Here is a 115,343-nt window from a genome sequence, read left to right as displayed (position 1 = left end):
GGACCACACCGTGCCGGTGACCGACGAGGAGCTGGGCGGGATGCCGCTCCCGACCGCCAAGGCGATCGAGATCGTCGCGTTCGTCGACGCGGGCACCATCGACCCGGTCCGGATCGGCGATTCGTACTTCCTGGCGGCCGACGGCGAGGTGGCGAACAAGCCGTACACCTTGCTGCGGAAGGCGCTGGAGCGCTCGGACAAGGCCGCCGTCGCCAAGTTCGCCTGGCACAACCGCGAACGTCTGGGGCTGCTGCGGGTGCGGGAAGGGGCGATCGTGCTGCACTCGATGCGGTGGCCCGACGAGATCCGCAGTCCCGAGGAGCTGGCCCCGAAGGCGGTGGAGCTGGACGACGGTGAGGTCGACCGGGCCGTGGAGCTCACCGAGACCATGGCGCTCGACTCCATCGACGGGTTCCGGGACGAGTACCGCACCGCGCTGGAGGCGCTGATCGCGGCGAAGGCGGAGGGCCGGGAGCCGGCCGCGCCCGCCGGGGAGGACGAACGGGAGCCCGGCAAGGTGGTGGACCTGATGGCCGCCCTCAACGCCTCGGTCAAGGCCGCGCAGGAGGGCCGGGGCGAGCACGAGGGTGAGGCCACCGTCCACGAGATGCCGGCCGGCGGCCGGGGCCGGAAGAAGAGCACGGCGAAGCGGACCACTGCGAAGAAGGGCACCGCCCAGCAGTCCTCCGCGGCGAGGAAGACCGCGAAGAAGGCCCCCGCCCGCAAGGCGCCGGCGCGGAAGCGCAGCGCGTCCTGAGGCGCCGTTCCGATGGACCTCCCCCGGATCGCCCCGATGCTCGCCACTCCCGGCCGGCTCCCGCCCGCCGCGGTGGACGAGCGGTGGGCCTACGAGGTCAAGTACGACGGGCAGCGCGCGGTGGCCTATCTGCCCGGCGACGGGTCCGTGCTGATGCGTTCGCGGTCCGGCGCGGACATCACCGCCGCCTACCCGGACCTCGCGCCCCTCGGCGTGGCGCTGGGGGACACGGCCGCGGTCCTGGACGGTGAGATCGTCGCGTTCGACGACTCGGGCCGGAGCGATTTCGAACGCCTGCAGTCGCGCATGGGTCTGGCGGGCACCCCGTCGAAGGCGGCCAGGATGGCCCGTACCGTCCCGGCGCACCTGGTCCTCTTCGACGTGCTGTTCCTCGGCACCGGGCCGCTGACCCGGCTTCCCTACACCGAGCGCCGGGCCGCCCTCGAGGCACTCGGCCTGACCGGGACGCACTGGTCCACTCCCGCATTCATCGCGGGCCACGGCGAGCGGGCCCTGGAGGCGACCCGGACCGCCGGGCTGGAGGGTCTGATCGCCAAGAGGCTGGACTCCGGTTACGAACCGGGGGCCCGCTCGCACGCGTGGATCAAGATCCGTCACGTCCGGACCGCCGATGTCGTCGTCGGCGGCTGGCTGCCCGGTCACGGCCGGCTGAGCGAGCTGCCGGGCGCCCTCCTGCTGGGTGAGCGGCAGGGCGGCGAACTGCGGCACATCGGGAACGTCGGCACCGGATGGAGCGACGGCGAACGGCGGACGCTCGCCGGACTCCTGCACGCCGCGGCGAGTGCCGACTGCCCGTTCAGCCCGCGCCCGGAGGTCCCGGGCGCGCGGTGGGTGCTGCCCCGCCTGGTCGGCGAGGTGGCCTACGCGACCCGCACCCGCGCCGGGCTGCTGCGGCAGCCGTCCTGGCACCGGCTGCGCCCCGACCTGGCCCCGGACGACCTCGCCTGAGCCGGTGGTCCTCCCCCGGAGGGGGGGTCAGTCGGTCGTCACGCTCTCGCGGTGCACGGGGTCCGCCGGGGCGGTGAGGTCGAGCAGGAGCATGGCGTCGTGGTCGGGGGTGCCGGGTTCGGCGGTGTAGACGCCGAGGCGCTGGCCGGGGGTCCCCTCCAGATTCATGCTCTGACTGCTGAGGGTGAGGACGCCGACCTTCGGGTGGTGGACGGTCTTCTGGATCCTCTTCCTGCCGATGACCTCGTAGCGCTCCCACAGCTTCGCGAAGTCGGGGCTCTTGAGGAGGAGCTCACCGACGAGGCCGGCGAGGTCGGGGGCGTCGGGGTTGAGGCCGGCTTCGGTGCGCAGGCGCGCGACGCAGCCGCGGACCTGGATGTCCCAGTCGGGGAACAGTTCGCGGGCCACGGGGTGGAGGAAGAGGTAGCGGGCGAGGTTGCGCCGGGTGACCGGCCAGTCGTCGATGCCCGCGTACAGGGCCAGTCCGGCGGGGTTCCAGGCGAGCAGGTCCATGCTGCGGCTGACGATGTAGGCGGGGTTCGGCCGCATGGTGTCGAGCAGCAGCTTCAGGTGGGGGCGGACGGTCCGGCTGGGCGGGGGCGGCGGCTCGGGCGCGAAACGGGAGGCCCGGACGGCGAGCTCGCGCAGGTGGTGGTGTTCGTCGTCGTCGAGCTGGAGGGCGCGGGCGAGGGCGTCGACGACGCCGGGACCGGGCCGGGTCTCCTTGCCCCGCTCCAGGCGGGTGTAGTAGTCGATGCTGACTCCGGCGAGCGTGGCCAGTTCCTCGCGGCGCAGGCCGGGGGTGCGGCGGACGCCGTACCCGGGGGTGAGGCCCACGGACTGGGGGCTGGTCTGGGTACGGCGGGCGCGCAGGAAACGCGCCAGCTCGTCACCGACGGTGTGCCGCTGCTCGGGTGCCATGTGTCCAGTGTCGCAACACCGCCGCCGGGCCGGTACGCGCGAGAGGGGCCCTGTCGTACCCCCCTCTGGCCACCCCCCGGCAGAAGCCGGTCTGCCTGCCGGGCGGGCGAGCCGCCAGGGTGGACGGTGTCACCGCCTCACCCGTCATGATCGGGAGCATCTCCCGTGTCCGTCTTCCCTCGTCCTCGTCCTGCCCTCCGTGCGGTGCGCCCGCCCGACCGGCGCGACGCGCCTGCGCCGAAGCCTCCTTCCAGCGATCCAGACTGAACCGGAGGTCGCCAAAGGGAAAGAAATGCCCATGAAATACATCGAACCGCGTGACCTGAGTACTTCCAGGAGCGACCTGGCTGCCATGGGGATGTCGCGCGGCTGCACCGGCTGCGGGACCGACGAGGCGGAGTCGGTGCGGACCCCGCGTCGCGCGGTGGAACGGGGCGTCACGCTGATCGACACCGCCGGGATCTCCGGCCCCCACGTCACAACTCCTCGGCCGGGCGTTCAGGGGCCACCCCGACCAGGTGATGCCGGCGGCGAAAAAATCCGGCCTGGCCTCGCACACCGGGGAAGGCCCCGGGCATCCGGACCGCAGCCCGGCGAACATCCGCAGGGCCGTCGAGGGCTCGCCGAAGCGGCTGGGCACCGACTGCATGGACCTCTGCCGCCGGCCCGATCGAGGAGACGGCCGGAGCGGTGGGCGAGCTGATCGCCGAGGGGACGGGCCGCGCGTCCGGCCTGTCCGAGGCCGGGCCGGACCACCGATACGAACACCCGCCGCCGTACGACTGGCGGCCCTCAGGAAACAGGAGCAACTCTCATGCGTGCAGCAGTGATGTACGGCGCCGGCGACGTCCGGATGGAGAACCGTCCCGACCCCGAGGTGCGGCAGCCCTCGGACGCCGTCGTCCGGGTCGTGCTGTCGTGCGTGTGCGGCAGCGACCTGTGGCCGTACAAGTCGATGCCCGCGACCGGTACGGGCCGCCCGATGGGGCACGAGTTCCTCGGCGTGGTGGAGGAGACCGGCTCGGACGTCTCCGGTGTCAAGGCCGGTGACCTGGTGGTCGCTCCGTTCACGTACTGCGACAACACCTGCGATTTCTGCCGCAAGGGCCTGCACTCCTCGTGCCGCAGCGGCGGCCGGTACGGTCTCGACGGCGTGGACGGCGGCCAGGGCGAGGCGGTACGCGTCCCCCTGGCCGACGGCACGCTGGTCAAGCTCCCGGTCGGTGCGGACTCGGCGCTGCTGCCGTCGCTGCTGGCACTGTCGGACGTCATGGGCACCGGCCACCACGGTGCGGTGACCGCCGGCGTGGGCCGCGGCGACCGGGTCCTGGTGATCGGCGACGGCGCGGTGGGCCTCTGTGCGGTCATCGCCGCCAAGCGCCTGGGCGCCGAACGGATCGTCCTCATGGGCCGCCACACCGCCCGTACCGACCTCGGCCGGGCGTTCGGCGCCACCGACGTCGTCGCCGAACGCGGCGACGAAGGCATCACCCGCGTCCGCGACCTGACCGGCGGCCACGGTGTCGACAAGGTGATCGAGGCGGTCGGCGCCCGCCAGGCCCTCGACGCCGCGTTCGGCGCGGTCGTCGACGGCGGCACCATCAGCCGTCTCGGTGTCCCGCAGTACGAGGAGGGCCCCGTCGGCCCGTCGATGATCATGCGCAACATCACCCTCACCGGAGGTGTCTCACCGGCCCGCGCCTACATCGAGGAGCTGATGCCCGACGTCCTGGACGGAGTCATCGAGCCGGGGCGCGTCTTCGACCGGTCCTTCACTCTCGACCAAACCCCTGACGCGTACCGGGCGATGACAGACCGCCGCGTCCTCAAGGCCCTCATCACCCTGTGACCCCCCGGATCGCCCTTCGATCCCCCGTACGAACGACAAGGAAGAACCCCATGCAGCACGTCACCCTCAACAACGGCGTCCGGATGCCGGTCCTCGGCTTCGGCGTCTACCAGATCCCGGCCGACCAGACCGAGCGGGCCGTCTCGGAAGCCCTCGCGGCCGGTTACCGGTTGCTCGACACCGCGGCCGCGTACGGCAACGAGGAGGCCGTCGGCCGCGCCATCAAGGCCAGCGGCATCCCGCGTGAGGAACTGTTCGTCACCACCAAGCTGTGGGTCCAGGACGCGCCCGCCGAGGAGAACACCCGGCGCGCCTTCGAGACCTCGCTGCGCAAGCTGGGCCTCGACCACCTCGACCTCTATCTGATGCACCAGCCCTTCGGGGACGTGTACGGCCAGTGGCGGGCCATGGAAGCGCTGAACCGCGAGGGCCTGGCCAAGGCGATCGGCGTCGCCAACTTCTACCCCGACCGGCTTCTTGACCTCATCTTCAACAACGAGATCACGCCTGCGGTCAACCAGATCGAGACCCACGTCTTCTTCCAGCGCACCGCCGACCACGACCTCATGCGCGAGCACGGTGTCCAGCACCAGTCCTGGGGCGGCTTCGCCGAGGGGAAGAACGGACTGTTCACCAACCCCGCCCTGAGCGCGATCGGCGAGGCGCACGGCAAGTCCGTGGCGCAGGTCGCGCTGCGCTGGCTGATCCAGCGCGGCATCGTCACCATCCCCAAGTCGGTCAACCCCGACCGGATGGCGCAGAACTTCGACGTCTTCGACTTCGAGCTGACCGACGACCAGATGGCCGCCGTCGCCTCCCTCGACACCGGCGAGACGCTCTTCTTCGACCACCACGACCCCGAGATGGCCGCCTGGCTCAGCAAGCGCCGGCTGGACGGCTGACCGGGCGGGCGGGCCCCGGCAGCACAGCGCCCCGGGCACCTTGCCCCGGAGAGAAGGAGCATGATCAGGTGCAGCTGGTCATCACCCCGGGGCGCCGGAACCCACATGCAGAGAAAGAGGAACCATGAAGCACATCAAGCTGGGTGACCTGGAGGTCTCCCGCATCGGTCTGGGCGCGATGGGCATGTCCCACGGCTACACGGGCGCCGGGACGGACGACGCCGAGTCCATCCGCACGGTGCACCGCGCCCTGGATCTCGGCGTCACCTTCATCGACACCGCCGAGGTCTACGGCCCCTTCGTCAACGAGGAGCTCATCGGCCGGGCCCTCAAGGGGCACCGGGACCAGGTCGTGCTCGCGACGAAGTTCGGTCTGATCTCCCACACCGGACGCGAGGGCGGGGCGGACAGCAGCCCGGCCAGCATCCGCACGGCTGTGGAGGGCTCCCTCAAGCGCCTCGGCACCGACCACATCGACCTGTACTACCAGCACCGCGTCGACCCCGGCACTCCGATCGAGGAAACCGTCGGGACCCTGGCCGAACTGGTCGGCGAGGGCAAGATCCGCTACATCGGCCTGTCCGAGGCCGGACCCGACACCATCCGGCGCGCGCACGCCGTCCACCCGGTCACCGCCCTGCAGTCCGAGTACTCGCTGTTCACCCGGGACCCCGAGGCCCGCGTGCTGCCGGTCCTGCGCGAGCTGAACATCGGCTTCGTCCCCTTCTCCCCCCTGGGGCGCGGCTTCCTGACCGGTGCGATCCGCTCCACCGACCAGTTCGCACCGGACGACTTCCGTGCGGACAATCCGCGGTTCGCCGAGGAGAACTTCCAGCACAACCTGCGTCTGGCCGACGAGGTCGCAGCCGTCGCCGCCGAGATCGGTGCCACCCCGGCCCAGGTCGCCCTCGCCTGGCTGCTGGCCCAGGGCGACGACATCGCGCCCATCCCCGGCACCCGTCGCGTGGCCCGGGTCGAGGAGAACTCCGCCGCTGACGCCCTGACACTGACCGCCGGACAGCTCGACCAGCTCAGCAGCCTCCCGCCGGCGGCCGGAGACACCCACAACGACGCCCAGATGCGCATGATGGAGCGCTGACCGGCACCCGCCCCGGTACGACCGACGCGGGGCGGGGCGGGCGGGAAGCGTCCCCGCGGCGTCCGTTCCGCGCGCCGGCCCGGCGGGGGGGTGAAGCTCCGACACCTCGTCCGGTCCGGTGCGGGGCCTCGCCCCGCCCCGCGCCGGAAGCCCGTGTCGGGGCGGCCACCCGGTCGGCAGCCGCCGGCATGCGCCGGGTTGCCGACCGGGAAGTTCATGTGCGGGAAACCTGAGGCGCGCGGCCGTGTGCCCGCCGGCTGACGTGCCAGGCCGCGGCGGACGCAACTCCGTTGGCAGCGAGCCTTCTTCATGTCCACAAACCCTGATCGCGGTGTGAAGTATCCGCTGTTCGCGGCATGATTGGGGGGCCAGGGCCGGGCAGCGTACGCGGGGAGTCATCCGCGGCGGTGCCGAACTGAGGAGGATCCCGCGTGTCACGCCAGGTACTGATGGTCTGCCCCGACGGAACCGAGGGGTTCCGGACCGTCACGGAGGCGCTGGCGGAGGCCCGTAGCGGGGCCGTCATCAGTGTCCGGCCCGGGACGTACGAGGAGAGCCTGACGATCACCACCCGGGTGACGATCGTCGCCGAACAGGCCCGTGGCACCGTGGAGATACGCCCGCGGCGCGGCAGCGCGATCTCGCTGAAGGCCGACGCGGTGATGCTCACGGATCTCGTACTGCGCTCCCGCGACGAGGAGTTGCCGGCCGTCGACGCCGTGCGGGGGCAGGTGGCCATGGACGGCTGCGACGTGACCGGCGCCGCCTGGACCGCTGTACTCGCCCGCGGGAACGGCTCGTTGGCCATGCGTGACTGCCGGGTCAGCAACCCGGGCGGGGCCGGTGTGGTGGTGACCTCCGCCGTGGACAGCTCCGTGGAGTCGTGCACGCTGGAGCACCTGGGCACCTCCGGCATCGTGATCGGCGATCGGGGGCGGGTCACCGTACGCGGTTGCACCATCCGCGACGCGCGGGGAAACGGCGTCCTCGCCAACGGCGAGGCACAGGGGTCGGTGGAGGAGTGCGACATCTCCTCCACCGACAAGCCGTCGATCGCGCTGGAGGGCCGGTCGACCACCCAGGTGCTGCGCACCGTGGTGCACGACACCGCGATCGGTGTCCACCTGACCAGTGAGTCTCGCACCCTGCTGGAGGAGGTCCGGGTCACCACCACCACCGGCCCCGGTTTCGTGCTGTCGCACGGGAGCGATCCGCTGCTCCGGCGCTGCCGGACCTCCCGTACCCACGGCAACGGCATCCTCGTCACGGACCGTTCCCGCGGCACTTTCGAGGATTGCTGGCTCGACTCCGCGCAGGCTCCGGCGCTGCGCGTGGCCGGCTCCGCCTCGCCCACACTGACCTCGCTGACCGTGCGCGACTGCGAGGGTACGGGCGTGCTGCTGGAGGAGGAGTCGACCGCGGAGCTGGACCGGCTGGAGGTGCTCGACGCGGCGGGCGCGGGCATACACGTCCGGTCCGGCGCGAATCCTCTGCTGCGCCGGGCCCGGGTGGGGCGCTCGGGCGGCCACGGCATCGAGGTGGACAAGGACGGCAGGGGACGCCTGGAGGACTGCGAGGTGGACCGCGCGGGCGGATCCGGTATCCACGTCTCCACGGAAGGCAACGTCTACATCGGCGGCGGGTCCGTGACCGCGGCGGACGCGGCCGGGCTCACCGTGGGCCCGCGCGGCAGCGCGACCGTACGCGACTGCGAGATCCGTACGCCAGGCTCCGACGGGGTCGCCGTGGACGCGGAGGGCGAACTGACCGCGACCCGGATCAGAGTGGTCGAGGCCGCCGAGCACGGTCTCGTCGTGCGCGAGGGCGGGCGCGCGTCCCTGAACGCCTGCGAGTTCTCCGCCAGTGCGAAGGACGGCGTGCGGGTCGAGTCGGGATCACCCGTCTCCCTGGTCAACTGCACGGTCCGGGAGAACCGGGGTGGCGGGCTGGTGCAGTCGAAGGCGGGCGACCGGCTCGCCGTCGAGGGGCTGACGAGTACCGACAACGCCCAGCGTGACGCCTGGGGGCACGGGGACGTCGAAGGCACCGACCCCGCGGGGTCGGCGTCCGTGGACACCGCCAGGGAAGACGGGCCGCTGCTGGCGCTGGACGCGCTGATCGGCCTGCAGAACGTGAAGCAGCAGGTCCGCACGCTCGTCAACCTCAACCAGCTGGCCCAGCGACGCGCGCAGTTGGGCATGTCCGCTCCCCCGATGAGCCGTCATCTGGTCTTCGCCGGACCTCCTGGAACGGGCAAGACCACGGTCGCGCGGCTGTACGGCACGATCCTCGCCGAGCTGGGGGTACTGCGCTCCGGCCACCTGGTGGAGGTGTCCCGGGCCGATTTGGTGGCGCAGGTGATCGGCGGTACCGCGATCAAGACCACCGAGACGTTCAACCGGGCCCTGGGGGGTGTGCTGTTCATCGACGAGGCGTACACGCTGACCAGCGACAGCAGGGGTTCGGGGGCGGACTTCGGGCGGGAGGCGGTGGACACCCTGCTCAAGCTCATGGAGGACCACCGGGACGACGTGGTGGTGGTGGCCGCCGGCTACTCCGAGGAGATGGATTCGTTCCTCGGCTCCAACCCCGGTCTGGCGTCGCGCTTCTCGCGGACCGTCGAGTTCGAGAACTACACCGTCCCCGAACTGGTCGCGATCATGGAGAGCATGTGTCTCCAGCACCAGTACGCGCTGGCGGAGGAGACGAGGAAAGCCCTCGCGCTCCGCTTCGAGCGCATGCCGAGGGACGCCTCGTTCGGCAACGGCCGTGCGGCACGGCAGGTGTTCGAGGAAATGATCGACCGTCAGGCTCTGCGCCTGTCCTCGCAGACGGAGGTCGGCGCCGAAGACCTCACGCTGCTGCTTCCGCAGGACGTGGGCGACGACGTGGTGGAGTCCGCAGGGTCCGACGGCGCGCCCTCCACCGACGACGCGTTGACCCGGCTGGGCGACATGGTCGGACTGCCGGCGGTGAAGCGGGACGTCACCGACATGGTGAATCTGCTCTCCACGGCACGCCAGCGCGAGGCCGCCGGCCTGCCGGTACCGCGCATCAGCCACCATCTCGTCTTCACCGGCCCTCCGGGCACCGGCAAGACCACGGTTGCCCGGCTGTACGGAGAGCTCCTGGTGTCGCTCGGTGTACTGCCGCGGGGACAACTCATCGAGGTGTCGCGGGCCGAGCTGGTGGGCAGGTACGTCGGCCATACGGCCCAGTTGACCCGCGAGGTCTTCGAACGGGCCCTGGGAGGTGTGCTGTTCATCGACGAGGCGTACACCCTGACCCCGGAGAACTCCGGATCGGGGAACGACTTCGGGCGGGAGGCGGTGGACACCCTGCTCAAGCTCATGGAGGACCACCGGGACAGGATCGTGGTGATCGTCGCCGGCTACACCCGGGAGATGGAGGGGTTCCTCGCGTCCAACCCGGGTCTGACGTCCCGTTTTTCACGGCGGGTGGAGTTCGCGGACTACACCTCCGACGAGCTGGTCACCATCGTCCGGCAGCACGCGGCCGAGAGCGGCTACGAGTGCGGGCCGGGCACAGGGTCGCTTCTGCGCGCCCACTTCGACGGGCAGCCGCGCGACCGGTCCTTCGGCAACGCGCGACTCGCCCGGCAGGTGCTGGAGGGAATGATCACCAGGCAGGCGGGGCGCCTGAGTTCACTGGCCGCCCCCACTCTCGACGACCTCCGCCTGCTGCTGCCCGAGGACGTCACGGTCCGCGCCTCGGGCGTGGTGTGAGGGGCGGGAGACGTTCCCGTGCCTGTCCCGGAGCCGGAAAAACGCTCCATCGGACATGTTGCCGGGCAACGGATCCAGGTCGTCGATCCGGCCGACAAGGCCGCCGTGTGTGCGGCGTCGTTGTGTTGTCCGGGCAGCCGAAAACGCGTCATGACAGAGGAGTTGGGCGTCCGGTCCGGTGGACCGGACGCCGGACCTCCGGGGTGTCCCGCATAGGATGCGCGTCATGCGTCGCCGCCGCCTGCCACGTCCTCTCCTGACTCCGCTCGCCGCCTTCCTCGTCGTGCTGCCGGCGACCCCGGCCGTCGCGGACGGGACGGGTTCCGGGACGACCGTCGCACTGCCCGTGCTGAGTTCCGTGCTGGACGAGAACCAGGCGTGCCGGAAGTCCTCCCCGGCGCGGGCGACGGCCGTCCCCTGGGAACAACAGAGCCTGCAGCTCTCCCGTACCTGGCGTTTCGCCTCGGGTTCCGGCGTGACGGTCGCGGTGGTGGACACCGGTGTGTCGGTGAAAGCGCCCTCGCTGAAGGGCCGCGTCACGGCCGCGGGCGCGGCGGGCGCGGACTGCGTGGGACACGGCACGTTCGTCGCCGGTCTGGTCGCAGCGGCAGCCTCGGAGGGGATCGGATTCGCCGGAGTGGCCCGGGAGACACGGGTCCTCGGCGTGCGCGGTACGGACGTCCGGGGCACGGCGACCGCCGCGACAGTGGCTTCCGGCATCCGTACCGCGGTCGCGCGGGGCGCTGACGTCGTCTCGGTTTCGGCCGCGCTGCCGTCGGGCTCGGCCGCTCTCACCTCTGCCGTGCGGGAGGCCGCGGCGCACGACGTACTGGTCGTGGCGGCGGCGGTACCGGACGCGCCGACCGGCTCCGGGGCATCGGGGACGGCGGCTCCCGCTCCCCGGGATTTCTGGCCCGCCGCGCAGGACGGGGTGCTGTCGGTGCTGGACGTCGCCGTCGACGGCAAGCGTCCCACCGGCTCGTACGAGACGGGTTCGGCGGACCTGGCCGCTCCCGGAGACGGAGTGGTCGGGATCGGGCCGGAGGGATCGGGCCACTACATCGGTTCGGGCGCCTCCCTCGCGGCCGGTTTCGCGGCCGGTGCCGCCGCGCTGGTGCGATCGGTGCACCCTGAGCTGAGCGCGGAGCGGACCGCGAGGCGGCTGACGGACACGGCCTACCCGGACGTGGTGCCGCGGCTGGACCCGTACGCGGCCGTGACCGGCGTCGCGGAAGCGTCCGACGCCGCGGGGGCCCCGGCAGCCGAACGGCCCGGCCCGGCTCTCCGGCTGCCGGAGGACGCGGGGGCCGGGCCGACGGGGCGTGCGGTGCTGATCGCCTCGGTCGCTGCGGCTGTCGTCCTGCTGGTCGCGTGGGCCGCGGTCGTGGTGCCCCGGGGCCGGGCGCGGGGGTGGCGAGGACCCGGTGACAAGGCCCGGGCGGCCTCCGGGGACTGAGCGGACCGACCGGCGGGCTTCCGGTGCGGCGGGGGCGCCGAGCGTACGGGACGCCGTGACGGGAGGACCGTGGGCGGGGAGCCCGAGGACGCGGTACGGGGCGCCCGGACCGCTCCACCGGCCGGTCCGGCGTCTCGCCTCCGCACCTCCGCCCGCCCTCCGAAGGGCCCTCCGGGGCAGGCCCCGACGGAGGGCCCGGTGGAGAGACCGGGTGTCCCGTCGTCGACCGCCCCTACTCCGCTCCCCCGTCTCCGGGGGCCTCGCTCGCGAGGGCCGTCTGGATCAGCGTCGCCTTGCGGCGGGCGATGTACTGGGCCCGCCCCGCCGGAAGGTTCTTCGGTTTGATGGTGCCGAAGACGTAGCCCTCGGACGGCGGGCAGGACATCAGGAGTCCCGGTGTGTTCACCTCGTCCAGCCTTCGCAGCAACTGGTCGTTGAGTCCTCTTCCCGCCCCGGTCGCCGAGCGGGCGACGATGAGGTGCAGGCCGACCTCGTGGCCGAGCGCCAAGTGGTCGAAGAGCGGTGCGAAAGGGTGGTCGAAGGCGGTTCCCGCGCCGACCATGTCGTAGTCGTCGACCAGCACGAACAGGCGTGGTCCCGACCACCAGTCGGCCAGCCTCATCCGTGCGGGGGTGATGTCCTGCCCGGGCAGGCGGGTGGCCAGTGCCTTCGCGGAACCACCGACCAGTTCCTTCAGCGCTTCCACCGCGACGGCGTGGCCGAGGCGGTACTCCGCGGGAACCGCGTCCACCAGCTCGCGGCGGTAGTCGACCACCAGGATGCGGGCCTCCGTCGGGGAGAACCGCGCGGTGATCGCCGCGGCGGCGAGGCGCAGCAGGTTCGTCTTCCCGCTCTCCGTGTCGCCGACCGCGACGAGGTGCGGGGTGCGGCTGAAGTCGTGCCAGACGGTGGACAGGGTCTCCTCGTCCTGGCCGAGGGCGAACCGCAGCCGTCCCTCGTCGAGTTCGGGGGCCGGGAGGTCCGTGGCGGGCAGCCGGTGCGGCAGCATCCGTACCCGCGGGGCGACCGGTCCCGTCCACGCCCGCGCGACGCGTTCCACGAGGGCTTCCACTCCCTCGGTGAGGTCCTCGGCCCCCTCGCTGCCGTCGATGCGGGGCAGTGCGGTGAGGAAGTGCAGTTTGGAGTCGACGGTGAGGCCCCGGCCCGGTTGCTGCCGGGGCACTCCGGCGGCCTTGCGGATGTCCACCACGGAGTCCATGGTGTCGCCGAGCCGCAGCTCCAGTCGGGTGGCGGCCTGGTCGCGGACCTGGGCGGTGAGTTCGACCCAGCGGGCGGTGGTGACGATCAGGTGGATTCCGTAGTTCAGACCGCCGGTCGCGATCTGGTTGAACGTGGGCAGCAGGTGGTCGAAGTTCTGCCGTACGGACGACCAGCCGTCGACGACGAGGAAGACGTCACCGTGCTCCTCACCGGCGAACTCCCCGCCGGCGCGCCTGCGACGGTAGGTGGCCATGGAGTCGATGTTGTGGTCGAGGAAGAACTGTTCGCGGTGGTTGAACACGGCGGTCACCTCGGCCACCGTGCGGCTGATGCGCTCGCTGTCCAGCCGTGCGGCGACGCCGCCGACGTGCGGGAGGCCGGAGAGCGCCGAGAGCGAGCCTCCACCGAAGTCGAGGCAGTAGAACTGGACTTCTGCGGGTGTGTGGGTGAGTGCCAGTGAGGCGATGAGGGTGCGCAGCACGGTCGACTTCCCGCTCTGCGAACCGCCGGCGATGGCGACGTGGCCGCCGCCCGCCGACAGGTCGACCACCAGCGGGTCGCGGCGCTGGTCGAACGGCTTGTCCACCAGGCCCACGGGGACCCTGAGCCTGCCGGCACCCGGCCAACGGGAGGCGACGAGCCCCCGGCCGGATTCCTCGGCGAGGCCGGGCAGCAGACCGTCCAGGGTCGGGGACAGCCCGAGCGGCGGGAGCCAGACCTCGTGCGCGGGCGGTCCCGAGTCGCGCAGCCGGTCCAGGGCGGCCGAGAGCAGCGTCTCCTGGTTCTCCGCCTCCTCCTCGGGCGTCATGGGCGCGGGCGCGGGTGCGGGGGTGCGGGGGACCACCCAGCCGGCGGACCACGGCACGATCTGGCTCGCCACCTGCGCCTGGGCGACCGCGCCCCGGCGCTGGCGGTAGGGGCCGGAGACGTACGCGGCACGGAAGCGGGTCAGCGCCTCGACGCCGCTTTTGAGGAAGCCGCTGCCCGGCTGGGGCGGCAGCTGGTAGGCGTCCGGCACACCGAGCACGCCCCGGCTCTCCATGGCCGAGAACGTGCGCAGTCCGATGCGGTAGGAGAGGTGGCTCTCCAGCTGGTGCATGCGCCCCTCGTCCAGGCGCTGGGAGGCCAGCAGGAGGTGCACTCCGAGAGACCTGCCGAGCCGGCCGATCATCACGAAGAGGTCCATGAACTCGCGGTGCGAGGCGAGCAGCTCGCTGAACTCGTCGACGACGACGAAGAGACTCGGCAGAGGCGCCAGCGCGGTGCCCTGGGCGCGGGCCTTCTCGTACTCCAGCGCGGAGATGTAGTTTCCTGCGGATCGCAACAGCTCCTGGCGGCGGATGAGTTCGCCGTGCAGGGCGTCCTGCATCCTTTCGACCAGGGCTACTTCGTCCGCGAGGTTGGTGATCAGCGCGGAGGTGTGGGGCAGTTCGTCGAGACCTAGAAACGTCGCTCCGCCCTTGAAGTCGACCAGGACGAAGTTGAGGGTCTCGGAGGAGTTGCTGAGTGCGAGCCCCAGTACGAGGGTGCGCAGGAGTTCGCTCTTGCCGGAGCCCGTGGCGCCGATGAGCATGCCGTGCGGGCCCATGCCGCCCTGTGCGGACTCCTTGATGTCGAGTTCGACGGGTGTGCCGTCCGCGCCCACCGCGATCGGTACGCGCAGCCGCGCGGCGCCGGTGCTGCGCTGCCAGAAGGTGGCCGGATCATGACGGTGCAGATCGGGTATGCCGAGCAGGGTGGTCAGTTGGACGTCGGTGGCGAGCGGCTCCGCCGCGTCCGCCGCGAGGCTCATCCGGTAGGGCGCGAGCATCCTGGCCAGCGACTCCGCGGCCACCGGCCCCATGCTGTCCGGACGGCCGAGGAGGGTGGTCTGCTCCTTGCGGGCACGGTCGGTGCGCACCAGCCGGACGGCATCGGGGGTCACGTCGAGCCGCAGACCGCTGCGGCCGGGCCGCCAGGTGAGCGATCCCGACAGATCGAGGACGACGGCGTTGCGGAAACCCGGCCCGTCGAACCGGTGGCCCGCGGGCACGGTGGCCCCGTCGACCACGATGACGGTGAAGGGCTCCTCCCTGCCGGGCATCGCCTCCGGGTCGAAGGCCGGCCGCTCGGCGAACTCGGCACCCAGCAGGTCCTCGAGGTCGGCGACGGAGGAGGCGATCAGCCGGGCGGGCCCGGCGCCGTCCTGCTCCTGGGGGTGCAGATTGTGGGGCAGCCACTTCGCCCACTCCCACTCCTGGCGGTTCTCGTCATGGACGCAGACCGCGATCCAGAGCTCCTCCGGCGGGTGGAACGTGGCGAGTTGGCAGATGGCGGCCCGCACCATGGACCGGCGGGCCCGGTCGTCGCCGCGCAGCAGCACCCGGGACCAGGTGCGCAGGTACAACGCGATCGGCTGTGCCGGAACCGAGCTGTAGGCACGGACGAAGCGGCGCAGCGCGTGGGCGCAGAGCGGTTCGAGGTCCTCGACCGGCTTGGTGGACAGGGGGGTGAGCCGGAGCGACAGCTGCTGGTCGCCCACCGCCACGCGCACTTCGCCGAAGTCGTCGTCCTTCGTGCGGCGTTCCCACAGGCGGGTGGTGCGCACCATGGAGCGCAGGGTGGCCGGTGCGGGGTGACGCCAGGCCAGGGCGAGCTGCTGCTCGACGACGGTGCGCTGCACCTTGCGGCGGGTCTGGGCGAGGTAGCGCAGGTAGTCCCGGCGTTCGCCGCGCAGCCGCTGCTTGCGGTCGCCGCTCTTGCGCATCACCTGGCCGATCATCATGGCTCCGGACGCCATGACCATCATGCCGAGGGCGAGGTAGGTGAAGACGCCGTTGGATCCGCCGGGCCGGATGAAGATCAGCATCATCGACACGGACATCATCGCCATCGGCAGATACGTCCACACGGCCGAGGTGTCGGGGACGGTCTCCGGGAGCGTCGGCGGCTCCTGGAGGCTGAGCTCGCCCTCCGGCATGTCGGGTCCGCGGCGGCGGGCGGGGCGGCGTATCAGTACGACACTCAACGCACGGGCTCCTTAGGGCACTGCCGGTGGTCGGACCCCCGAAGGCAGCCCGGGCAAGGGGCCGTTCACCGAGTCCGTTCGAGAATCAGTAGTCTGCATCCGATCAACTCACGCGTCCAAACCACCCCCTGCAGTCTGCGTTGATCAACTAGCGTGCACGAACGGCCCTTCGGGGTCCGTATCCGATCGACTCACGCGTCCCCCTCCGGCCACGCACTGGGAGAAGTGATCCCCCCGATGTCCGAAAGTTCCGTCGCGGGCCTCTGCCGCCTGACCGTGCGCGCACCGGCCCGAACCATCGACCTGGCCGTACCGGCCGACGTGCCGGTTGCCGACCTCCTGCCCACCGTGCTGCGCTACGCCGGTGAGGAAGTGGAGGAGAACGGCCTGGAACACGACGGCTGGGTCCTGCAACTCCTGGGCGGCAAACCACTGGACGAGGAGAGCACCCTGGGCGCTCTCGCTCTCAAGGACGGAGACGTCCTCCATCTGCGGCCGCACACCGACGCCTTGCCCGAAGTCCGTCTGGACGATCTGGTCGACGGCATCGCCGCCGTGACCCGGGACCGACTGCACGGGTGGACCCCGGAGGCCGGCCGACGGCTGTTGCGGGCCCTGATCGTCGTGGTGCTGGTCGTCGCGCTGCTGGTGCTGTGCTGGCCCGGCGGTTCCGCCGCGGTGCGCGCCGCTACCGCGGGGGCGGCGGGAATCGTCCTGCTCGCCGGTGCCGCGTCGGCGGGCCGTGCGGTCGGTGACGCCGCGACCGGCGCGACGCTCGCCTTCATGGCGGCCCCCTGCCTCGCGCTGGCGGGCTGGCTGCTGCCGGGTGGTGAGATCACCGGCCCGCAGGGCCATGAGGTGTTCGGCGCCCGGCTGCTCGCGGCAGGAGCCGCGTGGGCCGGGGGCGCCGTCCTCGGGCTGGCGATGGTGGCGGTGTACACGCCCCTGTTCCTCGCGTCCGCCGTGGTGGCACTCGCCTCGGCGGCCGCCGGTGCCCTGATGACTCTGCTGGACCTCGCCGTGGACGACTCCGCGAGCGCGGTCGCCGCCGTGGTGGTCCTCTTCGGCGGCTTCGTGCCTGCCCTCTCGTTCAAATTGGCGGGAATGCGCATGCCGGCCCTGCCGACCAACGCGCGGGAACTCCAGGAAGGGATCGAGCCTTACGGCGGTCCCGACGTGGCGACCCGGACAGAGCTCGCGAGCAAGTGGATGACCGCGCTCTACGCGGCGACCGGGGTGATCTGCGCGGGCTGTCTCGCGACGCTCGCCCTCAACCCCGACCTGTCGGAATCGCTGACGGCCGTGGCTCTCTCCCTTCTCCTCCTGATGCACGGGCGGGGCATGGTGAACGTCCGCCAGCGCCTGACTCTCGTGGTGCCCGGCGCCTGGGGAGCGGCTCTTCTGACGCTCTCCCTGGCGGGCAGCGCCCCGTCGTCCGACCGCCCTCTGCTGGTGATCGGACTGATGGCCCTGGCGGCGGCCCTCGCCATCGCGACCTGGACCGTCCCCGGGCGCCGGATGGTCCCCTACTGGGGGCGGGCGGCAGAGCTGCTGCACTCGCTGCTCGCGATCGGTCTGCTCCCCCTGACGCTCTGGGTCCTGGGCGTCTTCGGCGCGCTGCGTGCCCTCACCGGCTGAGCCAGGAAGCAGGCGACGATGCAATCGAAGCGCGATCAGGCGCAGGCCCACTCCTTCATCATGGGGCGGCTCACTTCCGGGATGCTGCTAGCCGATCCGGACGCCGCCGAGAGCCCGTTGGGGCGCACCACCCGGGGAGCGGTGATCGGACTGGTCATCGCCGTGCTGCTGTCCGCGGGCGCGGTGGTGTTCGGTCTCATCTCCCCCGGGGGGAAGGACTCGTGGCGCAGCGGCGACACCTTGATCGTGAACAGGGAGACGGGCGCCCGGTATCTCTTCATCGGCGGGCGGCTGCGGCCGGTGCGCAACTACTCCTCCGCCCTGCTGATCGGCGGTGCCGGCCTGGCCACCACGAGTGTGGGAACGGCTTCGCTGCGGGACACCCCCGTGGGGGCCACGGTGGGCATCTCCGGGGCGCCCGACACGGTGCCCGGCACCGGTGAGCTGGAGACCGGCGCCTGGCAGGTGTGTTCCGCGGTGAAGGCGGAGACCGGCCCCGCGGGGGTACGCCGGGACCAGGCCGTGACGGCCGTCGTCACCGGGGCTCCGGTGGAGGGCGCGCCGCTCGGCGAGGGTTCGGCCGTGGTGGTGCGTGGCCCCGACGAGGCGATGTACCTGGTGTGGCAGGGCAGTCGGCTGCGGCTCGATGCGAAGTCGGGCGCGGTCCTCTCCCTCGGCTACGGATCGGTGACGCCCCGCCCTGTGTCGGCGGCCTTCCTGGACGCCCTGGTGGCGGGTCCCGACCTCGCTCCCCGGGCCGTGCCGGGGCTGGGTTCCGCCGGGCCTTCGCTGGGCGGTTCGGCGACCAGGGTGGGCCAGGTCTTCACCGTGCGGGTGCCCGGTTCCGGGACCCAGCAGTACCAGCTCCGGTCCGAGGGACTCGTGCCGCTGACGACCACGGGGACGGCTCTCGTCCTGGGCGATCCGGCCACCCGGGAGAAGGCGTACGGGGGTGGTTCTCCGGCGGCCCGGCAGATCGGCGCCGACGTCCTCGGCGACCACCAGGCGCCTGCCACGGCGAGCAGGGGCGCATCGGTCGAGGGGCTGCCGGACAGTCCGCCGAAGGCGGTTTCCGTGGCGGACCGGTCCGCGGTCTGCACCCGGGTGAGCACCCACGCGGGGGCCACCCGGGTCACGTCGGCCGTGGTGCCGGTGGACTCGCTGACGCCCGTCGCGCAGGGCACCTCGGACCGGGTATCGGCACCGTGCCTGGCGGTGGACGCGGTCGTCGCCCGGCCCGGTCACGGGGTTCTGGTGAGGGTCCTGGGAGCGGCGGGCGGCCGGGTCGGCAACACGACGTATCTGGTGGGTGACGACGGCATCAAGTACCGCGTGGCCGACCAAGCGGCACTCGACGCCCTGGGATACGGCGACGTGGCGGCTGAGGATCTGCCCTCACCGCTGCTCGCGATGCTGGCGACCGGCCCTGATCTCAGTACGGCGGCCGCTTCCGGCGGCGCCGCACCGCTCACCGCGGCCTCCTGCGGGGACGCGGATCCGGCCACTGCCGGCCTCCAGGACGGCGCAAGGCAAGGGGAACAGCCCGAGGACAACCGGAACTGGCTGAATTCCGCCGTCACAGCGCCGTCGGACGGAGTCGGTTTCACGTGAACGACATATGTATGAGGTGGAGTTGTCGCTACCTCAACAGAAGCTCTGGCATTCGAGGTTCTGTTGCACAGTCAACTTGCTGAACTCTAGTCTCCACGAATCGGATTGACACCGAGCATCGAAGAGGTGGACCCATGGCAGGACAGCAGTCCAGTGAACAGTCGACCCGCAACGGCATCCAGGCCCTGGAGAGCGCCTTCAGCGGCATTCTCAAGTCACGCCAGGACGTCGACGCCACCCGCGCCACTCTGTCGAGCGGCTACCAGGGCAGCGACGGCGGCCAGTTCGGCCAGTTGCTCAAGCAGTGGGACGACCAGGCCAACGTGATCCTGCGGAACCTGGAGGACATGGTCGACAAGCTGAACCAGAGCCTGGTGCAGCACAACAAGACCCAGGGCTCTTCGAACGACTCGATCAACCAGGCTTACTCGCAGTCGCAGTCGGCTTTCGACCAGCTCGCCGGCTGAAGCCCGGGGGCTTCGTCCGGACCGGGCTGGGCCAGGGAGCGGGGCCGGGCGCCGACCGACGACAACGCCGCGAGGTGTGCCACAGGCACGCGGGCCCAGCATGATCCGACGAGAGGCCCTGGGCCCGGAGTCCGTACTCACACCATCCCTCCGAACGAGAGAAGACTTCCGTGCCCGACAACCTGACCGACGGTTACATCTACGTCGACTACAACCACATGAACAACGCCGCCGACGACATGGTCCAGCAGACGAAGGCCATCGCGAACACGCTGTCCTCACTCGAAGCGGAACTCGGCGAGCTCATCAAGACGTGGTACGGCACCGACGCCGACACCTACCGCCAGAAGCAGGCGGCCTGGGACGGCGCGGTGAAGAACATGGAGACCCTGCTCACCTCGCACTCCGGGCTGCTGACGGACATCTCCGACAGCTACAAGTACAGCGAGAACTCGCTGACCCAGATGTGGTCCGAGGTCACCATCGGCCGCTGACGCGGCTCAGGGCCGGGCGGCACCCGGCCGGACCGGGCCGCCCGGCCCGCACCTTCCGGACGCAGGACACTCAGCAGGAGGACGTCATGGCAGATCTCACCCATCTGGACTCGGCCGGTCTTCAGCGGTTCAAGGACATCGACGTCGCGGACTTCATCGCCGATCTCAAGGCCATCGGCAAGGACGAGGCAGGTGTCCGGGCGTTGCACAGCATCGTGAAGGGCATCACCACGCCCGAGCACATCGACGAGAACCCCGTGCTCGCGATCGGGCTGATGGCCGGCGACGAAACCGTGAGCGGCTCCAGTCTGGTGACGGTGGTCAAGACGGCGGCCGAGGCTATCGACGAGATCTTCGACGCCCAGGGCACCCTCTTCGCGGACATCGACAGGGACTTGGGCGAGACGATCAGAACGCTGCTCAAGACGCAGGGAACCTCGCTCACCTCCATCGACGGTGAGAAGTTGCTGGACATCTTCTCCGACGTCGACACGGACCTGGGCGGCGGTTCCACGGAGGCCTGACCCGGGCCGTACGCCTGCGGGACGCGCCCGTCCCCGCCCTTCCTGCCCGCACCCCCACCATCCGCGGAGTTCTCGCCATGCCGGCCAACTACGACACCGACGACTACTGGGGCAAGGCCGTCACCCTCTTCACCGGGTACGGCGTTCCCAGCCGAAAAGGGCTCTTCGAGAAGCTGAGCAGCAAGGAGGGCATTCCACTGTTCCGGATGGACATCCAGGACACCGGTATGCGCGCGGTCACCGCGAACGACTTCTCCGCCCTCAGCGGCTGGATGACGCACTCGGGCGAGGACTACGACCTCACCTTCTACAACGCGGGCGGGGACGGCAGCCACAGCGGGGTGTCGATGCGGCGGGCCCGCATCGTCTTCATCGGCGTACCGACGGACGCGAACGGCCAGGCGCGGCTGCTGGAGCAGGGAGAGACCATGGCCGGCGGTGAGTTCACCGGCCACTACGGCGACGAGTGGGACTTCGGCCCGCTGGGCCAGTACGTCAGCGGGTCGAAGGGGGCCCTGGACGAACTGCTCGACACCCGTTCGAGCCGGGGTTTCTCGTACAGCGGGCTGGCGGTGCTCAACAACGAGGCCGTCGACCTCGACTCGTTCGAGCGGACGGGCCGTGCCTTCGACCGGGCGCTGGGGTTCTTCAACGAGCACGCGACTGCCCTCGCGCAGTGGGAGACCTCCCTGGGCGGCGACCAGTCCGCATGGCGGGGCAAGGCCGCGGGACTCTTCTGGCACCTGGTGCACCAACTGCACAAGAACTACGACAGTTACGTCGAGCAGATGGGCGGAGCCACGTACACCGGCACCCACACCAGCCCCACGGGCTACGTGCCGAAGTCCCGGCTGAGCGACGCGCTGATCTCGGCGCAGAAGACGCTGATCGACGAGGCCACCAACCTGCGCAACGCGTGGACGACCTGGGCGAACACGCGGGAACACGACCCGCACCGGTCGGTGCTGGAAATCCTCGACCAGGTCTCGGCGTGGGTGCTGGAGAACAACATCCCGCACATCCAGCAGCACACCTCCGGGGGCTACTACTCGACGACCGTCACCTACTCGTCGACGGCCGCGTTCAAGCAGAACCACCCGGTCTACGGCGATCTCAACGACACGGCGAACTGGAAGAAGATCGGCGAGGCCGCCGTCAAGCGGTGGAACGACTACATCGAGGCGCAGCTCATCCCGGTGGCGACGACGGCGTTGACCAACGTGAACAACGCCTGGATCGACGTGCAGGACGCCTTCGACGAACCGCTGAAGACGAAGGACACCTCGACGCTGTCCGAGGAGTACCAGAAGGACGAGGCCGACCTCGCGCGGGAGGAGGCCGAGAACAACAGCAACACCTTGAACGACACCCTCAACAATCTGGGGAACGGGCTGGGCGACAACTTCGACAACCTCAACGACAACCTGAACAAGAACCTGAACGACATCAACGACGGGCTCAACGAGAACCTGAACGACGTCACCAGCGGGCTCAACGACAGCCTGAACGGTCTCGGGGACGGGCTGGGCGACGGGCTCAGCAAGGGCCTGAACGACATCAACGACGGGTTGGGAGAGTCCGTCGACAACCTCAACAGCGGGCTCGACGGAATCAACGACGGGCTGAACGAGGCCGTCAGTGGTCTCGACGACGGCCTGGGCGGACTGGGCGGCGATCCGGGCACCGGGGGCCTCGGAACCGACACCACGACCGATCTCAACGGCCTCACCGGCCCGAACCTGGAGGGGCTGACCGGGGGGCTGAACCTGCCGGGGCTGACCTCGCCGTCGAAGAACGACGGGAAGACCTCGGATCTCAACGGCGGGCTCGGCCTCGACGCCCTGACCAACCCGGACGGCAGCACCACCCAGTTGAACGCGGACGGTTCGCTGACGACGACCTACCCGGACGGGACGGTCCAGAAGGTCGACCCGGCCGCGGGAACGGTCACGACCACCTCGCCGGACGGCACCGTCACCACCAGCGACCTGAACACCGGTGTCGGCTTCACCAACCCCGACGGCAGCGTCACCACCCTCAACCCCGACGGCACCCTCACCACGACGCGGCCGGACGGCACCGTTCAGAATCTCGATCCGGACACCGGAGCCGTCTCCACCACCGCGCCCGACGGGACCGTCACCCAGAGCACGCTCCATCCGCACACGGGTGCGTTCACCACGGCCGACGGCAACACCGCCCAGCTGAACCCCGACGGCTCACTGGCGACGACCTACCCGGACGGGACGGTCCAGAAGATCGACCCGGCCACCGGAACGGTCACGACCACCGCACCCGACGGCACCGTCACCACCAGCCACCTGAACAGCGGTGTCGGCTTCACCAACCCCGACGGCAGCGTCACCACCCTCAACCCCGACGGCACCCTCACCACGACGTATCCGGACGGGACCAAGGAGATCCTCGACCCCGGCACCGGTGCTCTCACCACCACCGCGCCGAACGGGACCAGCACGACGACGGATCTCAACGGTTCGTCACCGGGCGGCGGTCTGGATCTGGACTTCCCCGACATCCCGACCACGGGGTCGAGCTCGCTGAACGGCTCGTCGGGGCCGGGGACGGCGGGCTCCTCCTTCGATTCGCTCACCTCGCTGAACCATGACGGGCTCTCCTCGGGCGGTCTCTCCTCAGGGGGGCTTTCCTCGGGCGGTCTTTCCCCGGGCGGCAGCGGTTCCCTCCTGGACGACTCCGCGGCCTACGAGGACTACGACAGCACTCCGTACACCGGAGGCGCACTGGGGGCTCCCGGGGGCTCCTCGGGAGTACTCGCGGCCGCCGCCGAGGGGTCCTCCGGATCGTCGGGGTCGCCCAGCGGTGTCCCGTTGAACCCGTCCGGCATGGGCGGTGGCATGGGCGGCGGAGGTATGGGCGGGATGGGCGGCGGAGGCGGCGGCGGCTCCTCCGAACGCGTGCGCAATGTGCTGTCCGAGACCGGCGGCGCCGTCAGCAGGCGCGCGTCGGGGTCCCGGGCGCGCGGGGCCGTAGCGGACGAGGACGAGGAGATCCGTGTCACCCGGGGCGGTACGGCGACGAGTTCCAGCCCCTTCTACCCCGGCGGCGGGGGCGGCGGCGCTCAGGCCGGTCAGTCCACCGAGAGCGGTGACCGGGCGCGCAACAGCTGGGTCGCCGAGGACGAGGACGTCTGGGGCACCGACGAAGGGGGCTCGCCCGCGGTGATCGGACGATGAGGCGTACGAACCCGATCGGGAAGGCGGTTCATGGCGTGGCCGGGACGGAGGTCCAGCGGTGAAGGAGTCGATCGAGCAGCGGCTCGCGCAGGCGATGGCCGAACTGGCGGCGACCGAGGCCGCGGTGGCGCGGGCCGAGTCGGAACTGAGCGGGGCCAGCTGCACCGTGCGGTCGCAGGACCGCTCCGTGGAGGTGACGGTCACCGCGCAGGGCGATCTGCAGGCGCTGAAGTTCCTCGACGGGAAGTACCGCACGATGGCGGCCTCGCAGCTCGCGGTGAGTGTCCTGGAGACGGTCCAGGAGGCGAGGGCGCAGATGGCCCGCCGCGTGATGCGGACGTTCGAGCCGTTCACCGCGGCCAGTTCCGGAGTACCGGAACTGACGGGAGTGGACGTCGACTGGAACAGGATATTCGGGCCGGGGGTGCTGGAAGGACCGCGGGCCGAGGAGGGAAGGCCCTCGGCACGCCGGCTCCGGGACGAGATCAGCGACGACGCGGAGGACTGAGCGATGCCCGAAGGAAACGCCTACTTCGCCGAGCCGGGAAGGCTCCAGGCGGGTTCTCGACAGATCGACCAGATCAGCGCCTTGGCGCGGGAGATCGTGCACGACTTCGTCTCCTCGGTGAACCTCACGCGGGACTGGCCCGGCACGGACGACAGTTACGCGAAGGAGGTACTGCCGCAGGAGCGGAAGGAGCGCAAGGCGGCGGTGGAGACGGGCGTGGCGCTCTCCGACGCCATCGTCGGAGTGGCGGACGGCACCCTGGCGAACCTGGGCAACATCCTCTCCACGCAGTCGGGCGTTCTCGACTCGATCCACAGGTCCTCCGGCAGCGGCTCCCACGGCGGAAAGCACTGATCTCCCGATGTCCATCCAGGTCTCGCCCCAGCTGAACAATCTGCTCTTCGTGCTCATCGGCGAGCGGATGCTCCAAGCGGACGAGGACAAGGCCTACGCGAGCCACGAGCCGTACCACCGCTTGGGCAAGCGGGTCGTGGACCTGTCCGACCTGATCGAGCAGTCCGTGGCCGGGGTGGGACGGGCCCTGCCGCCACAGGTCGGTGACAACTACGTCCGCGCGATGCACCTGTTCGTGGACCAGGGCGGTACGAACCACCTCAAGGAGTTCGCCGGGCAGCTGGACACGATCGCCCAGGGCAGGATCAAGAGCTCCATGGACATCATGGAGTCCAAGTGGCAGATCATCGCGGAGCTGGTGCGGCTCCTCATAGAACTGGCCGTCATCCTCGCTCTGTCGGTCTTCACGGGTGGTTCGGCGTCGAGCCAGGTCGCCGTGGCGAAGGCGCGCAGCCGGGTCGCGATCCTGACCGCGCTGGACACTCTGCTCAAGCGCACCCACCTGCTGCCGAGCCTCTCCGAGGCTTTCCAGGAGGCCTTCCAGACGTTCGCGGTGCGGCTGGCGATGATGACTCTCGCCCCGGCGGGCCGGCGCCCCGACGGGTTCGACTGGGGGCAGATCTTCAAGGACGGCGCGTTCGGCGCGCTGGCCGGGGCCTTCCACGGCCTGTTCTCGTCGGTGACGAACAACTTCGGGAAGGCGTTCAGGAACGTCTTCGACAATCCCGGCGGCAATCCCTTCAACAAGAATCTTTCGGACATCACCACGAAGGTCACCAACCCGCCGAAGACGAAGACGAAGAACATGCTCGACGGAGCCGCGGACGCCGGCGACGACTTCCTCGTCTCCGGAGCGTCGGAGGCGGTCGCGGAGATCTTCGTCGGCGGGCTCTTCGACGGCAAGTGGACGACCAGTTGGGACACCTTCCTCGGTTCAGGCATCAGTTCGGTGGTGGAGAAGGGGATCGAGGACGGTACGGAGAAGTTCGGCAACTCGCTGGGCGAGGGGCTGGGGTTCAAGAACATCGAGGTCGACACGGTCGGCACCGGCGACGGTGACCGCGACACCACCGGCAACGGCGACCGCGCCCCCCGAACGGACACGCGGCCGGACTCCGGAGGCCGACCGGAGACCGTCGGAGGCGTCGGAGGCGTCGGAGGCGTCGGAGGCGTCGGAGGGAACAGTGACACCGGCGCGGTTCGCCCGGACCGAGGCGTGCGGACACCCGGTCGTGCGCGGACGAGCGACGGGCCCTCCGTACTCACGCAGGACGACGCGGACACGCGCACGCTCCCGGATACCGGTGCCGGCACCGGCACCGGCACCGGCGGGAACGGCGGCATTCCGTCAAGCACGCTTACCGGAGTCCGCGGCACGCCCGCACCCGCCCCGACGCGCGGCGCGCCACTGCCCGCGGTGGGGGGCGACGCGCCCGCCGCGTCCGGCGGTGGCGCCAAGGGCGGCAGGCCGAGCGGTGCACCGCTCCCCGCCGGAGCCTCGGACCCGAAGTCCTCGAACACAGGAGCTTCGGACCCGGACGACCCGGACGCGGAAGCTCCGGACACGCAGGTCCGGAACACGGAGACCAAGGCCGGGATCGAGGTCGATGCCGGTGTCCCACCGAACGGGTCCGGTACGGGGACGACGGACGACCGACCGGACGCCGCCGACCGGCCCGCGCCCTCCGCCGCGCCCACCACGGCCGCCGGCTCGCCTCGTCCGTCCACCGGATCCACCCAGCCGGTGCCGGGAACCACGGAGGACTCTCCGGTCCAGGATGCCGCCTTCGAAGACGGCAACGGATCCGGCCCCGGGACCGAGCCCCTCCCCGGCTTGGACAGGCCGTCGTCCGCCGCTGCCGGCCGGCAGACGGGCGTGGCCCCGGCCACCCCGGCATCCCCCGCATCCCCGTCCGCAGCCACGGGCCCTGCCCCGGACATGGACCGGGACCGGAACGTGGACCGGGGGGACGTGGACCCGGACCGGAACCTGGACCCGGGGGACCTGGACCGGGACCTGGACCGGGGGGACGTGGAGCGGAACGTGGCAGCGGAAGCCGCCCCGGCCGCTGTTCCCCTCGGGATCTCCCCCGTCACAGCCCCGTCGGCCCCCGGATGGAACGAGGCCAGGGCCGCGGTGCCCCCGGTGGGGCGGCAGCACACCTGGGTCGACCCGGTTTCCGCGCCGCCGTCCCGCGACGGTTCGGGTACCACCCAGTACGTCGTCCACTCGGGCTTCGACGTGCGCCGCTTCGTCCACGAGGGCGTACCGGTCACGGACCTCACCGTGGAGGTCGCCCTGACCGGCGCCGAGGGCCTCCCGTCCCAGGCCCGGGAGGACATGTGGCAGCGCATGGCCGAGGGGGTGGAACGGGTCTTCAACGCCCCTGGGCACCTGCTGCCCAACGGCGACAAGCTGCACGTCAGCGTGGTGCCCGCCGATCCCCGGGGCGGCGCACACCTGGAAGTGTCCGTCAGGAATCCGGTCCCGGACCTGGCGATGTCGCAGCACACCTGGCTGCTCGACGCGACGGAGAACGACCTCGCCCACGAGATCGGGCACCAGCTCGGTCTGCGCGACGAGTCCCCGGACACCTCGGCGCCGCACCGCCCCGACGTGCCGGGCAGCCTGATGGGGCGGTACGACCGGCCGGCCACCGAGGCCCTGCAATCCGCGGGGGTGGCGGGGCCCGAGGACCTCGGTTCCGATGCCGGGAGTTACGTCCAGGCCGGACTGCGTCCCCGCCACCTCGCCCTCCTGGGCGCCCTCATCGGCGAGGTGCCCCCGCCCGGCCCGACCCTGACCGGCGACGGTTCCCTTCCCACGCGGATCCCGCCCCGTGCCACCGGCGAGCGACGTGCTCCGGATCTCACCCTCGGAGCCGACCCGCGTGCCCCGCGCCCGGTCGACGGCCCCCTCGACGGGACGACCCCAGCCCCGGCCCACGGGCAGCCGGCGACCACGAGCTCCCCCCTTCCGTCGTTCCTCGCGACCGCCCCGACCTCCACGACCGCTTCGGTTGCGTCGCCCGTCCCGGACGGACAGCCCGGACCGGACGTCCCGAAGGCCGGGGAAACCGTCTCAGCCGCGGTGCCACCGGAAAGCGCGGTGCCGGGGACTCCGGAGTTCGCGGAAGAGCCGGAGTTCACGAAGGCCCCGGGCGGCCCGTCGGACAGCCGCACGGCACCGGAGACCCGGGAGAGTCCCGAGTCCCCCAAGTTCCCCGAGACCCCCGAGATCCCCGAGACCCCCGAGATCCCCGAGATCCCCGAGATCCCCGAGATCCCCGAGATCCCCGAGATCAAGGATCTCGTGGCGCCCGGGAAGTCCGTTCCCCCGCCCCCGCCTCCCTCCACCTATGTGAGCGACTACGGGTCGCGTCACGACGGCGTCGTCGGGCTGGTCCAGGTGGAGCCGCTGCCCGCCGCGGTCGTGGACGGGGTGCACCGCCAGATCCTGCGGTCGCTCGGCGTGGTCGCACCGGCCGACGGGCACCCGGTACTGACACGGCTCCAGGACGTACTGAGCGCCGAGCAGATGGCGATCAACCTTCCCTATCTGCTCTCCAGCGCCGGCCACCGCGTCACCGTCGACGTCGCGGGGCGCGGCCGTACGGTGGACGTACGGCTGGGTCTGAGCGATCCGGCGAGGTCCGGGCGCAGCGGGCGGCTGGATCCGGCCGACCCCGACGTCCGGGTGGAGCGCCGGGGGCAGGGTGGTCAGGAGACCGCCGACACCGCGACATCGGGCACGTACCGCACGGTCCCGGTTCCTTGGTCGGGGTCGTTCCCGATCCTGGCGGCGGGCGCCGCGCGGGCCGTCAACGTGTCCCCGTCCCTCTCCCTGACCCACAACCAGTACTCGTCCTCGACGACCGTGACGCACGCCGTGCAGTCGACGACCGCGCAACGCAGCAACGAGCTCTCACAGGCGTACGAGTTCACCTCCGGCTGGGAGGTCCGGGTCGACACCCCGCGTCTGGCTCCGGGCGACACCTGGGGCCCGCCGGAGCGGCACGGACCGGTCACGGTCTGGTTCCCGGAGCACCTGGCGGTCGACGACACCTCGGGCAACCCGCTGCCCGCTCCGGCGCGTCTGGACGATCTTCCGGTGTGGGGCGTGGACGCGGTCTCCGAGCCGCAACGGCTGCTGGAGGAGGCACGTGAGGTCTTCCGTGCGGAGCTCGCGGGGCTGTCGTCCACGTCGGTCCAGGAGCTGGAGACCTTCCTCTCCGAACCCACCCTGCGCGGCACGCTTCCCCTGCAGCGGCGCGGCGGTCTGTACTCGCCCGTTCTGCTCGACTCCTCCGGCCGGGCCATCGGCATGTTCAAGCTGACCACGACGGCCGTTCCCGGCACCCCCACCCGCAGGAGTGTGGACACCAAGATCAATCTGGAGAGCCATGTCGTCCAGACGGTGAAGGTGGACGGTCAGGCGAAGTTCACCAGCGGTGTCGCGCTGAACGTCAGCGTCGGTCCGTCGCTCACCCAGGACACGTCCCGGGGTCATGCCGCGGCGGCCGCGGTCGTGGGCGGCAGTGTCGTGGGCAAGGGTGGGGCGACCTGGCAGACGAGCGAATCGCTGTCCAGCGGCGGCACCGCCGCGATCATGCACGCCGTGCGGAGCAACCGGAGCCATCTGCTCACGCCCGCCACCGTCACCCACACCCTGACGCTGGTGCGGCCCGGTGGCGGCGAGGTGCCCCACACGTTCGCCCCCTGGGCCGGGGGGATGCAGCTGCGCGTCCTCACCGCCGAGGACGCGCAGGGCACCGTACCGGATGCCGCGGCGCGGCGCGCGCTGCCGTCCGAGCTGGAGAACCTGCAGGGCATCGGCATCACCGCGACCCCGTTGGAGGTGACCGGCACGGAGGCGCTGTTCCAGCAGGCCGAGCGGTGGCTGCGCACCGAAGGCTATCTCCCGGCGGCCACCCACGGACGGAGCAGGGTTCTGCCGGACGAGGCACTGGTACAGGACCAGTTGTCGAATCTCCGGCGCTTCGAGCAGGCCCGCTCGGAGATCGGGCAGCGCGCCGCCACCGACGCCATGGTCGAGGGTGGCCACTCCCTGTGGCTGGACCGGCCCACCCCGACCGGGACCCGCCGGGTCCAGCTGCGGCTGTCGGCCGTACGCGACACGCGTCCGGAGGCGGTGTCCCGGCACGTCCGGACGCTGCCCCACATCCAGGGCATCGGACTGGCGACGCTGGGCGTCCCCGGCACCGAACAGCAGGCGACCGGATACGGTCTCTCGGCCGGTTTCGGTGCCGGGGTCAATTTCCCCGCCGGGTCGAACGGCTGGACCCTGGGGGGTGCGGGCGACTACCTCTTCTCGTGGCAGGCCGGCCACGCGGCGACCGTGGGCGCGGGCGTGGGCCACGACCAGTTGTTCATCAGCTCCGGGCAGTCGAGCGAACGTTTCGAGATCCCCGCCCGGTTCTCCCTGGACCTGTACGGCGAATCGGGCGACGTTCCGCGTGTGCGGTTCGCCGAGCTGACCGCGGGAGCGGAGCATGCCGGTCCCCCGCCGGTCTCGGTGGCCGGTCACATCACCCTCTCGGTGCCGCACCACCGCACGCTGGCCGTCCCCGAGGGCGAGGAGACCCGGCGGACTCCTCCGGCACCGGCCGCCGTCATCCGCCCGCCGCGCACCGCCCCCGGTGCCGGCAACGACGCGGACCTGCTCGCCATGTCCGGGCCCGACGGCACTCCCTTGCCGTCGGTGGTGCGCCTCCCGGACGACGCTCTGGTGGATGTGGTGCGCGGGTCCGGTGCCCTGAGGGACGCCTTCCGTCAGGTCGCGGCCGGGCCGCCGGCCGCACCGGACGACGGTGGTGTGCTGCCGCTCCACAACCCGCCGCCCGCCGCGCCGCACGCGCCGGGCGTGGTGGCCTCCGTGACCCGCCTGGTGTCGGAGTCGCTGGCCGGGCAGAGTCCCACCGACCCCACCACGGTCGCGCACGAGGTGCTGCTCGCGGCGACGGCACCGGGTACCCTCACCGCGCGCGCCCACCAGATCTTCAAGAGCGGGTACGTGATCGAGGGCATCACCCTGCCGGGTCTCGGCGCCGACCAGGAGTACTCGGTCGAGATCCGCGGATACCTCCACCACCCCAGGCTCATGCACGGCGCGAGGCAGTACCTGGAGACGGGCCTCAGCTCCAACGACACGGCGACCCAGGCGCAAACCGTCTCCACGAGCCACCGGCTGGGGTTCACCGGCACCGCCTCCCAGGGCACCAAGCCCACCGCCTCGCCGGAACCGTCGTCCGACTCCACCGCCTCGCAGGGGAAGCCGTCGCCCGAAGCCTCCGCGACGCGGGAGAAGCCGGACCGGCCCGACCGGTTCGGCCCGTCCGGCGCGTACGGCTGGACCGCGAAGTCGGACACCGCGGACTCCCTCGGGTCGGCAACCGCCGTGAACCGTACGGCGACCGAGAGCGGGCAGCAGCACCGGATCGGCGCCGACGCGACGTATCTGGTGACCGTTCGCCGGGGCACCCGCAACGCGGTCGGAAACACCTTCGGTGTGGGCAGTGGTACGGACGTCACGCTGGCGGTGGACGTCCCCCGGGCAGTGCAGTTTCTCGTGACGGACCATCAACTCCGCCGCGATGAGCGGTGGTTCAGGGGAATGGACGATGCACCGGAGCAGCCCGCTCCGCCGGTGGCGAGCCTCCGGCTGCCGGAGCACTACACGCGCACCGGCGAACTGGGCCTGGCCGGAGTCCTCTCGGTCACCCAGCTCGACGGGACGGGGAGCGTCGCACCCCCCGGAAGCGGGCCCGGCCGGGCATCCGATTCCTCCGGGCAGGGCGACGGTACGGACGCCACGCCGGCCGACCCCTTGGACGGGCCCGAGCGGCGTGACCGGCTTCGGGAGGAGCTGACCGCCCTGATCGAGCGGGAGGCGCCGGGATCCACCAGGCCGGGCCACGCCTCCTACCTGCCGGGAGTCCGGGCACGGATCGCCGACTACACCTCGCCGAGCGCCCTGCGCGCGCTGCCCGGGCGGGGACCCGCCGGGACCCAGCGGTTCCACTTCCGCCATGTCGCTCTGGGCGGTGCGCGACTGGTGGAGGTCACCCTCACCGCTCGTCCCCGCCCGGCCCCGGAGCAGCGGGCGACGGTGCGGGGCACCCCGGCCGGTGCGGGCACGGGCCTGGAGCAGTACCACGCGCACACGGCCGCCGCGACCAGCCACAGCGCGGCTTCGACGAGGCAGCACGCGGTGACGCTCAACCCGACGACGCAGTACCCCCGCCCCGAGTCGGACACGAGGACGGACCGCGCCGGGCCCTCGCTGACGGCGAGCAGTACCCGCACGCAGACGGCGAAGGCCACCGAATCCGCCGAGAACCGCTTCTGGCTGAGGACGGACAGCGCGGCGGACTTCGAGGTCGGGTACGACTACACCGCCACGGTCCGCTCCGCTCCCGTCGTCGACTGGCCCCTCAACTACTTCGGCGGAGTGCTGGAGAACGGGCTGATCTCGTTCAGCGACGAGGACGCCGGCCTCGGTACGTGGATCACCAGGACCCTGACCGGCCGGCCCGAGAGCTCGGTGCGGGTCCCGGCGCGGCTGGCACTGCGGTTCACCGGCAGCGAGACGACGGCGGACGACCGGGTCGCGCAGGCTCCGCCGCCGCCCGCCCTGTCGGCGGACGACCCCGCGGGCACCGGGCCGTTCCTCCCGGAGAACCGGATCGTCCCGACCGGCCCGGCCCCGGTGTTCGGATTCGACGCCTGGGAGCAGCTCGTCGACGCGATCGACGCCGTGGCCCCCGACCAGGCCGCGTCCTTCCGCGCGCAGACGGTGTCGACGTCGGGAGAGGCGACCGCCGTACGGATCGGCGAACTGGTCCAGGCGGGCGAGATGGCGCTGGACTGGCCGCGCACCACGGGAGGCCTCACCGAGTCGATGCCGGGCGCGTGGCCCACCCGTACCGGGCCGTCCGGAGTACCGGTGCTCTCCGTCTCGCTGCACAACCCCCGCTCGACCAGCGACGGCGGGGACGTGACGCTCGACCGTCTGCGGGTGGACGCCGTCTCCGCCGGCTCCTCCCTGAGCAGCGGCACCACCGGCGGGGTGTCGTTCCAGGGGACGTACAGCGCGGACGATCCGAACCGTGATCTGGTGGGCACCACCGTTCCCGTCCTGGTCCAGCAGCCCCAGGGGCAGGGCAACGCGTCGGCCGTCGGCGGTGGGCGCCGCGAGTGGCTGAAGATCGGGAGCACCTCCCTTCCCACCGACGGCAGGGGTACCCGCACGTACGCCGTGCTCGCCGACACCCACATCACCGTGCACGGACCGGACGGCACACGCCATGTGACCGGGACGACGACCCTGCGCGTCCAGGAACGCGACGTCCTCGGTCACGGCATCACCCCGCCGCGCCCCCGGCCGCACGTGTACGACCTGCCCGCGATGCTCGCCGATCAGGACGCCGCAGATCTGCGCGACTGGTCCCGCCACCCGGTCACGGACCTGCCGGCCGTGCTGCGGAGGGGAATCGAGGCGGACGACTCCGCGCAGCTGTGGCTCGCGCTGGGTCCGGATCCGGACGGGGGCAGGCTGGGACGCGCCCTGTTCGTGGCGTCGCGTACCGCCGCACTCGCGGGGAAGCCGGTCGAGCTGATGATCCGGACCGGCGACGCGCTGCGGCACTGGGGTTTCGGCGCGGACGGGGCGCTCACGAACGGCCCCGGCGTGGACCCGGCCGTGGGGCGGGCCTGGCAGGCCTTCGGCAATCAGGCGGTCTCGCTGTCGGAGGCCTCCCACGACCAGCGCGAGGCTCGGCTGCACGAACTGGAACTGCGGCCGAGGCAGGCGGAAGCCCACCGGCTGCTGGCCGACGCGGCGGACACCCTGACCGCCCGGGAGCTCACCGCCGGCACCGACCGTGAGAACCTCCGGACCGCGCGGGAGGAAGCCGAGAGGCGCGCGGAAGCGGTGTCGGGCGCCGAACGCGACCGGACGCGCTGGGCGGAGGCCCGGTCCCGTCTGAGCGGATCCGTGCCGGAGCTGCGGGAACGGATCGCCTCCGACGAGCGCACGGAAGTGGTGCTGACCACCGAGGTCATCACCGTGGAGGCCGAACTCGGCAGGATCGAAAGGGCGTTGGAGGCCGCCAGGGAAAAGGACGGCACCGGTGAAGTGGTCGCGTCCGAGGTGGGGACGCCCGCCGGGGCGGCCTCGCCGGAAGGGCCCTCCTCCCCCACCCCGAACGCGCCCGGAGAAAGCAGCGGCCCATCGGAGAGGACCACCTCACCGGAGAGGACCGCCTCGCTGGAAGGGAGCGCGGAGAAGGCGCGTCTGCGCATCGCTCAGGCCCGTGCGCGGCTCCGGGAGGTCCGCGACGGACTCACGGAGGACCGCAGGACGCTCGCCGAGCAGACCGCCGCGCTCGACACCGCCCGGGCGGAACTGACCCGGGCGAGGGACCGGCTCGCGGCCGCCCGGCCCCGGGCCGCGGAGGCCCGGAGCGAGGCGGAGGCCCGCGAGAGGGGTCTCCGGGAGACGGAGAGCGAGGTGGCGAAGGCCGCCGCGCTCCGCGACGAGGCGTTGGTCGGCCGGGACTCGCTCGACCGGCAGGTGGCGGCGGCGCTGCGGGAGCAGAGCCGTCTGGCCGATGTCCGGACGGCGGCGGCCGGCAGGCTGCCCGCGCTCGCCACCGCACTGGACGAGGAGCGGAACCGTGCCGGGGTGGGAACGATCCCCACCCCGCTCAGCTCCCTGGCATCGACTCCGGCCCGTCGCCCGGGCCGTGACGCCCCTCCCCCGGCCCCCCGGGCGGTCCGCGACGCGCCCGCCCCGAGCGTCGTTCCGATCGTGAGCGAGGCGACGTCGAAGCCGGCCGGGAAGCGGAAGGCCCCTTCGGCGGACGGGAGTACGCACGCCGGAGTCGAAAACGAGGGAGCGGGAGGCGAACGGGCGAAGGGCGGGAAGGCGCAGGACACGAAGGGGAAGGGGAAAGCCGCCAAGGGCGCGGGCACCGCCCCGGGCGACGGCACGGCGACGGGGGAGGACACCGGTGGGAGCGGTGCGTCCAGGCGCCCCCGCGGCCGGCCGGTCAGCACACTGGCCAACGGCGAGTGCCTCCTGTACGCGTTCGTGGGAAGCGATCCGCAGCTCGTGCGCGACAGCCTCCCCGCCCTGTCCGGGCGGGCCGCCCAGTGGCTGGGCGATCCGGCTCGCGTACGCGGGGACCTCCGGCGGATCGCGGAGTCCTACTCCCCGCGGGCACCCGCCCTGCCGGTCCATCCTCACGCGCATCTGGTCGTCGCGGCGCTGCGCGACCACGTGGAGCGGTATCTCGTCACGGCGGACGCGGAAGGCAGACTGCCCGCCCGGATCATCGGCCAACTGCGCAGGACCCGCACGGCCGCGTTCACCGGGGATCTGCGGTCGATGCGCCGTCCCCGGCTGCTGGAACTGCTGGAAGAGCTCGGGGTGGATGCCGTCACCCATCCCGCCACCTTCGAGGCCGAGGAGCTCCACGCCCGGTTCCGGACGTCCCTGGACAGCCCCGCCGACGACGAGAGCGCGCCGCCGCCCCCTGGGGGGGACACCGTGACGGACCAGCAGATGCTGGACCACCTCGCGGCGCGGGGTCTGCTGCCCGCCCCGGACGAGCTGGACGACGCGGAGTTGCGACGCCTGCTGAGCGCTTCCTATCCGCTGAGCGAGGCGCCCCTCTCGCGCGAGGAGTTCTCCGCCGCCCTCGCGACGGTGCAGAACTGGAGGCAGCGCTGGGACACCCCGCAGGGCGAGCTGCTCCTGCCGCTGCTCGCGCACGCGGTCGGTGTGGAGACATGGACCGCGCGGATCCCGGAAGGGGGCGGGGAGCCGACCGCCTTCCCGACCGCGGGGCCGGAGGGTGCCGCTCGCCGGGTGGAACTGTTCTACAGCGGCCTCAACCACTACAGCGCGAGCGACGCGGGCCCGCCACCCGCCGCCTCCGGGGCCACGCCCCCGCAGCATCCGACGTCCAAGGCGCCTCGTCCCCGGGCCACTTCGGAGCTCCCGGGTGCCGACGGAGTCGAGGGCCGTGACCACGACGGTCCGCCCGCCCGCAGGGTCTCCTCGCCCGTCACCCGTGACACCTGGGCCCACCGCCGTGAGAGCGCGCCGGCGGGGCGGCTCCACACCGAACGCTTCGACCCTGCCGCGGATCCACTGTCGGCACCACCGCGGCCGGGCACGCTGGGCGGTGCGATGACGCTCATCCGGGCGTCCGTGCGGCGTGTCCAGGCCGAGAACGGCCAGTGGGTACGGGATTTCACGGTCTCGCTGCCCATCGCGCCCGCGCCCGGCATCGGCGCCGGGCGGCTCGCCGAGTTCCGCGACCGGTTGGGGGGCGTCCTGGACCGGTACGTCAACACCGGCTACGCGCTGCCCGAATCCGGCGATCAGCTCCACGTGGGGATCGAACTGACCGAGGCACCGGGCCACGACGAGCACATCACCCTCACCGACGGTCCGGAACCGGGCGACGCGGATCAGCGCACCTGGGACCTGGGGCACCCGGACTCGGTTCTCCTGCACGAGGTGCTCCACTACCTGGGGCTCCCCGACGAACAGCGCGACGCGGGGTTCCTCTTCCGGATCGACGACCACGCGCACGCCGTGCACACCTCGGGAGTCATGGCGAGCACCGGGCCCGTCGGAGAACTCCCCGAGCGGTATCTCGCGGTCATCGAGCAGGTGGCCGCGTCCGGTCCGGTCGTCCGTGACCACCGGTGGGACGCCCCGCCCACCACCCCTACGGCTGCCCCGGACGACGAAGGCCCGCGGTCCGGGACCACCGACTGGCCCGTGTCCCGGGCTCCGTTCGACAGCCAGGAGGACCTGCCCTCGGGTCTCGTGTTCGACGCGGACTTCCTGTTCGACGCGGACGACGCGGACGGTGCCGGCGACGCGGACGGCGGGTCCGCGCGGAGCGTGGACGCGGCGGGGACGGCGCCCGACGCCCTGCGGTTCTCTCTGGATTCGCTGCTCCGCGGCAATGCCGTGGCCGGTCCGAGCACCGGTCCCGGCACGCTGGCCGGTGGCGGGGCGGCGGCCGGTCGCCGCGACCGGTACGCCGCGTGGCGTGCCCGGCCGCACGTCGTGACGGCCGCGGACTACCAGGTGAACACCGCCGCCCCCGGCGACGATCCGCTCTTTCGCATGCTGTATCCGCCGTCCGGTCCGGAGCTCCAGCCCCTGGCCGGCGACGGAAGTCCGGACGACCCGATGATGGCGTTGCCCCGGGAGGAGGAGCACGTCATCGCCGATCCGGACCTCAGGGTCTCCAACGACCGTACGCTGGCGATCATCGGAGCGGGCGGGCACGCACAGGAGGCGTACGCGACCCAGGCCGTCATCAGCCGGGCGGTGACCCGTCTGCGGGCCGCGGGCAGTGGCGTCTCGCTGGTCACCGACGGCGCGTCCCTCACGGTCCGGACCGGGGAGGGCCCCGTCACCCTGCTGCGGGTGCGGCCGGTGTTCGAGGGCGGGCGACTGCCCGTGGAGATCTGCCGCGACTTCTCGGCGAGCGTCCTCGGCGGCCCGCACTCGTACACGGTGTTCCGCGATCCCACGACCGGGGTCACGGCTCCGGTGCGGATGAACGCCGAGGACGAGATGGAGCTGACCGGCACGCACCTGCTCGCCGAGGCGATGGCGACGGCCGCCACGGATGCGGCGGAGGCGGCCGGTACCGGTCCCGAGTGGGCCGCCCGGCAGATGGGCCGGGACCCCCGTACGAAGGGTGGGCGGCCTCCTTGGTTCCTGCCGGGCGAGGCGTACGGCGGGGCACTGCGGCTCGACGGCCCCGATCCGGACCGTTTGCGTGCGGTCACGGACGTGGCACGGCGCATCGGCGTGAACCAGTTCGCCTGGGCGGCCGTCGGGGAGGGGTACGTCGTTCAGTCCATCGGCTCGCCGGACGCGAGCGGCGGATTCGGGCTGGAGGTGAATCACGCGAAACCGGGCGACACCAGGTATTCCATGCCGTTCGGGTACCACTTCGCCTCCGTCGTACTGGAGAGCGAGGACGGCAGCTCCCAGGTGACCCTGGAGAACTTCGCCCGTCGCCGGCATATCCAGACCTCCGTCTACTCGGCCATCGAAGCGGGACTGCGCGGTCACGGGGCCCAGTTGGAGGCTCTGCTGGGCCAGGTGGAGCAGCGGATCGCCGCTTCGCCCGCCGATCAGGCCCAGCATCGCCGCCTCGAAGGGATGCGCCGCTACATCGACGCCCTGATCCGGGTGCGGGACGGACGCGCGGAGGTGAACAGGCTGGAGGCCGCGCAACCGCCGGACAGTGATCCCTCGGACGAACTGGCCATGGCCCGCCGGACGGTGGACATGGCGGAGAAGTCCGCGGGGCTGCACATCATCCAGCTGCCGCCCACGATGGATGCCCGGCGGTGGTGGCACATGAAGATGTACTCGCGCAGGCCCGGTGAGACCTTCCACGAGTACAACGCGTCCTTGCTGCCCGACGACCCGGGCGCGATCTCGGCGGTCTTCGACCCGCTGACGCTGGTCGTCCTCGGCCAGGAGACACCGGCCTCGCGCGACCTGGAGTTCACCGAGGGCGACAAGGACCTCGACGGCACGGCGGGTTACCGCGTCGCGGGGGCGACCCGCGAGGTGGCCCGGCTGAGCCTGTGGAACGAGGAGTACGGTCTGCGGCCCCCGGTCGTGACCCTCACGGGATACGGGAACGGCACCAGGATTCCGGGCTTCGACCGGGCACGGCGGGCCCGGGAGACGGCCGGCGAACGGGTGGCCGTGACCGCTGCGGAGTTCGAACGGGTGCTGAACGAGAGCCTGGGACGCCTGCTGTCGGAGCCGCCGTCCGACGAACGTTCCCGGGCACTGGTGGAGTTGCAGCGTGAGGCGGCCGGTCTCGACCTGCCGGCCGGCGATCCCGGAACGGTGGCCGGGGTCGCGCGCCGGGTCGTCGCCGCTCGCAGGCGGCGGGTCACGCTGAGCGTGGACGCGGGACGTGACCCCGGCACGAGTGGATCGGTCCCGCCTTCCGCCGCGTTCGCCACCCCCGGCGCGTGGGAGCCTCCGGCCCCGCCGACGCCTCCCGTCGTGCCGCCGTGGGACGGCGGCTCACCGACCGGGCCGGCCACCCCGGTGGACGGGTGGCCGGAGCCCTCCGCCGACGACCGGGACTTCTCACAAGCGCTGTGGGAAGGGCTGCGTGCGACGGCACCGGCGATGATCTGGGCGGACGGGGTCGCGGAATCCTTCGGGTTCGGCTGGCTGGTGGCGGAGGACGTGCGGGGGGCGCTCGCGGACTGGGCCCGCGATCAGCTCCAGGTGAACAGCACCGCCTACGGAACGTCCCTGCCCGAGGGGGACGACCTCGTCTCGCTCGACGAACTCGACGCCGTGGGCGTCGCTCTGACGTCCGGCATGCGGGCCCAGGCCGTCCTCATGGGCGGCCGCCTCACCGTGGAGGAGGCCGCCCTGGACGATGCCCAGAGGATCGACGTGCTGCTGAACCGCGCATCCTCGCGGGCGTACGCGGACACCCTCACCGCCCTGGTCGCCGAGGGTCTCGCCCTCGGCATCGAGATCGTCGGCCCGGGCTCCGAACGCCGGGCCTTCGGGCCCCGGAGCGGTGATCCTCTCCGTATCCGTTTCGACGGCGCCACCTATACGGTCCAGCTTCCCGATCCTGTGCGGGAGGAATGAGCCGGAACGCGCCGGCGGGAGAGCCGGTACCCCTTCGCGCCGCATGTCACGCCCCACGGACCCCTTGTCGATTTCTCCCCAGGACGAAGCCATGACCCCGAAGAACGCCTCGCAGGACCAGTCCCCGACCGCCGCCGTACAGGAGGAGCCCGTACCCCTGCCGGAAGGCGAAGCGGCCGCCGCCACCGCCGCGGGCGTTCTCCCCGCTCCGGCGGCGCGGGGAGAACGCCCGGACTCCGCGGCCGAGCCCGGCCGCGCCGCGCGGCCGCTCGCCGACGGCGCCGGGGAAAACCCTGCGGAGCCCGAAGTCTCCCCCGCCTCGCGGCCGGACGCGGACTCGGAGACCGCTGCCGGGCAGGACGCCGCCGTCGCGGCAGCGGAGGCCCAGGAACCCGACGGCCCGCACGCGAGTGGGGCAGCCGTCGGAGGGGCGGCGCTGGAAAGCGGCGAGGCGACGACCGCGCTCGTCGCGGCGTCCGACGGCGAACGGGCGGCGGACCCGGCCGCCGCGGTGGCCCGGGACCCCGCGCGCCCCTCGAAGGGCATCCTGGCCGGAGCCGCCCTCGCGGGGGCGTTGCTGATCGCCGTACCGTTCCTCGTGCACGGTGGCGACGACCACGTGAGCGTCCGCAACCCCGCCGCCGCGGGCGACGCGTCCGGAACCGTGCTGGGCGAGGCGCAGGACGCGACCGTGCCCGGCGCCTTCGCCTCCGCCTCGCCGTCGCCGGAGTCCGCCGTCTCTCCGACCGCCGCGCAGCCTCGGGATCCACAGGGCGAAACGGCCGCCGAAGCGGGCAGCCCGGCGCAGGTCGGCCAGGCGGGGGACGGCCCGGCGGGGGTCGGCCCGCAGTCGGGGTCGTCCGGCGGGTCGGGTTCGGCGACGGGCGGCAGTGGCACCGCGCCGCGGAAGTCACCCACTCCTGCCAAGGCACCTGCCGCCAGGAGCGGTTCGAGCGGTACGGCTCCGAAGTCCAGCAGCAAGCCGAAGGCCACCGCCGCAGTAGTGCCGGGAATCCTCATATCCAGTCATGCGTCGGGGCGTTGCATCGACGTCGTGGGCAACAAGGGTGCGGACGGTGCCCCCCTGGAGATCCAGAGCTGTACGGGTGCCGCCTGGCAGAAGTGGGACCTCCGGCCCGACGGCACCATCCGGTCCATGGGCCTGTGCATGGACGTCGCCTGGGGCTCCCGGGAGAACGGTGCGGTGATCCAGCTGGCCCGGTGCAGTGGCAACCCGGCCCAGCAGTTCCGCCTCAACGCCGCCAGCGACCTGGTGAACCCGCAGGCCGACAAGTGCGTCGACGTGAAGGACGCCCTCACCGGCAACGGCACGCGGCTTCAGCTGTGGGAGTGCAACGGCCACGACAACCAGAAGTGGAGCCGCCGCTGACCCCGCGTGCCGCCGTGCGCGCATGTCGGTGAGGGCCCGGTGCGCGCCGGGCGACGGATCACCCGGTGGGCCCGGCCGTCTCCCCCAGCTGGGCGGCGGCCGTGCGCCATGCGGCTGTGACGGCCCGGTGCGCCGCGGCGGTCGCGGCCGGAATGCCGTCGGGGAGCCGAACGGGGCTGCCGAAGTGGACGTGCAGGCGTGGCCGTCGGGCGGGTGCCGTGAGGAGTCCGGCGATCTGCTTCACGGCACCACCGGAGACCACGCGGCGGGCGCCCGCCTGGCCGAGGGGTACGACGGGAGCGTCGGCGGCCAGCGCGAGACGGGCGAGCCCGCTGCGGAACCGCTCGGGCGCCGCTTCGGCCGAGTCCTTCCGCCGCGGCAGCCCGCCCTCCGCGTAGATGAGGACGGTCCGGCCGGACCGCAGGGCCGTGGCCGCCTCGTTCAGGGACTCGGCCGCCCGGACGCTCCCCCGGTGGACCGGCACGTGCCCGCCCCTGACCAGCAGCGGGCGGAGTACCGGGATGCGCCAGAGGCCGGCGGTGGCGAGGACGACCGGTTCCACTCCGTGGCGGAGCAGGGCGGCCAGCACGATCCCGGGGTCGATGAGCGAGGTGTGGTTGGCGACGACAATGGACCCGGGAGCGGGGGCCGCCTCCTCGTCGGACGTGGTCGTCAGGTGTCCGAGGGAGGGCACGATGGCGGCGGCGATGCGGCTGAGCACGGGTACTCCTGCGGTCGGTCGGCGTGGCGGCTTCCATCGTGCGGCAGCCGGGCGCCCGCGGCGTGAGTCGTCGTACTCATCCCGCCGGAGTACGAGGTGCCTCCGCACCACGCGGTCCGGCCGGGGCGTTCAGCCGGACCGTGGCACCCTTCGAGGAGAGCCCGGTCGACGCCTCGGGGCAGTGTGCGCCCCGTCGTCGTACGAGAGCTCGGCGGCGGTGGTGCGGGGGAGGTCTCCGGGCCGCGGATTCCCGTGCCCGGTGTGATCATCCGGTCCGTACGGGTACCGGTCGGCCCCCCGGGGCGGGCGGCCCTCAGAGCGAGCCCGATCCGGGCCGGCGTGTTTGGGTGGAACGGGCGGCGGACCGCCGCCGGGCCGGAACGCACGGTCCTCGCCCGCACAGCCGAGGAGTGCACCATGCGCGACAGGAATCCGCTGGAAGGGCGGCTCGCGGTCGTCACCGGAGCAGCGCGCGGAGTCGGTGCCGGCGTCGCGAGGGAACTCGCGCGCCGGGGCGTACGGCTCGCCCTGCTCGGACGCGAAGGGGAGACGCTGGAGAGAGTGGCAGGCGCCCTGGAGACGGAGGCGCACTGCTTCGAGGTGGACGTCACGGACGACGCGGCCATGGAACGCGTGGCGGGGGAGATCTCCGCGCGCCTCGGCCCTCCGTCGATCGTCGTGGCGAACGCCGGAGTGGCCGAGGGCGGCCCCTTCGGTACGTCGGACCCCGTGAGCTGGCGCCGGGTCGTCGAGGTGAACCTCGTCGGCAGCGCCGTCACCGCACGCGCGTTCCTGCCGGGGCTGCTCGAGACGCACGGGTACTTCCTCCAGATCGCCTCGACGGCCTCGTTCGGCGCGGCCCCGATGATGAGCGCCTACTGCGCGTCCAAGGCGGGCGTCGAGTCTCTCGCGCAGTCCCTGCGGGCGGAACTCGCCCACCGCCGGGTGGGCGTCGGCATCGCCTATCTGAGCTGGGTGAGTACCGACATGATCCGCGACGCCGACCGGTACGACGTGCTGCGCGAGCTGCGCGGACACATGCCCCGCCCGGCCCGCCGGGTCCACCCGGTGGAGCAGGTCGCCGGCTGGCTGGTGCGCGGCATCGAGCGCCGCTCGCCCACGGTGTACGCGCCGCCGTGGCTGCGGCTGGCGCAGCCCGTACGCCCCCTCCTGCCGTCGCTGGTCACCTGGGTGTCCCGGCGGCAGCTGCCGCGCCTGGAGGAGCGGGCCCGGTTCGAGGCCACCGGGCTGCTGGGTGCCGGCGGGCAGGCCGCCCGCCGGGCGGACGGGCAGGGGTGACGGGGGACGGCGCGCCGCATGCGCAGCCCGCCCCGTGTGCCGCGCGCCGTCGGTGGCGGCCGGCGCCACGGCGTGCGCCGGGGCCCGGGTGGAGAGACGGTTGATGCATGACTACAGCACTGAATCCCCCGGGAGAGACACCGCCGGCCGAAGGCTGCATCGGTGAGGCGCACCAGGAGCGGGCGGACGGAGGCATGTGGGAACACCCGGCCGTCTGGGCTGCCGTCGTCCTGGTGGGCGCGGCGGTCTTCGCCGCCTTCTTCCTCGCGCGCATCTTCGGCTTCGGCTGAGCCTTCCCCGGCGCGCCGCCCCGATCCGCTTCCCGTACTCCCCGCGCGGCCGTCGGTGGCGCGTGCGGGCCGCGTAACACCCTGGCGTGGATCACCTCGTCTCCCTACCGTGTCCGAGCATGGAATGGATGACGCTGGTGGCCACGCTTCTCGGTGCGGTGATCGCCATGGGCTCGGCGATGATGATCGAGGCCCGCAAGGACCGGCGCGAGGCCGCCGGGGAGTGGCGGCGCAGCAGGCGCGAGCTGTACGGGGCCTACCTCGGGACGCTCTCCCAGGTGCGTGGCGAACTGCAACTCCTGATACTCGACCGGACACCGACCGACGCCGACCGTCAGGTCCGTGCCCGGCAGAGCTTTGCCAAGTGCTACGAACTCCGTTATCAGCTGGAGGTGTTCGCGCCGCGTGCCGTCGTCGAACCCGCCCTTCGCTACTTCCGGAGCGTGCGCAGGCTGCGGGACGAGGCGGGTGCCGGGGTGGTGGACGGGGACGCCCGCTGCGAGCGCGCCTTCGTCGACGTCATGGACGCGCTGGCCGAGGTACGCGACGCCATGCGGCTGGACATGGGGACGGACGCCCTCGCCGCGCACTGAACTCCCGTACCGACGCACCCTCATGACTCCTCGCCCCTGTGATGTCCTCCGACCGTGGCCGGCCGGAGGACATCACAGGGGCGAGGAGCACCGGTCAGGTCCCCGGTGGCGCCGGTCCGTCGTCCGGCGCACGGTCCCGGAGCGCCGCACCGTCCAGGCCGGCGGCCGTCCCGGTATTCGTGCCCGCCCCCACCGCGGCGTCCTCGTCGTCGTCCGTCGCGGGGGCCATGCCGCCCTGGAGCCGTTCGCGGTCGGAGGCGCGGACCTGGATGACGAAGAGGGAGATCAGCGCGGCGAGGACGGCGAGCACGGCCGCGACGATGAAGGCGGCGGACACACCGGACGTCAGCACCTCGTTGCCCCAGGGCGGCGGAAGTTCGCCGGTCCTGCGGAACTCCAGCTGCTGCGCGGGGGTCGCCTCCCGCATGAACTTCGGGATCTGGTCGGTGGCCTCGTTGCGGCTCGCGGTGCCGAAGACCGTGACCAGGATGGAGAGGCCGAGCGAACCGCCGACCTGCTGGGTGGCGTTCAGGATGCCGGAGGCCGCGCCCGCTTCCTTGGGGCGGACGCCCGAGACCGCCATCAGCGTCAGGGAGACGAACTGGAGTCCCATGCCGAAGCCGAAGACGAGCACCGGGCCGAGCAGGCTGCCCAGATAGGTGCTGTTGGCATCGGTCAGGGTCAGCCAGCCGAGTCCCGCCGCCGCCAGCACCGCGCCGGTCACCATGAACGGTTTCGGCCCCCACCTGGGCAGCAGCTGGGACGCGAATCCGGCGCCGACCGCGATGATGGCGCTCACCGGGAGGAAGGCGAGACCGGCGCGCAGCGGGCTGAAGCCGAGGACGTTCTGCACGAACAGGGTGAGGAAGAAGAACATGCCGAACATCGCGGCGGACAGGGACAGCATGATGCCGTAGGTGCCCGCGCGGTTGCGGTCGCGGAACATCCACAGCGGGGTGATCGGCTGTTTCGACCGCTGCTCGACGGCGATGAACGCGGCGAGCAGCACCACGGCGGCAGCGAAGGCCCCGAGGGTTATCGGGTCGCTCCAGCCGTCCTCCGAGGCCCGGATGAAGCCGTAGACGAGCATCACCATGCCGAGGGTGGAGGTGAGTGCGCCGAGGACGTCGAAGTGTCCGGGGTGGCGTACGGACTCCGGGATGTAGCGGGGGGTGGCCAGCGCGATCAGCAGGCCGATCGGCACGTTGACGAAGAAGATCCACCGCCAGTCGAGCCATTCCACCAGCAGACCGCCGGCGAGCAGTCCGATCGCGCTGCCGCCCGCGGAGACGGCGGCGAAGACGCCGAACGCCCTGTTCCTCTCGGGTCCTTCGCGGAAGGTCGTGGTGATCAGCGACAACGCCGTGGGGGATGCGATGGCGCCGCCGACGCCCTGGAGCGCGCGGGCGGCGAGCAGTTGCCAGGACTCCTGCGACAGACCGCCGAGGAGGGAGGCGAACACGAAGAGCAGGACGCCGAAGACGAAGACCCTGCGGCGTCCGAGGATGTCTCCCAGCCGTCCGCCGAGCAGGAGCAGGCCACCGAACGTCAGGGTGTAGGCGTTGATCACCCACGAGAGGTTCTCGGTGCTGAATCCCAGCGCGGTCTGGATGTGCGGGAGCGCGATGTTGACGATGGTGATGTCGAGCACGACCATCAGCTGGCACGAGGTGATGACCAGGAGTGCCATGCCCTTGCCGCGCCCCTCGTTGCGGGGCGCGGCCAGATGTGCGACATGTGCGGGAGAGTCCGTCATATCAGTACTCACGTCTGCCGACGGCGGCGTCCACGGCCCGGGCGGGCCGGACGCGTTACCCGTCCGACGTTAGGCCCCGGTCCTGGGTGCCGCCATTCGGGCGTGCGGCGGCCGTCCGCCGCGCCGTTCGTCCGCCCCTCGCGCCTCCCGTTCACCGCGACTTCACCGGAGAGACGTGCTCACGCCTCCCGCTCGGGCCTCGTCCGGCCCTACGATGCCCCCGAGACGCGCGCGCCGCGCGTCTCGGGGGCAGGGGGAGGCGCGATGGGCGCGGGCGGGGAGATACCGGACCGGGTACGCGGGGCGCTGCCCCGTGGTGTCCGCCTCTACCATGTGCGGCCGGACGGCTCCGTCCTCGTCGCCGACCGTGACGACTGCCGTCCGCTGGGTCCCGGCGGCGGGATGATCCCCTTCATCGACGACGGCCAGTTCGCCCACTATCTGGTGGGGGACGCCGGGACGTCTCCGGAGCGGCCGTCCAACGCGACGGTGAAGCTGGGGATGGTCGGGCCCCGCAGCGCGTTCACCCCGCACGCCCACGGCGGCGAGCACTACGTGCTGTCGCTCGGCCACGCCTCGTGCGGTCTGTACGACGACGAGCGCGGCAGGACCACCGACGTGCCCCTCCTGCCGGGGATGCTCATCCGCATCCCCGAGATGGTGCCCCACTCCTTCGCCAACCGGGGAAAGCGGCCCCTGACCATCGTCGCGGCGAACACGGGGTACGGCATCGACCACGAGGACTACGCGATCACCGCCCCGGAGGCGGAGCGCCGGGCCCTCGGCGGGGATCTGCCGGAGCCTCGCGGCGGGGCTCTCGCCACGGCGGCCACCACCGACTTCCGGGCCCTGGCGGCGGCCCTGCGTTCCGTGGAGGAGCGCCAGAACGTCGTGGGCATCGCCCCGGCCACGGTCCGGGAACGGCTGGCGGGCCGGCTGCGCCGGGTGGCCACGGCGCTGGAGGCCCGCCGGTGATCTGTCCGCACTGCGAGCACCAGTTGCTCCGCAAGGAACGTCCCGGCAACAGGTGCGCGTACTGCCGGCGCCTCTACGCACTGGATCCGAAGACCAACACGCTGGGGCTCAGCGATCTGCGGGTGCGGCGGGTGATGGCCGCGCTGTCGGCCGACGGCCATGTCGCGGTCGCCCCCGGCCAGCTGTGGTACGCCCTGTCGCGCCGTTCGCTGCGGACCAGCCGCCTCGGCGCGGTCTGGAACCCCTTGCTGGCGGTGGCGGGCGCCGCCCTCCTGCTCGCCGGTTTGCTGGTCCCCTTCGTACCGGCCTTCTTCACCGGGTCGGTCTTCCTTCTGGTGTCGCTGTCGGTGGTCGTCGCCCGCGGGACGGGGGCGGGGCGGGGCGTCCCGCCGGTGGACCGCGACGCGTTCCGCTCGGCGGTCCTCGCCCCGTGGCTCAGGGTGTACGGCGACCTGCCGCCCGGCCTGGTGGACGAGCCCGTGCGGGAGCGGAGCCCTTACGGCGCCCCGCTCTCCATTCGGAAGCCCGAGCCGGGCGCCGGGGTCCTGCTCTGCCCCGATCCTTCGGTCATCGCGGTCCTCGCGGCGGAGGGTGTGGCCGGCCACTACGGTCTGGTGCTGGTCCGGACCCTCGACGAGGCCGTGGGCCTGGCACCGCGGGGGCCGGTGATCGTGCTGCACGACGCGGACGCCCACGGGGTGCTCCTCGTCCGGCGTGCCCGCGACGCGTTCCCGCGGACCAGGGTGGTCGACGCCGGGCTCCCCGTGGGCAAGGTGCGCGGCCTGGCCCAGGCGGTGCCGGTGCGCGACCGGTGGCGCAGGCCCGACGCGGCGGCGCGGCGTGAACTCGCGGCTCTCGGCGAGTTCGGCGATGCGGAGCTGAAGTGGCTGGGGCAGGGCTGGGGGTTCCCACTCGTCGGGCTGCCTCCGGCCCGGTTGCTGGACGTCGTCGCGCGGTGCGCGGCCCGGGCCACCGGACGGCCCGATCCCGCCCGCGCCGGGGCGGCCGGTCTGGGCTTCCTGACCTGGCCCTCCCCCGGTACCGGACGGGAGCCGGGCGAGTGATCTGCCCGGGCTGCGAGGTGCGGATCACCCGCAAGGAACGCGTCGGCGGCAGATGTGTGCGCTGCGGGCGGCGCTACGCCCTGGACCCGTGGTCGGACGGGGCCGGGATGCACGACGTCCGCATCCGGCGCTGCGTCGAGCGGGCGACCGGCAACGGCCGGCTGAGGATCACCCTGACCCAGCTCTGGTACGCGTCCCGGTCGTCCAACCCGTTCTCGGAGGCGTCCCGGCCGCGCGGTGTCCGGGCGTGGCTGCGCTGGGCAGTCGCGCTGCCGCTCTCCGCCGCGCTGGTGGCGGGTGCGGTCGTGACGCACGGCGGGCTCCGGACCGTGGCCGCGTGGCTGGTGCCGGTGGTGCTCGTCCTGGCGGCCTCGCTGCGCCACCGTCCGGGGCGGGGCGCGTTCGCGCTGGTCCAGCCGCCGGAGAGCACGTTCAGGGCACTGATGCACGGGGCCTGGACGACGACCTACGGCGGACTGCCCGGCGGAGTGGTGGACGAGAGGCGCACGGCGGGCGCCGCCGCCGCGCGGCGCGCGGCCAAGACCCGGTCGGGACCGCCCGAAGTGGTACTCCTCTGCGCCGAGCCGGTCGTCGCACGCTTCCTCGGGGAGAACGGGCTCCCGAACCGGCCGCACACCCTGCTGGTGACGAAGGCCGCCGACCGCGCCGGCGGCACGGACGGGCCCGGACGCGTGCGCGAGGCGCTGGAGCTGCTGGCCGGTCATCCGGCCGGTCTGCCGGTCGTTGTGGTGCACGACGCGGATGCCGGGGGCGCCCTGCTCGCACCAGCGCTCCGGGCGGCGCATCCCGGCCGCACCGTCGTGGACGCGGGTCTCCGGCCGGGGACCGTCGCCCGCAACCCGCACGCCGTCCGCCGCTTCTCCGGCGGTTCGGGGTGCGAGGCCGAACTGCTGCGTACGGTGGCCGGTCTGCCCGAGCACGAGGCCGCCCGGCTGGCCGAGGGCTGGTGGTGGCCGATCGCCGCCGTGCCGCCCCCGGTCCTCGCCGACGCCGTCACCAGGGCGGTCGAGCACGCCGTGACAGCCCCGGCCCCGAGGCCGGATCTTCCCGGGAGCCCGCTCTCCCACGGGTTCCTCACCTGGCCGGACCCCGCCGGGCAGCCGCCGCCCCGCGGCGCCTCCCGCGCCCCCGGCACGTACGACCAGCGCGACAGGAGCACCTCATGACGCTGCGACGCCCTCCCGCCGGCGGTGCGCGCCCCTTCCCGGACCCGTCCGGCGGCCCACGCCCACGCCTGCTCGCCCGTGCGCTGGACGCGGCCCTGGACGCCGCGATCGACACCGCCGCCGCGCGGGCCGCCGAACCGGGCGGACTCCGCTTCACCGAACGGCAGTTGTACTTCGAGACCTGCCGGGTCCTCGATCCGGCGCTGACCGTACTGAGCCGGGTTCCGCGCACCGCGCGGCCCAGTCTGCGGCTGTCGTCGTTCAGCCGCGCGCTGGACGCCCGGGGCCGGAACACGGTGCCGGGTCTGCTGCCGCCCCCGCCGGAGGAGGCACCCGCCCCCGCGCGGACGAGTGAATCCGACCTCCACGACTACGGGCTGCCCAAGCTCCTGGTCTGCCAGGACCGCGCCATCGCCCGGATGCTGCTGGCCAACCACGTCCACCTGGAGGCGGCCTGCCCGGTCCTCACGGTGGACGACGCGCTGCCCTTCGACCCGCGGCTGACCACCGCGCTGGAGCGCGCGGACGGGGCGACGGTGTACGTGCTCCACGACGCGAGCCCCCGGGGGATCGCGCTGCGCGGACGGGTCCGGGCCTCCCTCGGGCCCGTCCCCGGCGTACGGGTCTCCTCGCTCGGGCTCGTACCGCGCCATGCGCAGGCCATGCGCTTGCCGGCCGGGCGCGGCCCGGTCCGGCGGGAGGAACTGGCCGCGCTGCCCGGCACCCTCAGGCCGCAGGAGACGGCGTGGCTGGCCCGGGGCCGTTTCGCCGAGGTCGCCGCCGTACCCCCCGACCGGCTGGTCCGCGGGGTGCTGCGTCTCACCCGTGGACCGCGGGTGCCGCGCGCCTCGGTGTGGACGGGGCTGCGGGACCTGCGCACCACGGGTTTCTTGAGCTGGCCCGATCCGACCGGAAGACCCTGAGGACAGCAGACCATGATGAGGCCCACAGAGATCGGCTACAGCGACGAGCTGCTGGCGGACGGCAGTGTGCACCGCTCCTACCAGGACGGCCGGCAGGAGTGGCGGCGGCGCGATGCGGCGGTGGCGAGGCTGGTGCGCTGGCACGACGACGTGGGGGCGTCGGGGACCGACGAGCTCCTCGGCGACCGCATCGTCAAACGCGTCTCCAACGGCACCGTCACCTACGGCCGGGACCTCGGATACGGCCGGACCGTGTGGGGGCGCGGCGAGTCCCTCACCGTCAACCGCACCTCGTTCGGAGGCCGGATGGGCCTGCTGCTCGCCGGCATCGGGGTGACGGCTCTGGCCGTCACCGAGGCGCAGTTGCCGCCGCTGAGTCTGAGCCCGGAGGAAGAGGAGGAGCTGCGCCGCCAGGCGCAGGCCTCCGGTGGGGACAGCGGCGCGGGCGGCGACTCGGGGGGACCGGCCGATCCGGGGGACGACGACTGGGACGGCGACTGGGGCGACGGGAACGACGGCGGCTGGAGCGACGACGACTTCGGCTGATCCGCCGGAGTGGCGCATGAAGGAAACCCGGCGAGGAACAGAGCGGAGAGGAGCCGTCGATGGCGCGCTTCTGTATGAGTCTGGCCCCCACGACGGACGGGGCCCGCGCCCATGTCCGGGCGATGGGCGCGATCCCCGGCGTCGGGCCGGAGATCACCGTCCCGCGCGCGGACGCGGCCCTGCTGCGTGGCGAACCCGGCCCGGCCGAGGGCCCGTTCACCGCGTGCGGGCTCACCGCGACCGGTGAGGTGACCCTCCACAACGCACCGGTGCTGCGGGACGCGCTCGATCAGCACGGCACTCCCGCCCCCGCGCGCTGCCCGGATGCCGAACTGCTGCTGCGCTGCTGGGCGTCGCTCGGTGCCGAGGGGGTGGCGCTCGCCGAGGGCATGTTCGTGCTGGCGGTGCTCGACGGCACCGACCTGGTGCTGATCCGCGACCACGTGGGCGCCCGTACGGTGTTCTACGCGCGGGCGGACGGGGCGTGGGCCGCCTCCTCCTCGCTGCGGGCGCTGCGCAGATGGCCGGCGCTGGGCACGTCCCTGAATCTGGCCGCGGTCCGCTCGTTCCTGACCTTCGCGTACCTGCCGGGTGAGGAGACGCTGCTGACGGGTGTACGGGAGGTGCTGCCGGGCCGGGTGCTGCGGCTGTCGCCGGACGGTTCGGTGAGCGAGACCGTCCACTGGGAGCCGGTCGAGCGGCTCGGCCCGGACGCGCCCGCCGGCCCGCAGGACCATGTCCTGGGGCTGCGAACCCTGTTGGAGGACGCGGTGGCCTGCCGGCTGCCCGATGCGGAGCCGGTGGCGGTGCTGCTCTCCGGCGGCATCGACAGTTCGCTGGTCACGGCGCTCGCGGCGAAACTGCACAGCCGCCCGGTGCGCACGTACTCCATCAGTTTCGGTGACGAACTCCCCAACGAGCTGGGCTACTCGGGCCTCGTCGCCGCGCACTGCGGGACCAGGCACCGGGTGCTGAACGTCTCCGGTGCGACGGTCGCCGCGCGGCTCGCGGAGGCGGCGGCGCTGCTGGACAGCCCGGTGGGCGACCCGTTGACGGTGCCCAACCTCCTCCTCGCGGAGGCGGTGGCCGACGAGGGGGCGCCGGTGGTGCTCAACGGCGAGGGCGGCGACCCCGTCTTCGGCGGTCCGAAGAACCTCCCGATGCTGGTGCAGGAGATGCACCGGGAGCCCGGGGCGCCGTGGGACGAGGACCGGGCGACCGCCTATCTGCGGTCGTACCGCAAGTGCTGGACGGACCTTCCGGTGCTGCTGACCCCGCAGGCGCTGGACGCGCTGGCGGGCGCGCCCCGGCCGCAGCGCTTCGTCGAACCGTACCTGCTGGCCGGCCCGGAGAGTCCGTACCGCATGAGCAGCCTGCTCAACCAGTTGCTCCACTGCAATCTGCGGACCAAGGGTGCCCACCACATCCTGACCAAGGTGGAGCGGCTGACCTCGTCCCAGGGCGTGGAGGGCCGTGCGCCGCTCTTCGACCGGCGGGTGGTCGACCACGCCTTCGCCACTCCCCCGGTGTACAAGCTCCGGGGCACGGTGGAGAAGTGGGTCCTCAAGGAGGCGGTGCGCGATCTTCTCCCCGGCACCGTCGTGGACCGCCCCAAGAGCGGGATGCGGGTGCCGGTCCAGCAGTGGCTCACCGGTCCGCTGCGGGACCTCGGCAACGATCTGCTGCTGGGGCGCGGAGCCCGGGAGCGGGGCCTGTTCCGCCAGAACACGATCCGCATGTGGCTGAAGGGCGGGGGCACGCTGCTGCCGCGCCAGGGAGGGAAGCTCTGGCTCGTCCTCACGCTGGAGCTGTGGCTCCGTTCGTACGCCCTCTGACCGGCGGCCCGGACTCCGGGCGCGGCCAGGACACAACAAGCTGAACTCCCGGAGGAAACCACCGATGAAGACGACCCTCACCGACCCCCGCACCGGTCTGGCGCGCGGTACGGCGCCCGTCTCGCGGGAGCCGGAGGTGGCCGGGGCCGTGTCGGCCGCCAGGGCGGCGCTGCCCGGCTGGAGCGCCCTCACCCCGAGGGAGCGGGTGGAGCGCCTGGGGCTGCTCGCCGCGTCGGTCGAGGCGGGTGCGGCGGAGTACGCCGCGTGCGAGCGGGCCGGGACCGGCAAGCCGGAGTCCGAGACGGCGGGCGAGGTCGCGCAGGTGGCCGACCTCTTCCGGTTCTACGCCACGGCCGCCCGGACCCGGACCGTACCGGCCTCGGGGGCCCTGGTGGCCGGCCATGAGAGCTGGGTGCGGTGGGAGCCGATCGGCGTGGTCGGTGTGGTGGTGCCCTGGAACTACCCGCTGATGATGGCGGCCTGGCGGTGCGCGCCCGCGCTGGCCGCCGGGAACACCGTCGTGGTCAAGCCGGCCGAGACCACCCCGGACTCCCTGCTGCTGCTCGCCTCGCACGCGGCGGCGGTGCTGGGCGAGGGCGTGCTCCAGGTGCTGCCGGGCGACCGGGCGACGGGGCGGCTGCTGGTGGAGTCCGCGGTCGACATGGTCGCGTTCACCGGCAGCCCGGAGGCGGGCCGGGACGTCGCGGCCCGGGCGGGCACCCGCCGGGTCAGCCTCGAACTGGGCGGCAACGCCCCGGCGATCGTCCTCCCCGACGCCCCGGCTTGGACGTTCGCGGCGCTCGCGGAGGCGGCGACGTACAACGCGGGCCAGAGCTGCGCGGCGCCCGCGCGCGTGATCACGCCGGCGGAGAACTACGAGCGCGTGGTCGCACTGCTCGGCGCGGCGATGTCCGAGCGGGTGGCGGGACGTGACTTCGGACCGCTGAACAACGCGGACCAGGCGGCCCGTTACGACCGGATCGTGGCCGCCTCGGCGGCGGGCCGCTCGGTGACCGGGACCGTCGAGGCGTCGGCGGGCGAGGAGAAGGGCTACTGGCGCCCGGCCCTGCTGCTGGCCGACCTGCCACCGGCCGACCCCGCGGTCACCGAGGAGGTCTTCGGCCCCCTGCTCACCGTGGAGCGGGTGGCCACCGTCGAGGAGGCTCTGGCCCTGGCCAACAGTGTGCCGCAGGCGCTGGCGTCCAGCGTGTGGACGACCGGCCTGGAGCGGGGCATCGATCTGGCGTCCCGGCTCGACGCGGGCGAGGCGTGGGTCAACTGCCATCTGGTGCAGACGGCCGAACTGCCGCACGGCGGACGGGGTTCCTCGGGCCACGGCACGGACCTGAGCGTGCTCGCCCTCGACGAGTACCAGCGGCCGAAGACGGTCACGGTGCGCGTCGGGCGGCCATGACACCTCTCCGTCCGGGGACGGAACCGGGCTTCTGCGGACCGGGTGATCGCACGTACCGTGTGATCATTCATCCGTGCGACGAAAGCGGCCCGCATGTCCCTGTTCGACCTGCCCCTCGAAGAACTCCGCACGTACCGAAGCGCTTCGGCGGAGCCCGCCGACTTCGACGCGTTCTGGTCGAGGACGCTCGAGGAGACCCGCAGCCACCCGCTCGACGCGCGCTTCGAACTCCGCACGGACACGGGCCTGAAGACCGTGGAGGTGTACGACGCGACCTTCGCCGGCTTCGGCGGCCACCCGGTCAAGGGCTGGCTGGTGCTTCCGGCGGGCACCACCGAACCGGTCCCTGCGGTGGTGCAGTTCATCGGGTACAACGGCGGGCGCGGCCTGGCCCACACCCATCTGCTCTGGGCGTCGGCCGGATTCGCGCACTTCGTCATGGACACCCGGGGCCAGGGCAGCGGCTGGGCCGGTGGCGACACCGCCGATCCGGTGGGCAGCGGGCCCGCGTTCCCGGGGGTCATGACCCGGGGCATCGAGGACCCGGACGAGTACTACTACCGTCGGCTGTACACCGACGCGGTCCGGGCCGTGGAGGCCGCCCGCTCCCACCCGCTCGTCGACGCGTCGCGCACCGCTGCGGCCGGCATCAGCCAGGGCGGCGGCATCACGCTCGCGGTCGCCGGTCTGGTGCCGGACCTGGTTGCCGTGGCGCCGGACGTCCCGTTCCTCTGCGACTTCCCCCGCGCCCTCACGGTGACCGACCGCAACCCCTACCGCGAGGTGGGGGATTACCTCAAGACGCACCGGGGCCGCACCGCTCGGGTCAAGGAGACGCTCGCCTACTTCGACGGGGTGCACTTCGCCGCGCGGGCCTCGGCGCCGGCGCTGTTCTCGACGGCGCTGGAGGACCTCACCTGCCCGCCGTCCACGGTGTTCGCCGCGTTCAACGCGTACGCCCACACGGACAAGTCGATAGAGGTGTACGACTTCAACGACCACGAGGGCGGCGGCCCCCACCAGGAGGCCGCGCAGCTCGCCTGGCTCCCCGGGAAGCTGACCGCCTGACCGCCGGAGACCCGCCCCGGGGAGGTGGCGGGTCAGAAGGAGACGGGGTCGCGGACGAGCGGGCAGGTCATGCAGTGGCCGCCGCCCCTCCCGCGGCCCAGCTCCGCACCGACGATGGTGATGACCTCCACGCCCGCCTTGCGCAGCAGGGTGTTGGTCTGGGTGTTGCGGTCGTAGGTGAAGACGACGCCGGGTTCCAGGGCCACGGCGTTGTTGCCGCTGTCCCACTGCTGGCGTTCGGAGGCGTACACGTCGCCGCCCGTCTCGATGACCCGCAGCGCGGGCAGTCCGAGTCCCTCGGCCACGACGTCGACGAAGGGGGTGGAGCCTTCGTCCGTGATCTCGACGCCCGGCGCCTTGTCGCTGGGCCGGAGGGAGAAGCTGTGGACCGCGTCCATGATCCTCGGATAGAGCGTCACGACGTCGCGGTCGGCGAAGGTGAAGACGGTGTCCAGGTGCATGGCGGAACGCAGCTTGGGCATGCCGGCGACGATGACGCGCTCGGCGGCTCCGTCACGGAAGAGGGAGGCGGCGACCTGGGTGATGGCCTGGCGCGAGGTCCGCTCGCTCATGCCCATGAGGACGATGCCGTTGCCGACGGGCATGATGTCACCGCCCTCGAAGGTGGCCTGCCCCCAGTCCTGTTCCGGGTCGCCCCACCAGACCTTCGCGCCCCGGTAGTCGGGGTGGAAGGCGTAGATGGCGGCCATCAGGAGGGTCTCGCCGTGGCGGGCGGGCCAGTACAGGGGGTTGAGGGTGACGCCGCCGTAGAGCCAGCAGGTGGTGTCCCGGGTGTACAGGGTGTTCGGCAGGGGCGGCATGAGGTATTCGCGGGCGGCGGTCGACTCGCGGGCCAGTGCCAGGTAGCCGGAGCGGAACTCGTCGGGGAGGTCCGCGGTGGCGAGCCCGCCGATCAGGTATTCGGCGAGGCGGCGGGGTTCCAGCGACTCCAGGAAGGCGCGGGTGTTCTCGATGAGCCCGAGGCCGACCTCGTTGGCGGTGATCTTGCGGTCCAGCAGCCAGTCCCGGGCCGCCGGGATCGCCATGGTCTCGGCGAGCAGTTCGTGGAGTTCGACGACGTCCACGTCCGCCTGCCGCAGCTTGTTGACGAAGTCGGCGTGGTCGCGCTGGGCGTTCTCCACCCACATCACGTCGTCGAAGAGCAGGTCGTCCGCGTTGGTGGGGGTGAGCCGCCGGTGGGCCATCCCGGGTGCGCAGACCAGGACCTTGCGCAGCTTGCCGACCTCGGAGTGGACGCCGAGGGCGGGACTCTGGGCGGTCGTGTCAGTCATGGGAAGCCTTTCGCGGTTCACCGGCGGAGCGGCCGGGGTGGGACGGGTCAGAGTTCGATCCAGCCGGCGGCCAGGGCGATCACACCCATGACGGCGCCCGCGACCGAGACGGCGCAGATGACCGCTTCGACAGGTGAGAAGAGGCGGCGGTTCTGCTCCCGCCGGGCCTTGATGAACAGGAAGGTCGCCGGGGCGTAGAGGATGAAGGAGACGAGGACGAACTTCAGTCCCGCCGCGTACAGGAGGAAGGCCGTGTAGAGGGTCGCGAGCGCGGCGACCACCAGCTCCCCCCGGGTGATGCGGCCCTCGGCACGTTCCTCCTCGGGCCTCAGCGCGATCTTGAGGGCGAAGGCGGCGGCCAGCAGGAACGGGATCAGGGTGAGCGCGCTGGTCAGGTCGAGCGCGAAGTTGAAGGCGTCGTCCGAGAACGCGGTGATGACGAGGACCAGCTGGCTGAGCGCCGTCGTCATGAGCAGAGCGGGTACGGGCACGTCGGCGGCGGTGGACCGGCCCAGGAAGCGGGGCATGTCCTCGTCCTTGGCTGCGACGAAGAGCACCTCGGCGGCCATCAGTGTCCACGCCAGGTAGGCGCCGAGGACGGAGATGATGAGGCCCACGCTGACGAAGACCTTGCCCCAGGTGCCGACCGCCGCTTCCAGGACCCCGGCCATGGACGGCTGGCGGAGCTCGGCGATCTCGGCCATCGGCAGGATGCCGTACGAAACGATGGTGACGGAGGCGAAGACGGCGAAGACGCTGAGGAAGCCGAGGATGGTGGCCCGGCCGACGTCCTCGCGCCGCTTGGCGTGGCGGGAGTAGACGCTGGCCCCTTCGACGCCGAGGAAGACGAAAACGGTGGCCAGCATGGTGCCGCGCACCTGGTTGAAGAGCGAACCCGCGTAGTCGGCCCCGGCGAAGTTGTCGGCGAAGACGGACGTGTCGAGGTAGAAGAGCGCGAGGATCACGAAGACGAGGATGGGGACGACCTTCGCCACGGTCACGATCCGGTTGATCGCCGCCGCTTCCTTCACTCCGCGCCGGATGAGGAAGAAGAACCCCCACAGCCCCACCGACGACAGCACGATGGCGAGCGCCGTGTCGCCGTCCCCGAGGGCCGGTGCGATCGCCCCGATGGTGGACATGATGAGGACCCAGTAGGTCACGTTGCCGACGCAGGCGCTGGCCCAGTAGCCGAAGGCCGAGAAGAAACCCAGGTACTCGCCGAACCCGGCCTTGGCGTAGGCGTACACACCCGCGTCGAGGTCGGGTCTGCGGACCGCGAGCTTCTGGAAGACGAACGCGAGCATCAGCATGCCGATGCCGGCGACCGCCCAGGAGATCAGGGCGCCGGCGACACCGGTCTCCGCCGCGAAGCGCCGGGGCAGCGAGAAGACGCCGGCGCCGACCATGGAGCCGACGACCATCGTCGTGAGGGTGAGCAGGGTCAGCTTGGCCGCGGGCGACGACGCCTCGGCGGGAGTGTCGGAACCGGCCTCGGCGTTGGTCATGTTTCCCCTCCGCGAGGTGCCTCTCCCGGTCCGTGCGGGGAGGCTGCGCTCCGGTCGATCTGACACACGTTCATTGTGACGGGAATCTAATACCGTATGCACGCTTTGTCATATTGCAGGAACTTTGGACCGGAGTGTGCGGTATCGGCGCACAGAAAGGGTGACACCCGGCCCTCGTGGGGGTGGGTGTCACCCTCTGGTACATGGGTCAACAGCCTTGCGGACCGTGGTGGATGAGTCCTGCCCCGCCCGCCGGAGGCCGGCCGGAAGCCGACGGAGACCAAGGGCTGTCCGCGTGCGCAGCGGATGCCACGTCTACCAGTAGTGCCGCCTGCCACCCACCCCACGCCCGGTGGCACCGAGCAGGAGCAGCACCGCCCCGACGACCAGCAGCACGATGCCGATGGTCCAGAGAATCGAAAGCCCGGTGATCAGACCGATCACCAGCAGGATCACACCGAGAACGATCATGGCGTCCTCCGTCCGCTAGTGGTTCCAGTATGCGCGCCACTCCCCCATCGGGCCCCCGGGACAGGACCACCCCCCGTCCGGTCGACCAGCGGGTATGCGCCAATGGCTCCGCCCAAGATGCACCGAACGCGGTGGCGCCCAGACTGGGAACCATGGCAGAGACACGTCGTAAGCGGGCCGCTCATCCCTCGTCCGCCGTCCGCAAGAGCTCGTCGGACGGTGGTCCCCAGGGAGCGGCCCAGGCTGCCTGCCAGAGCCTGGAGGGCCTGATCGCGCATCCGCTGGAGGGTGTCTCCGCCGTCCGGCGCGCCGACGACGACGGCTGGTGCGTCGTCGTCGATGTCCTTGAGGTGCCCCGCATTCCTGACACCACGAGCCTGCTCGCCTCCTACGAGGTACGGCTGGACCAGGAGGGCGAACTCGTGGAGTACCGCCGAGTGCGCCGCTACCGACGGGGTTCCGCCGACGATTGACGCGGCGGCCCCAGAACCGGAAGGACCCCCATGGCCACGACCTCCTACTCCGACGAAGTCACGTGCCCGCCACGTTCCGGCACCCTCTACGACGTTCTGGAACTGATCCTCGACCGCGGCATGGTGATCGACGTCTTCATCCGGGTGTCCTTGGTCGGGATCGAGATCCTGAAGATCGACGCCCGCATCGTCGTGGCGAGTGTGGACACGTATCTGCGGTTCGCGGAGGCGTGCAACCGGCTCGACCTGGAGCGGGATTCCGGCAGCACCACGATCCCCGAGCTGCTCGGCGGGAGCGCGGCCAAGTCGATCGGCAAGCGCAAGGTGCGCAAGGCGGCGTCGACAGTCGGGGACACCGTGCGCAAGGCCGTGGGCGCGGACGACCGCGACGCCGACCCGGAGGACGGAACCGACGAGGCGGAGGAATCCGCACGCCCCAGGAAGCGGCGGGCCCCCGAGCGTTCCGGCAGCGCCCGCCGCCGTCGTCCCGTGGAGGCCTGAGCCATGCCGACGCAGGGCGTGTACGTCTACGGCATCGTCCGCCACACCACGGCGGTGCCGACCGGACTGAGCGGTGTCGGCACTCCCCCCGCGCGCCTCACGGCCATCGGACGGGGAGCGGTGCGTGCCGTGGTCAGCGAGGCGCCCGCACGGCTGCGCGCCCGCCGACGGGACCTCATGGCGCACCAGGAACTGCTGGTCAGGCTCGCGGAGGTCGACTCCGTACTGCCCATGCGCTTCGGCATGGTGGCGACGGGCGAGCAGACCGTACTCCAGCAACTGGCCGCCACCGAGAAGGCCTGCCTGGAGGCCCTGGAGCAGTTGGCCGGACGTGTGGAGATCAACGTCAAGGTGTTCCCCGCGCAGGACTCGCTCGCCGCGGTGGTCGCCGACGAGCCGCAGGTACGCCGGCTCCGGCAGGACGCCCGCCGGACGCCGGGCTACGAGGCTTCCGTTCGACTGGGTGAGGCCGTGGCGAAGGCGCTGGCGCGCAGGGCGGCCGAGGCAGGGGAGGAGATCCTGGCCGAGCTCACTTCCATGGCCCACGCGGTGTCCAAGGGGCCCGAGGTGCGCGACTGTGCGCTCAACGTGTCGTTCCTGGTCGACCGGGCCCGGGAGAGCGAGTTCCGTGACTCGGCACGACGCCTTGCCGACGCACGCCCCGACCACGTCGACCTCAGAGTCGTCGGCCCGCTGCCCTGCTACAGCTTCGCGACCGGCACCACCTCGCCCGCTCCGGCCCGGACAGGTGCGGCATGGGGCTGATCACCGGGATTCTCCTGCTCCCCCTCGCCCCCGTGCGCGGCGTGGTGTGGGTGGCGGACAAGGTGCACGGCGCCGCGGAGCGCGAACTGAACGACCCCACCGTCCTCAGGGCCCAGTTGGCGGCGCTCAGCCGAGAACTGGAGGACGGCCACATCGACATCGAGGAGTTCGAGCGTCAAGAGGAACTGCTGCTCGACCGGCTCCACGCCGAAGGCGTGGCGGCGAACCGGACGATCGAAGGTGACTGAACCATGGACGACACGGCCAAGGTGACGCTCGCTGCCGCGGTGGTGGGCGGATACGTACTGGGACGGACGAAGAAGGGCAGGCTCGCGATCACGGTCGCGACCTACCTGGCGGGACGGCGGTTCGGCCTCGAACCCAAGCAGCTCGCGGCCGAGGGAATGAGGCGGCTGAGCGACGTGCCGCAGATCGCCGAACTGCAGGAGCAGTTGCGCGGTGAGGTGCTCGAAGCGGGCCGTGAGGCGGTCTCGGCGGCCGCCAACCGCGGGATGGTCTCGCTGGCCGAGGCGATCGGCGAGCGCACGGCCCGCCTCGGCGAACGAGGGCGCCCGGCCGAGGAGATCGAAGGCGGGGACGAGGACGAGGAGTACGAGGGCGAGGAGGAAGAAGAGGAGGAGCCCGAGGAAGAGCCCGACGACGAAGAGGAGGAGCCCGAGGACGAGGAAGAGCCCGACGACGAAGAGGAGGAGCCCGAGGACGAGGAAGAGCCCGACGACGAAGAAGAGGACGAGCCCGAGGACGAAGAAGAGGAGCCCGAGGAAGAGCCCGACGACGAAGAAGAGGACGAGCCCGAGGACGAAGAAGAGGAGCCTGAGGAAGAGGAGGACGAGCCCGAGGAGGAGCCGACCCCGCGCCCCCGCTCCCGTAAGCGCTCAGACGCGCCCCCCTCGCATGGTGCCGCCAAGAAGGCCCCCGCGAAGAAGGCGGCGGCGAAGAAGGCCCCGGCCAAGAAGGCCGAGCCCAAGCAGTCGGCGCCCGCCAAGAAGGCGGCGAAGAAGGCGCCTCCGGCCAAGAAGACCGCTCCCGCGAAGAAGGCGGCGAAGAAGTCGGCACCCGCCAAGAGGTCTGCTCCCGCCAAAAAGACCGCAGCCAAGAAGGCTCCCGCCAAGAAGACCGCGGGCAAGACGGCCGCGAAGAAGGCCCCCGCCAAGAAGACCGCGGCAGCCAAGAAGACGTCGTCGTCCAAGCGGACGGCTTCCAAGCGCGCCGATCGGCGGAGGTAGCGAGTCATGGCCAGCAACGAGAAAGACGGTCCCGAGGACCAGCTGTCAGGTGTCGAGCGGCTGCGCGAGGAGCTTTCGGGCTACCTCTCCGGTCAGGTGGAGCGACTGGCCGGGAAGGCCGGGGAGAAGCTCACGGACGTCACCAGTCAGCTCACCGATGTCGCAAAGAACGGCGGGTCCCTGCCCGCCATCGGCGCGCGTGTCCTGCAAGGGGAGTCACCGCTGAAGGCCTTCGTCTCCGAGAAGGCCAAGGGAGTGAAGGACAACGTCGTGGGCAAGGCGAAGGAAGCCTTCGGCGGAGGCGGCGGGGACGGAGGCGGTGGAAAAGGCGGCGGGAAGAGCAAGTCGGGCGGAAAGTCGATGAACATCATCGAAGTACTCGATGTGGGCGTGCCGTTGCGCGAGGCGTACGACCACTGGACGCAGTACGACCAGTTCAGCAGCTTCACCAAGGGTGTCCAGAGCGTCTCCATGGGCGACGAGATGGAGAGCGACTGGAAGGTGAAGATCGGTCCTTCGTCCCGCGGCTTCAAGGCCACCGTGCAGGAACAGATTCCCGACGAACGAATCGTGTGGACCTCCGAGGGAGCCAAGGGCAGCACGCGCGGTGCCGTCAGCTTCCACGAGCTGGCGCCCTCCCTGACCAGGATCGTCCTGGTCGTCGAGTACTACCCGGCGGGTTTCTTCGAGAAGACGGGCAACCTCTGGCGCGTCCAGGGGCGTCGCATCCGCCTGGACTTCAAGCACTTCCAGCGCTACGTCACCCTCAGCGCCGAGCCTCCCGAGGGCTGGCGCGGCGAGATCCGTGACGGAGAGGTCGTGGTCTCCCACGAGGACGCCGTGGCGGAGGAGGAAGAGCAGGAAGAGCAGGACGGTCAGGAGGACGAGTACGAGGACGACGAGGCTGAAGAGGACGGCGACTTCGAGGACGAAGAGGCCGAAGACGAAGACGAGGAGGGGGCGGACGACGACGAGTACGAAGACGAAGAGGAAGACGGCGAGGACGAGGACGAGGACGAAGAGGAGGACGACGACGTAGACGGCGAGGACGAGGAAGACGACGAGGAAGAAGAGGAAGAAGAGGAAGAAGCACCTCGTCCCCGGAAGCGGAGAGGGGGTGGGCGGCGGTGACGGACATGACGTACCGGCAGACCGGCGACACCATTCCCGGTCCGCAGACGACCAACCTCGCCGACATCCTGGAACGGGTGCTCGACAAGGGAATCGTCATCGCGGGAGACATCAAGATCGATCTCCTGGACATCGAGCTGCTCACCATCCGGCTCCGGCTCTTCGTGGCCTCGGTGGACACGGCCAAGAAGGCCGGAATCGACTGGTGGGAGACCGATCCCGCGCTCAGTTCACGCGCGTCGCGCAGCGCCATCCAGGAGGAGAACCGCGAACTACGCGCACGCATCAAGGCGTTGGAGTCCCCTGCCGACGCCGACGAACGGAAGAGATCCAGGGAGCGCGCACGCACATGACCCGTACCCTTCGAAGCGGCTCCGGCCCCGGGAGCGGCGCCCTCTACATCTTCGCCGTGTGCCGGGACCTCGCCCCCGTCTCCCTCGGCGGGTTGCCCGGCCTCACCGGCGAGGAGCCCGTACGCGCGCTGCCGCTCGGATCACGTCTCTCGGCCGTCGTGCAGACCGTGCGGGCGGACGACTTCACCGACGAGGTGTGGCAGGAACGGCTGGCCGACCAGGAGGAGCTGGAGCGCTACGCGCGGGCGCACCATGGTGTGGTCACCGCCGTCGCCGGTTGCGCGCCCACCGTGCCGCTCCCCATGGCCACGCTCTACCACGGTGACGGGAGCGCCCGGGCGGCGCTCGCGTCGCAGGCGGCACGGTTCGACCGCGCTCTCGACCGGGTCGCCCACCACGCGGAGTGGGGTGTCAAGGTGTTCCTGTCCCCCGCGGCGGCCCGAGACACCGCGAGCCGGGAGGAATCGGCGGCCGCGCCACCGGATCGGGCCAGGCCCGCCGCGGGTTCGGGGCTCGCCTATCTGAACCGGCGCCGCGACATCCAGGAGAGCCGGCAGCGCCGTCACGTCGAAGCGGGACTCAGGGCGGACGCGGTGGACGAGGCGTTCCGCGGGGTCGCGGTGGATGCCCGCCGCCTGCGGCTGCATGCCGCCGCCTCCGGCGACGGCCAGGGCGTGCAGGTCCTCAACGCCACCTATCTGGTGGCGGAGGCCAGGTCGGCCGAGTTGCACCGGCTGGCGGATTCACTGCGGGAGCCGGGCGACGTGGAGGTCGCGCTGTCGGGTCCCTGGGTGCCGTACTCGTTCGTGGGCGAGGTGGAGGGATGAACCGCGAGGTGGTGCCGTGGGATTCGGCCGAGCCGCTGAGTGGCCCGATCGGGGTGCCGCTGGTCGATCTGCTCGACCGTGTGCTCGCGACCGGAGTGGTCATCAGCGGGGATCTGGTGATCGCCATCGCGGACGTTCCGCTGGTACGGCTGTCGCTGCACGCGTTGCTGTCCTCGGTCAGCGAACGCGTGCCCGCGCCCTGGGCCGACGGAGGACCGCTGTGACCGGGGCCCGGCTCGACCTCGATCGCGAGCGGATGGGACGTGACCTCGTCACGCTCGTCCTCACCGTGGTGGAGTTGCTGCGTCAGCTCATGGAACGGCAGGCGATCCGCCGGGTCGACCAGGGCGATCTCACCGACGAGCAGGCCGACGAGATCGGGGCCACCCTGATGATGCTCGACCAGCGGATGACCGAGCTCTGCGAGCAGCACGGCGTACGTCCCGAGGACCTCAACCTGGACCTGGGGCCCCTCGGGTCCCTGCTCCCCCGGGGCTGACGATGGACGCGTACGAGGGCGGAGCGCACCGTTCACCGGAACTTCCCTGCGCCCGGGGGCCGTTGTCGGAAGCCGTACTGGCTCGTCTGCGGGGTGCGGGCGGTCTGCCGCAGCCCGGGGACGCCCGTGCGGCCGATCCGTACGGCGAGGATCTCCACTTGGCGCTGTACGCGTGCTACGAGCTGCACTACCGGGGGTTCGCGGGGGTGGACCCGGATCTGGAGTGGGACCCGGATCTGCTGGCCGTGCGGAGGGGCGCCGAGGACTCCTTCCTGACCGCGCTGCGCCGCGACGCCACGGGCGCCGGGTCCCTGGAGGACGCCCTGGCCGGGCTCCTGGTGGAACCGGTGCACGGCCAGGGGGTGTCGGACTTCCTCAAGGACCACGGGGAGCTGCGGCACGTCCGCGAGTACGCCGTCCAGCGGTCGCTGTACCACCTGAAGGAGGCCGACCCGCACGCCTGGGTGCTGCCGCGACTCGGTGGACGGGCCAAGGCGGGAATGGCGGCGGTCGAGTACGACGAGTTCGGCGCCGGGCGCGCGGAGCGCGTGCACGCGCGTCTCTTCGCGGACCTGATGGCGGACCTGGGGCTGGAGACCGCCTACGGCCACTATCTGGACGAGGGCCACGCCGAGATGCTCGCCCTGGTCAATCTGATGTCGCTGTTCGGCCTGCACCGGCGTTTGCGGGGCGCTCTGGTGGGTCATTTCGCGGCGGTGGAGATCACCTCGTCACCCGCCTCGCGTCGCCTCGCTCAGGCGATGCGGCGCGTCGGGGCGGGTACCGCCGCCGAGTTCTTCTACACCGAGCACGTCGAGGCGGACGCCGTGCACGAGCAGGTGGTCAGACGCGAGGTCGTCGCGGGGCTGCTCGCGGACGAGCCGGAGCTGGCGGCCGACGTCGCGTTCGGCATCACCGCCACCGGCTTCCTGGAGGAACGGCTCGGGGAACGGCTGCTGGCGGGCTGGCGCGAGGTACCCGCCCGCTGAGAGCGGTCTCCCGCGGGAAGTCGGCGCCGACAGCGCCGAGTGGTGACCGGGGCGATTCCGCCCCAACCTGGGACAGACCGCTCATCCTTACGTCCGAGGGAGTCCCGATGGCCACCGATGTGGCATCGCCCGCGCCGTTCGTCCTCACCCTGCCCGGTGTCTACGCGCCGCAGCACGACACCCGCCTGCTGATGCGGGCGCTCGAACGCGAGGCCCTCGCGCCGGGTACGAGGGTGCTCGATCTCGGTACGGGGAGCGGGGCTCTGGCGATCCGTGCCGCCCAGCTCGGCGGGGCGGTCACGGCGGTCGACCTGTCCCGTCGGGCCGTACTGACCGCCCGGGCCAACGCCCGGCTCCATCGCCACCGCGTCGACGTGCGGCGCAGCGATCTGACCGCCGCCGTCCGGGGCCATACCTACGACCTGGTGCTGTGCAATCCGCCCTACGTACCCTCACCGGCGCCCGAGCTCCCCGGGCACGGTCGTGCGAGGGCCTGGGACGCCGGCCTGGACGGGCGGGTCGTCCTGGACCGCGTCTGCGACGGGGCCCGGGAGGCGCTGCGGCCGGGCGGGGTGCTGCTGATGGTCCACTCGGTGCTCTGCGACCCGGACCTGACCGTGGCGCGCCTGGAGCGGGCGGGGCTGCCCGCCGAGGTGCGCGAGCGGGCCCGCGTTCCGCTGGGGCCGGTCCTGCGCTCGCGGAGGACGTGGCTGCGCGACCGGGGCCTGCTGGGGCGGGAAGCGGACTGCGAGGAGCTGGTGGTCGTGCGGGCCGTACGCGCCGGTTCCCCGGCCGGAGGCCGTGTCGTATGAGGTCTGCGGGCCGGGGAACCGGCACATCGGGCCCTCGGGTGTGTTCCGTCGGTGCCCCCTCCGGCCCTCGGGCGGCACAGCACCGCAGGGTACTCCCGCCCGAGGGCGCGGCTCACAGCCCGGAGCCGCCCGTCGCGTCGATCACCCGCCCGGTCACCCAGCGTGCGTCGTCGGAAGCGAGGAAAGGCGTGACTGAGACGCGCGCGAAACGAGGACGGCCGAGGACCTTCGACCGGGCCGCGGCACTCGCCGTGGCCACCCGCCTCTTCTGGGAACGCGGCTATGCGGCCACCTCCGTCGGCGAGCCGACCGAGGCGATGGGCATCAGGCCCGGCAGCCTGTACGCGGCCTTCGGGGACAAGAAGTCCCTGTTCGAGGAAGCGGTGCACAGCTGTGGGAGCTCGCCCGTGGGTGCCTTAATGGGGGTCGCCCTCGAAGAGGAACCCACCGCGCACGCCGCGTTCGCCCGCATCCTGCGCGAGGCGGCGGCCATCTATCCCGACCCCGCCCACCCTGCCGGATGCCTGACGATCTGCGCGGCCGCCAACGTCAGCGCGCAGGACACCGCCTGCCTCCGTCAGCCTCGGCCCTTCCCTCTTTCGCCCGCACCCTCCTCGCCCTTCACCCGGCGCCGGTGGCTGGTGTCGCACCAGGGGTGGATACGGCTCTTGCGGCACACGCACAGGGCGACCACGAACCGGTCCGACACCACGGTGGCGCCGTCCGGCAGGGTCACCTCCACGGGCCCTTCCAGCAGCAGCGGCCCGTCCTCGGTGAGCGTGACGCGGCAGGGGGCACGGGGTGTTTCCGGCACGGGGACCGCCTTCCGGGGTCCGCCGGCGCGGGTATACGGGCGTACGGCCCGGGGCGGACACCTGACTCGATGGTGGTCCCCGTCCGGACCGCACGCACGCCGAGCGCCGCGCCGGTTTCAGACGCGCGCCGCCCCCGTCGTGGCGCCGGGCGCCTTCCCGGCGCCCGCTTCCCACTCCGCTACCCGGGCGAGCAGCAGCTCACGGCCGATGGCGTCGACCCGGGTCGCCTCCACGGTGCAGGCGTAGGCCCCGGCGACGGCGCCGAAGAGGGCGCACCGTGCGGGTTCCTCGCCGGTCAGCCGGCCGAGCAGGAAACCGGCCACGAACGCGTCGCCGGCGCCGTTGGAGTCGACGACCGGTTCGGGCGGGGCGATCGCCGGGACATGCGTCAGCTCGCCGTCGACGAGCAGGTGGGCACCGGCGGCTCCGTCGGTGGCGACGGCTACGCGGGCCCTGCCGTGCTCGGCGATCCTGCGCAGGGTCGCCGCGGGGTCGGCCAGGGCGGTGGCGGAGAGGAACACGAGGTCCGCCTCGAACGCGAAGGCCTCGTGGTACGGGTTGACGCCGTCCCAGTTGTGCAGGTCGGTGGAGAGTGTCAGGCCCGCCTCGCGCAGGAGCGGGAGGGTGAAGGCGCACGGGTGGGTGATCGAGACGTGCGCGTGGCGGCTCTTCTCCGCCAGAGCCCGCACGGTGGCCTCCGGCAGCCGGTCGCTCCCGGCCGCGCGGCTGTCGTCGTACAGGGAGAGCCGCCGGCCGTCCGGGCCGACGAGGTTCACCGCACGTTTGGTGCCGAGGGGCTGCGGGACCTCGGTGAGGGGGAGGGACCGGTCCCGGTGGAACGCGCGTACCAGGTCGCCTTCGTGGTCGTCGCCGATCAGGTCGATGTGATGGGTGCGCAGGCCGAGGGAGGCGAGTCCGAGGGAGACGAAGTCGCCGGTCTGCCCGGCGCGCGCGGTGATGCCGGGGCGGATCATGTAGCTGTCGGCGTACGGGAGCGGCAGCTCGGGCACGTACACGACCGTGTCGACGCCCGCTCCTCCCAGGACCAGTACGTCGTTCTCCGTGCTCATGGGGCTCCCCCCGTCGCGGCTCGTGCGGGACGGGAGCGAGTCAAGCAGCCGCCCAGGCCACCCGCAATCCCTTGCGGAAAAGTACTGAAACCATTTTCACGTACATGCCGGCTGCCCTCCGGATCGGGGCCGTCCACGTCTCGGCCGCACCTCCCGGCGACCCCGGTCACAGGGCCGGGAAGCGGAGGACATAGCGTGTAGGGGGGTGTAGTAAGTCAAGCCTTACCTTGACGGCACCCTGCCCGCGTTCGCCCGCCCCGAGGAACGAAGGAACTACAGCCCCATGACACGCCCCGTCCGCGTCGCCATTGTCGGAGCCGGTCCCGCCGGAATCTATGCGGCCGACGCGCTGCTGAAATCCGAAGCCGCCAAGGACCCGGGTGTCTCGATCGACCTGTTCGAGCGCATGCCCGCACCCTTCGGTCTGATCCGCTACGGCGTGGCCCCCGACCACCCCCGGATCAAGGGCATCGTCACCGCGCTGCACCAGGTGCTGGACAAGCCGCAGATCCGGCTCTTCGGCAACGTCGACTACCCGAACGACATCGGTCTGGACGAGCTCCGCTCCTTCTACGACGCGGTGATCTTCTCGACCGGCGCCGAGGCCGACCGCGCGCTCGACATCCCCGGGATAGAACTCGACGGCTCCTACGGTGCCGCCGACTTCGTCTCCTGGTACGACGGTCACCCCGAGGTCCCGCGCACCTGGCCGCTGACGGCCGAGAAGGTCGCCGTGCTCGGCGTGGGCAACGTGGCCCTGGACGTGGCGCGCGTACTCGCCAAGACCGCCGACGAGCTGCTCCCCACGGAGATCCCGGCCAACGTCTACGAGGGCCTCAAGGCCAACAAGGCGCTGGAGGTGCACGTCTTCGGGCGCCGCGGTCCCGCCCAGGCGAAGTTCAGCCCCATGGAGCTGCGCGAGCTGGACCACTCGCCGAACATCGAGGTCATCGTCAACCCCGAGGACATCGACTACGACGAGGGCTCCATCGAGACCCGCCGGGGCAACAAGCAGGCCAACATGGTCGCCCAGACGCTGGAGAACTGGGCCATCCGCGATGTCGGCGACCGCCCGCACAAGCTGTTCCTCCACTTCTTCGAGTCGCCGGTCGAGGTACTCGGCGAGGACGGTTCCGTCGTGGGTCTGCGTACCGAGCGCACGGAGCTGGACGGCACGGGCAACGTGCGCTCCACCGGCAACTTCACCGACTGGGACGTGCAGAGCGTGTACCGCGCGGTCGGCTACTACTCCGACGAGCTCCCGAAGCTCCCGTGGGACCCCGCCTCCGGCACGGTCCCGCACGCCGCCGGGCGCGTGCTCGCCGGCTCGGAGCACATGACGTCGGTGTACGTCACCGGCTGGATCAAGCGTGGTCCGATCGGTCTCATCGGCCACACCAAGGGTGACGCCAACGAGACCGTCGAGTGCCTGCTGGAGGACCGGGCCGAGGGCCGTCTGCCCGCCCCGGCGCAGCCCGAGCCCGACGCGGTCGTGGCCCACCTGGAGGGCCGCGGGGTCCGCTACACCACGTGGGAGGGCTGGCACCGCCTGGACGCGCACGAGAAGGCGCTCGGTGCCGAGCAGGGCCGCGAGCGGATCAAGGTGGTGGAGCGTCCGGCCATGCTGGACGCATCCGGAGCCTGATCCCCGCACGGCGTACGCGTCCCCGGTCCCCGCACACGCGGAGGCCGGGGACGCGGTCGTCCGTACGGTGACCGCCCGCGGGCCGCGCCCCGTTGTCGGCGGGCGCGCCGGGTGGCACGATCCGGGGTGACCCGGCCGGCCCTCGGAAGGAACGCACCCATGGACGACGTGAGCGGTACCTCGGCGGCTGCGGTGTTCGACGCGCTGGGCACCCAGTACGAGCAGGCCTTCTCCGGCTCGCCGGCACACCGGGACTCCCTGCGGGAGCTGACCGGGCATCTCGCTCCGCGCAGCCGGGTACTGGACGTCGGCTGCGGGACCGGCCGCCCGACGGCCGAGGTGCTGGTGGCCGCCGGTCACGAGGTGCACGGGGTCGACGTCTCCCCGGTCATGGTGGAGCTGGCGGCCCGGCAGGTCCCCGGGGCGTCCTTCGTGCGCGCCGACATCCGCGAACTCCCGCTGGCCGAGGAGTCCTTCGACGCTGCCTGCGTCTACTTCTCGCTTCTCCAGATGACCCGCGGCGAACAGGCCGTGCTGCTGGCCAGGATCGCCCGGGCACTGCGGCCCGGCGGGCTGCTGGCCGTGGCGACGGTCCCGCTGGACGTGGAGGGCGTGGACGGTCTCTTCATGGGCCGCCCGGTGCGGGTGACCAGCTTCGACGGGCCCGCCTTCACCGCGCTGGTGACGGACGCCGGTTTCACGGTCGTGTCCGGGCGCAGCTCGCTGTTCACGCCCGCGCATCCGCAGGCGACGGCCGAGCCGCACCTCTTCCTGCTCTGCCGTCGCGCCTGACGCCCGGAGTGCGGGCTGGTGCCCCTGAAGCGACCATGGGTCGCATGGGTGACACGACCAGCGGTGCGGAAGGTCCACGGGGGTCCGGAGGGACGTCGGCGAGCGCGCCGCCGAACCAGTCACTCGCCCTCGCGGCGATGCTGTTCGCCGTGTCGATGACCTTCATCGACCAGACAATCGTGGCCATCGCCGCACCCGACATCGTCCGTGAACTGGGCCTCACCTCCTCGCAGATGCAGTGGGTGGTCAATGCCTATCTGCTGACGCTGGCGGCGTTCTTCGCGCTCGGCGGCCGGCTCTCGGATCTCTACGGGCATCGCAGAGTCATGCTCTGCGGAACGCTGATCTTCGTCATCGCCTCCGCGCTGTGCGGCGCGGTGCCCTCCGGCGACTTCGCGCAGGCGTGGCTGATCGGGTTCCGCGCGGTGCAGGGTGTCGGCGCGGCGTTCATGTTCCCGGCCGCGCTCGCCGTCGTGATCGCCGTGTTCCCGGTGGAACGCCGGGGGCGGGCGCTCGCCCTCTTCTTCGGTGTGTCCGGTGCCCTCACCGCGGTCGGGCCGCTGCTGGGCGGCTGGCTGACCGGGTGGACGTGGCGGGCCATCTTCTGGGTCAACGTGCCGGTCGCGGTGATCGCGATCGTCCTGACCCTGCTGGCCCACATCCCGGACCGCTCCCGCCGCGAACCTCTGGACGTGCCGGGCGCCGTACTGATGGCCCTCGGCATGGGGCTGACCGTGCTGGGGCTCCAGCAGTCGGCCACCTGGGGCTGGGACTCCCCCGCGACCTGGGCGTGCATCGTGGCCGGCCTGGTGGTGCTGGCCGTCTTCTGCCGCTTCGAACTCCGGGCCGCTCACCCGCTCGTCAAATTCCAGGTCTTCCGCGACCGGGCGTTCAGCGTCGACATGGCCGTGCTCTTCTTCGCCATGCTCGCCTTCGTACCCGTGTTCTTCTTCGCGTCGGTCTACGCCCAGGTGTCCCTGAGCGCGTCCCCGAACCAGGCCGCGCTCTACCTGCTGTACTTCTTCATCGGGTTCGCCCTCGCCTCGCAGTGGGGCGGTCGCATCCTCGACAAACGGGGCGCCCGCCCGGCGATCAGACTCGGCACCGTCGTCGGCGCCGTCGGCTTCGCCCTCTGGGCCGCCAACCTCACCAAGCTCTCCATGCACGACCAGTGGCTCTACGCCGCCATCGCCGGCGCCGGGATCGGCCTGCTGCTCGCTCCCGCCTCCACCGACGCGGTGAACCGCTCGATCGGAGCCTCGTACGGGGAGGTCACCGGGGTCACGCAGACCATCCGCAACTTCGCTGCGAGCATCGGCCTCGCCGTCTTCGGCACCGTACTGACGCATGTGACGGTGAGCCGGGTCGGCGAGACCCTGCGAGACGCGGGGGTACCGAGCGGCACGGCCCACGACGCGGCGCAGAGCATCGCGGAGTCCGTCACCGGGAACTCGGACGCGCGGCAGCCCACCGGGGACGGCCGGGCGGCCGAGATCATGCGGGACTCGATGCACGCGATCCGGGTGGACTTCGCGGAGGCCAACCAGTGGGTCTTCTACGGGATGGCCGGGGCGCTCGTGATCGCGTACCTCTGCTCCCGCTTCCACCCGGGGACCCGGGTGACGACGGACGACGCGGATGCGCCGTCACCGGCCTCACCACCCGGTGGGAGGCCGGCCGGGAACCCGTGACTCCGCCATGGCACACCCCCCTGCCCCCATCGCGCTCCCGTCGGGCTCGTCGGCGGCGCCCCAGCGATCATCGTCGGACGACCGACGACTCGCGCATACCGTCGTCCACGACCGCGGGCGACCGCGCCTCCCTGACCGCGTTCCTCGATCACCAGCGCGCGACCCTCGCCATGAAATGCCGGGGGCTGACAGCGGATCAGCCGCAGCGCAGGGCGGTGCCGACCTCGGCCTGTCCCTCCTGGGCCTCGTACGGCATGCGGCCGAGGTCGAGCGGAGCTGGTTCGGGATGGTGGTGAACGGCGAGGATCTCAAGGCTCTCTGGCCACGGGTGGACGGCGAGTTGGCGGACTTCCACGTGGAAGACGCCAATACGGACGAGGTGTTCGCGTTCTGGAGCGAGGCGTGCGAGGAGTAGTCGGGCCCACCGGAAGGCCCCGGCACTCCACCCGTGACCAGCGGGTTCTCGCCTGAGCGCGCGCCCACGATGCGGATGGGGTCTTGCGGTGGCCGAGGGCGGGCGGCTTGGCTGGCCGGATGCAGCACACGCTTTCCCTTCCTCCGCGGCTCTCCGCCCTCGACCACCGCTACCGGGGCGAACATCCCATCCGCACCCTCGGCTACCTGCTCCGCCCGGACCGGGCCCGGCTGTTGCTCGCCGTGGCGGCGTTCGTCGTCAAGCACAGCCCGATCTGGCTTCTCCCCCTGATCACCGCCAACATCATCGATGTCGTCGTCCGGCACAGCCCCGAAAGGGAGTTGTGGCTCAACGCGGGTGCGCTGCTGTTCGTCCTCGTCCTCAACTACCCCATGCATCTGCTGTACGTACGCTGCCTCAACGGCAGTGTGCGGCGGATGGGCACGTCCCTGCGGCAGGCGCTCTGCCGGCGCATGCAGCAGCTCTCCATCGGTTACCACGCGCGGACCAGCGCCGGTGTTCTGCAGGCCAAGGTGGTCCGGGACGTCGAACTGGTCGAGCACATGGTCCAGCAGAGCGCGGACATGGGGCTCGCGGGGATCGTCACCCTGATCGGCGGCCTCGCCGTGATAGCCGTCCGGGTGCCGTCCTTCCTCCCGGTGTTCCTCGTGGTCGTACCCGCCGCCGCATTCCTCGTCATGAAGCTGCGTACCCGGCTGCGCACCCAGAACGAGTCGTTCCGCCAGGAGGTCGAGCAACTCTCGGCCCGGGTCAGCGAGATGACGAGCCTGATCCCCATCACCCGGGCGCACGGCCTGGAGAAGGCCGCGCTCGGCCGGGTGGACGGTCCGCTGAGCCAGGTGCTGACGGCGGGGCTGCGCCTCGACGTGCTCAACGGGCGGTTCGGCGCGATGGCCTGGATCCTGCTCAACTCGCTCGGTGTCGGCTGCCTCGCCGGTTCCGCGCTGGTCGCGTACCACGGCTGGCTGGCGATCACCGCGGGCGACGTGGTGATGCTGAGCGCCTTCTTCACCACGCTCACCGGCTCGGTGTCCACGCTGTTGAGCCTGGCGCCGGTGATCAGCCAGGGGCTGGAGTCGGTCCGTTCGGCGGGCGAGGTACTCCAGGCGCCGGACCTGGAGATCAACGCGGGCAAGGAGCGGGTGGAGCGCGTCGAGGGGCACATCGACTTCGAGAGTGCCGGGTTCTCCTACGACGGGGCCTCCGGCGACGCGGTGAAGGACTTCACCCTCTCCGCCCGGCCGGGCGAGACGGTCGCCCTGGTCGGTGCGTCGGGGGCGGGCAAGTCGACGGTCCTCAACCTGCTGATCGGGTTCATCCGGCCGGCCTCCGGGCGGATTCTGCTCGACGGCAGGGACATGGCGTCGCTGGACCTGCGGACGTACCGGCGGTTCCTCTCCGTCGTCCCCCAGGAGTCGATCCTGTTCGAGGGCACGGTGGAGGAGAACGTCACCTACGGTCTCGGCGACACCGACGAGGGAACGCTCCGCCGGGCGCTGCGCGACGCGAACGCGCTGGAGTTCGTGGAGGCCCTTCCGGACGGCATCCGCACCGTGGTCGGCGAGCGGGGGGCCCGGCTGTCCGGTGGCCAGAAGCAGCGCCTGGCCATCGCCCGCGCGCTGATCCGCGACCCGAAGGTGCTGATCCTCGACGAGGCGACCTCGGCGCTGGACACCCGCTCCGAGGCGCTGGTGCAGGAGGCCCTGGCCCGGCTGGTGCGGGGGCGGACGGTCTTCGTGGTGGCCCACCGGCTGTCCACGATCAGGGCCGCCGACCGGATCGTGGCGATGGAGGGCGGCCGGATAGCGGAGATCGGCACACACGAGGAGCTGATGCGCCGCGGCGGCGTGTACGCGGGTCTCCACCCGTCCCGGGCTGCGTAGAGGGCACACGTGGGGCCCGGCCCGGGCGACCGCCGGGATCAGCCGCGCGGGGCGCGCCGGGTGCGGGTGCGGTTCTCCAGCAGGCCGCGCCGGATCTCGGCGGCGGTGTGCTGGGCGTGGTCGGTGGTCGCCCGCCGCTCGGAGACGGACGGCACGAAGCGGTACGTGGGCTGCCGGCAGCGTCCGCAGGGCAGGTCCGTGGTGATGAGGTAGCCGTCCTCGCAGTCGGGATCGGGGCAGCGGCCCCGCGTCAGCAGGGCTTCCGCGATGTCCTGCGGGGTCCAGCGGCGGTTGCCGTCCTCGTCCGTCTCGTGCAGGGCGTGTGCCCAGCGGAGGTTCCAGCGGCGCTCGACCCGCTCCCGGAGCTGGAAGGCGGTCCTCCCCCGTCCGAGCTCCTGGCGGATCATGTCGAGGATTTCGGCCGGGAGCCTGCGGCCGAGTCCCTGCACGAGCGGTTGCGGCAGGGCGTTCAGTACGTACCCGAAAGGGTCCTTTCCGGCAAAGCGGTGCCATGCCTCACAGCCGCAGGAGCCGTCCGGCCGCTTCGGGTTGTTGCAGCGCCCGCACATGCCCCGGCAGTCGGCGCAGAGTCCTTGGTCGAGGCCGTCCAGGTGGGGCGCCGGGGCCCGTCCGCACTCGCGGCAGCAGGAGCTGCAGGGGCCGCAGAGCCGCTCCCCGGCCACGTGCGTGGACCAGGTCCGTGTCTGGCACCGGCAGCACAGGGCACTGTTGCAGTACTCGTGGTGCGCGGCGCCGGAGTGACGGCCGGAGGGCGGGAACGACATGACGGAGTGCTCCAGACACGCGACGGGGAGCGGCACGACGGCGCTCCGGGTCGCCGGAAATCGGACGGGGACCTGGAGACGACGTTACCGCCCGCGGCGGGTGGACGCGGCGGGCGGTCGTGTGCGGCCCGCATCGCGTGGAGCCGGCGGGAGGGACCGGGAGCCCCGCGCGGCGGGCGGCTCAGGGTCTCAGCCCGCTCACGATCTCGGCGGTGGAGGCGATGCCGTCGTGGATCGTGGGTGCCATCCGCGTGCCTGCGATGAGGAAGCCGAGCAGGGCGCAGACGATGGCGTGCGAGATTTTCAGGCCGCCGTTGCGCATGAAGATGATCGCGATGATCAACAGGAACACCACGAGTGAGATGGAAATGACCATGCCCCGCCTCCTCCGCCGCGCCCGGTGTGCGGCATGCCGCGGCCAGTGTGGCGGAGGGCGCGCGCCGTTCGGCGGACTGGCGTGTCCGCCGAACGGGTGTTGACTGGCTGTGACGATGTCACCCGGAGAGGCGACGGCGCCGCGTCGGCGTCCCGTTGACGGGACGGGCGGAACGCGTCCTCCCGCCCCGTCCCGCCGCCGTCAGGGGGCCGGGAGCTCGACCAGGTCGGCGACAGCCTCGCGGTGGCGGCCGGCCGATCCGTATGCGAGGGAGTCGGCCTTCGCGCGCTTCAGGTACAGATGGGCCGGATGTTCCCAGGTCATGCCGATCCCCGCGTGGAGCTGGACGCACTCCTCGGCCGCGTGCACCGCGACCCCGGAGCAGTACGCCTGGGCGACGGCCACCGCGAGGGGTGCGTCGGCGGCGTCTGTGGCCAGCGCGTCGGCGGCGTTGCGGGCGGCGGCGCGGGCCGAGACGACCTGGAGCCAGAGCTCGGCCATGCGGTGTTTGAGTGCCTGGAAGGAGCCCACCGGCCGGTTGAACTGGTGGCGTTCCCGCGTGTACCGGACGGTCTCGGCGAGGCACCATTCGGCGACGCCGAGCTGTTCGGAGGCGAGCAGACCGGCTCCGGTCAGCAGCCCGTGCCGTACGGCCGCGGCGCCGGCGTCCGGCCCGGCGAGCAGCGTGGCGGCGGCTCCGTCCAGGGTGATCACGGCGAGGGGCCGGGTGAGGTCGAGCGGGACGAGCGGCTCCAGGACCACGGCGGCCCCTTGCTGGGACGCGCGCTCGACGGCGTACAGCCCGGTGGCGGCGGGCACCAGCAGCACGTCGGCGAGGGCCGCGTCGGCGACGCCCCGTACGGTGCCGGTCAGCGCGCCGCAGTCGGCGGTCACCTCGGCGGTGTGGTCCGCGCCGGGCGCGGCGGCGAACGGTACGGCGAGCGCGGCGCTGCGGCGCCCTGCCGCGAGGTCGCCGAGCAGCCCGGCTGCAGGCCCGTCCTCGGGGCGGAGGGCGAGCAGGACGGCCGTCGCGACGACGGCGCTGGTCAGGTACGGGGACGGGGTGACGGCCCGGCCGAGCTCCTCCAGGACGACGGCGGCCTCCCGGTGGGTCGCGCCGAGGCCGCCGAGCTTCTCGGGGACCAGCAGTCCGGCGGCACCGATGTCCGCGGCGAGGGTCTTCCAGAGTTGCTGGTCGTACGGCGTGTCGGACTCGGTGCGGGCGATCACCGACGGCGCGCCGGACCGGTCGGCGAGCAGGGCGCGGACGGCCGACCTGAGGTCCTCCTCCGCCTCCGAGTAGAGGAGGTCGGGGGTGGCGGCGGGCTGGTTCGGGGCGGTCATCGGGCGAGGTCCTTCCAGGCGACGTCCTTGTCGGTGCGCGGTTCGGCGGGCAGGCCGAGGACGCGCTCGGCGACGATGTTCAGCAGCACCTCGCTGGTGCCGCCCTCGATCGAGTTGCCCTTGGAGCGCAGGTAGCGGTAGCCGGCGTCCCGCCCGGTGAAGTCCACCAGCTCGGGGCGGCGCATCGTCCAGTCGCCGTAGAGCAGCCCCTCGTCGGCGAGGAGTTCGACTTCCAGCCCGCTGATCTCCTGATTGAGCCGTGCGAAGGCGAGTTTCATGCCGGAGCCCTCGGGGCCGGGCTGCCCGGCGACGAGCTGCTGGCGCAGCCGTTCCCCGGTGAGGCGGGCGACCTCGGCCTCCACCCAGAGGGTGAGCAGTCGTTGGTGCAGGTCGGGGGTGCGCAGTTCGGGGCGCTCGCGCCAGGTGCGCGACACGGGGCCGATCATCCCGCCCTCGCGGGGAATGCGCATGCCGCCGATGGAGACGCGCTCGTTCATGAGCGTGGTCTGGGCGACCTTCCAGCCCTCCCCGACGGGTCCGAGGCGCCTGCTGTCGGGGATGCGCACACCGGTGAGGAAGACCTCGTTGAACTCGGCCTCGCCGGTGATCTGCCGCAGTGGGCGTACGTCCACGCCGGGGTCGGTCATGTCGCAGATGAAGTAGCTGATGCCCCGGTGCTTGGGCAGGTCGGGGTCGGTGCGGGCGATGAGGATGGCCCAGCGGGCGAGGTGGGCACTGGACGTCCAGACCTTCTGCCCGTCGACGGTCCAGGTGTCGCCGTCACGGACCGCCCGGGTGGAGAGCGCGGCCAGGTCGGAGCCGGCGCCGGGCTCGCTGAAGAGCTGGCACCACACCTCCTCGCCGATCCACAGCGGGCGCAGGAAACGCTGCTTCTGCTCGTCCGTGCCGAAGCCGAGGATGGTGGGGGCGGCCATGCCGAGGCCGATACCGATCCGGCGGGGGTCGTTGTCGGGCGCACCGGCGGCGGCGAGTTCGGCGTCGACGACCGGCTGGAGGGAGCGGGGGGCGTCGAGTCCGCCCAGGCCGGCCGGGTAGTGGACCCAGGCGAGGCCCGCGTCGAAACGGGCGCCCAGGAATTCGGTGCGGCCGGTGGTGGCCGGGGGGTGTGCGGCGAGCAGCTCGCGGGTGCGGCGGAGCAGCTCGGCGGCGTCGACGGTGGTGGTCATCGGGTGCCTCCGGTCGGCAGGACGACGACACGTCCGGTGGTGGTGCCGTTCGCGACCCGCTGGACGGCGTCGGCCGCGGCGGACATCGGGACACGCTCGCTGACCACTGGCTTCACGAGCCCCTGGTCGGCCAGTTTGGTCAGCTCGTCGTGGCAGGCGCGGACGGCGGCCGGGTCCTTGGTGTTGTAGAGGCCCCAGTGGAGCCCGAGGACGGAGTAGTTCTTGACGAGGACGTGGTTGAGCGCCGGGGTGGGGATGGTGCCGCCGGCGAAGCCCACGACCACGATCCGGCCCTCGAAGGCGATGCACTTGACGGACTTGGCGTAGGCGTCGCCGCCGACCGGGTCGTAGACGACGTCCGCGCCGCGTCCGCCGGTGGCCTCCTTGACGACGGCGACGATGTCCTCGGTGCGCCGGTCGATGACCAGGTCGCAGCCGAGTCCGCGGGCGACGGCCGCCTTCTCGGGCCCTCCGACGACTCCGATGACGGTGGCGCCCGCGGCCTTGCCGAGCTGGACGGCGGCGCTGCCCACTCCCCCGGCGGCGGCGTGCACGAGCAGGGTCTCGCCGGGCTGGATACGGGCCCGGCGGTGCAGGCCGAACCAGCCGGTCTGGTAACCGATGTGCAGGGCGGCGGCCTCCGCGTCGTCCAGCGCGTCGGGGGCGGGCAGCAGGGCCGCCTCGTCCACCACGACGTACTCCGCGAGGCCGCCGTTCGGGAGCGCGGGGGTGGCGAGCACCCGGCGGCCGTCCTCGGTCTCGCCGCAGATCTCGACCCCGGGCGTGAAGGGCAGCGGGGGCCTGACCTGGTACTGGCCCCGGCAGAGCAGCGCGTCGGGAAAGTTGATGTTCGCCGCACGCACCGCGAGGAGTGCCTGGCCCTCGCCGGGGACCGGGCGGTCCGTCTCGTCGAGGGTCATCACCTCACTCGGTTCGCCGTTCCGGTGCACTCGCCATGCCTGCATGAAAGGCCTCCACAAACCTGTCGGCGTAACTCCTGCTCCGGCGCATACTAAGCGGTCGCTTGCCCCCTGGGAACACTCTGCGGACCGAACAGTCCGCGGACCCCGGATGCGGCCGGGCCGGGGTGGCCGCGGCGGCGGTCTCAGTCGCCCTGGGCCAGGGTGCCCGGGGTGGGCCGCGGTGGCGGTCTCAGTCGGACTTGGGCCGGGCGATGACGTGCATCCGCTCCCCCTGCGGCCCGAAGAGGCTGAGGAACTCCACCGTCTCCTCCCCGGCGGGGCCGAACCAGTGCGGCAGCCGGGTGTCGAACTCCGCGGCTTCGCCGGGGCCCATCACCAGGTCGTGGTCGGCGAGGCACAGCCGCAGCCGCCCGGAGAGGACGTACAGCCATTCGTAGCCCTCGTGGGTGCGCAGGTCGGGGCGTTCGCCCGTACCGCCCTGCTGGACGAGTTTGTAGGCCTGGAGTCCGCCGGGCCGGGCGGTGAGCGGGAACATGGTCCGGCCGTGGCGGACGACCGGCTCGGCCCGGATCCGCGGGTCACCCACGGGCGGCGCGCCGATCAGGTCGTCGAGCGGGACCTCGTGGGCGCGGGCGATGGGCAGCAGCAGCTCCAGGCTGGGGCGGCGGCCGCCGGACTCGAGCCGGGAGAGGGTACTGACGGAGATGCCGGTGGCCGCCGAGAGGGCGGCGAGGGTCACCTCACGGTCCTTGCGCAGGCGGCGCAGCCGGGGGCCGACACCGGAGATCACCGCGTCCAGCCCGGGGTCGCCCTGCGCCTGTTCGTTCATGCCGACCAGTGTGCAGAATCGGCAACGGCATTTGTCAACCGCGCACCGTGTTCGACGGGCCCGGAGGCCGGCGAAAGGCGCCGCCCGGGCGCCTGAGGCCCGCCTCAGACCCGCCTCAGGCCAGGGAGAGGAAGAGCTTCTCCAGCCGGGCCCGCATCCGCTCACGGTCCTCCGGTTCCGCCGTACCCTCGGCCAGGCAGCGCTGGAGACCGGTCGCGATGATCGCGAAGCCGGCCCGGTCCAGCGCGCGCGAGACGGCCGCCATCTGCGTGATGACGTCCTCGCAGTCGCGGCCCTCCTCGATCATCCGGATGACCGCGCCGAGCTGGCCCTGCGCGCGGCGCAGGCGGTTGAGCACGGCCTTCAGCTCGTCGGCCGCCATGTCGAGTTCCACACACACTCCTCCGAATACCCCTGGGGGTATTTTATCCTCGCCGGGGCAGGAGGAACCCGTTCCGCTTGCTCTCGACCGAAAGGACACCTTGCTCGTGACCAGCCCGGCTTCTCTCTCCCCCGTCCAGGCCGCTTCCCGCCTGGACGAATTCACCGTCATCGACGTCCGGGGTCCCGGCGAATACGCCTCGGGGCACGTCCCCGGCGCGTACAACGTCCCGCTCGACCGCATGGCCGAGGCGCTCCCGGCGCTGAAGTCCGCCGCCGCGCGCAACTCCCTGCTCGTGGTCTGCGCCTCGGGCGTCCGCTCCACGCGGGCGGCCGAGATACTCGCCGACGCCGACATAGCGTCCACGACCCTGACCGGCGGCACCTCCGCCTGGGAAGGCGCCGGGCACGAGCTCGACCGTCCGGCCGGAGCGAAGGCCGTCTGGCCCATGGAGCGCCAGGTCCGCCTCGCGGCGGGCTCCCTCGTGGTGGCGGGCCTGCTCGTCGGCCGCCGCTTCCCGGCGGCCCGCTGGCTGTCGGCCGGAATCGGTACGGGCCTCGTCTTCTCCGCGGTCAGCAACACCTGCGGCATGGCGGCGGCACTCTCCAGGCTGCCGCACAACCGCGCCCCGCAGACCGGCCCTGAGCTCAACGAGACGCTGGAAGCCCTCCAGAGCTGAGCCCCGCGCATCCGCGCGGCACCGGCCGGGCCGCGCGGACGCGGGCATCGGGGAGCCGCCGGGGGCGGGCCCGTACGCCCCCAGCCAGCGGTTTCCGTACAAGGGCCGAGCGGTGGTACTCCTCAGGTCCTGGGCCGGGCCTACGCCTCGGGCCCGTTACGCCGCCCAGGCGTTCCGGCCTACCGTCCTCGTCATGCATACGACGGGAATTCTCGACGAGGCACTCGAACGACTCCACCGTTCCGGTCCCGAGCGCGTCGGGCGGCTCACCAACCACGCACCGATGGCCGTCGAGGCCCTCGCCGCTCGCGGGCAGTCACGATCGGTACACCGCTGGCTCGATCTGTACGCACCCAAGCTCGAGGAGTTCCCGCCCGGCGTCGAGCTCGTCACGGACGACAACTGGCGTCTCGCGCTCGGCGACCCGCGCCGGGCGGCGGACTGGATCGGATACTTCGGGCGCGAGCTCGCCGAGCACCCCTGGCGCGAGGTGCTCGCCCCGTGGTGGCCGCGTCTTCTGCCCGGCGTGTACGGCGGTTCGACGCATCCGGTGATCCGGGTGGGCCATGCGGTGCGCACCCTGCTCTCCGCCGGGACCACCGAACCGCGTCTGGCCGAACTCGCCCACGGCCTCGGCTACTGGGCCGCGCGCCACCGGCCCGTCGCGGATCTCGCCGCGCTGCCCGGCGCCGACGGCGCGGCCGCCGCTCTGGACACGGTGCCGCCCATCGGCGTGCGGGCCGGCGGCTTCCCCGCCCGCCTCGACCGTGTCCGGGCCTTGCCGGTGTGGGCGGCGGCCGTGACGGAACCGAGCGCCGCGCACGGCCGCCTCACCGAACTGGTACGGGCCGCCACCCACCGGTACGCCACCCACGGCCACGGCGAAGAGACGATGCTGGTGCACGCGGCCACGGCTCCCAATGCCGTCCTGCGCACCCTGCCCGCGCTCCCGGAAGCCCTGTGGCTGCCGAGTCTGCGGGCGGCCTGGACGGCCTCCGCGGCGGTGACCGCGATGTACGCACCGGACGAGCCGGTCGCGTACACCCCGCCGGGCACCTTCGCACCGGAGGAGGTTTTCGAACGCGCCCTGGCGCACGGCGACGAACACGTCATCAAGCTGACGGACACGGCCCTCGACGTCGGCGACGAACGGGCCCTGGCGGCGGCTCTGCGCTCCATCGAGCTGAGCGCCCCGCTGCGGTGAAGCGGGCCCGTACCTGTGCCGTGAGCGAGGAGGCGAGGACACAGGGGCAGGGGCCCGCCGTCCCGCTCACGGCACAGGTACGGGACGCCCCCGCGCGCCCGCCTCCGCCCCGGTCCGGGCCTGCTCAGACGTCGTCGCGGACCATGGCCAGCAGGCGGTCCAGCACACGCGGCCCGCCGGCGCGCAGGCCGTCGTGCTCGAATTCGCTGGTCACCCAGGTCCGCAGCCCGCGGATGCCCGCCGCGGTGGCGAGTGCGTGGCCGGTGTCCACGTACATGTCGTCGTGGTAGACGGCCGCCACGACCGGGACCTCGTTGGCGGCGAGCCGCTCCTTGTCGTACAGCTCCGGCCAGTCGGTACGCGCGGCCAGCAGCTCCGCGGTCTCCTGGAGCGGGCGCAGCGCGGGGTCCGTCTCGAAGTGCCACGGGTGGATGCTCTCGCCGGTGAAGAGCAGCGGGCCGTCCGAGGCGAGTGCCGTCCCGGCGTCGAACTGCGGGAACTCGGCGCGCACGCGTTCGGCGGACCAGCCGGTGGGCCGCTCGCCCTGGCCGTAGATCGCCTCGTGCATCAGGGCGTAGAGCGGGTGCCCCGCGAAGGAGTTCGCCGTCCGGACGGCTTCCTGGAAGGTGTCGGAGAGCGCGGGGCCGTCCGGGGTGGTGACGAAGGCGTTCTCCAGCAGGTAGTGGAGCTGGTGGCTGCCCTGGCCGCCGCCGAGCAGGATGCCGAGCGACTGGAAGCCTTCGGGCGTCAGGAGGTGGCCGCCGGACTCGACGCGGTGCGACGCGAGGTACGCGGCGATCGCGCGGGCCCGCGCGATGTCCTGCGGATAGCGGGCGTAGTGGGCGGCGACCTTCCGCTCGATGCGCGGGTACGCGGCCCGGTAGACCTCGTCCGCGTGGGCGTCGAGCGACGGGAGTCCGCCCGTGATCAGTACGGCGGCCAGGCCTTCCGGGGCCGCCGAGAGATAGCGGACGGCACAGAACCCGCCGAAGGACTGGCCGAGAACCGTCCAGGGGCGCCCGCCGGTCAGCTGTGCGCGGATCAGTTCGCAGTCCCGCACGATGTTGTCGGACCGGAAATGGCTCAGATACGCGGCCTGTTCGGCGGGACCGCCGCGCAGCGGCAGGGTCTGCCGGTTCGCCGGGGTCGAGAGTCCGGTACCGCGCTGGTCGAGCAGGAGGACGCGGAAGTCTTCGAGGGCCCGGCCGAGCCACGCCTCCGTACCGACGAAGCGCCGCGCGCCGAACCCCGGGCCGCCTTCGAGGTAGACCAGCCAGGGCAGGTCCTCGCCGGCCTTCGACGGCGCGACCGCCTCCCGGCCGAAGACCTCGATCCGCTCGCCCCCGGGGTCGGCGTGGTCGAGGGGGACGGTGAACCTGCGGTCCGTGAAGACGACACCGGGGTGGCGGAAACTGCTCACAGCACTGCTCCTGAATCAGTCGGATTCCGGACAGTTCAGCACACGGCCTCGACGCGGCTCGTTCCGCCCCGGCCGGTGCCGGTGGCTCCCGGGGGCCGGCGGCGGGCGGCCTGCCTCTCCCGCACACGCCGGTGGGTGCCGCCCCAGCGGGTGCGGGTCGGCCGTCGGCGTGACAGCGCCCCCTTCGGCCGCATGACGCGTTTTCGCGCCGCTCACCAGCAGCGATGCGCCGCACCGAGCCGCTTACCGGTTCCGGCGGCCGCTGTGCCGACTCTCTTGACCGGCTCCCGGCGGGGCACCTAAGTTCGGTTAGAAAGCGCTTGCTGAACCGGCGGGCGCGCACTGCCCCGTCGAGCCCGGGGCCCGCCATGTCCACTCGCCCCCGCGCCCGAGCCCGCACCCCATGAACACCACTGGCCCCACGGACCCCGTCAGGGAGATCACCGCATGACCGCGAAGCCCGTCCTCGTCCACCGGCACGGCGAGGACGTCCGCGTCTCCGTCGCCTCGACCGGCGTGGAACTGCTGCGGTACGTCTACCGGGCCGAGGCCGCCTGGGAGGCGCCGAAGCCCTACATCCACCCGCTGCGCACTCTCGCGGGCCGGACCGTCACCGACTACCGCCCGAACGACCACCGCTGGCACAAAGGTCTGTCGATGACCGCCTCGCACCTGTCGGGGCAGAATCTCTGGGGCGGCAACTCCTACGTGCACGGCGAGGGTTACCAGCCGCTGCCGGAGCGGGTCGGTTCGATCGCGCACGCCGGGTTCGACGAGCTCTCGGCGCGGGAGAACGGGATAACCCTCACGGAGAGGCTGACCTGGCATCCGTACACGGGCGAACAGTGGGCCGACGAGGTACGGCGGGTGGAGGTGCACGACATCGATCCGGCGGGCGGGAGCTGGGCCCTGACGTGGTCAAGCGCGGTGACCAACCGGCGGGCGGAACCGTTGCGGTTCGGCAGTCCGGCCACGCACGGGCGCACGGGCGCCGGGTACACCGGGCTGTTCTGGCGGGGCCCCCGCGCCTTCCGGGGCGGCCGGGTGCTCTCCGCCGGCGGCGAGGGCCCGGAGCTGAAGGGACAGCAGTCCGACTGGCTCGCGTACACCGGGGAGCACGACGGCGTCGACGGGCACGCCACGGTCGTCATGGCCCACGCCCCCGAGAACGACCACACCGGTGCGCGCGGAACGCATCCGGCGCACTGGTTCGTACGCAACGACTCCTACGCGGGCATGGCTCCGTCGTTCGCGTTCCACGAGGAGCTGGTGCTCGATCCCGGCCGGACCCTGGAGAGGCGCTACCGGGTGCTGGTCGCGGACGGCGCCTGGGAGCGGGACCGGATCGAGGCCGCTCTGGGCGCGATGGCCTGGTAGGCGCCGGCAGGCCGTGCCCGAAGGCGCGCCGGCCGCCGCCGGGCACCGGACGGCCCGCGTCCGGTGGCTACCGGCACGGGCCGCGCTGCGTCCGTACGGAGGCACCTGGAACCGGGGGTGCTGCGAACGCGATCTTCGGGGCAGTTTGTAGGAATGTCTGGAGTTTCCGCACCCGTACTCGAACTTGTCCGGCGCACCACCGAACCGGTGGTCGTGCAGACCCTGCGCTCCACGGCCGCGGCGGTCATCGCGTTCTCCGTGGCCCAGGCGACGCTGCCTCAGCCGGCGCCGCTGACCGCTCCGCTGACGGCGCTGCTGGTCGTGCAGGTCACCCTCTACGCGACCCTGACCACCGGCATCCGCAGAGTGAACTCGGTGATCGTCGGTGTCCTCATCGCGATCGGCTTCAGCGCGCTGGTGGGCCTGAACTGGTGGAGCCTCGGGCTGACGATCTTCACCGCCCTGATGATCGGCCGGGTCGTGCGGGTCAACGAGTTCGTACCCGAGGTGGCGATCAGCGCGATGCTCGTCCTGGGCGTCTCCCAGGTCGCCGATACGGCCTGGGACCGGATCATGGAGACTCTGATCGGCGCCGGGGTCGGGCTGCTCTTCAACCTCCTTTTCGCGCCACCGGTGTGGGTGCAGACCGCGGGCGCCTCGATCGAGGGGCTGGCCACCCGGATGGGCTCGATGCTGCGCGCCATGGGGCAGGAGATCGGTGGCCACATCCCCGTACCGGAGGCCGCTGCCCGGCTGCACGAGGCCCGCCGCCTCGACCACGACATCGTGGAGGTGGACGCCTCGCTGCGGCAGGCCGAGGAGAGCCTCATGCTCAACCCCCGGGTGCGCCAGGGACTGTTGAACCGTGTCGTGCTCCGTACCGGTCTGGACACGCTGGAGATCTGCGCGGTCGTGCTGCGCGTACTCACCCGCACCCTGACGGATCTGGCCAAGCAGCGCACCGAGGAGACGATGTTCCCGGACGACGTGGGCGAGGGGCTGACCGAACTCTTCGACCGGATGGCCGAGGCCATCGAGGCGTTCGCCCGGCTGATCACCTCGCCGCTCGCGACGGGCGGCGAGGAGGCCGAGGACCGCCTCGCCGAGGCGCTGGCGCGGGGCCGGGAGACGCGGGACCGGATCGCCGATCTGCTGCTGGAGGACGTGCAGGAGCACCCCAGGCAGTGGCAGTTGCACGGGGCCCTGCTGGCCGAGGTGGACCGCGTGCTCGACGAGCTCGACATCGACAAGCGTACGGAGCGGCTCGGCGAGGAACTCGACCGCAGGTCGGCCGAGTTGCACGAGCGTCACCCCCGGCTGCGCCGGCTGATCCGGAGGCTGAGCAGCAACGGCACGCGGCGGCGCCGGCCGGTCGAGGAGTCCTGAGGTCCGTCTGCCCGGGGCGCGCCGGGTCCGGTTCCGGCTCGTCCGCCGGGCCGGGCCGGGAGCCCGGCGGCCCTTCGTATCGGTTCGCGCGCAACCCATTGACCGCCGATTCCGGTTGACGTACCGTCACCGGCGTTCGCATACAAGAACTCGGTTCAGAAGAACGAACACCGTTCCTCACGCTTTCCCGGCCGAGAGCTTGCCTTTACCACCGCACCAACACTTCCTGGTGCCTGCGGAGGACGCCGCAGGCGGTGAAAGGACCCTCGAATGCGCACGGAGAATCAGCATGCCAGAAGGCGGGGCGGCAGGGCAGCCGCCTCGTTCCTCGCGGTCGCCGCGGTGATAGCGGCGACGCTCACCGCCCTTTTCGCCACCGGCTCGGCCTCGGCCGCACCCGCGGCCGGCTCGTACACCCTGAAGAACGCCGGCAGCGGACTGTGTCTGGAAGTCCCGGGCGCCAGCACCTCCGCCGGTACCCAGCTCACCCAGAACACCTGCGCGGGCAGTGCGGCGCAGACCTGGAAGCTCACGGCTTCAGGCAGCGGTTACACCCTGATCGCCTCGCACAGCGGAAAGTGCGCCGGCGTGAAGGATGCCTCCACCAGCGCCGGCAAGGCCGTCGAGCAGCAGTCGTGCAGCGGCGCGGCGACCCAGGTGTGGACCCTCACGCAGGTGAGCGGGAACATCTACCAGGTCATCAACAGCAACGGCGGCAAGTGCCTCAACACCAAGGACTCCGCCACCGCCGCGGGCACCCTGGTCCAGCAGAACTCCTGCGACTCGGTGACCAGCAAGCGCTGGACGTTCACCGCGGCCGGGACGACCACCCCGACCGACCCGCCCACCACGACCCCTCCCACGACCACGCCGCCCAGCTCGGGGTCGAAGCCCGCGTGGCCGACCGCCAGCGGAAGCCAGGCCGTCTCGGCCAGCATCCAGGTGTCCGGCACCTACGACGGCAGCCTGAAGCGCTTCTACGGAACCGGCGACCTGGGCAGCGACGGCCAGGACGAGGACCAGCCGGCGATGTTCGAACTGGCCGCCGGTGCCACCCTGCAGAACGTCATCCTCGGCTCCCCCGCCGCCGACGGCGTCCACTGCGCCGGCGCCTGCACGCTCAAGAACGTCTGGTGGGAGGACGTGGGCGAGGACGCGGCGACCTTCCGCGGCAGCTCCTCCTCACAGGTCGCCACGGTCGACGGCGGCGGTGCGCGGCTGGCGGACGACAAGGTCTTCCAGCACAACGGCGCCGGCACGGTCGTCATCAAGAACTTCCAGGTCGACGACTTCGGCAAGCTGTACCGCTCCTGCGGCAACTGCTCGACGCAGTACGGCCGCCACGTCGAGATCTCCAACGTCTGGATCACCGCACCGGGCACGTCCGTGGTGGGGATCAACACCAACTACGGCGACACCGCGAAGATCTCGGGCGTCACGATCTACGACGACGCGGACCGCGACATCGACATCTGCAAGAAGTACAAGGGAACGACGAGCGGAGAGCCGTCCGAGACCGGTTCGGGCGCCGACGGCACGTACTGCATCTACAGCTCGTCCGACATCACCTACGTGGACTGAGGGGCGGTCGCCGGAGCACGACACATTGACGGCACGACCTGGCAGGGCACGACGGAGGGGCGGCGCGCACCACGCGCCGCCCCTCCGGGCTGTCCGCAGATGCCCCCCAGGAGCGGGGTCCGGATCCTGGAGAGCCAATCCCCCTGCGAACCCCGTCGGGCCGCCGCCGGCCTCGTTCACCGAGCAGGCATGCCCCCATGCGGACTGTTCACGACCATGGCCAGTGATCCCGCGGCAAGGTAGGAGTGCCCCGGGAAGTACTCGATGTGGCAGTGCCCGCCGTCGTCCGTCTCCGCCATCGACCGGACGTCGCCGGCGAGAGCGGTCAAGCCTGGTCGGTCACCCTTGATCAGTAGACCGCGGTGCTCCACGCCGACGCTCAGACACACGCCCGGACCGCCTGCGTTCACCACCTCGACCGAAGCGAGTTGGGTGCCACCGAAGCACGGTTCAGCCGAGGCGGAGGTTTCCACGCAGCCCTCACCGGCGGCGAGAGCAAGGGCCAGGCGGACGAGTTCGCTCGCCCCGCCGGAGACATCGACTCCGCTGTCACCGGGACAGAACAGGACCCTCATCCGCCACACCCCTTCCGCTGCCGCGACTCCGCCTCAGCGATCAGAGCCGTCGCCCGTCGCCAACCGGGCCTCCTCGGCACGAGATCAGCCGTCAAGGACACTACCGACCGCTTGGCGAAGCCCATAGGGGCATCCCCCCTTGCCGTCCGTCGACCGTCCGGTGCGGCCCGACGCGGCACCGGACCCACCGACAACGCGGGTGAAAATGAAAATGATTGTCGATAACGTGATCCCTCCGGGTGCCCGCCTCCGAGCGCGGGGTTCTGCCGTCGCGCCCGGATGCCCCGCACCACGAAGGAGACACCATGACCCCCCTGACGTGCGCGAGTTCGGCCGGGCCGGCCACGGCCGGCCCGGAGGCCGACGCGGGCCCGTACCCCGGCCTCGCCGAGCGGGTCGCCGCCGGGGCGTTCGGCCCCCTCCCGCAGACCCTGCGGATCTCCTCGGCGTTCACCACCCAGCAGGCCGTGCACCACGACGGGCGGCACACCGGCTACCGCAACGAGGTACTGAGCCTGCGACTGGCCGCAGCGGTGGGTTCGTGCGCGGTGGAGCCGGGTTCACTGCCCGGCGACGTCGTGACGGAGTGCGCCGGGGCCGATGCCGGGAGCCTTCTCGGCCACCCGCTCCTTCCGGTCCGGGTGGCCGCCCTGGACGCGTACCTGATGCACGTACGTCCGCACGGACCCGCGTCCGGAGCGGACACCTGCCCGCTGCCTGGCGGGAGTTCGCTGCTCAGGTCGCGCGCGCGGGCCCGGGCCGTCGTGGGGTTGCTGCGGCTTCCGCCGGGAAGCACGGTGCTGGTGGTCGGGGTCGTCAACTCGCTGCTGGAGGCGCTGCGTACACGCGGACTGGCCTATGTCCCGTGCGACTTCAAGGGCGGCACGACGGAGTGGGGCGAGACCGTGACGACGGACGCGGTCGAGGCCCTGGACCGCTGCGACGCCGTTCTCGCGTCCGGAATGACCCTGGGCAACGGCACGTTCGAGGAGCTGCGCATCCGGGCCGCGCGGCAGGGGAAGCCGCTGGTGATGTTCGCCCAGACCGGCAGCGCGGTCCTGCCCAGGCTCCTCGGGACGGGCGTCACGGCAGTGTGCGCCGAGCCGTACCCGTTCTTCTGGCTCGACGGCGGTCCGGGCTCCCTGTACCTCTACGGTGGGCACGCCGGAGGCACTCCGTGACCACGGCCGTCCGTGCTCCCGTGGAGAACCGCGCGCTGCTCGACCTCGTGGGGCAGACCCCGCTGGCACGCATCACCGCCGGTCTCGCCGGGCCGCACCCGGGATTCTGGGCGAAGCTCGAAGGGCTCGGCGCCGGGGGCATGAAAGCGCGCCCCGCGGTCTCGATGCTGCTGGGCGCCAGGGAGCGCGGCGAACTGCCGCCCGGAGCGCCCGTGGTGGAATCGACCTCCGGCACGCTCGGGATCGGTCTGGCCTTCGCCGGACAGGCCCTGGGGCACCCGGTGACCCTGGTGGTGGACGCCGAACTAGAGCCATCCATGCGGCAGTTGCTGCGTGCCTACGGCGCCCGGCTGGAGTTCGTGGACCGTCCTGCACGCCGGGGCGGCTGGCAGACGGCCCGGCTCCTACGGCTCCGCGAACTGCTGGCGCGGACGCCGGGGGCGTACTGGCCCGATCAGTACGGCAACCCGGACAACGTGGCCGGTTACGCCTCGCTCGCGGCCGAACTCGCCGCCCGCCTCGACCGGATCGACATCCTCGTGTGCAGTGTCGGCACGGGCGGACACAGCGCCGGCATCGCAGGCCCGCTCCGCCTGCGCCGGCCGGGCCTGCGGCTCATCGGGGTGGACGCGGCGGGGTCGACGATCTTCGGCCCACCGGCCCGCCCGCGTCTGATGCGGGGCCTGGGCAGCAGCATCCGTCCGCGCAATGTCGCCTACGAGGCGTTCGACGAGGTCCACTGGATCGGTCCGGCCGAAGCCGTGCAGGCCTGCCGCCGGCTCGCCTCGGGGAACTTCGTCAGCGGCGGGTGGAGCACCGGAGCCGTCGCCCTCGTGTCCGCCTGGGCGGCCCGTACCCACCCGGACGCGGTTGTCGTCACCGTCTTCCCCGACGGGCCCGAACGCTACCTCAGCACGGTGTACGACGACGGCTTCACAGCCGCCCACGGCCTCGGCGAGCCCGCCGGGCATCCGGTGGACGTCCCTTACCCGGCGGGGGTGTCGGAGGCGGGGGGCTGGACCCGCTGCCGGGCCCTCACCGACCCGCGCTTCCCGCGCGTGGTGCCGAGACCGATGCCGGAGCAGGCGTCGGCATCCGGTTCCGGGGACACGCTACGGCCTCTGCGCGTCTGAGGGGCGGCCGATGCCGCGTTCCGGCCGTCAGTCGCCGTCCCGCTCCACCACCGGGTGGCCGCTCTCCTCGCCGCCCGCCCGCAGCCGCGCGTGCTGCGCGGCGCGTACGACGAGGGTGGACCGCAACTCGCGGGCCGCGCGGGGGAAGGAGCCGCTTCGGGGGCGCTGGACGACGACCAGGACCCTCGTGGTGTCGTCCGACAGCGGGCGGGAGACCAGCACACCGGCTCGCTCCAGCGGGTCGCCCAGGACGCTGAAGTCGGGCAGGACGGTGACACCGAGGCCCTCGGCGACCATCAGCTTGCCGAGCTCGGCGCCGTCCGTCGCGTAGCTGAACGACGGCCCGCGCCCCTCCCCCAGCAGCCTGTGCGTGTAGCGGTGCATGACATAGCCGGGACGCATGCCGATCAGCGGTTCGGTGAGCAGGTCCTGCGGGGTCACCACCTCCAGGGCGGCGAGCGGACTGTCCGGCCGCATGCAGACCACGGGACGGCCGCGCAGCAGCTCGGTCGTCTCCATGTCCGGCGGGGTGTCGTCCCCCAGGAGGTAGTTGACGAGACCGAGGTCGAACGCCCCCTCGCGCAGCCCGCGATGGATGTCCTCCTGCTGGGTCCCGATCACCTCGACCTGCGTCGCCGGATGAGTGGACCGGAAGTCGCGCATCGCGGGCATCAGCAGGGGAACCGTCGCCGCGTTCACCGTACCGATCCGCACGGTACGGCTGCTGTGGTGCTGGTCGTGGGCGGCCCGGCGCAGCCGGTCCACCGACTCCAGTACGTCGACGATGTGCGGGAGGAGCTCCCGGCCCTGTTCGCTGATCCGGGCTCCGGAGCGGCGGCGGTCCAGCAGATCGACACCGAGCTCGCGCTCCAGGTTACGCACCGTCTCGCTCAACGCGGGCTGGGAGAGGTGGAGTTCACCGGCGGCGCGGCGTAGCGATCCGGTTCTCGTCACCGCCGCGATGCACTCCAGCTGTTCGATGCGCATGGCTCGTCCTCCGGAAGGGGCACCCCCGCGGAGGGCGGCAACCGCCTTGGCCGGAGGGAAAGGTGAGAGGGAAACCCTATCAACCGTTCGTCGATACCGACTCCCACCGACGGCCCGGCCGGCGGTACGCTCCTTGACGGGAACGGACAGCGGGCGGCCGGGAAGGCCGCGCGGACCGCGTTCCCCAGTGGCACGGTTTCCCCGTTCGACGGGTGGACCGGGCCAGGCCGGACAGCTCCACCCCCTCCCAGCGGATCGGTGACCATGGACAAGCGAGTGGACCTCACGCGGCGGCGCCATGTCGACCTCGCGCGTGTCTCCAGCGCTGTCTGTCGCCGCTGCCACGGTTGTCGTCCCGGGCACACCTGCTGACCGCACCACCGTAGCGAGTCCCGGGGAACTGATCCCGCCCGTCCCGTCTCCCTGGCGCCACCCTGCCCGTGCATCCCGGCTGCGCCCTTCGCGCGACGGTGCGGACGGGGGGCGCCCGAGGCGGAGCCGGCCCGTCGGTGCCATGCCGATGTGCCGGTGACGATCTCTTCGTTGGGTGCGTTCCCGTCGCCCAGTGCGGCGCGATGCCTCCTCCCTCCCGCTGTCGGCACCACCCAGGTGTCCGGCGGATCAAGGTCGGACACCGCCTAGGTGCACAGGTTTCCCGATCGCCGTGGTCCGGGAACCTCGCCCGCCACGGTCCGTCTGCCACCCCGGTCCGCCCTGCCCTGCCGTCGCGTCACCTCGTCGCCCGTGCCTGCCCCGGCACCCCCCGCCGTCCTCGCCCGTGCCTGCTTCCCTGCCCGGCCGCTCCCCGCGGCCGGTGCCGACCTCTGGAGTCTTGATGGCCGTCATCCTGTCCGTGTCCGGCAGTCCTTCCGCCACCTCCCGCACCTCCCGGCTGCTGCGCCATCTCGACGCCCGCCTGGAGGCGGACCGGCACGAGGTCGTTCCGCTCGACGTCCGTGACATACCCGCTCAGGCCCTGCTGGGGGCCGACCCGGGCCATCCGGCCATCGCCCGCGTGTCGGCGCTGGTGGACCGGGCGGACGGCCTGGTCATCGGCACCCCCGTCTACAAGGCCGCCTATTCGGGGGTCCTGAAGGCGCTGCTGGACCTGCTCCCGCAGTACGCGCTGGCCGGGAAGACCGTGCTGCCGCTGGCCACCGGCGGGTCGGCCGCGCACGTCCTCGCCGTCGACTACGCCCTGCGCCCGGTGCTCAGCTCCATGGGCGCAGGCCACATCACCCAGGGGTGGTTCGTCCTCGACAAGGAGGTCGCCATCTCACCGGACGGCCAGGTCACGGTGGCCGCCTCGGCCGCCACGCCGCTGTACGGCATCGTCGACCAGTTCTCCGCCGCGCTCTCGCCGGCCGTCCCGCGCCCCGCCCTGTACGCCGCCGGGTGACCCGCGCACGGGATCGGGGGCCGGAGCCCCGCCCGCGCCCGTGCTGCCCGTGCCCTTCCCGCCCGCGCTCTTCACTCCCGCCGCGCTCTCCCCGACCGCGCCGCCGACCGTGCGTCCGCGCCCGACACCCGGAGTACCGATGACCGTTTCCGCCGCCCCTCCCCCTGCCTCCGCCGACGGCCCCTCCACCGGTGGCCCGTCCGCCACCCATGTGGTCCGCGACGACGCGGAGGCGCTCGCCCTCGCGTCCGAGATGGCCGCGGAGTTCCGAACGGGCGCCGCCGCACGGGACGCGGAGCGCCGTCTGCCGCACGCCGAACTCGATCGTCTCTCCGCCTCCGGTCTCCTCGGCATCACGGTCCCCGGGGCGTACGGCGGTGCTGGGGTGCGCCACACCACCCTGGCCCGGGTCGTACGGACCCTCGCCTCGGCCGATGCCAGCCTCGCGCAGATCCCGCAGAGCCACTTCGTGTACGTCAACGTGCTGCGCGCCCGGGGCACCGAGGAACAGCGCCGGTTCTTCTTCGGCGAGGTGCTGGCGGGCCGCCGTCTCGGCAACGCCCAGTCCGAAGCGGGTACGAAGCATGTCCAGGACATCCGGACCCGGCTCACCTCCGACGGGGGTGGCGGCTTCCTGCTGACCGGGGAGAAGCACTACTCGACCGGGGCTCTCTACGCGCACTGGATACCCGTCCTGGCCAGGGGTGACGACGAAGAACTGTGGGTGGCCTACGTGCCGCGTTCCGCGGGCGGCGTCACCGTGGTGGACGACTGGGACGGAATGGGGCAGCGCACGACCGCGAGCGGGACGGTCCGGCTCGACGGCGTCCGCGTGCCGACCGACCGGGTGGTTCCGCACCATCTCACCTTCCGTGGACCGCAGTTGCATGGTGCCGTCGCCCAGTTGCTGCACTCCGCCATCGATGCGGGCATCGCGGCCGGCGCCCTGGAGGAGGCCGCCGCCTTCGTACGCACCAAGAGCCGGCCCTGGTTCGAGAGCGGGGTGGAGAAGGCGTCCGAGGACCCCCTCCTCATCCAGCGGTTCGGTGAACTGTCCCTGCGCGTGAGGTCGTCCGACGCGCTGCTGGCCGAGGCTGCGCGCGCGGTCGACCGGGCGGAGGCCGGTCTCACCGACGACTCCGCCGCCGAAGCCTCCCTCGCCGTCGCGGCGGCCAAGGTCGTCGCCGCGACGGCGGCGGTCGAGACCGGCTCGGCGCTCTTCGAGGTGGCGGGCACCAGGGCGGCGCTCGACTCCCTCAATCTGCACCGGCACTGGCGTGACGCCCGGACCCACACCCTGCACGACCCGACGCGCTGGAAGGTGCAGCACCTGGGCCGGTGGACGCTCAACGGCACACGCCCGCCCCGCCACGGACTCCTCTGACCCCTGGCTGTTCCCGTTCCGCCGCATCCCTCGCTCCGCCGGATCCGGCTCCCCTCACCGAAAGGGCTCCCCTCATGTCTCTCACGTTCCACTGGTTCCTTCCCACCAACGGCGACAGCCGGCACGTCGTGGGAGGCGGTCACGGCACGCCCGTCACGGCGGCGGGCGGCGACCGCCCGCCGAGCGTTCCCTATCTCACGCAGATCGCGCTCGCTGCCGAGCAGCTGGGCTTCGTCGGCGCTCTCACCCCGACGGGCGCCTGGTGCGAAGACGCCTGGCTCACCACGGCGTTGATCAGCCAGCACACCGAGCGCCTGAAGTTCCTGGTGGCGTTCCGGCCCGGATCGGTGTCGCCGACCCTCGCGGCACAGATGGCGTCCACGTACCAACGACTCACCGGAAACCGGCTGTTGCTGAACATCGTCACCGGTGGCGAGAGCCACGAGCAGCGCGCCTACGGCGACTTCCTCGACAAGGAGGGGAGGTACGCGCGCACCGGTGAATTCCTGCACATCGTGCGGGAGTTGTGGAAGGGCGGGGTCGTCGACCACGCGGGCGAGCACCTGCGGGTGGAGGACGCCAGGCTCGCGAGGGTGCCCGAGCCGGTCCCCGAGATCTACTTCGGTGGTTCGTCCCCCGCCGCCGGTGTGGTCGCGGCCCGGCACAGCGACGTCTACCTCACCTGGGGCGAGCCGCCCGCGGCCGTCGCCGAGAAGATCGCCTGGATCAGGAAGCTCGCCGCCGAGGAAGGGCGGACCGTACGCTTCGGCATCCGGCTGCACGTGATCACCCGGGACACCTCCGAGCAGGCGTGGGCCGAGGCCGGACGGCTGCTGGACGGCTTCGACGAGCAGACCATCCGGTCCGTGCAGGAGGGTCTCGCGCGCAGCGAGTCGGAGGGGCAGCACCGGATGCTCGCGCTGCACGGCGGCGGCCGGGACGGGCTGGAGATCCATCCGAACCTGTGGGCCGGCATCGGGCTGGTACGCGGGGGCGCGGGCACGGCCATGGTCGGTTCGCACGAGGAGGTCGCCGACCTGATCGCCGAGTACCAGGCCCTGGGCATCGAGGAGTTCGTCCTGTCGGGATACCCGCACCTGGAGGAGGCGTACTGGTTCGGCGAGGGCGTCCTGCCGGTCCTGGCACGGCGCGGGCTGTGGAAGCACCCGTTCGCGAGCGCCGCCGCGCCCTCGGCCATCGTCCCGTTCGCGGGGCGGCCGTGAGCCGGGCCGGCTCGGCAGCGGATGTGGCCGGGCCGGGGGTGGCGGCACCGGAGGCAGCCGGCCCGGGGGAACGGTCCGGTGCCGCCGCCGTCTCCCTGCGGGGTGTCGGCCGGGACTTCGGGCAGGGCCGGCGGGCCCGGAGCGTGCTGGCCGGAATCGACCTGGATCTGGCGGCGGGCGAGACGGTCGCGGTGCTGGGGCCGTCCGGGTCCGGCAAGTCGACGCTGCTGAGGCTGATCGGCGGGCTGGACGTACCCACGTCGGGTCGGGTGCTGGTCGACGGGCGCCCCGTCGCCGCGGGCGATCCGCGTACGGCGGTGGTGTTCCAGGACCCGCGCCTGATGCGCTGGCGCACCCTGTCGTCCAACGTCGCCTTCGGCCTGCCGAGGGGCACCGACCGGGCCGTGGGGCGGGCCACCGTCGCCCGGCGGCTCACCGAGGTGGGCCTGGACGGGTACGGCGGACACCGCCCCGGTCAGGTCTCCGGCGGTATGGCGCAGCGGGCCGCGCTCGCCCGGGCCCTGGCGCGGGAGCCGGGTGTGCTGCTGCTCGACGAGCCCTTCGCGGCGCTCGACGCGCTCACCCGGATGCGGATGCAGGACCTGCTGGACACGATGCAGCGCGTGGCGGGCACCACGGTGCTGATGGTCACGCACGACGTGGACGAGGCGCTGCAGCTCGCGGACCGGATCGTGCTGCTCGGGTCGGGTCCCGCCGCCACGATCGCCGCCCGGATCGACGTACCCGTCGCACGTCCCCGGCCACGCGGGCATCCGGAGCTGGCGCCGCTGCGAGCCGATCTGCTGTGCCGGCTCGGCGTCGGCACCCCCGACCGTCCCCACCAGCCCTGAGAGACAGGCCATGAGAGACACCTCCGTGAGGACCACTGTGAGCACCACTGTGAGAACCGCCGTGCGAAGAGCCGCGGGCACCGCTCTCCTCGCCGGTCTGCTGCTGACCGCCACCGCCTGTGTGTCGGGCGAGTCCGCCGACGGTTCCGCCGCGGCCGGCACCAGCGCCGGGGGCGCCTCGGTGACGGTCCGGCTGGACTGGGCGTACTACAACCCGGAGAGCCTCGTCCTGCGGGAGAAGGGCTGGCTGGGCGAGACGCTCTCCGCGCAGGGCGCCGCCGTCACCTGGACCCAGTCACTCGGCAGCAACAAGGCCAACGAGAACCTCCGCGCGGGGGCGATCGACTTCGGCTCGACGGCGGGCACACCCGCTCTGCTCGCCCGTGCCAACGGGACCGAACTGCGGACGGTCGACGTGTACAGCCGGCCGGAATGGTCCTCGCTCGTCGTCGCGAAGGGCTCGCCGATCCGGTCGGTGAAGGAGCTGAAGGGCAGGAAGGTGGCCGTCACGAAGGGCACGGACCCCTACTTCTTCCTGCTCCAGGCGCTGGAGAGCGCCGGTCTCGGCGCCGACGACGTCACGGTCGTCAACCTCCAGCACGCGGACGGCCGGACGGCTCTGGAGCGGGGTGACGTGGACGCGTGGGCCGGGCTCGACCCGTACCTCTCACAGAGCCAGATCGACAGCGGCTCCCGGCTGATCTACCGGAACCTCGCGTTCAACTCGTACGGCTTCCTCAACGTCTCCGCGGACTTCGAGCAGAAGCACCCCGAGCTCGTCCAGACGGTCGTGGACGGGTACGAGAAGGCCCGCGCCTGGATCATCGCCCACCCGGACGAGGCCGTGCGCCTGCTGGCCGAGGAGTCCAAGGTGAGCGAGGCGGTCGCCCGGCAGCAGCTGACCGCACGCACCGAGCTCGACATCTCACCCGTCCCCGGCGGAGAGCAGCGCGCGGTCCTCGACCGCATCGCGCCGGTCCTCGTGGCGGAGAACCTGGTGCCGGACCGGAAGGCCGTCGACGGAGCCCTGGACTCGCTCTTCCTCCCCGAGTACGCGCGGAAGGCGAATCCCTCGTGAGCGCCGGAACCGCGGAGGCGGCCGCCCGGGCCGCGGAGAAGGCAGCGACGGCAGCCCCGTCGGTCACCGGCGAGCGTGCGCGCCGTGGCGGCGAGCGGCTCGCCGCCACCGGGCGGGCGGCCGGGCGCGTGGCGGCGGGGCTGCTGGTCCCGGTGGCGCTCCTCGTCGCCTGGCAGACGGCGGCGCGGTCGGGGGCCTACTCGCCGAGCCAGCTGCCCGAGCCGCTGGCGGTGGCCCGCGCCGCCCGGGTGCTCTGGGAGCGGGGCGAACTCCTCCACCACGTGGCGATCAGCGTGCAGCGGGTCCTGCTGGGCTTCTCCGCCGGGGCCGGGGCAGGACTCGTGCTGGGGGGCCTGGTCGGGCTCTCGGCCACGGTGCGCCGGCTGCTGGGCCCGACCATCCAGGCGCTGCGCGCCGTACCGTCGTTGGCGTGGGTTCCGCTGCTGCTGCTCTGGCTCGGCATCGGTGAGACGCCGAAGATCACGCTGGTGGCCGTCGGCGCCTTCTTCCCCGTCTACACGACGGTGGCCTCGGCGCTCGACCACGCCGACCCCGGCCTCCGCGAACTGGGTCACGCCTACGGCCGCCGGGGCCCCGCGCTGCTCGCCCAGGTACTGATCCCCGCGGCGGCGCCGTCGGTACTGTCGGGGCTGCGGCTGGGGCTCGCCCAGGGGTGGCTCTTCCTGGTCGCGGCCGAGCTCATCGCCTCGTCCATGGGTCTGGGCTTCCTCCTGATCGACAGTCAGAACACCGGGCGGACCGACATCCTGCTGCTGGCGATCGTGCTGCTGGCCCTGCTCGGCAAGGCGACCGACGCGGTGCTCGGGGCGGTGGAGAGGGCCGTGGCCAGGAGATGGACGTGACCGTACGGTCCGGCGTCGCGCGCCGGGAGGTGTTCCGGTCGTCGTGGTCGCCGTGTGACCGGGCATGAAGCCCGTGTTACAGGATCACGAAATGAATGCCGCCCGACGCGGCGTCCGTCGCCTGTCCGGACGTCGCGACCAGTCACCTCCCTGATGACGTTTCCACTGGTCAAGCCGGTGGAAACGGGTCACCCCGGCAGGGTGGGGCCGGCTCTCTACACCTGTTCACACGACTCCGGATCATATTGACGCCTTCTCCCTCGCATGGATTAACTGACGCCGGACCGGCCCGGTGATTCCCGGCGGTCCGGCGGCCACGATCCCGTGGACCACCCGTTCCACCGAGCGTGTCCCAGCGGCTCGCTCACTGCGGCAGAGAGACCAGGATGACCAGCATGGAGAGCGCACCGGAGAGGACGGCAGGCGTCCGCCGCCTCCACTCCGCCGTGCCGTCCGCCGCGCTGTCCGTCTCGTCCTCGCGTACGCCGTCGCACGGGTGCGGAGCATGCCGCTCGTGTACCTGCGGGCTGCCGGCCTGCGCACCGCACTGCGGCTGCTGACCGGCCGGACCACGTCCGCCCCGCCCGTTTCGCGTCTTCCCCGAGACCCTGCCCGGACTCCGGCCGGGGTTCCCCGATTCAGCCCGACCGCGTGCCGCGCGCGCCGTCCGGCCACCCTTTGACTGCTGGAGCACCCATGCCCGAGACGTCCGCGCCCCCGGAAGATCCGGTCGCCGGCTCTCCGTCCGCCCCGCCCGGAGAGCCCCCGGCCCCGAAGGCCGCCGCTCGCACCGCCTCGGCTCAGGACCCACGTCTGGCGGCCGAGCGGGTACTTCCGCTGCGTCACCCGTGGCGGTGGGTCCTCACCGCGGTGGTCGTCGTGCTGGTGGCCCAGTTCGTCCACGGGCTGGTGAGCAACCCGTTCTACCAGTGGAGCCGGTTCTCGTACTGGTTCTTCCGCCCGGTGGTGCTCGACGGCCTGCTGATCACGCTCGAAGTCGCCGCTCTCAGCGCGGTGTTCGGCCTGATCGGCGGAGTGATCCTCGCGCTGGGACGGCTGTCGCCCAATCCGGTGCTGCGATCCGTCTCCTGGGTCTACATCTGGCTGCTGCGCTCGGTACCGCTCATCGTCGTGCTGCTCTTCCTCTACAACTTCAGCGCGCTGTACCAGACGCTGAGCCTGGGCGTTCCGTTCGGGCCGGCCTTCTTCGAGTTCGACGAGTCCCGGCTCGCCACCGACATGACCGTCGCCGTGGTCGGCCTCAGCCTCAACGAGGCGGCGTACGCGGCCGAGGTGGTCAGGTCCGGCGTGCTCTCGGTGGACCAGGGCCAGCACGAGGCGGCCTCGGCGCTGGGACTGCCGCGCGGGTACCAGTTCCGCCGCATCGTCTTCCCGCAGGCGCTCCGGGTGATCGTGCCCTCCTACGTCAATCAGCTGATCGGCCTGGTCAAGGGCACCTCGCTGGTCTTCTACGTCTCGCTGCTCGACCTGTTCGGCACCGTCCAGAGCCTGGGCTCCACCTACTCCGGGGACATCGTCCCGCTGCTGCTGGTCGCCACTCTCTGGTACGTCATCCTCACCAGCGTCATCTCGGTGATCCAGTTCTACGTGGAGCGCCACTACTCGCGCGGCGCGCTGCGGACCGTCCCCCCGACCCCGCTGCAGAAGTTCCGGGCCGCCGTCCGGGCCGCCCGTTCCAGGACCGCGATCGGATCGAGCACATGAGCGTCATCGCCCCGCAGGGCACGAAGAGTCCCGTCCGCGCCGAGCCGGTGGCGGTGGAGATCCACGGGGCACACAAGTGGTTCGGTGAGCACCAGGTCCTGCGCGGCATCGATCTGACGGTCGAGCCGGGATCGGTGACAGTGATCCTCGGGCCGTCGGGGTCCGGCAAGTCGACGCTGCTGCGCACGGTGAACCACCTGGAGAAGCTGGACATCGGCCATGTGACGGTCGGTGGCGAACCGATCGGGGTACGGCACCACCGCGGCCGGCTGAAGGAGCTGCCGGAGCGCGCCATACGGGCGCAGCGCAGCCGGATCGGCTTCGTCTTCCAGAACTTCAACCTGTTCCCGAACCTCACGGTGCTGGAGAACGTGGCCGCCGCGCCCACCGCCATCGGTCTCGCGGACCGCGACGGTGCCCGTGAGCTGGCCCGTACCCTGCTCGACCGGGTGGGGCTGGCGGACAAGGCGGACAGCTATCCCCGCCAGCTGTCCGGGGGCCAGCAGCAGCGGGTCGCCATCGCCCGGGCGCTCGCCCTCGAACCGGGTGTGATCCTCTTCGACGAACCGACCTCGGCGCTCGACCCGGAGCTGGTCGGCGAAGTCCTCTCCGTCATCAGGGAGCTGGCGACCGGGGGTACGACGCTGATCGTGGTGACCCATGAGATCGGGTTCGCCCGCGAGGTCGCCGACCAGGTCGTCTTCCTGGACCAGGGCGTGATCGTCGAGCAGGGGAAGCCCGCCGACGTGCTGGACAACCCGCGCGAGGCCCGTACCAGGGAGTTCCTGGGCAAAGTCCTCTGACCCTCCGCGCTCCGGACCGTGAACCGATCGAACGTCAGCCGCCTGTCGGAGTAAGGCTCCTGTGCCGAGACTCCCCTCCCCCACACGTCCTCTCACCTGTGCTCCATCACCCTCAAGGAACCGACATGTCCCGCCGCAGATCCCGTCTGTCCACCCTCGCCACCGCCGGCACCGTCCTGGCCCTCGCCGCCGGGCTCAGCGCCTGCGGTGACAGCGACACCGAGGACTCCGCCGGCGCTTCGGCCGCCGCCAAGGGATCGGTCGTCATCGGCGCCGCCTCGAACGGCGCCGCCAAGGAGATCACGCTGGACGTCCCCGAGGTCGCCTCGATCCGCGCCCAGCTGCCCAAGTCCGTCATCGAGGACGGGAAGTTCACCATCGGTCTGGGGATGCTCCCCGCCGGTTCCGCGCCGCTCGGCTACGTCGGCGACGACCAGAAGACGATCACAGGCTCCGAGCCCGACCTCGGCCGCCTGGTCGCCGCCGTCTTCGGCCTGAAGGCCGAGCCGAAGAACGCGACCTGGGAGAACCTGTTCGTGGGGATCGACAGCGGGCGCACCGAGGCCGGCTTCTCCAACATCACGGACACCGAGGAGCGCAAGAAGAAGTACGAGTTCGCCTGCTACCGCCAGGACAACCTCGGGTTCGAGGTGAGCAAGGAAGCGGGCTGGGACTTCGGCGGCGACTACAAGAACCTGGCGGGCAAGACCATCGCCGTGGGCTCCGGCACCAACCAGGAGAAGATCCTGCTGGAGTGGCGGGACAAGCTGAAGGCCGAGGGCAAGAAGCTCGACGTCAAGTACTTCGCGGACAACAACAGCGCCTATCTGGCGCTGAACTCGAACAAGATCGACGGGTACTTCGCCCCCAACCCTTCCATCGCCTACCACATCACCCAGTCCGCGAGCACCCCGCAGGCCACCCGTAGCGGCGGCACGTACTCGGGTGCCGGGGCGTCGCTGCAGGGGCTGATCTGCGCCACGGCGAAGAAGGACAGCGGGCTCGCCAAGCCGCTGGCGGATGCCATCAACTACCTGATCGAGCACGGTCAGTACGCGAAGTGGCTGGAGGCCTGGAACCTCAAGGACGAGGCCGTGCAGAAGGCGGAGGTCAACCCTCCGGGCCTGCCGGTCACCAACTCCTGATCCACCGGAACACCGCACCCCCGGCCCTGGGCCGGGGGTGCGGCCGGCCGTAAGAAGGCAGAAAGGAAGGCCCGTCATGGCACCCAGTGTGGTGATCGTCGGCGGTGGGGTCATGGGCGCCGCGGCGGCCTGGCGTCTGGCAGCCCGCGGCCACCGGGTCACGGTGCTGGAGCGGTTCGGGCCCGGCCACGACCGGGGCAGCTCGCACGGCAGTTCCCGCATTTTCCGGCTGACGTACGCCGATCCCTGGTACGTCGGGCTCGCCCTGCGGGCGCTGCCGCTGTGGCGGCGGCTGGAGGAGGAGTCGGGCCGCCCGGTGCTCGACGCCACCGGGGCGGTCGACCACGGGTCGCCCGGGACCGTCGGGGAGCTCGCCGCCACGCTGGCGGCGGCGGGCCGTCCGGGGCTGGTCCTCAGCCCGGCCGAGGCCGCCGAGCGCTGGCCCGGGCTGCGCGCCGATACGACCGTGCTGCACCACGCGGAGGGCGGCCGGCTGCACGCCGACGCCGCCGTGGCGGCGCTGCTCGCGGCGGCGTCGGGTCTCGGCGCGGACGTCCGGCACGGGGTGCGGGTGCGCGGCCTGCGCCCGACGGGGAGCGGCGTCACCATCGAGACGGACCAGGGCGGCCCCCTCGTCGCGGACGCGGCCGTGGTCGCGGTCGGCGGCTGGTCGCCGACCGTGCTGCCCGGCCTGGTGGACGGACTGCCGCCGCTGCGGGTCACCCAGGAGCAGCCGCTGCACTTCGCGGTGGACGGTGCGCTGGAGTGGCCCGCCTTCGTGCACCACCCTGGCGCCGGTTTCGACGAGCCGGGCGGTGTGTACGGGCTCGGCAGCGCGGACGGCGTCAAGGTGGGGTTCCACGCGGTCGGGCCGGTCGTCGACCCCGACCACCGGGACCGCACCCCCGATGCGGCGGCGGTCGAGCGGCTGGAAGCCTACGTACGTACCTGGCTGCCGGGTCTGGCCCCGGCCGCTCCCGAGCCGGTCACCTGCCTCTACACGTCCACTCCCGACCACGACTTCGTGGTCGACCGGCGCGGCCCGGTGACGGTTCTCGCCGGCTTCTCGGGTCACGGGTTCAAGTTCGCCCCCGCCATCGGCGAGCTGGCGGCGGACCTGGTCGAGGGCCGTCCGGGGGCCCGGCGCTTCGCCCTCGGGCGCCCCCTGCCCGCCGCCGGCTGACCCGGACCGTCCCCGCCCACCGTGCCGGCGAACGGCACGGTCCCACCGAAGGAAGAACGGCCTCACATGTCCACCGAAGTCCAGCCACCGCACTCCCTCCCCAGGACCGACCCCGTCTCCGCCCGGCCCACGCCGCCCGAACCGCACGTGCTGGACAACGCCGCCTGGGCCGCCCTGACCGGACCGCACCGCCGCTTCGCGGAGATCGTCGGCTCCGCCGCCCGCTACCAGACCGACGTGGCCCCCTTCGTGGCGCTGCGCGACTCCTCGGACCCGCGTGCCTGGGACGATCTGGCGGAGCTCATCGGGCCCGGCGCGCAGACCGCGGTGACCGGGATCAGCAGCGTCCCGGACCACTGGGAGACCGTGGAGGAGGCGGGGGGCGTACAGCTCGTCGCGGACACCCTGGTCACGCGCTCCGATCCGGAAGCCGTCCGGCTGACCACGGCTGACGTCCCCGAGATGCTGGACCTGGTGGGGCGGAACAGGCCGGGGCCGTTCCTCCCGCGCACCATCGAGCTGGGCGCCTACTGGGGGATCCGGCGCGGCGGAAGACTGGTGGCGATGGCCGGGGAACGGCTGCGGCCCCCCGGCCACACCGAGATCAGCGCGGTCTGCACGGACGCCGAGCACCGCGGCGAGGGCCTCGCGACCCGGCTGGTCCGCCATGTGGCCGACGGCATCCGGGACCGCGGGGACATTCCGTTCCTGCACGCGGCGGCCACCAACGAGAACGCCATCCGCCTCTATCTCTCGATCGGCTTCGCCCTGCGCCGGCGCAACCTCTTCGCCGTGGTCCGCGTCCCCGGCGGTGACCCCGCCGGGGCCAGCTGACCCCCGGAGCGGACCGGCCGCGTCACCCCGTACTTCCCAGCCGATCAGGAAAGGCACTTCCCCCTCATGTCGCAGTCCCCCTCCTCACCTCCCGAACCCCTCCATCTCGCCGTGGCGCTCGACGGCACGGGCTGGCACCCCGCGTCCTGGCGCGAGCCGGGGGCCCGCGCCTCCGAGCTCTTCTCCGCCGGCTACTGGCTGGACGCCGTACGGGAGGCGGAGCTCGGCCTTCTCGACTTCGTCACCTTCGAGGACGCGCTGTCCCTCCAGTCCACCGACCCGACCGCCGACGACCGGCGTACCGACCAGGTGCGCGGGCGTCTCGACGCGGTGCTGATCGCCTCCCGGGTGGCGCCGCTGACCCGGCACGTCGGACTGGTGCCGAGCGTGGTCGCCACCCACACCGAGCCGTTCCATCTGGCGAAGGCCATCGCGACGCTGGACTTCGTGAGCGGTGGCCGTGCCGGGGTCCGGGTCAAGGTCTCCGCCTCGCCGCACGAGGCTGCGCACTTCGGCCGCCGGGACCTGCCGCCGTTCCGTCCGCAGGACTATCTGCTGCCCGAGACACAGGTGCTGGTGCGCGAGCTGTTCGACGAGGCCGCCGACTACGTCGAGGTGCTCCGCAGGCTCTGGGACAGCTGGGAGGACGACGCGGAGATACGCGACGCCGCCACCGGGCGGTTCATCGACCGCGAGAAGCTGCACTACATCGACTTCGAGTCCAGGTACTTCAGCGTCAAGGGCCCCTCGATCACCCCGCGTTCGCCGCAGGGCCAGCCGCTGGTGACCTCGCTGGCCCACGCGGCCCTTCCGTACGAGCTGGTGGCCGGGTCCACGGACATCGGTTACGTCACACCTCACGGAGCCGACGAGGCGCGGGCGGTGACCGAGGAGATCCGGGCCGCCCAGGAGGCGGCCGGGCGGGGCGGGGAGACCGTCCACGTCTTCGGGGATCTGGTGGTCTTCCTGGACGAGACGGCCGGCAAGGCGGAGGAGCGCCGCAGCCGCCTCGACGACGTGGCGGGCGCTCCGCTGACGAGCGACGCCGAGATCTTCACCGGCACCCCCGCCGAGCTGGCCGACCTGCTGCTGGAGTGGCAGCGGGCGGGCCTGAGCGGGTTCCGGCTCCGTCCGGCGGTCGCGGCCCACGACCTGCCGGCCATCAGCCGGGGCCTGGTGCCCGAGCTCCAGAGCCGTGACGCGTTCCGCCGCGCGTACGAAGCCGACTCGCTGCGCGGCCTCCTCGGCCTCTCGCGTCCCGCCAACCGTTACGCCCGGGTCCGGGCCGGAGGACAGTCATGAGCGACAACCTGAAGCAGATCCACCTCGCGGCCCACTTCCCCGGGGTCAACAACACCACGGTCTGGAGCGACCCGGAGGCGGGCAGTCAGATCGACTTCGCCTCCTTCAGCCACTTCGCGCGGACCGCGGAACGGGCCAAGTTCGACTTCCTGTTCCTGGCCGAGGGGCTCCGGCTGCGCGAGCAGGGCGGGGCGATCTACGACCTCGACGTGGTGGGCCGCCCTGACACCTTCGGAATCCTCGCCGCGCTGGCGGCGGTCACCGAGCGGATCGGCCTGGCCGGCACCATCAACTCCACCTTCAACGAACCGTACGAGGTGGCCCGGCAGTTCGCCTCCCTGGACCACCTCTCGGCAGGCCGTGCGGCATGGAACGTCGTCACCTCCTGGGACGCGTTCACCGGCGAGAACTTCCGCCGCGGCGGCTTCCTCGCGGAGGAGGACCGCTACACCCGCGCCGAGCAGTTCCTCCGTACCTCTTGGGAGCTGTTCGACTCCTGGGCCGCGGACGAGATCCTCGCGGACGCGGAGAGCGGGCAGTTCCTGCGCAGCGCGGACGCCGGTACGTTCGCCCACCACGACCAGCACTTCGACATCGCGGGCCGCTTCAACGTGCCGCGTTCCCCGCAGGGCCGCCCGGTGATCTTCCAGGCCGGCGACTCAGATCAGGGCCGGGAGTTCGCCGCGGCCACCGCGGACGCCATCTTCAGCAGGCACTCCGCCCCGGAGCCGGGCCGCGCGTTCTACCAGGACGTCAAGGGCCGGCTCGCCCGCCACGGACGCGAGCGGGACGACCTGCTGATCCTGCCCGCGGCCACCTTCGTGCTGGGCGACACGGACGCCGAGGCGGAGGAGCGCGCGCACGAGGTGCGGCGCAGCCAGGTCAGCGGCCAGACCGCGATCAAGTTCCTGGAGCACGTGTGGAACCGGGACCTGTCCGGTTACGACCCGGACGGGCCGCTGCCCGAGATCGACCCCGACACCGGTGAGCACACGGTGACCCGGGGCCGCGCGAGTGTGCGGATGGTCCGCGACCCGCTGGCGACCGCGGCTGAGTGGCGGCAGCGGGCGAAGGCGGAGGGCCTTTCGATCCGGGAGCTGGTGATCGAGACCAGCGCCCGGCAGACCTTCATCGGTTCGCCCTCGACGGTCGCGCGAGCCGTGAACGACTCCGTGCAGAGCGAGGTGTCCGACGGCTTCATCCTCGCCCCGCACCTGGTGCCCGGCGGTCTGGACGAGTTCGCCGACACGGTGGTCCCGCTCCTCCAGGAGCAGGGCGTGTTCCGTACGGAGTACGAGGGGACGACGCTCCGGGACCACCTCGGGCTGCGTACGCCGAAGGGCTGATCACCGCGGTGGGCCCGAGAGGCGGTGAAAGGCCCTCGGGCCTCGCGGATTCCGCGTTGCCCCGGCCGTCGCGATGTGATCGGCTGTGCGTGAAAAGGAAGTTGTGGTCCCTGGGGAGGGGCCGGGGCGAAGAGCCCTGTGGACGCTGCCGGGGGAACACCGTCTGCGGGCGGGCGGCCCCAACGGGGCGGCGGTGCTCACCGGCGAAGCCCGCGAGCAGCGGATCGACGCCGAACTGGCCGAGCCCCGAATCGCGCCGGTCCGCGGGGTGTTCACCCACGGGATCAGCGAATGAGGGGCGGGCGACGGTCGCGCGCCGTCGCCCGGCGGCCGGTCCCTCCCCTTCAGTCCAGCGCGCTCCTGGCCTGCCAGTCGGTCCAGGACACGTTCCACGCGCCGTAGCCGTTGCCCTCCGCGACCACGCCCTTGGTGTCCGCTCCGGTGATCTCGAAGGGGTCTCCCACCTGTGTCTTCGCGTAGAGCTCGGCGGCGTCCGCGTCGCTCATGCCCACGCAGCCCGAGCTGTGGTTCGCGACACCGAAGTACGCGGCGTTCCACGGCGCGGCGTGGGCGTACATGCCCGACCAGGTGAGCCGCATCGACGAGTCCACCATCTTGTCGTAGGCGTCGCCCAGGCCTACCGTCTCGGAGCGCATGTTGATGGTGCCCTCCTTCGCCATCAGTACGGCGGTACCGCGCCAGGACGCCTTGTCGCCGCCGGGAGTGCCACCGGAGACGGGTATGTCCATGACGGTGCTGCCGTCCCGGACGAGCGCCAGCCGGTGGCGGTCGAGGTCGACCTTGACCACCTGCGCGCGGCCGACGGTGAAGGACATGGCGTAGTCGCGTACGAAGAACCCGCCGCCGGGCCCCGAGTCGGTGCCGTTGAGCCCGGCGTCCAGGGTGATCCTGGTGCCGGGCTTCCAGTACTCCTTCGGCCGCCAGTCGACGCGGTCCTTGCCGGAGTAGTCGCGCAGCCAGCCCCAGGAACCCTCGGTGTGGTTGGAGGTGGTGACCTTGAGGGCCTTCTCCACGGCCGCCTTGTTCTTCACCGGGTTGTCGAAGACGACCGACAGTGGCTGCGCGATGCCGACGGTGACGTCCTTGCCCGGGGCGAGGGTGAGTTTGTTGACCAGGTCCGCCTTCGCCGTGGTGAACTCCTCGGTGTCCGTGCCGCCCAGGGTGTCCGTCGCCGTCACGTGGTAGCCGATGCCGGGTGCGGCGGGGCGGTCGGAGGTCCAGGTACGGCCGTCCGCTGATATCCGGCCGTCGAGGGTTCCGCCGGAGTCGTCGGCCACCTCGACCGTGCGCAGGGTGCCGTCGGCCAGGGTCACCGTGACGGGTGCGCCGGCGGGAGCTCGGTCGCCCCGGAGACTGACCGAGACGTCGGCGCTTTCCGTGCGGTGCGGGCCACCCCCGGCTGAGGGACCGCTGCCCGGTCCGGATGCCGAGGCGCTGCCGGAGCAGGCGGTCAGGGTGGCGCCCAGGACCGCTGTCCCGGCCACCAGGGTGAACCGGACCCTTCGGCCGGGCCTGTCGGCGCCGTCCGCGCGCGGGTCCGGTGGACTCGTCGTGGCGACCTCAGGGACTGGGGTGTCTCGGTGGAGTGGCATGACTGGACCATAGGACCCGCACACCAGGGCAAAAAGGGTGAACTTCCTCCGTGACAGGGACCGGAGCGGAACGGTCATCGTCCGGTCACATGGACCGCGCGACTCCGTCACGGGCCGTCGCCACCATCCGTCTGCGGCCAGGCCGAGCGGCCGGCCCGGCAGAACGGGGAGACGGGGATGTCAGCACTGCAGGTGGCCGGTGGCCACGAGGGACAGCGAGGCCTGCGGACGGGCCGGATCACCGCCGAAGCCCATCGGGCGTGGATGTCGGCCCACCCCGGCGCGAGCTTCCTCCAGTACCCGTCGTGGGCCGGGGTGAAGGACGGCTGGCGGTCGGAGACCGTCGGCTGGCACCACGACGACGGGAGTACCGCAGGCACCGCGCTGATCCTCTACCGGCAGTTCCCCGGAACCCGGAAGTACTTCGCCTACGTGCCGGAGGGCCCGGTGGCCGACTGGGCGGACCCGGAGATCGACCGCTGGCTGGATCCGCTCATCGCGCATCTGCGGAAGGCGGGTGCCTTCGCCGTACGGATCGGGCCCTCCCCCGACTACCGCCGCTGGAACGCCGCACGGCTCAAGGCTGCGACGGGACCCGGCCGGAGGATCGGTGACGTGCTCGCCGACGAGGTGGACCCCCTCGGGACGGCGGTCGCCGAACGGCTGCGCGCACGGGGATGGCGGCGGTGCGGCGGGGACGGCGAGTCCGGGGGCGACGCCGACGCACAGCCCCGCCACGTCTTCAGAGTGCCGCTCGCCGGTCGCACGCAGGACCAGCTCTGGACGGGCCTCAATCAGGAGTGGCGCCGCAACGTCCGCAGGGCACGGAAGGCCGGTGTGCGTGTCGTCGCCGGAGACGCCGGACAACTTCCGGATTTCCACCGACTGTTGAGAATCACCGAGGAGCGGGACGGTTTCCGGCTCGGCCGCTCCCTCGCGTACTACCAGCGCCAGTACGCCGTGCTCAACGCGGAGAGCCCGGGGCGGATGCGGCTTCTCCTCGCCGTCCACGACGGGGAGATACTGGCCGCGCACACCATGATCAGCACTCCTGGCCGGGTGTGGTACCAGACAGGCGCGTCGGCCGACCACCGCCGGGAGGTGCGCCCGAGCAACGCGCTCCAGTGGCGGATGATGGTGGACGCCCTCGCCCAGGGCGCCGCGGTCCACGACATGCGCGGGGTACCCTCCACCCTCGACCCCGAGGACCGTGCCTTCGGCCTGCTGCGCTGGAAGCTGGGCACCGGCGGGCAGGTGGTCGAGACCCTCGGAGAATGGGAGACACCGGTGGGCGGCGCCGCCAACAACACTCTGTACCGGGCGTTCCACGCCTATCTGGCGCACCGGTGACCCCGGGGGAGGCGACCGGACAGGTCGCGGCGGCCGGGCCGGTGGACCGCGGGTCCGGTGCCGAGCCGGAGCGGCACACGCGGAGGAAGGCCGGGTCGGCGCTGCGCAGCGGGGCCGTGATGGCGGCCGGCTCCGTGGTCTCCCGGGCCACCGGGTTCATACGCTCGGCGGTCGTCGTCGCCGCCCTCGGGACCGGTCTGCGGGCCGACGGCTACACGGTCGCCAACACCGTGCCCAACATCCTCTACATCCTGCTCATCGGTGGCGCGCTCAACGCCGTGTTCGTGCCCGAACTGGTCCGGGCGGCCAAGGAACACGCGGACGACGGCGTCGCGTACACCCAGCGGCTCCTCACCGTCTGCACGGCGGGCCTGGTCGCACTCACCGCCGTCGCCGTCGCCGGGGCTCCGCGGATCGTCGCCGCATACACCGACTACTCGGGCGAGCAGGCGGAACTCACGATCACCCTCGCGCGCTGCTGCCTGCCCCAGATCCTCTTCTACGGGCTCTTCACCCTCCTGGGCCAAGTACTCAACGCTCGGGGCAGGTTCGGCGCGATGATGTGGGCGCCGGTACTCAACAACCTCGTGGTGATCGCCGTCTTCGGGCTGTACCTCGGCTTCGCGGCCGGCGCGGGCGGCGATCCGAGCGCGGCACAGACACGATGGCTCGGCTGGGGCACCACCGCCGGGATCGTCGTGCAGACACTGGCCCTGGTGCCTGTGCTGCGGGCGGCCGGGTTCCGCTGGCGGCCGCGGTTCGACTGGCGTGGCAGTGGACTCACCCGGCCGCTGCGGGCGGCCGGGTGGCTGGTGATGCTGGTCCTGACGAACCAGGCCGCGTACTGGCTGGTGACCCGTCTCTCCACCCTCACCGGCGAACACGCGGTGGACCAGGGGGTGTCGGGGGGTGCCGGCTACACCGCGTACAGCAACGCCTATCTGCTCTGGGTGGTTCCGCAGGGGATCGTGACCGTCTCGCTGGTCACCGCCCTGATGCCGCGGATGAGCAGGGCCGCTGCGGAGAGAGACCTCGCAGGGGTGCGCCGGGATCTCTCGTACGCGCTGCGCACCTCGGCAGCGGTCGTGGTCCCGGCTGCCTTCGCCCTGTTCGCGCTGGCCCCTTGGGTGATGGGTTCGGTCTTCGGGTACGGCCGTACGAGCGGCGCCGACGTGACCGTGATGGCGGGGATGCTGAGGGCCTTCGCACCGGGTCTGATCGCCTTCTCCGGGCAGTACGTGCTCTCCCGGGGGTTCTACGCCCTCGGCGACACCCGTATGCCGTTCCTGCTCAATCTGGTGATCGCCGGGCTCAACGCGGGCCTTTCCGGAACCGCCTACTTGGTGCTGCCTGCGCGCTGGGCGGTCACCGGCATGGCCGGGGCGTACACCCTGGCCCTCTTCGCGGGCTGCGCCGTCACCGGACACGTCCTGCACCGGAGACTGACCGGACCGGTCTCACGCCCTCAAGCGCTCCGGCGATCAGCGGTGTTGTGGGCACACCTGCGGCTGATCACGGCCTGCCTGCCCGCCTCGGCACTGGCCTTCGCCTCGGCCCGGGCATGCGCCGGAGCCGGCGATCCGGTGGCCGCCCTGGCCGGAACGGCGGTCCTGGCGTCGGTGATCGCCCTGCTGGCCCGCCCGCTGCGCCTGCGGGAGACCGGCGCGCTGCTCTCCTCCGCGCGGGCCCGACTGCGCAGGTAGGAAAGGTCCGCAGGAGGCGGGGGCGGACGTCCTCCCTGCGGAAACCTCGTACACCCACAGCACTTCGGCCCTCAGCACGCGTCCGCGACACGCCTCGGGCCGGCCTCGGCCATGATCGTTGGGATACTCGCACCATGCCACGTGTGCTCTTGATCGAAGACGACCCCTCCGTACGCGAAGGGGTCGAACTGGGGCTCCGCCGCCGGGGACACGAACTCCTGGCCGCCGGGACCGGGGAGGCCGGGCTGGAGGCGCTAGCCTCCTTCCGTCCCGATCTGGTGCTCCTCGACCTGATGCTCCCCGGGATCAACGGAGTGCAGGTCTGCCGGCGCATCCGCGAATCGAGCCAGTTGCCGATCATCATGCTCACGGCGCGCGGTGACGATTTCGACGTCGTCGTCGGACTGGAGGCGGGAGCGGACGACTACATAGTCAAACCCGCCCGGACCGAGGTCATCGAGGCGCGCATCCGGGCCGTCCTGCGCCGGCTCGGCGCACCGGCGGGCCCCGGCGGCACCGAGTTCCACGGCGATCTGGCCGTGGACCGGGCCGGTCTCACCATCACCAGGGCGGGCGAACGGGTGCTGCTCGCCCCCTCGGAACTCAAGCTGCTGCTCCATCTCTCGGCCTCGCCCGAGCAGGTGTTCAGCAGGCAGCAGCTCCTCGAATACGTCTGGGAACACAGCTTCTACGGTGACGCGCGGCTGGTCGACGCCTGCGTGCGCAGGTTGCGCCAGAAGATCGGGGACACGGCCCGCAGCCCCCGGTACATCCAGACCGTGCGCGGCTTCGGCTACCGCTTCGGGCCGCTCTCGTGAGACTGCTGAGCCCCCATCTCGGCCTGCGCACCCGCCTGGTCGCCGCGTTCCTGCTGGTGGCTGCGATCAGCGCGGCCACGACCGCGGCCCTCACCTACCGGGAGGCGCGCTCGGCGGTGCTGGAGCAGGCCCAGGACACGGCGGTCGGGCAGTTCCGCGACCGGGTGGCGGCGCTCGATCCGGCCCTCCCGCTGAGCGCCCAGCGGCTGCGCTCACTCTGCGAGACCCTCGCCCGTGAGGGCAAGCCCCACACCTGGATCGTCTTCGCCGAGTACGCGGACCTGCGGGTCTCCTCCTCCGACCGGCCCACCTCACAGATCCTCACCGACGGGCTGCGCAAGGCCGCCCGGGAGAACGCGCACGCCTCGTTCCAGCGGGTCGTCCGCGACGACCGCGCGTGGCTGACCATCGGCATGCCCGTCATGTTCGACAAGGGTGACGGTCGCCACCGCACCGGGCTCGTGATGTACGCGGTGATGCCGCTGGCGCCGGAGGAGGCCAACATCTCGGCCATGGTCACGGCCGCCCGCAACGGCGCCCTGCCCGCCCTCCTGGTCGCGGTGGTCCCGGCGCTGCTGGCGGCCCGCAGCGTGGTACGCCCCGTACGTGATCTGCGCCGGGCGGCCGCGGGCATGGGGCGGGGCGAGCTCGGCACCCGTATCGCCGTGCGCGGCTCCGACGAACTCGCGCAACTGGCCAGGACGTTCAACGAGTCCGCCACTCAGCTCCAGAGCTCGGTCACCGAGCTCCGACAGGCCGAGGAGCGGGCCCGGCGCTTCGCGTCCGACGTCTCCCACGAGCTGCGCACCCCGCTCGCGGGGATGCTGGCCGTCACCGAGATTCTGGACGAGGAGGCCACGCAGCTGAACGCGGACACTGCGGCGGCGGTCCGGCTGATCAGCGCGGAGACCGTCAAACTCGCAACCCTGGTCGACGACTTGATGGAGATCTCGCGCTTCGACGCAAGGGCGGCGGACCTGCACACCGACGAGCTGGACGTCGCCGAGGCCGTCCGCAAAACCGTGCAGGCAAGACGTTGGGAGGACCGCGTCGACACCGAACTCCCGGACGGGGTGAGGGCCGTGCTGGACCCTCGCCGCTTCGACGTGATCGTCGCCAACTTGGTGGGCAACGCCCTTCGGCACGGCGGGGAACCGGTCACCGTGCGATTGCGTCCGGAAGAGCGGGACGGGACGCCGCTGCTGGTGCTGGAGGTGGCGGACGCCGGTGCGGGCATCGCGCCCGAGGTCCTTCCCTATATCTTCGACCGGTTCTACAAGGCCGACGCGGCTCGGACCCGGTCGAAGGGCAGCGGGCTGGGCCTGGCGATCACGCGGGAGAACGTACGGCTGCACGGCGGCACCGTCAAAGGAGCCAACGGGCCGGACGGGGGTGCCGTGTTCACCGTCGAGCTACCGAGGGAGGCGCAATGAGGGGTCCGCTGAGGACCTTGGCCGTATCCGCGGCCCTCGCCGCCCTGGCCACCGGATGCGGCATCCGCCCCACCGACGTGGTCGAGGTCGGCGATCCGGCGACCGTCCAGCTCGCCCCGGCCGGTTCCCCGGTGACCGTGCTGTACTTCATCGGCCCGGCCTCCCCGCCCACGGTGTTGCCGGTGACGCGGCGGGTGGCCGTCGTGGGCGGACAGGTGAGCGGCCCCGGCCCGGACAAGGCACTGGGAATGCTCTTCGGCGGACCGTCCGACACGGAGGAGGCTGCGGGAATGTGGTCCGAACTCCCTGACGGGGCTGAGCCTTTGGGGGTCAACGTCGATGGATCGAAGGTCCTGATACAACTCGGCTTCTCCGTCACCAAGATCTCCACCCTCGCCCGTCTTCAGCTCGTCTGCACGGCGGCGCACCTGAGCGAGGCGGCCTCCGACGGCACACAGGGCGGCGCCCGGGTGACGATCCGGGGCTCCGACGGTCCCCTCGAACCGTCGACCTGCCCCGTGTGACCCGCACCGGAGGATGCAACCCGGCACAATTCCCGCCATGAAGATCACCGCACGCGAACTGAACAGGGCGACCCTCGACCGCCAACTGCTGCTGCGGCGGGAGCCGCTGGAAGCCGCCGAGGGGGTGCGCCGGGTGCTCGCCCTGCAGGCGCAGCAGCCCGCCTCACCGTACGTCGCCCTGTGGAACCGGCTCGCGGACTTCGATCCGGCGGAGCTGGACGCCGCGTTCACCGGGGGCGTGGTGGTCAAGGCGTCGCTGATGCGGATCACGCTCCACGCGGTGCACGCCGAGGACTACCGGGTGCTGCGCGAGGCGATGCAGCAGACGCTGTACGCCTCGCGGCTGGGGTTCCGGTTCGCGGCGGCGGGCCTCACCCCGGACGACGCCTTCCGACTCGTGCCGCAACTGCTGGAGTTCGCCGAGCAGGCCCGCACGGTCAAGGAGCTGGACGCATGGATCGAAGCGCGGGTGGGCGCGGACAGGAAGGCCGGGGCGCTGTGGGGGCTGCGAGGATACGCTCCCCTGCTGCACGCCCCGGCGGGTGGGCCGTGGTCGTTCGGCGCCAGAACGTCGTACGTGGCGGCGCCGTCCCGACCGGCGGCCACGGGGCGGGAGCACGTGCCGGAGGCGATGCGCCACCTCGTGCTGCGCTACCTGAAGGCGTTCGGGCCCGCTTCGGTGGCGGACGTGGCGCAGTTCGCCATGGTGCGGCGCGGACCGGTGCGCGAGGCACTGCGGGCTCTCGACGGTGCCGTCGAGCAACTGGAGGGGCCGGACGGGACGGTCGTGTTCGACGTCGTCGGGGCCGACCGTCCCGAAGCCGACGTCCCGTCCCCGCCGCGGCTGATGGCGATGTGGGACAGCGTTCTGCTGGCGTATGCCGACCGCAGCCGGGTGATCCCCGAGGAGTACCGGCGCGAGGTGATCCGTATCAACGGTGACGTGCTGCCGACGGTGCTGGTCGACGGTTACGTCGCGGGTGTGTGGCGTCCGGTCGAAGGCGGCGTCGAGGTGACGGCTTTCCGCGATCTGGGTCCGGCCGCCTGGGAGGGGCTCGCCGAGGAGTCCCGCTCCCTGAGCACCCTGCTGGCGGACCGCGACCCTCTGGCCTACAGCCGCTACCGCCACTGGTGGACCAAGCTCTCCGGCTCGCAGGTGCGGGTCCTGGCGCCCCGGTGACCCGCCCCGGATCCGCCCCGACCCGCCGTCACGGCTCCGGGGCGGGCGGGCCGGCGGGTCAGCCCGTCAGCAGGACGGCCGCCCGCTCCGGGAGGACCGCGAGTTCCGCGACGACGGCCCGGTGGTCCGTCCCCGGCACGGTGTGTTCGCGGACGGAGACCCCCACGAGCCCGGAGCCGTGCAGCACGTGGTCCAGCTGGACGAGGGGAGGCGCGATCCCCGCACCGACGGGCCAGGTCGGCGCCCAGCCCTCGCCGAGTTCGGCGTGGGTGTCGGTGAGTCCGGCGGCCAGCAGGGAGCGCATCGGGGCGTGGTCGAGGGTGGCGTTGAAGTCACCGAGGAACACGGCGTCGGGTCCGTCGTCCTGTGCCAGAACGGCGAGGGAGTACATGTCCCTGCTCCACCGCCCCGGGTTCCCGAGCGGGTAGTAGGTGTGGACGGCGACGAGCCGCACGGTGCGTCCGCCGACCGTGATTCCGGCGGTGGTCTGGGGCCACACGGTGTCGATGTCCGTGGTGTCCGCGCCGGTCAGCGGGGTGC

At 72.1% G+C, this 115,343-nt stretch carries 94 protein-coding genes and 2 pseudogenes (2 of these 96 cut by a window edge); 74 read left to right on the top strand and 22 right to left on the bottom strand.

Annotated elements, in window-relative coordinates:
* Positions 1–757, top strand: partial view of a non-homologous end joining protein Ku gene (ku, locus tag ACWCSV_RS11145; RefSeq protein ID WP_451140775.1) — the 3' portion only. It extends 206 nt beyond the left edge of the window; the window shows 757 of its 963 coding nt (coding positions 207–963); its start codon lies off the left edge, out of view; its stop codon occupies positions 755–757.
* 12 nt (positions 758–769) lie between these two features.
* Positions 770–1,726 (top strand): non-homologous end-joining DNA ligase, encoded by a 957-nt coding sequence (gene ligD / locus ACWCSV_RS11140; protein WP_451140773.1) that lies wholly within the window; start codon positions 770–772, stop codon positions 1,724–1,726.
* A 27-nt stretch (positions 1,727–1,753) separates the two neighbouring features.
* Here the strand turns inward: ligD and ACWCSV_RS11135 are convergent, their stop codons facing one another.
* A complete protein-coding gene (locus ACWCSV_RS11135; protein ID WP_451140771.1) occupies positions 1,754–2,647 on the bottom strand; it encodes a helix-turn-helix transcriptional regulator in 894 nt (297 codons plus the stop codon).
* An 814-nt stretch (positions 2,648–3,461) separates the two neighbouring features.
* Here ACWCSV_RS11135 and ACWCSV_RS11130 point away from each other — a divergent pair.
* From ACWCSV_RS11130 to ACWCSV_RS11110, 5 genes are all read left to right on the top strand, one after another.
* The gene (locus tag ACWCSV_RS11130; RefSeq protein ID WP_451140769.1) at positions 3,462–4,496 is read left to right on the top strand and encodes a zinc-binding dehydrogenase; all 1,035 of its coding nucleotides are present in this window, start codon (positions 3,462–3,464) and stop codon (positions 4,494–4,496) included.
* A 50-nt stretch (positions 4,497–4,546) separates the two neighbouring features.
* Positions 4,547–5,398: an aldo/keto reductase gene (locus ACWCSV_RS11125; RefSeq protein WP_451140767.1), complete on the top strand. Its 852-nt coding sequence runs from the start codon at positions 4,547–4,549 to the stop codon at positions 5,396–5,398.
* A 124-nt stretch (positions 5,399–5,522) separates the two neighbouring features.
* Positions 5,523–6,497, top strand: a complete 975-nt coding sequence (locus tag ACWCSV_RS11120) for an aldo/keto reductase (protein ID WP_451140765.1) — start codon at positions 5,523–5,525, stop codon at positions 6,495–6,497.
* Between the two features lie 449 nt (positions 6,498–6,946).
* A complete protein-coding gene (locus tag ACWCSV_RS11115; protein WP_451140832.1) occupies positions 6,947–10,243 on the top strand; it encodes a right-handed parallel beta-helix repeat-containing protein in 3,297 nt (1,098 codons plus the stop codon).
* A 217-nt stretch (positions 10,244–10,460) separates the two neighbouring features.
* Complete coding sequence (locus tag ACWCSV_RS11110) at positions 10,461–11,699, top strand: S8 family serine peptidase (RefSeq protein WP_451140763.1); 1,239 nt, start codon at positions 10,461–10,463, stop codon at positions 11,697–11,699.
* 232 nt (positions 11,700–11,931) lie between these two features.
* Here ACWCSV_RS11110 and eccCa read toward each other — a convergent pair whose 3' ends face one another.
* Positions 11,932–15,879, bottom strand: coding sequence for a type VII secretion protein EccCa (eccCa, locus tag ACWCSV_RS11105; RefSeq protein ID WP_451140830.1), 3,948 nt, complete (start codon positions 15,877–15,879; stop codon positions 11,932–11,934).
* A gap of 285 nt (positions 15,880–16,164) precedes the next feature.
* On the opposite strand from eccCa, the gene eccD reads away from it, so the two are divergent.
* From eccD to ACWCSV_RS11055, 10 genes are all read left to right on the top strand, one after another.
* A complete protein-coding gene (gene eccD, locus ACWCSV_RS11100) occupies positions 16,165–17,565 on the top strand; it encodes a type VII secretion integral membrane protein EccD (RefSeq protein ID WP_451140761.1) in 1,401 nt (466 codons plus the stop codon).
* Between the two features lie 18 nt (positions 17,566–17,583).
* Positions 17,584–19,176 carry a type VII secretion protein EccB gene (eccB, locus tag ACWCSV_RS11095; protein WP_451140759.1) on the top strand — a complete coding sequence of 531 codons (1,593 nt, stop codon included), beginning with the start codon at positions 17,584–17,586 and terminating at the stop codon, positions 19,174–19,176.
* Between the two features lie 134 nt (positions 19,177–19,310).
* Complete coding sequence (locus ACWCSV_RS11090; RefSeq protein WP_327179805.1) at positions 19,311–19,643, top strand: hypothetical protein; 333 nt, start codon at positions 19,311–19,313, stop codon at positions 19,641–19,643.
* Between the two features lie 170 nt (positions 19,644–19,813).
* Positions 19,814–20,137, top strand: a complete 324-nt coding sequence (locus tag ACWCSV_RS11085) for a WXG100 family type VII secretion target (protein WP_327179804.1) — start codon at positions 19,814–19,816, stop codon at positions 20,135–20,137.
* An 86-nt stretch (positions 20,138–20,223) separates the two neighbouring features.
* Positions 20,224–20,661, top strand: coding sequence for a type VII secretion system-associated protein (locus ACWCSV_RS11080; RefSeq protein ID WP_327179803.1), 438 nt, complete (start codon positions 20,224–20,226; stop codon positions 20,659–20,661).
* Positions 20,662–20,738: 77 nt separating this feature from the next.
* Positions 20,739–23,873, top strand: coding sequence for an AAWKG family protein (locus ACWCSV_RS11075; protein WP_451140756.1), 3,135 nt, complete (start codon positions 20,739–20,741; stop codon positions 23,871–23,873).
* A 94-nt stretch (positions 23,874–23,967) separates the two neighbouring features.
* Complete coding sequence (locus tag ACWCSV_RS11070; RefSeq protein ID WP_451140828.1) at positions 23,968–24,381, top strand: YbaB/EbfC family nucleoid-associated protein; 414 nt, start codon at positions 23,968–23,970, stop codon at positions 24,379–24,381.
* Between the two features lie 3 nt (positions 24,382–24,384).
* Positions 24,385–24,735 carry a hypothetical protein gene (locus ACWCSV_RS11065; RefSeq protein WP_451140754.1) on the top strand — a complete coding sequence of 117 codons (351 nt, stop codon included), beginning with the start codon at positions 24,385–24,387 and terminating at the stop codon, positions 24,733–24,735.
* 7 nt (positions 24,736–24,742) lie between these two features.
* Complete coding sequence (locus ACWCSV_RS11060) at positions 24,743–39,436, top strand: hypothetical protein (RefSeq protein WP_451140752.1); 14,694 nt, start codon at positions 24,743–24,745, stop codon at positions 39,434–39,436.
* A gap of 91 nt (positions 39,437–39,527) precedes the next feature.
* Positions 39,528–40,826 (top strand): ricin-type beta-trefoil lectin domain protein, encoded by a 1,299-nt coding sequence (locus tag ACWCSV_RS11055; RefSeq protein ID WP_451140750.1) that lies wholly within the window; start codon positions 39,528–39,530, stop codon positions 40,824–40,826.
* A 58-nt stretch (positions 40,827–40,884) separates the two neighbouring features.
* On the opposite strand, the gene ACWCSV_RS11050 is transcribed toward ACWCSV_RS11055, so the two are convergent.
* Complete coding sequence (locus ACWCSV_RS11050; protein WP_451140748.1) at positions 40,885–41,547, bottom strand: lysophospholipid acyltransferase family protein; 663 nt, start codon at positions 41,545–41,547, stop codon at positions 40,885–40,887.
* A gap of 417 nt (positions 41,548–41,964) precedes the next feature.
* On the opposite strand from ACWCSV_RS11050, the gene ACWCSV_RS11045 reads away from it, so the two are divergent.
* From ACWCSV_RS11045 to ACWCSV_RS11035, 3 genes are all read left to right on the top strand, one after another.
* On the top strand, positions 41,965–42,846 hold the full coding sequence (locus ACWCSV_RS11045) for an SDR family oxidoreductase (RefSeq protein WP_451140746.1): 882 nt from the start codon (positions 41,965–41,967) through the stop codon (positions 42,844–42,846).
* 107 nt (positions 42,847–42,953) lie between these two features.
* Positions 42,954–43,136: a DUF6480 family protein gene (locus ACWCSV_RS11040; RefSeq protein WP_451140744.1), complete on the top strand. Its 183-nt coding sequence runs from the start codon at positions 42,954–42,956 to the stop codon at positions 43,134–43,136.
* Positions 43,137–43,255: 119 nt separating this feature from the next.
* Positions 43,256–43,729, top strand: a complete 474-nt coding sequence (locus tag ACWCSV_RS11035) for a hypothetical protein (protein WP_451140742.1) — start codon at positions 43,256–43,258, stop codon at positions 43,727–43,729.
* 94 nt (positions 43,730–43,823) lie between these two features.
* Here the strand turns inward: ACWCSV_RS11035 and ACWCSV_RS11030 are convergent, their stop codons facing one another.
* Entirely contained in the window at positions 43,824–45,485 is a 1,662-nt protein-coding gene (locus ACWCSV_RS11030) for an MFS transporter (RefSeq protein ID WP_451140740.1), read from the bottom strand.
* Positions 45,486–45,749: 264 nt separating this feature from the next.
* Here ACWCSV_RS11030 and ACWCSV_RS11025 point away from each other — a divergent pair, with 264 nt between their 5' ends.
* From ACWCSV_RS11025 to ACWCSV_RS10990, 8 genes are all read left to right on the top strand, one after another.
* A complete protein-coding gene (locus ACWCSV_RS11025; protein WP_451140738.1) occupies positions 45,750–46,460 on the top strand; it encodes a cupin domain-containing protein in 711 nt (236 codons plus the stop codon).
* The gene (locus ACWCSV_RS11020; RefSeq protein WP_451140736.1) at positions 46,457–47,524 is read left to right on the top strand and encodes a hypothetical protein; all 1,068 of its coding nucleotides are present in this window, start codon (positions 46,457–46,459) and stop codon (positions 47,522–47,524) included. Before ACWCSV_RS11025 ends, ACWCSV_RS11020 begins: the two co-directional genes overlap by 4 nt.
* The gene (locus tag ACWCSV_RS11015) at positions 47,521–48,711 is read left to right on the top strand and encodes a hypothetical protein (protein ID WP_451140734.1); all 1,191 of its coding nucleotides are present in this window, start codon (positions 47,521–47,523) and stop codon (positions 48,709–48,711) included. Before ACWCSV_RS11020 ends, ACWCSV_RS11015 begins: the two co-directional genes overlap by 4 nt.
* A complete protein-coding gene (locus tag ACWCSV_RS11010) occupies positions 48,708–49,634 on the top strand; it encodes a hypothetical protein (protein WP_451140732.1) in 927 nt (308 codons plus the stop codon). The genes ACWCSV_RS11015 and ACWCSV_RS11010 overlap by 4 nt, the downstream gene beginning before the upstream one ends.
* A 12-nt stretch (positions 49,635–49,646) precedes the next feature.
* Positions 49,647–50,180 carry a hypothetical protein gene (locus ACWCSV_RS11005; protein WP_451140730.1) on the top strand — a complete coding sequence of 178 codons (534 nt, stop codon included), beginning with the start codon at positions 49,647–49,649 and terminating at the stop codon, positions 50,178–50,180.
* Between the two features lie 74 nt (positions 50,181–50,254).
* A complete protein-coding gene (locus ACWCSV_RS11000) occupies positions 50,255–52,015 on the top strand; it encodes an asparagine synthetase B family protein (protein ID WP_451140728.1) in 1,761 nt (586 codons plus the stop codon).
* A gap of 64 nt (positions 52,016–52,079) precedes the next feature.
* The gene (locus ACWCSV_RS10995; RefSeq protein ID WP_451140726.1) at positions 52,080–53,429 is read left to right on the top strand and encodes an aldehyde dehydrogenase family protein; all 1,350 of its coding nucleotides are present in this window, start codon (positions 52,080–52,082) and stop codon (positions 53,427–53,429) included.
* A 93-nt stretch (positions 53,430–53,522) separates the two neighbouring features.
* On the top strand, positions 53,523–54,497 hold the full coding sequence (locus ACWCSV_RS10990) for an acetylxylan esterase (protein ID WP_451140724.1): 975 nt from the start codon (positions 53,523–53,525) through the stop codon (positions 54,495–54,497).
* 32 nt (positions 54,498–54,529) lie between these two features.
* On the opposite strand, the gene arcA is transcribed toward ACWCSV_RS10990, so the two are convergent.
* The 3 genes from arcA to ACWCSV_RS10975 all read right to left on the bottom strand — a co-directional run bounded on the left by arcA (position 54,530) and on the right by ACWCSV_RS10975 (position 57,768).
* The gene (gene arcA / locus ACWCSV_RS10985; RefSeq protein WP_451140722.1) at positions 54,530–55,789 is read right to left on the bottom strand and encodes an arginine deiminase; all 1,260 of its coding nucleotides are present in this window, start codon (positions 55,787–55,789) and stop codon (positions 54,530–54,532) included.
* 47 nt (positions 55,790–55,836) lie between these two features.
* The gene (locus ACWCSV_RS10980) at positions 55,837–57,297 is read right to left on the bottom strand and encodes a basic amino acid/polyamine antiporter (RefSeq protein WP_451140720.1); all 1,461 of its coding nucleotides are present in this window, start codon (positions 57,295–57,297) and stop codon (positions 55,837–55,839) included.
* Positions 57,298–57,612: 315 nt separating this feature from the next.
* Complete coding sequence (locus ACWCSV_RS10975) at positions 57,613–57,768, bottom strand: DUF6131 family protein (protein WP_451140718.1); 156 nt, start codon at positions 57,766–57,768, stop codon at positions 57,613–57,615.
* Between the two features lie 152 nt (positions 57,769–57,920).
* Here ACWCSV_RS10975 and gvpO point away from each other — a divergent pair, with 152 nt between their 5' ends.
* The 12 genes from gvpO (at position 57,921) to ACWCSV_RS10915 (ending at position 65,365) form a co-directional block, all read left to right on the top strand.
* A complete protein-coding gene (gene gvpO, locus ACWCSV_RS10970; protein ID WP_451140716.1) occupies positions 57,921–58,241 on the top strand; it encodes a gas vesicle protein GvpO in 321 nt (106 codons plus the stop codon).
* 30 nt (positions 58,242–58,271) lie between these two features.
* Positions 58,272–58,742, top strand: coding sequence for a gas vesicle structural protein GvpA (locus ACWCSV_RS10965; RefSeq protein ID WP_451140714.1), 471 nt, complete (start codon positions 58,272–58,274; stop codon positions 58,740–58,742).
* 3 nt (positions 58,743–58,745) lie between these two features.
* Complete coding sequence (locus tag ACWCSV_RS10960) at positions 58,746–59,507, top strand: GvpL/GvpF family gas vesicle protein (RefSeq protein ID WP_451140712.1); 762 nt, start codon at positions 58,746–58,748, stop codon at positions 59,505–59,507.
* Complete coding sequence (locus ACWCSV_RS10955; RefSeq protein WP_451140710.1) at positions 59,498–59,755, top strand: gas vesicle protein GvpG; 258 nt, start codon at positions 59,498–59,500, stop codon at positions 59,753–59,755. Before ACWCSV_RS10960 ends, ACWCSV_RS10955 begins: the two co-directional genes overlap by 10 nt.
* Before the next feature lie 3 nt (positions 59,756–59,758).
* Entirely contained in the window at positions 59,759–60,754 is a 996-nt protein-coding gene (locus tag ACWCSV_RS10950; RefSeq protein ID WP_451140708.1) for a histone protein, read from the top strand.
* Positions 60,755–60,760: 6 nt separating this feature from the next.
* Positions 60,761–61,885: an SRPBCC family protein gene (locus ACWCSV_RS10945; RefSeq protein ID WP_451140706.1), complete on the top strand. Its 1,125-nt coding sequence runs from the start codon at positions 60,761–60,763 to the stop codon at positions 61,883–61,885.
* Positions 61,882–62,238 carry a gas vesicle protein gene (locus ACWCSV_RS10940; protein WP_451140704.1) on the top strand — a complete coding sequence of 119 codons (357 nt, stop codon included), beginning with the start codon at positions 61,882–61,884 and terminating at the stop codon, positions 62,236–62,238. The genes ACWCSV_RS10945 and ACWCSV_RS10940 overlap by 4 nt, the downstream gene beginning before the upstream one ends.
* Positions 62,235–63,065 carry a GvpL/GvpF family gas vesicle protein gene (locus ACWCSV_RS10935; protein ID WP_451140702.1) on the top strand — a complete coding sequence of 277 codons (831 nt, stop codon included), beginning with the start codon at positions 62,235–62,237 and terminating at the stop codon, positions 63,063–63,065. The genes ACWCSV_RS10940 and ACWCSV_RS10935 overlap by 4 nt, the downstream gene beginning before the upstream one ends.
* A complete protein-coding gene (locus ACWCSV_RS10930) occupies positions 63,062–63,289 on the top strand; it encodes a gas vesicle protein (protein ID WP_327179772.1) in 228 nt (75 codons plus the stop codon). Before ACWCSV_RS10935 ends, ACWCSV_RS10930 begins: the two co-directional genes overlap by 4 nt.
* Positions 63,286–63,564, top strand: a complete 279-nt coding sequence (locus tag ACWCSV_RS10925) for a gas vesicle protein K (RefSeq protein ID WP_451140700.1) — start codon at positions 63,286–63,288, stop codon at positions 63,562–63,564. The genes ACWCSV_RS10930 and ACWCSV_RS10925 overlap by 4 nt, the downstream gene beginning before the upstream one ends.
* A gap of 2 nt (positions 63,565–63,566) precedes the next feature.
* Positions 63,567–64,553, top strand: a complete 987-nt coding sequence (locus ACWCSV_RS10920; RefSeq protein WP_451140698.1) for an iron-containing redox enzyme family protein — start codon at positions 63,567–63,569, stop codon at positions 64,551–64,553.
* 107 nt (positions 64,554–64,660) lie between these two features.
* Positions 64,661–65,365, top strand: coding sequence for a HemK2/MTQ2 family protein methyltransferase (locus ACWCSV_RS10915; RefSeq protein WP_451140696.1), 705 nt, complete (start codon positions 64,661–64,663; stop codon positions 65,363–65,365).
* A 112-nt stretch (positions 65,366–65,477) separates the two neighbouring features.
* Here ACWCSV_RS10915 and ACWCSV_RS10910 read toward each other — a convergent pair.
* Positions 65,478–65,618, bottom strand: a pseudogene (locus ACWCSV_RS10910) (3-oxoacyl-ACP reductase); the annotation flags it as partial.
* Between ACWCSV_RS10910 and ACWCSV_RS10905 the strand changes: the two are divergent.
* A pseudogene (locus tag ACWCSV_RS10905) lies at positions 65,554–65,688 on the top strand (TetR/AcrR family transcriptional regulator); the annotation flags it as partial. The pseudogenes ACWCSV_RS10910 and ACWCSV_RS10905 overlap by 65 nt on opposite strands.
* 254 nt (positions 65,689–65,942) lie before the next feature.
* Here ACWCSV_RS10905 and ACWCSV_RS10900 read toward each other — a convergent pair.
* Both ACWCSV_RS10900 and ACWCSV_RS10895 read right to left on the bottom strand, forming a co-directional pair.
* Positions 65,943–66,179, bottom strand: a complete 237-nt coding sequence (locus tag ACWCSV_RS10900; protein WP_451140694.1) for a CDGSH iron-sulfur domain-containing protein — start codon at positions 66,177–66,179, stop codon at positions 65,943–65,945.
* Positions 66,180–66,296: 117 nt separating this feature from the next.
* Positions 66,297–67,250 (bottom strand): adenosine kinase, encoded by a 954-nt coding sequence (locus ACWCSV_RS10895; protein WP_451140692.1) that lies wholly within the window; start codon positions 67,248–67,250, stop codon positions 66,297–66,299.
* Between the two features lie 283 nt (positions 67,251–67,533).
* On the opposite strand from ACWCSV_RS10895, the gene ACWCSV_RS10890 reads away from it, so the two are divergent.
* From ACWCSV_RS10890 to ACWCSV_RS10870, 5 genes are all read left to right on the top strand, one after another.
* The gene (locus ACWCSV_RS10890) at positions 67,534–68,895 is read left to right on the top strand and encodes an FAD-dependent oxidoreductase (protein WP_451140690.1); all 1,362 of its coding nucleotides are present in this window, start codon (positions 67,534–67,536) and stop codon (positions 68,893–68,895) included.
* 159 nt (positions 68,896–69,054) lie between these two features.
* Complete coding sequence (locus ACWCSV_RS10885; protein WP_451140688.1) at positions 69,055–69,687, top strand: class I SAM-dependent methyltransferase; 633 nt, start codon at positions 69,055–69,057, stop codon at positions 69,685–69,687.
* A 44-nt stretch (positions 69,688–69,731) separates the two neighbouring features.
* A complete protein-coding gene (locus ACWCSV_RS10880; protein ID WP_451140686.1) occupies positions 69,732–71,378 on the top strand; it encodes an MFS transporter in 1,647 nt (548 codons plus the stop codon).
* 175 nt (positions 71,379–71,553) lie between these two features.
* Entirely contained in the window at positions 71,554–71,793 is a 240-nt protein-coding gene (locus ACWCSV_RS10875) for a mycothiol transferase (RefSeq protein ID WP_451140684.1), read from the top strand.
* Positions 71,794–71,912: 119 nt separating this feature from the next.
* Complete coding sequence (locus tag ACWCSV_RS10870; protein ID WP_451140682.1) at positions 71,913–73,697, top strand: ABC transporter ATP-binding protein; 1,785 nt, start codon at positions 71,913–71,915, stop codon at positions 73,695–73,697.
* Between the two features lie 38 nt (positions 73,698–73,735).
* On the opposite strand, the gene ACWCSV_RS10865 is transcribed toward ACWCSV_RS10870, so the two are convergent.
* The 7 genes from ACWCSV_RS10865 to ACWCSV_RS10835 form a co-directional block, all read right to left on the bottom strand.
* A complete protein-coding gene (locus ACWCSV_RS10865) occupies positions 73,736–74,482 on the bottom strand; it encodes a hypothetical protein (protein WP_451140680.1) in 747 nt (248 codons plus the stop codon).
* Between the two features lie 181 nt (positions 74,483–74,663).
* Complete coding sequence (locus ACWCSV_RS10860; protein ID WP_327179759.1) at positions 74,664–74,858, bottom strand: hypothetical protein; 195 nt, start codon at positions 74,856–74,858, stop codon at positions 74,664–74,666.
* A gap of 201 nt (positions 74,859–75,059) precedes the next feature.
* On the bottom strand, positions 75,060–76,202 hold the full coding sequence (locus tag ACWCSV_RS10855; protein ID WP_451140678.1) for an acyl-CoA dehydrogenase family protein: 1,143 nt from the start codon (positions 76,200–76,202) through the stop codon (positions 75,060–75,062).
* On the bottom strand, positions 76,199–77,389 hold the full coding sequence (locus tag ACWCSV_RS10850) for an acyl-CoA dehydrogenase family protein (RefSeq protein ID WP_451140676.1): 1,191 nt from the start codon (positions 77,387–77,389) through the stop codon (positions 76,199–76,201). The genes ACWCSV_RS10855 and ACWCSV_RS10850 overlap by 4 nt, the downstream gene beginning before the upstream one ends.
* Complete coding sequence (locus tag ACWCSV_RS10845; RefSeq protein ID WP_451140674.1) at positions 77,386–78,354, bottom strand: NADPH:quinone oxidoreductase family protein; 969 nt, start codon at positions 78,352–78,354, stop codon at positions 77,386–77,388. Before ACWCSV_RS10845 ends, ACWCSV_RS10850 begins: the two co-directional genes overlap by 4 nt.
* A 187-nt stretch (positions 78,355–78,541) precedes the next feature.
* Positions 78,542–79,141 (bottom strand): helix-turn-helix domain-containing protein, encoded by a 600-nt coding sequence (locus ACWCSV_RS10840; RefSeq protein ID WP_451140672.1) that lies wholly within the window; start codon positions 79,139–79,141, stop codon positions 78,542–78,544.
* A 115-nt stretch (positions 79,142–79,256) separates the two neighbouring features.
* Entirely contained in the window at positions 79,257–79,535 is a 279-nt protein-coding gene (locus ACWCSV_RS10835; RefSeq protein WP_451140670.1) for a metal-sensitive transcriptional regulator, read from the bottom strand.
* Between the two features lie 94 nt (positions 79,536–79,629).
* Between ACWCSV_RS10835 and ACWCSV_RS10830 the strand changes: the two genes are divergently transcribed.
* Both ACWCSV_RS10830 and ACWCSV_RS10825 read left to right on the top strand, forming a co-directional pair.
* The gene (locus tag ACWCSV_RS10830) at positions 79,630–80,202 is read left to right on the top strand and encodes a rhodanese-like domain-containing protein (RefSeq protein ID WP_451140668.1); all 573 of its coding nucleotides are present in this window, start codon (positions 79,630–79,632) and stop codon (positions 80,200–80,202) included.
* A 193-nt stretch (positions 80,203–80,395) separates the two neighbouring features.
* Positions 80,396–81,406, top strand: coding sequence for a questin oxidase family protein (locus ACWCSV_RS10825; protein ID WP_451140666.1), 1,011 nt, complete (start codon positions 80,396–80,398; stop codon positions 81,404–81,406).
* A gap of 124 nt (positions 81,407–81,530) precedes the next feature.
* Here the strand turns inward: ACWCSV_RS10825 and ACWCSV_RS10820 are convergent, their stop codons facing one another.
* Complete coding sequence (locus tag ACWCSV_RS10820) at positions 81,531–82,826, bottom strand: alpha/beta fold hydrolase (RefSeq protein ID WP_451140664.1); 1,296 nt, start codon at positions 82,824–82,826, stop codon at positions 81,531–81,533.
* Between the two features lie 447 nt (positions 82,827–83,273).
* On the opposite strand from ACWCSV_RS10820, the gene ACWCSV_RS10815 reads away from it, so the two are divergent.
* The 3 genes from ACWCSV_RS10815 to ACWCSV_RS10805 all read left to right on the top strand — a co-directional run bounded on the left by ACWCSV_RS10815 (position 83,274) and on the right by ACWCSV_RS10805 (position 87,170).
* Positions 83,274–84,203, top strand: coding sequence for a DUF6807 domain-containing protein (locus tag ACWCSV_RS10815; protein ID WP_451140662.1), 930 nt, complete (start codon positions 83,274–83,276; stop codon positions 84,201–84,203).
* A gap of 153 nt (positions 84,204–84,356) precedes the next feature.
* On the top strand, positions 84,357–85,589 hold the full coding sequence (locus tag ACWCSV_RS10810; protein WP_451140660.1) for an FUSC family protein: 1,233 nt from the start codon (positions 84,357–84,359) through the stop codon (positions 85,587–85,589).
* A 270-nt stretch (positions 85,590–85,859) separates the two neighbouring features.
* Complete coding sequence (locus ACWCSV_RS10805; protein ID WP_451140658.1) at positions 85,860–87,170, top strand: pectate lyase; 1,311 nt, start codon at positions 85,860–85,862, stop codon at positions 87,168–87,170.
* 176 nt (positions 87,171–87,346) lie between these two features.
* Here the strand turns inward: ACWCSV_RS10805 and ACWCSV_RS10800 are convergent, their stop codons facing one another.
* A complete protein-coding gene (locus tag ACWCSV_RS10800) occupies positions 87,347–87,745 on the bottom strand; it encodes an Imm32 family immunity protein (RefSeq protein ID WP_451140656.1) in 399 nt (132 codons plus the stop codon).
* A 305-nt stretch (positions 87,746–88,050) separates the two neighbouring features.
* On the opposite strand from ACWCSV_RS10800, the gene ACWCSV_RS10795 reads away from it, so the two are divergent.
* Both ACWCSV_RS10795 and ACWCSV_RS10790 read left to right on the top strand, forming a co-directional pair.
* Entirely contained in the window at positions 88,051–88,926 is an 876-nt protein-coding gene (locus ACWCSV_RS10795; protein WP_451140654.1) for a Rossmann-like domain-containing protein, read from the top strand.
* Complete coding sequence (locus ACWCSV_RS10790; RefSeq protein ID WP_451140652.1) at positions 88,923–90,059, top strand: PLP-dependent cysteine synthase family protein; 1,137 nt, start codon at positions 88,923–88,925, stop codon at positions 90,057–90,059. Before ACWCSV_RS10795 ends, ACWCSV_RS10790 begins: the two co-directional genes overlap by 4 nt.
* A gap of 27 nt (positions 90,060–90,086) precedes the next feature.
* On the opposite strand, the gene ACWCSV_RS10785 is transcribed toward ACWCSV_RS10790, so the two are convergent.
* On the bottom strand, positions 90,087–91,046 hold the full coding sequence (locus ACWCSV_RS10785) for a LysR family transcriptional regulator (protein ID WP_451140650.1): 960 nt from the start codon (positions 91,044–91,046) through the stop codon (positions 90,087–90,089).
* A gap of 264 nt (positions 91,047–91,310) precedes the next feature.
* On the opposite strand from ACWCSV_RS10785, the gene ACWCSV_RS10780 reads away from it, so the two are divergent.
* From ACWCSV_RS10780 to ACWCSV_RS10710, 15 genes are all read left to right on the top strand, one after another.
* Positions 91,311–91,418: a putative leader peptide gene (locus ACWCSV_RS10780; protein WP_451140648.1), complete on the top strand. Its 108-nt coding sequence runs from the start codon at positions 91,311–91,313 to the stop codon at positions 91,416–91,418.
* A gap of 463 nt (positions 91,419–91,881) precedes the next feature.
* Positions 91,882–92,445, top strand: a complete 564-nt coding sequence (gene ssuE, locus ACWCSV_RS10775) for an NADPH-dependent FMN reductase (protein WP_451140646.1) — start codon at positions 91,882–91,884, stop codon at positions 92,443–92,445.
* Positions 92,446–92,584: 139 nt separating this feature from the next.
* Positions 92,585–93,829, top strand: coding sequence for an SfnB family sulfur acquisition oxidoreductase (locus ACWCSV_RS10770; protein ID WP_451140644.1), 1,245 nt, complete (start codon positions 92,585–92,587; stop codon positions 93,827–93,829).
* 74 nt (positions 93,830–93,903) lie between these two features.
* Positions 93,904–95,052 (top strand): LLM class flavin-dependent oxidoreductase, encoded by a 1,149-nt coding sequence (locus ACWCSV_RS10765; RefSeq protein ID WP_451140642.1) that lies wholly within the window; start codon positions 93,904–93,906, stop codon positions 95,050–95,052.
* A complete protein-coding gene (locus ACWCSV_RS10760) occupies positions 95,049–95,903 on the top strand; it encodes an ABC transporter ATP-binding protein (protein ID WP_451140640.1) in 855 nt (284 codons plus the stop codon). Before ACWCSV_RS10765 ends, ACWCSV_RS10760 begins: the two co-directional genes overlap by 4 nt.
* A gap of 37 nt (positions 95,904–95,940) precedes the next feature.
* Positions 95,941–96,981: an aliphatic sulfonate ABC transporter substrate-binding protein gene (locus ACWCSV_RS10755; protein WP_451140638.1), complete on the top strand. Its 1,041-nt coding sequence runs from the start codon at positions 95,941–95,943 to the stop codon at positions 96,979–96,981.
* Positions 96,978–97,844: an ABC transporter permease gene (locus tag ACWCSV_RS10750; RefSeq protein WP_451140636.1), complete on the top strand. Its 867-nt coding sequence runs from the start codon at positions 96,978–96,980 to the stop codon at positions 97,842–97,844. Before ACWCSV_RS10755 ends, ACWCSV_RS10750 begins: the two co-directional genes overlap by 4 nt.
* Before the next feature lie 696 nt (positions 97,845–98,540).
* On the top strand, positions 98,541–99,569 hold the full coding sequence (locus ACWCSV_RS10745) for an amino acid ABC transporter permease (protein WP_451140634.1): 1,029 nt from the start codon (positions 98,541–98,543) through the stop codon (positions 99,567–99,569).
* A complete protein-coding gene (locus ACWCSV_RS10740; RefSeq protein ID WP_451140632.1) occupies positions 99,566–100,372 on the top strand; it encodes an amino acid ABC transporter ATP-binding protein in 807 nt (268 codons plus the stop codon). The genes ACWCSV_RS10745 and ACWCSV_RS10740 overlap by 4 nt, the downstream gene beginning before the upstream one ends.
* Positions 100,373–100,497: 125 nt before the next feature.
* A complete protein-coding gene (locus tag ACWCSV_RS10735; protein ID WP_451140630.1) occupies positions 100,498–101,517 on the top strand; it encodes a transporter substrate-binding domain-containing protein in 1,020 nt (339 codons plus the stop codon).
* Positions 101,518–101,593: 76 nt separating this feature from the next.
* A complete protein-coding gene (locus tag ACWCSV_RS10730) occupies positions 101,594–102,700 on the top strand; it encodes an FAD-dependent oxidoreductase (RefSeq protein ID WP_451140628.1) in 1,107 nt (368 codons plus the stop codon).
* 66 nt (positions 102,701–102,766) lie between these two features.
* The gene (locus tag ACWCSV_RS10725; protein WP_451140626.1) at positions 102,767–103,534 is read left to right on the top strand and encodes a GNAT family N-acetyltransferase; all 768 of its coding nucleotides are present in this window, start codon (positions 102,767–102,769) and stop codon (positions 103,532–103,534) included.
* A gap of 66 nt (positions 103,535–103,600) precedes the next feature.
* Positions 103,601–104,836, top strand: coding sequence for an LLM class flavin-dependent oxidoreductase (locus ACWCSV_RS10720; RefSeq protein ID WP_451140624.1), 1,236 nt, complete (start codon positions 103,601–103,603; stop codon positions 104,834–104,836).
* The gene (locus ACWCSV_RS10715; protein WP_451140622.1) at positions 104,833–106,182 is read left to right on the top strand and encodes an NtaA/DmoA family FMN-dependent monooxygenase; all 1,350 of its coding nucleotides are present in this window, start codon (positions 104,833–104,835) and stop codon (positions 106,180–106,182) included. Before ACWCSV_RS10720 ends, ACWCSV_RS10715 begins: the two co-directional genes overlap by 4 nt.
* Before the next feature lie 103 nt (positions 106,183–106,285).
* Positions 106,286–106,477, top strand: coding sequence for a hypothetical protein (locus ACWCSV_RS10710; protein ID WP_451140620.1), 192 nt, complete (start codon positions 106,286–106,288; stop codon positions 106,475–106,477).
* 49 nt (positions 106,478–106,526) lie between these two features.
* On the opposite strand, the gene ACWCSV_RS10705 is transcribed toward ACWCSV_RS10710, so the two are convergent.
* A complete protein-coding gene (locus tag ACWCSV_RS10705) occupies positions 106,527–107,795 on the bottom strand; it encodes an Ig-like domain-containing protein (RefSeq protein WP_451140618.1) in 1,269 nt (422 codons plus the stop codon).
* A 177-nt stretch (positions 107,796–107,972) separates the two neighbouring features.
* On the opposite strand from ACWCSV_RS10705, the gene ACWCSV_RS10700 reads away from it, so the two are divergent.
* From ACWCSV_RS10700 to ACWCSV_RS10675, 6 genes are all read left to right on the top strand, one after another.
* Complete coding sequence (locus ACWCSV_RS10700; RefSeq protein ID WP_451140616.1) at positions 107,973–109,145, top strand: lipid II:glycine glycyltransferase FemX; 1,173 nt, start codon at positions 107,973–107,975, stop codon at positions 109,143–109,145.
* Positions 109,070–110,848 carry a murein biosynthesis integral membrane protein MurJ gene (gene murJ / locus ACWCSV_RS10695; protein WP_451140614.1) on the top strand — a complete coding sequence of 593 codons (1,779 nt, stop codon included), beginning with the start codon at positions 109,070–109,072 and terminating at the stop codon, positions 110,846–110,848. Before ACWCSV_RS10700 ends, murJ begins: the two co-directional genes overlap by 76 nt.
* A 134-nt stretch (positions 110,849–110,982) precedes the next feature.
* On the top strand, positions 110,983–111,666 hold the full coding sequence (locus ACWCSV_RS10690) for a response regulator (protein WP_451140612.1): 684 nt from the start codon (positions 110,983–110,985) through the stop codon (positions 111,664–111,666).
* Positions 111,663–113,099 carry an ATP-binding protein gene (locus ACWCSV_RS10685; RefSeq protein ID WP_451140610.1) on the top strand — a complete coding sequence of 479 codons (1,437 nt, stop codon included), beginning with the start codon at positions 111,663–111,665 and terminating at the stop codon, positions 113,097–113,099. Before ACWCSV_RS10690 ends, ACWCSV_RS10685 begins: the two co-directional genes overlap by 4 nt.
* A gap of 17 nt (positions 113,100–113,116) precedes the next feature.
* On the top strand, positions 113,117–113,623 hold the full coding sequence (locus tag ACWCSV_RS10680) for a hypothetical protein (protein ID WP_451140608.1): 507 nt from the start codon (positions 113,117–113,119) through the stop codon (positions 113,621–113,623).
* A 37-nt stretch (positions 113,624–113,660) separates the two neighbouring features.
* Positions 113,661–114,803, top strand: a complete 1,143-nt coding sequence (locus ACWCSV_RS10675; protein ID WP_451140606.1) for a winged helix DNA-binding domain-containing protein — start codon at positions 113,661–113,663, stop codon at positions 114,801–114,803.
* A 58-nt stretch (positions 114,804–114,861) separates the two neighbouring features.
* On the opposite strand, the gene ACWCSV_RS10670 is transcribed toward ACWCSV_RS10675, so the two are convergent.
* Positions 114,862–115,343: the end of an endonuclease/exonuclease/phosphatase family protein gene (locus ACWCSV_RS10670; RefSeq protein ID WP_451140604.1), read on the bottom strand. The gene runs 592 nt beyond the window's last position; 482 of the gene's 1,074 nt are visible here — the last part of the coding sequence; its start codon lies off the right edge, out of view — the gene reads right to left on this strand; it ends in the stop codon at positions 114,862–114,864.

The sequence above is a fragment of the Streptomyces sp. NPDC001770 genome (assembly GCF_053596135.1).
This window is presented reverse-complemented; position numbering and strand designations above follow the sequence as displayed.

Coding starts and splice junctions, on each gene's coding strand:
- ACWCSV_RS10885 (WP_451140688.1), top strand. CDS start 69,055: ATGGACGACGTGAGCGGTACCTCGGCGGCTGCGGTGTTCGACGCGCTG.
- ACWCSV_RS10745 (WP_451140634.1), top strand. CDS start 98,541: ATGCCCGAGACGTCCGCGCCCCCGGAAGATCCGGTCGCCGGCTCTCCG.
- ACWCSV_RS10785 (WP_451140650.1), bottom strand. CDS start 91,046: ATGCGCATCGAACAGCTGGAGTGCATCGCGGCGGTGACGAGAACCGGA.
- ACWCSV_RS11070 (WP_451140828.1), top strand. CDS start 23,968: ATGGCCGAACTGGCGGCGACCGAGGCCGCGGTGGCGCGGGCCGAGTCG.
- ACWCSV_RS10915 (WP_451140696.1), top strand. CDS start 64,661: ATGGCCACCGATGTGGCATCGCCCGCGCCGTTCGTCCTCACCCTGCCC.
- ACWCSV_RS10700 (WP_451140616.1), top strand. CDS start 107,973: ATGTCAGCACTGCAGGTGGCCGGTGGCCACGAGGGACAGCGAGGCCTG.
- ACWCSV_RS10730 (WP_451140628.1), top strand. CDS start 101,594: ATGGCACCCAGTGTGGTGATCGTCGGCGGTGGGGTCATGGGCGCCGCG.
- ACWCSV_RS10725 (WP_451140626.1), top strand. CDS start 102,767: ATGTCCACCGAAGTCCAGCCACCGCACTCCCTCCCCAGGACCGACCCC.
- ACWCSV_RS10735 (WP_451140630.1), top strand. CDS start 100,498: ATGTCCCGCCGCAGATCCCGTCTGTCCACCCTCGCCACCGCCGGCACC.
- ACWCSV_RS10895 (WP_451140692.1), bottom strand. CDS start 67,250: ATGAGCACGGAGAACGACGTACTGGTCCTGGGAGGAGCGGGCGTCGAC.
- gvpO (WP_451140716.1), top strand. CDS start 57,921: ATGGCAGAGACACGTCGTAAGCGGGCCGCTCATCCCTCGTCCGCCGTC.
- ACWCSV_RS11035 (WP_451140742.1), top strand. CDS start 43,256: ATGGAATGGATGACGCTGGTGGCCACGCTTCTCGGTGCGGTGATCGCC.
- ACWCSV_RS11000 (WP_451140728.1), top strand. CDS start 50,255: ATGAGTCTGGCCCCCACGACGGACGGGGCCCGCGCCCATGTCCGGGCG.
- ACWCSV_RS10935 (WP_451140702.1), top strand. CDS start 62,235: ATGACCCGTACCCTTCGAAGCGGCTCCGGCCCCGGGAGCGGCGCCCTC.
- ACWCSV_RS10720 (WP_451140624.1), top strand. CDS start 103,601: ATGTCGCAGTCCCCCTCCTCACCTCCCGAACCCCTCCATCTCGCCGTG.
- ACWCSV_RS10870 (WP_451140682.1), top strand. CDS start 71,913: ATGCAGCACACGCTTTCCCTTCCTCCGCGGCTCTCCGCCCTCGACCAC.
- ACWCSV_RS10805 (WP_451140658.1), top strand. CDS start 85,860: ATGCGCACGGAGAATCAGCATGCCAGAAGGCGGGGCGGCAGGGCAGCC.
- ACWCSV_RS10855 (WP_451140678.1), bottom strand. CDS start 76,202: ATGACCGCCCCGAACCAGCCCGCCGCCACCCCCGACCTCCTCTACTCG.
- ACWCSV_RS10815 (WP_451140662.1), top strand. CDS start 83,274: ATGACCGCGAAGCCCGTCCTCGTCCACCGGCACGGCGAGGACGTCCGC.
- ACWCSV_RS10980 (WP_451140720.1), bottom strand. CDS start 57,297: ATGACCAACGCCGAGGCCGGTTCCGACACTCCCGCCGAGGCGTCGTCG.
- ACWCSV_RS11110 (WP_451140763.1), top strand. CDS start 10,461: ATGCGCGTCATGCGTCGCCGCCGCCTGCCACGTCCTCTCCTGACTCCG.
- ACWCSV_RS11045 (WP_451140746.1), top strand. CDS start 41,965: ATGCGCGACAGGAATCCGCTGGAAGGGCGGCTCGCGGTCGTCACCGGA.
- ACWCSV_RS11075 (WP_451140756.1), top strand. CDS start 20,739: ATGCCGGCCAACTACGACACCGACGACTACTGGGGCAAGGCCGTCACC.
- ACWCSV_RS11080 (WP_327179803.1), top strand. CDS start 20,224: ATGGCAGATCTCACCCATCTGGACTCGGCCGGTCTTCAGCGGTTCAAG.
- ssuE (WP_451140646.1), top strand. CDS start 91,882: ATGGCCGTCATCCTGTCCGTGTCCGGCAGTCCTTCCGCCACCTCCCGC.
- ACWCSV_RS11040 (WP_451140744.1), top strand. CDS start 42,954: ATGACTACAGCACTGAATCCCCCGGGAGAGACACCGCCGGCCGAAGGC.
- ACWCSV_RS10800 (WP_451140656.1), bottom strand. CDS start 87,745: ATGAGGGTCCTGTTCTGTCCCGGTGACAGCGGAGTCGATGTCTCCGGC.
- eccCa (WP_451140830.1), bottom strand. CDS start 15,879: ATGCCGGAGGGCGAGCTCAGCCTCCAGGAGCCGCCGACGCTCCCGGAG.
- ACWCSV_RS11135 (WP_451140771.1), bottom strand. CDS start 2,647: ATGGCACCCGAGCAGCGGCACACCGTCGGTGACGAGCTGGCGCGTTTC.
- ACWCSV_RS11130 (WP_451140769.1), top strand. CDS start 3,462: ATGCGTGCAGCAGTGATGTACGGCGCCGGCGACGTCCGGATGGAGAAC.
- ACWCSV_RS11025 (WP_451140738.1), top strand. CDS start 45,750: ATGGGCGCGGGCGGGGAGATACCGGACCGGGTACGCGGGGCGCTGCCC.
- ACWCSV_RS10950 (WP_451140708.1), top strand. CDS start 59,759: ATGGACGACACGGCCAAGGTGACGCTCGCTGCCGCGGTGGTGGGCGGA.
- arcA (WP_451140722.1), bottom strand. CDS start 55,789: ATGACTGACACGACCGCCCAGAGTCCCGCCCTCGGCGTCCACTCCGAG.
- eccD (WP_451140761.1), top strand. CDS start 16,165: ATGTCCGAAAGTTCCGTCGCGGGCCTCTGCCGCCTGACCGTGCGCGCA.
- ACWCSV_RS11010 (WP_451140732.1), top strand. CDS start 48,708: ATGACGCTGCGACGCCCTCCCGCCGGCGGTGCGCGCCCCTTCCCGGAC.
- ACWCSV_RS10770 (WP_451140644.1), top strand. CDS start 92,585: ATGACCGTTTCCGCCGCCCCTCCCCCTGCCTCCGCCGACGGCCCCTCC.
- ACWCSV_RS10955 (WP_451140710.1), top strand. CDS start 59,498: ATGGGGCTGATCACCGGGATTCTCCTGCTCCCCCTCGCCCCCGTGCGC.
- ACWCSV_RS10975 (WP_451140718.1), bottom strand. CDS start 57,768: ATGATCGTTCTCGGTGTGATCCTGCTGGTGATCGGTCTGATCACCGGG.
- ACWCSV_RS11125 (WP_451140767.1), top strand. CDS start 4,547: ATGCAGCACGTCACCCTCAACAACGGCGTCCGGATGCCGGTCCTCGGC.
- ACWCSV_RS10960 (WP_451140712.1), top strand. CDS start 58,746: ATGCCGACGCAGGGCGTGTACGTCTACGGCATCGTCCGCCACACCACG.
- ACWCSV_RS11030 (WP_451140740.1), bottom strand. CDS start 45,485: ATGACGGACTCTCCCGCACATGTCGCACATCTGGCCGCGCCCCGCAAC.
- ACWCSV_RS10860 (WP_327179759.1), bottom strand. CDS start 74,858: ATGGTCATTTCCATCTCACTCGTGGTGTTCCTGTTGATCATCGCGATC.
- ACWCSV_RS10675 (WP_451140606.1), top strand. CDS start 113,661: ATGAAGATCACCGCACGCGAACTGAACAGGGCGACCCTCGACCGCCAA.
- ligD (WP_451140773.1), top strand. CDS start 770: ATGGACCTCCCCCGGATCGCCCCGATGCTCGCCACTCCCGGCCGGCTC.
- ACWCSV_RS10890 (WP_451140690.1), top strand. CDS start 67,534: ATGACACGCCCCGTCCGCGTCGCCATTGTCGGAGCCGGTCCCGCCGGA.
- ACWCSV_RS11060 (WP_451140752.1), top strand. CDS start 24,743: ATGTCCATCCAGGTCTCGCCCCAGCTGAACAATCTGCTCTTCGTGCTC.
- ACWCSV_RS11005 (WP_451140730.1), top strand. CDS start 49,647: ATGATGAGGCCCACAGAGATCGGCTACAGCGACGAGCTGCTGGCGGAC.
- ACWCSV_RS10765 (WP_451140642.1), top strand. CDS start 93,904: ATGTCTCTCACGTTCCACTGGTTCCTTCCCACCAACGGCGACAGCCGG.
- ACWCSV_RS10795 (WP_451140654.1), top strand. CDS start 88,051: ATGACCCCCCTGACGTGCGCGAGTTCGGCCGGGCCGGCCACGGCCGGC.
- ACWCSV_RS10990 (WP_451140724.1), top strand. CDS start 53,523: ATGTCCCTGTTCGACCTGCCCCTCGAAGAACTCCGCACGTACCGAAGC.
- ACWCSV_RS10995 (WP_451140726.1), top strand. CDS start 52,080: ATGAAGACGACCCTCACCGACCCCCGCACCGGTCTGGCGCGCGGTACG.
- ACWCSV_RS10850 (WP_451140676.1), bottom strand. CDS start 77,389: ATGACCACCACCGTCGACGCCGCCGAGCTGCTCCGCCGCACCCGCGAG.
- ACWCSV_RS10930 (WP_327179772.1), top strand. CDS start 63,062: ATGAACCGCGAGGTGGTGCCGTGGGATTCGGCCGAGCCGCTGAGTGGC.
- ACWCSV_RS10715 (WP_451140622.1), top strand. CDS start 104,833: ATGAGCGACAACCTGAAGCAGATCCACCTCGCGGCCCACTTCCCCGGG.
- ACWCSV_RS10880 (WP_451140686.1), top strand. CDS start 69,732: ATGGGTGACACGACCAGCGGTGCGGAAGGTCCACGGGGGTCCGGAGGG.
- ACWCSV_RS10705 (WP_451140618.1), bottom strand. CDS start 107,795: ATGCCACTCCACCGAGACACCCCAGTCCCTGAGGTCGCCACGACGAGT.
- ACWCSV_RS10810 (WP_451140660.1), top strand. CDS start 84,357: ATGTCTGGAGTTTCCGCACCCGTACTCGAACTTGTCCGGCGCACCACC.
- ACWCSV_RS11055 (WP_451140750.1), top strand. CDS start 39,528: ATGACCCCGAAGAACGCCTCGCAGGACCAGTCCCCGACCGCCGCCGTA.
- eccB (WP_451140759.1), top strand. CDS start 17,584: ATGCAATCGAAGCGCGATCAGGCGCAGGCCCACTCCTTCATCATGGGG.
- ACWCSV_RS10920 (WP_451140698.1), top strand. CDS start 63,567: ATGGACGCGTACGAGGGCGGAGCGCACCGTTCACCGGAACTTCCCTGC.
- ACWCSV_RS11115 (WP_451140832.1), top strand. CDS start 6,947: ATGGTCTGCCCCGACGGAACCGAGGGGTTCCGGACCGTCACGGAGGCG.
- ACWCSV_RS10780 (WP_451140648.1), top strand. CDS start 91,311: ATGGACAAGCGAGTGGACCTCACGCGGCGGCGCCATGTCGACCTCGCG.
- ACWCSV_RS10825 (WP_451140666.1), top strand. CDS start 80,396: ATGCATACGACGGGAATTCTCGACGAGGCACTCGAACGACTCCACCGT.
- murJ (WP_451140614.1), top strand. CDS start 109,070: ATGGGAGACACCGGTGGGCGGCGCCGCCAACAACACTCTGTACCGGGC.
- ACWCSV_RS11065 (WP_451140754.1), top strand. CDS start 24,385: ATGCCCGAAGGAAACGCCTACTTCGCCGAGCCGGGAAGGCTCCAGGCG.
- ACWCSV_RS10875 (WP_451140684.1), top strand. CDS start 71,554: ATGCCGGGGGCTGACAGCGGATCAGCCGCAGCGCAGGGCGGTGCCGAC.
- ACWCSV_RS11120 (WP_451140765.1), top strand. CDS start 5,523: ATGAAGCACATCAAGCTGGGTGACCTGGAGGTCTCCCGCATCGGTCTG.
- ACWCSV_RS10865 (WP_451140680.1), bottom strand. CDS start 74,482: ATGTCGTTCCCGCCCTCCGGCCGTCACTCCGGCGCCGCGCACCACGAG.
- ACWCSV_RS10845 (WP_451140674.1), bottom strand. CDS start 78,354: ATGCAGGCATGGCGAGTGCACCGGAACGGCGAACCGAGTGAGGTGATG.
- ACWCSV_RS10965 (WP_451140714.1), top strand. CDS start 58,272: ATGGCCACGACCTCCTACTCCGACGAAGTCACGTGCCCGCCACGTTCC.
- ACWCSV_RS10945 (WP_451140706.1), top strand. CDS start 60,761: ATGGCCAGCAACGAGAAAGACGGTCCCGAGGACCAGCTGTCAGGTGTC.
- ACWCSV_RS10840 (WP_451140672.1), bottom strand. CDS start 79,141: ATGAACGAACAGGCGCAGGGCGACCCCGGGCTGGACGCGGTGATCTCC.
- ACWCSV_RS10690 (WP_451140612.1), top strand. CDS start 110,983: ATGCCACGTGTGCTCTTGATCGAAGACGACCCCTCCGTACGCGAAGGG.
- ACWCSV_RS11090 (WP_327179805.1), top strand. CDS start 19,311: ATGGCAGGACAGCAGTCCAGTGAACAGTCGACCCGCAACGGCATCCAG.
- ACWCSV_RS10740 (WP_451140632.1), top strand. CDS start 99,566: ATGAGCGTCATCGCCCCGCAGGGCACGAAGAGTCCCGTCCGCGCCGAG.